Annotated in this window: 105 protein-coding genes and 1 tRNA gene (1 of these 106 running past the window's edge); 48 read left to right on the top strand and 58 right to left on the bottom strand. The window is 62.4% G+C overall.

What is annotated here, in order from left to right:
* From IDM28_RS04625 to IDM28_RS04605, 5 genes are all read left to right on the top strand, one after another.
* Positions 1–38, top strand: the 3' portion of a protein-coding gene (locus tag IDM28_RS04625) for an RNA polymerase factor sigma-54 (protein ID WP_101316858.1). Its footprint begins 1486 nt before the window's first position; only the last 38 of its 1524 coding nucleotides appear in the window; its start codon lies off the left edge, out of view; its stop codon occupies positions 36–38.
* 78 nt (positions 39–116) lie between these two features.
* Positions 117–425 carry a ribosome hibernation-promoting factor, HPF/YfiA family gene (hpf, locus tag IDM28_RS04620; protein ID WP_101316856.1) on the top strand — a complete coding sequence of 103 codons (309 nt, stop codon included), beginning with the start codon at positions 117–119 and terminating at the stop codon, positions 423–425.
* 12 nt (positions 426–437) lie between these two features.
* Entirely contained in the window at positions 438–905 is a 468-nt protein-coding gene (gene ptsN / locus IDM28_RS04615; protein WP_101316854.1) for a PTS IIA-like nitrogen regulatory protein PtsN, read from the top strand.
* Positions 906–907: 2 nt separating this feature from the next.
* On the top strand, positions 908–1762 hold the full coding sequence (gene rapZ, locus IDM28_RS04610) for an RNase adapter RapZ (protein ID WP_101316852.1): 855 nt from the start codon (positions 908–910) through the stop codon (positions 1760–1762).
* 20 nt (positions 1763–1782) lie between these two features.
* A complete protein-coding gene (locus IDM28_RS04605; protein WP_101316850.1) occupies positions 1783–2055 on the top strand; it encodes an HPr family phosphocarrier protein in 273 nt (90 codons plus the stop codon).
* 52 nt (positions 2056–2107) lie between these two features.
* Here IDM28_RS04605 and IDM28_RS04600 read toward each other — a convergent pair whose 3' ends face one another.
* The 6 genes from IDM28_RS04600 to pmbA form a co-directional block, all read right to left on the bottom strand.
* Complete coding sequence (locus tag IDM28_RS04600) at positions 2108–3001, bottom strand: ZIP family metal transporter (RefSeq protein ID WP_188035470.1); 894 nt, start codon at positions 2999–3001, stop codon at positions 2108–2110.
* A gap of 11 nt (positions 3002–3012) precedes the next feature.
* Positions 3013–3624 (bottom strand): superoxide dismutase, encoded by a 612-nt coding sequence (locus tag IDM28_RS04595; RefSeq protein ID WP_150572060.1) that lies wholly within the window; start codon positions 3622–3624, stop codon positions 3013–3015.
* A 1-nt stretch (position 3625) separates the two neighbouring features.
* Positions 3626–4087, bottom strand: a complete 462-nt coding sequence (locus IDM28_RS04590) for a hypothetical protein (RefSeq protein WP_101316843.1) — start codon at positions 4085–4087, stop codon at positions 3626–3628.
* A gap of 18 nt (positions 4088–4105) precedes the next feature.
* Positions 4106–5482: a class II fumarate hydratase gene (locus IDM28_RS04585; protein WP_188035455.1), complete on the bottom strand. Its 1377-nt coding sequence runs from the start codon at positions 5480–5482 to the stop codon at positions 4106–4108.
* Complete coding sequence (locus tag IDM28_RS04580) at positions 5475–5876, bottom strand: FagA protein (protein ID WP_188035454.1); 402 nt, start codon at positions 5874–5876, stop codon at positions 5475–5477. The genes IDM28_RS04585 and IDM28_RS04580 overlap by 8 nt, the downstream gene beginning before the upstream one ends.
* A 128-nt stretch (positions 5877–6004) precedes the next feature.
* The gene (gene pmbA, locus IDM28_RS04575) at positions 6005–7351 is read right to left on the bottom strand and encodes a metalloprotease PmbA (RefSeq protein ID WP_101316837.1); all 1347 of its coding nucleotides are present in this window, start codon (positions 7349–7351) and stop codon (positions 6005–6007) included.
* Between the two features lie 108 nt (positions 7352–7459).
* Between pmbA and yjgA the strand changes: the two genes are divergently transcribed.
* Positions 7460–7981: a ribosome biogenesis factor YjgA gene (yjgA, locus tag IDM28_RS04570; protein ID WP_101316835.1), complete on the top strand. Its 522-nt coding sequence runs from the start codon at positions 7460–7462 to the stop codon at positions 7979–7981.
* Positions 7982–8046: 65 nt separating this feature from the next.
* Here yjgA and tldD read toward each other — a convergent pair whose 3' ends face one another.
* The 8 genes from tldD to mreB all read right to left on the bottom strand — a co-directional run bounded on the left by tldD (position 8047) and on the right by mreB (position 19154).
* Entirely contained in the window at positions 8047–9486 is a 1440-nt protein-coding gene (gene tldD / locus IDM28_RS04565) for a metalloprotease TldD (protein WP_103436172.1), read from the bottom strand.
* Positions 9487–9488: 2 nt separating this feature from the next.
* Positions 9489–10340 carry a carbon-nitrogen hydrolase family protein gene (locus IDM28_RS04560; protein WP_188035453.1) on the bottom strand — a complete coding sequence of 284 codons (852 nt, stop codon included), beginning with the start codon at positions 10338–10340 and terminating at the stop codon, positions 9489–9491.
* Between the two features lie 8 nt (positions 10341–10348).
* The gene (locus tag IDM28_RS04555) at positions 10349–14170 is read right to left on the bottom strand and encodes a YhdP family protein (protein ID WP_188035452.1); all 3822 of its coding nucleotides are present in this window, start codon (positions 14168–14170) and stop codon (positions 10349–10351) included.
* Positions 14171–14243: 73 nt separating this feature from the next.
* Complete coding sequence (gene rng / locus IDM28_RS04550) at positions 14244–15701, bottom strand: ribonuclease G (RefSeq protein WP_101316828.1); 1458 nt, start codon at positions 15699–15701, stop codon at positions 14244–14246.
* A gap of 66 nt (positions 15702–15767) precedes the next feature.
* The gene (locus tag IDM28_RS04545) at positions 15768–16367 is read right to left on the bottom strand and encodes a Maf family protein (RefSeq protein ID WP_188035451.1); all 600 of its coding nucleotides are present in this window, start codon (positions 16365–16367) and stop codon (positions 15768–15770) included.
* Positions 16368–16401: 34 nt separating this feature from the next.
* Entirely contained in the window at positions 16402–16890 is a 489-nt protein-coding gene (gene mreD, locus IDM28_RS04540; RefSeq protein ID WP_101316824.1) for a rod shape-determining protein MreD, read from the bottom strand.
* Entirely contained in the window at positions 16890–17909 is a 1020-nt protein-coding gene (gene mreC / locus IDM28_RS04535) for a rod shape-determining protein MreC (RefSeq protein WP_223175867.1), read from the bottom strand. Before mreC ends, mreD begins: the two co-directional genes overlap by 1 nt.
* A gap of 207 nt (positions 17910–18116) precedes the next feature.
* On the bottom strand, positions 18117–19154 hold the full coding sequence (gene mreB / locus IDM28_RS04530) for a rod shape-determining protein MreB (protein WP_003255163.1): 1038 nt from the start codon (positions 19152–19154) through the stop codon (positions 18117–18119).
* A gap of 202 nt (positions 19155–19356) precedes the next feature.
* On the opposite strand from mreB, the gene gatC reads away from it, so the two are divergent.
* The 5 genes from gatC (at position 19357) to IDM28_RS04505 (ending at position 24114) form a co-directional block, all read left to right on the top strand.
* Positions 19357–19644 carry an Asp-tRNA(Asn)/Glu-tRNA(Gln) amidotransferase subunit GatC gene (gene gatC, locus IDM28_RS04525; RefSeq protein WP_101316820.1) on the top strand — a complete coding sequence of 96 codons (288 nt, stop codon included), beginning with the start codon at positions 19357–19359 and terminating at the stop codon, positions 19642–19644.
* A 15-nt stretch (positions 19645–19659) separates the two neighbouring features.
* Complete coding sequence (gene gatA, locus IDM28_RS04520; protein WP_188035450.1) at positions 19660–21111, top strand: Asp-tRNA(Asn)/Glu-tRNA(Gln) amidotransferase subunit GatA; 1452 nt, start codon at positions 19660–19662, stop codon at positions 21109–21111.
* A gap of 11 nt (positions 21112–21122) precedes the next feature.
* Positions 21123–22568 carry an Asp-tRNA(Asn)/Glu-tRNA(Gln) amidotransferase subunit GatB gene (gatB, locus tag IDM28_RS04515; RefSeq protein WP_103436164.1) on the top strand — a complete coding sequence of 482 codons (1446 nt, stop codon included), beginning with the start codon at positions 21123–21125 and terminating at the stop codon, positions 22566–22568.
* A 70-nt stretch (positions 22569–22638) separates the two neighbouring features.
* Positions 22639–23010: a septal ring lytic transglycosylase RlpA family protein gene (locus tag IDM28_RS04510; protein ID WP_101316814.1), complete on the top strand. Its 372-nt coding sequence runs from the start codon at positions 22639–22641 to the stop codon at positions 23008–23010.
* A gap of 60 nt (positions 23011–23070) precedes the next feature.
* Complete coding sequence (locus tag IDM28_RS04505; protein ID WP_101316812.1) at positions 23071–24114, top strand: calcium/sodium antiporter; 1044 nt, start codon at positions 23071–23073, stop codon at positions 24112–24114.
* Between the two features lie 42 nt (positions 24115–24156).
* Here the strand turns inward: IDM28_RS04505 and IDM28_RS04500 are convergent, their stop codons facing one another.
* The 5 genes from IDM28_RS04500 to IDM28_RS04480 all read right to left on the bottom strand — a co-directional run bounded on the left by IDM28_RS04500 (position 24157) and on the right by IDM28_RS04480 (position 29073).
* Positions 24157–25518: an amino acid permease gene (locus tag IDM28_RS04500; protein ID WP_101316810.1), complete on the bottom strand. Its 1362-nt coding sequence runs from the start codon at positions 25516–25518 to the stop codon at positions 24157–24159.
* A gap of 63 nt (positions 25519–25581) precedes the next feature.
* Positions 25582–26523, bottom strand: a complete 942-nt coding sequence (locus IDM28_RS04495) for an AEC family transporter (protein WP_188035449.1) — start codon at positions 26521–26523, stop codon at positions 25582–25584.
* A 150-nt stretch (positions 26524–26673) separates the two neighbouring features.
* Positions 26674–27252, bottom strand: a complete 579-nt coding sequence (locus tag IDM28_RS04490; protein ID WP_150572068.1) for a DJ-1/PfpI family protein — start codon at positions 27250–27252, stop codon at positions 26674–26676.
* A gap of 80 nt (positions 27253–27332) precedes the next feature.
* Entirely contained in the window at positions 27333–28490 is a 1158-nt protein-coding gene (locus IDM28_RS04485; RefSeq protein ID WP_150570814.1) for a phospholipase D-like domain-containing protein, read from the bottom strand.
* Position 28491: 1 nt separating this feature from the next.
* Complete coding sequence (locus IDM28_RS04480) at positions 28492–29073, bottom strand: YceI family protein (RefSeq protein WP_101316802.1); 582 nt, start codon at positions 29071–29073, stop codon at positions 28492–28494.
* Between the two features lie 211 nt (positions 29074–29284).
* Between IDM28_RS04480 and olsB the strand changes: the two genes are divergently transcribed.
* Both olsB and IDM28_RS04470 read left to right on the top strand, forming a co-directional pair.
* Complete coding sequence (olsB, locus tag IDM28_RS04475) at positions 29285–30040, top strand: L-ornithine N(alpha)-acyltransferase (protein ID WP_101316799.1); 756 nt, start codon at positions 29285–29287, stop codon at positions 30038–30040.
* Positions 30040–30828 (top strand): 1-acyl-sn-glycerol-3-phosphate acyltransferase, encoded by a 789-nt coding sequence (locus IDM28_RS04470; RefSeq protein ID WP_181089305.1) that lies wholly within the window; start codon positions 30040–30042, stop codon positions 30826–30828. Before olsB ends, IDM28_RS04470 begins: the two co-directional genes overlap by 1 nt.
* On the opposite strand, the gene IDM28_RS04465 is transcribed toward IDM28_RS04470, so the two are convergent.
* A complete protein-coding gene (locus IDM28_RS04465) occupies positions 30829–31407 on the bottom strand; it encodes an ACP phosphodiesterase (RefSeq protein ID WP_188035448.1) in 579 nt (192 codons plus the stop codon). It lies immediately after the preceding gene.
* Between the two features lie 222 nt (positions 31408–31629).
* Here IDM28_RS04465 and IDM28_RS04460 point away from each other — a divergent pair, with 222 nt between their 5' ends.
* From IDM28_RS04460 to IDM28_RS04450, 3 genes are read left to right on the top strand one after another with little or no spacing between them, the layout of a single operon-like run.
* The gene (locus IDM28_RS04460; protein ID WP_103436154.1) at positions 31630–31932 is read left to right on the top strand and encodes an ArsR/SmtB family transcription factor; all 303 of its coding nucleotides are present in this window, start codon (positions 31630–31632) and stop codon (positions 31930–31932) included.
* Between the two features lie 13 nt (positions 31933–31945).
* Positions 31946–33115 (top strand): MFS transporter, encoded by a 1170-nt coding sequence (locus IDM28_RS04455; protein ID WP_188035447.1) that lies wholly within the window; start codon positions 31946–31948, stop codon positions 33113–33115.
* Positions 33116–33135: 20 nt separating this feature from the next.
* Complete coding sequence (locus tag IDM28_RS04450) at positions 33136–34185, top strand: alkene reductase (RefSeq protein WP_101316789.1); 1050 nt, start codon at positions 33136–33138, stop codon at positions 34183–34185.
* A 44-nt stretch (positions 34186–34229) separates the two neighbouring features.
* On the opposite strand, the gene IDM28_RS04445 is transcribed toward IDM28_RS04450, so the two are convergent.
* From IDM28_RS04445 to IDM28_RS04435, 3 genes are all read right to left on the bottom strand, one after another.
* On the bottom strand, positions 34230–35057 hold the full coding sequence (locus IDM28_RS04445) for an ATPase (RefSeq protein WP_181089309.1): 828 nt from the start codon (positions 35055–35057) through the stop codon (positions 34230–34232).
* A gap of 86 nt (positions 35058–35143) precedes the next feature.
* Complete coding sequence (locus tag IDM28_RS04440; protein WP_101316785.1) at positions 35144–36139, bottom strand: NAD-dependent epimerase/dehydratase family protein; 996 nt, start codon at positions 36137–36139, stop codon at positions 35144–35146.
* 49 nt (positions 36140–36188) lie between these two features.
* The gene (locus IDM28_RS04435; RefSeq protein ID WP_101316783.1) at positions 36189–37079 is read right to left on the bottom strand and encodes a LysR family transcriptional regulator ArgP; all 891 of its coding nucleotides are present in this window, start codon (positions 37077–37079) and stop codon (positions 36189–36191) included.
* Between the two features lie 126 nt (positions 37080–37205).
* Between IDM28_RS04435 and IDM28_RS04430 the strand changes: the two genes are divergently transcribed.
* The 9 genes from IDM28_RS04430 (at position 37206) to IDM28_RS04390 (ending at position 50759) form a co-directional block, all read left to right on the top strand.
* Complete coding sequence (locus IDM28_RS04430) at positions 37206–37805, top strand: LysE/ArgO family amino acid transporter (RefSeq protein WP_188035446.1); 600 nt, start codon at positions 37206–37208, stop codon at positions 37803–37805.
* Positions 37806–37986: 181 nt separating this feature from the next.
* Positions 37987–38583: a superoxide dismutase gene (locus tag IDM28_RS04425; protein ID WP_101316779.1), complete on the top strand. Its 597-nt coding sequence runs from the start codon at positions 37987–37989 to the stop codon at positions 38581–38583.
* Between the two features lie 249 nt (positions 38584–38832).
* Complete coding sequence (locus IDM28_RS04420) at positions 38833–40884, top strand: putative bifunctional diguanylate cyclase/phosphodiesterase (RefSeq protein ID WP_101316777.1); 2052 nt, start codon at positions 38833–38835, stop codon at positions 40882–40884.
* Between the two features lie 148 nt (positions 40885–41032).
* The gene (locus tag IDM28_RS04415; RefSeq protein ID WP_188035445.1) at positions 41033–42370 is read left to right on the top strand and encodes an imelysin family protein; all 1338 of its coding nucleotides are present in this window, start codon (positions 41033–41035) and stop codon (positions 42368–42370) included.
* A gap of 153 nt (positions 42371–42523) precedes the next feature.
* Complete coding sequence (locus IDM28_RS04410; protein ID WP_101316773.1) at positions 42524–43951, top strand: di-heme oxidoredictase family protein; 1428 nt, start codon at positions 42524–42526, stop codon at positions 43949–43951.
* A 17-nt stretch (positions 43952–43968) separates the two neighbouring features.
* Positions 43969–45033, top strand: a complete 1065-nt coding sequence (locus IDM28_RS04405; protein ID WP_150570806.1) for an imelysin family protein — start codon at positions 43969–43971, stop codon at positions 45031–45033.
* Position 45034: 1 nt separating this feature from the next.
* Positions 45035–46132 (top strand): DUF1513 domain-containing protein, encoded by a 1098-nt coding sequence (locus IDM28_RS04400; RefSeq protein ID WP_101316769.1) that lies wholly within the window; start codon positions 45035–45037, stop codon positions 46130–46132.
* 417 nt (positions 46133–46549) lie between these two features.
* Positions 46550–47695, top strand: a complete 1146-nt coding sequence (locus tag IDM28_RS04395; protein ID WP_181108489.1) for an efflux RND transporter periplasmic adaptor subunit — start codon at positions 46550–46552, stop codon at positions 47693–47695.
* A 13-nt stretch (positions 47696–47708) separates the two neighbouring features.
* Complete coding sequence (locus IDM28_RS04390; RefSeq protein ID WP_188035444.1) at positions 47709–50759, top strand: multidrug efflux RND transporter permease subunit; 3051 nt, start codon at positions 47709–47711, stop codon at positions 50757–50759.
* 51 nt (positions 50760–50810) lie between these two features.
* On the opposite strand, the gene IDM28_RS04385 is transcribed toward IDM28_RS04390, so the two are convergent.
* Complete coding sequence (locus IDM28_RS04385; RefSeq protein WP_101316763.1) at positions 50811–51371, bottom strand: response regulator transcription factor; 561 nt, start codon at positions 51369–51371, stop codon at positions 50811–50813.
* The gene (locus IDM28_RS04380) at positions 51371–52627 is read right to left on the bottom strand and encodes an ATP-binding protein (protein ID WP_103436140.1); all 1257 of its coding nucleotides are present in this window, start codon (positions 52625–52627) and stop codon (positions 51371–51373) included. Before IDM28_RS04380 ends, IDM28_RS04385 begins: the two co-directional genes overlap by 1 nt.
* Positions 52628–52830: 203 nt before the next feature.
* Between IDM28_RS04380 and IDM28_RS04375 the strand changes: the two genes are divergently transcribed.
* From IDM28_RS04375 to IDM28_RS04335, 9 genes are all read left to right on the top strand, one after another.
* Positions 52831–53544, top strand: coding sequence for an SIMPL domain-containing protein (locus tag IDM28_RS04375; protein ID WP_188035443.1), 714 nt, complete (start codon positions 52831–52833; stop codon positions 53542–53544).
* Positions 53545–53861: 317 nt separating this feature from the next.
* The gene (locus IDM28_RS04370; protein WP_181108492.1) at positions 53862–55487 is read left to right on the top strand and encodes an ABC transporter substrate-binding protein; all 1626 of its coding nucleotides are present in this window, start codon (positions 53862–53864) and stop codon (positions 55485–55487) included.
* 210 nt (positions 55488–55697) lie between these two features.
* Entirely contained in the window at positions 55698–57290 is a 1593-nt protein-coding gene (locus IDM28_RS04365) for an ABC transporter substrate-binding protein (protein WP_188035442.1), read from the top strand.
* Positions 57291–57399: 109 nt separating this feature from the next.
* Complete coding sequence (locus tag IDM28_RS04360) at positions 57400–58776, top strand: OprD family porin (protein ID WP_188035441.1); 1377 nt, start codon at positions 57400–57402, stop codon at positions 58774–58776.
* 70 nt (positions 58777–58846) lie between these two features.
* Complete coding sequence (locus IDM28_RS04355; protein ID WP_150570800.1) at positions 58847–60445, top strand: ABC transporter substrate-binding protein; 1599 nt, start codon at positions 58847–58849, stop codon at positions 60443–60445.
* A gap of 101 nt (positions 60446–60546) precedes the next feature.
* Complete coding sequence (locus IDM28_RS04350; RefSeq protein ID WP_188035440.1) at positions 60547–61557, top strand: ABC transporter permease subunit; 1011 nt, start codon at positions 60547–60549, stop codon at positions 61555–61557.
* A 9-nt stretch (positions 61558–61566) separates the two neighbouring features.
* Positions 61567–62493 (top strand): ABC transporter permease subunit, encoded by a 927-nt coding sequence (locus tag IDM28_RS04345; protein WP_181108495.1) that lies wholly within the window; start codon positions 61567–61569, stop codon positions 62491–62493.
* Between the two features lie 10 nt (positions 62494–62503).
* Positions 62504–63472, top strand: coding sequence for an ABC transporter ATP-binding protein (locus IDM28_RS04340; protein ID WP_101316747.1), 969 nt, complete (start codon positions 62504–62506; stop codon positions 63470–63472).
* A complete protein-coding gene (locus IDM28_RS04335; RefSeq protein ID WP_101316745.1) occupies positions 63472–64440 on the top strand; it encodes a peptide ABC transporter ATP-binding protein in 969 nt (322 codons plus the stop codon). Before IDM28_RS04340 ends, IDM28_RS04335 begins: the two co-directional genes overlap by 1 nt.
* A 237-nt stretch (positions 64441–64677) precedes the next feature.
* Here the strand turns inward: IDM28_RS04335 and IDM28_RS04330 are convergent, their stop codons facing one another.
* Positions 64678–65622, bottom strand: coding sequence for a hypothetical protein (locus tag IDM28_RS04330; RefSeq protein WP_150570798.1), 945 nt, complete (start codon positions 65620–65622; stop codon positions 64678–64680).
* A gap of 234 nt (positions 65623–65856) precedes the next feature.
* On the opposite strand from IDM28_RS04330, the gene IDM28_RS04325 reads away from it, so the two are divergent.
* From IDM28_RS04325 to IDM28_RS04310, 4 genes are all read left to right on the top strand, one after another.
* On the top strand, positions 65857–66666 hold the full coding sequence (locus tag IDM28_RS04325; RefSeq protein ID WP_150570797.1) for an AraC family transcriptional regulator: 810 nt from the start codon (positions 65857–65859) through the stop codon (positions 66664–66666).
* A gap of 63 nt (positions 66667–66729) precedes the next feature.
* Entirely contained in the window at positions 66730–68136 is a 1407-nt protein-coding gene (locus IDM28_RS04320) for an NAD(P)/FAD-dependent oxidoreductase (protein ID WP_188035439.1), read from the top strand.
* 33 nt (positions 68137–68169) lie between these two features.
* Complete coding sequence (locus IDM28_RS04315; protein ID WP_188035438.1) at positions 68170–68511, top strand: cupin domain-containing protein; 342 nt, start codon at positions 68170–68172, stop codon at positions 68509–68511.
* A gap of 57 nt (positions 68512–68568) precedes the next feature.
* Complete coding sequence (locus IDM28_RS04310) at positions 68569–69648, top strand: polyamine ABC transporter substrate-binding protein (protein WP_101316737.1); 1080 nt, start codon at positions 68569–68571, stop codon at positions 69646–69648.
* 38 nt (positions 69649–69686) lie between these two features.
* Here IDM28_RS04310 and IDM28_RS04305 read toward each other — a convergent pair whose 3' ends face one another.
* Positions 69687–71270 (bottom strand): peptide chain release factor 3, encoded by a 1584-nt coding sequence (locus IDM28_RS04305; RefSeq protein WP_101316735.1) that lies wholly within the window; start codon positions 71268–71270, stop codon positions 69687–69689.
* A gap of 512 nt (positions 71271–71782) precedes the next feature.
* Here IDM28_RS04305 and IDM28_RS04300 point away from each other — a divergent pair.
* From IDM28_RS04300 to IDM28_RS04280, 5 genes are all read left to right on the top strand, one after another.
* The gene (locus IDM28_RS04300; protein WP_219860630.1) at positions 71783–72469 is read left to right on the top strand and encodes an ABC transporter permease; all 687 of its coding nucleotides are present in this window, start codon (positions 71783–71785) and stop codon (positions 72467–72469) included.
* Between the two features lie 13 nt (positions 72470–72482).
* Complete coding sequence (locus tag IDM28_RS04295) at positions 72483–73409, top strand: glycine betaine ABC transporter substrate-binding protein (protein ID WP_101316731.1); 927 nt, start codon at positions 72483–72485, stop codon at positions 73407–73409.
* On the top strand, positions 73406–74059 hold the full coding sequence (locus tag IDM28_RS04290) for an ABC transporter permease (protein WP_101316729.1): 654 nt from the start codon (positions 73406–73408) through the stop codon (positions 74057–74059). The genes IDM28_RS04295 and IDM28_RS04290 overlap by 4 nt, the downstream gene beginning before the upstream one ends.
* Positions 74056–75213: a betaine/proline/choline family ABC transporter ATP-binding protein gene (locus IDM28_RS04285; protein ID WP_101316727.1), complete on the top strand. Its 1158-nt coding sequence runs from the start codon at positions 74056–74058 to the stop codon at positions 75211–75213. The genes IDM28_RS04290 and IDM28_RS04285 overlap by 4 nt, the downstream gene beginning before the upstream one ends.
* 573 nt (positions 75214–75786) lie before the next feature.
* Complete coding sequence (locus IDM28_RS04280) at positions 75787–76950, top strand: type III PLP-dependent enzyme (RefSeq protein WP_101316725.1); 1164 nt, start codon at positions 75787–75789, stop codon at positions 76948–76950.
* 52 nt (positions 76951–77002) lie between these two features.
* On the opposite strand, the gene IDM28_RS04275 is transcribed toward IDM28_RS04280, so the two are convergent.
* Both IDM28_RS04275 and IDM28_RS04270 read right to left on the bottom strand, forming a co-directional pair.
* Entirely contained in the window at positions 77003–77755 is a 753-nt protein-coding gene (locus IDM28_RS04275; protein WP_188035437.1) for a tetratricopeptide repeat protein, read from the bottom strand.
* A gap of 2 nt (positions 77756–77757) precedes the next feature.
* Positions 77758–78438, bottom strand: a complete 681-nt coding sequence (locus IDM28_RS04270) for a Fe2+-dependent dioxygenase (RefSeq protein WP_103436124.1) — start codon at positions 78436–78438, stop codon at positions 77758–77760.
* Positions 78439–78658: 220 nt separating this feature from the next.
* Between IDM28_RS04270 and IDM28_RS04265 the strand changes: the two genes are divergently transcribed.
* Positions 78659–80953 (top strand): TonB-dependent receptor, encoded by a 2295-nt coding sequence (locus IDM28_RS04265; RefSeq protein WP_103436123.1) that lies wholly within the window; start codon positions 78659–78661, stop codon positions 80951–80953.
* Positions 80954–81056: 103 nt separating this feature from the next.
* The gene (locus IDM28_RS04260) at positions 81057–83612 is read left to right on the top strand and encodes a PepSY domain-containing protein (protein WP_188035436.1); all 2556 of its coding nucleotides are present in this window, start codon (positions 81057–81059) and stop codon (positions 83610–83612) included.
* Positions 83613–83654: 42 nt separating this feature from the next.
* Here IDM28_RS04260 and IDM28_RS04255 read toward each other — a convergent pair whose 3' ends face one another.
* The 21 genes from IDM28_RS04255 to trmJ form a co-directional block, all read right to left on the bottom strand.
* Complete coding sequence (locus IDM28_RS04255; RefSeq protein WP_188035435.1) at positions 83655–84446, bottom strand: amidohydrolase; 792 nt, start codon at positions 84444–84446, stop codon at positions 83655–83657.
* Complete coding sequence (locus tag IDM28_RS04250) at positions 84434–85582, bottom strand: pyridoxal phosphate-dependent aminotransferase (protein ID WP_150570789.1); 1149 nt, start codon at positions 85580–85582, stop codon at positions 84434–84436. Before IDM28_RS04250 ends, IDM28_RS04255 begins: the two co-directional genes overlap by 13 nt.
* A 137-nt stretch (positions 85583–85719) precedes the next feature.
* Complete coding sequence (der, locus tag IDM28_RS04245) at positions 85720–87183, bottom strand: ribosome biogenesis GTPase Der (protein WP_103436120.1); 1464 nt, start codon at positions 87181–87183, stop codon at positions 85720–85722.
* 115 nt (positions 87184–87298) lie between these two features.
* A complete protein-coding gene (gene bamB / locus IDM28_RS04240) occupies positions 87299–88441 on the bottom strand; it encodes an outer membrane protein assembly factor BamB (protein WP_207072425.1) in 1143 nt (380 codons plus the stop codon).
* 1 nt (position 88442) lies between these two features.
* A complete protein-coding gene (locus IDM28_RS04235) occupies positions 88443–89084 on the bottom strand; it encodes a tetratricopeptide repeat protein (RefSeq protein ID WP_101316709.1) in 642 nt (213 codons plus the stop codon).
* A 40-nt stretch (positions 89085–89124) separates the two neighbouring features.
* A complete protein-coding gene (gene hisS / locus IDM28_RS04230) occupies positions 89125–90414 on the bottom strand; it encodes a histidine--tRNA ligase (RefSeq protein ID WP_101316707.1) in 1290 nt (429 codons plus the stop codon).
* Between the two features lie 24 nt (positions 90415–90438).
* Positions 90439–91548 (bottom strand): flavodoxin-dependent (E)-4-hydroxy-3-methylbut-2-enyl-diphosphate synthase, encoded by a 1110-nt coding sequence (gene ispG / locus IDM28_RS04225; protein ID WP_101316705.1) that lies wholly within the window; start codon positions 91546–91548, stop codon positions 90439–90441.
* Positions 91549–91551: 3 nt separating this feature from the next.
* Positions 91552–92577, bottom strand: a complete 1026-nt coding sequence (locus IDM28_RS04220) for a RodZ domain-containing protein (RefSeq protein WP_188035434.1) — start codon at positions 92575–92577, stop codon at positions 91552–91554.
* On the bottom strand, positions 92577–93335 hold the full coding sequence (gene pilW, locus IDM28_RS04215) for a type IV pilus biogenesis/stability protein PilW (RefSeq protein WP_188035433.1): 759 nt from the start codon (positions 93333–93335) through the stop codon (positions 92577–92579). Before pilW ends, IDM28_RS04220 begins: the two co-directional genes overlap by 1 nt.
* A gap of 14 nt (positions 93336–93349) precedes the next feature.
* The gene (gene rlmN / locus IDM28_RS04210; RefSeq protein WP_188035432.1) at positions 93350–94495 is read right to left on the bottom strand and encodes a 23S rRNA (adenine(2503)-C(2))-methyltransferase RlmN; all 1146 of its coding nucleotides are present in this window, start codon (positions 94493–94495) and stop codon (positions 93350–93352) included.
* 28 nt (positions 94496–94523) lie between these two features.
* Positions 94524–94949, bottom strand: a complete 426-nt coding sequence (gene ndk, locus IDM28_RS04205; RefSeq protein WP_101316696.1) for a nucleoside-diphosphate kinase — start codon at positions 94947–94949, stop codon at positions 94524–94526.
* An 88-nt stretch (positions 94950–95037) separates the two neighbouring features.
* Positions 95038–95238: a Fe-S cluster assembly protein IscX gene (gene iscX, locus IDM28_RS04200; protein WP_101316694.1), complete on the bottom strand. Its 201-nt coding sequence runs from the start codon at positions 95236–95238 to the stop codon at positions 95038–95040.
* A 15-nt stretch (positions 95239–95253) separates the two neighbouring features.
* The gene (gene fdx, locus IDM28_RS04195) at positions 95254–95595 is read right to left on the bottom strand and encodes an ISC system 2Fe-2S type ferredoxin (RefSeq protein ID WP_101316692.1); all 342 of its coding nucleotides are present in this window, start codon (positions 95593–95595) and stop codon (positions 95254–95256) included.
* Between the two features lie 3 nt (positions 95596–95598).
* The gene (gene hscA, locus IDM28_RS04190) at positions 95599–97461 is read right to left on the bottom strand and encodes a Fe-S protein assembly chaperone HscA (protein ID WP_150570784.1); all 1863 of its coding nucleotides are present in this window, start codon (positions 97459–97461) and stop codon (positions 95599–95601) included.
* A 41-nt stretch (positions 97462–97502) separates the two neighbouring features.
* Entirely contained in the window at positions 97503–98015 is a 513-nt protein-coding gene (gene hscB / locus IDM28_RS04185; RefSeq protein WP_150572098.1) for a co-chaperone HscB, read from the bottom strand.
* An 8-nt stretch (positions 98016–98023) separates the two neighbouring features.
* Positions 98024–98347: an iron-sulfur cluster assembly protein IscA gene (gene iscA, locus IDM28_RS04180; RefSeq protein WP_101316686.1), complete on the bottom strand. Its 324-nt coding sequence runs from the start codon at positions 98345–98347 to the stop codon at positions 98024–98026.
* 29 nt (positions 98348–98376) lie between these two features.
* On the bottom strand, positions 98377–98763 hold the full coding sequence (iscU, locus tag IDM28_RS04175; protein WP_027619655.1) for a Fe-S cluster assembly scaffold IscU: 387 nt from the start codon (positions 98761–98763) through the stop codon (positions 98377–98379).
* Positions 98764–98809: 46 nt separating this feature from the next.
* Entirely contained in the window at positions 98810–100024 is a 1215-nt protein-coding gene (locus IDM28_RS04170; RefSeq protein ID WP_188035431.1) for an IscS subfamily cysteine desulfurase, read from the bottom strand.
* A gap of 42 nt (positions 100025–100066) precedes the next feature.
* Positions 100067–100558 carry a Fe-S cluster assembly transcriptional regulator IscR gene (gene iscR / locus IDM28_RS04165; protein ID WP_101316682.1) on the bottom strand — a complete coding sequence of 164 codons (492 nt, stop codon included), beginning with the start codon at positions 100556–100558 and terminating at the stop codon, positions 100067–100069.
* 170 nt (positions 100559–100728) lie between these two features.
* A complete protein-coding gene (cysE, locus tag IDM28_RS04160) occupies positions 100729–101532 on the bottom strand; it encodes a serine O-acetyltransferase (protein ID WP_150570781.1) in 804 nt (267 codons plus the stop codon).
* Positions 101533–101535: 3 nt separating this feature from the next.
* On the bottom strand, positions 101536–102291 hold the full coding sequence (gene trmJ, locus IDM28_RS04155; protein ID WP_188035430.1) for a tRNA (cytosine(32)/uridine(32)-2'-O)-methyltransferase TrmJ: 756 nt from the start codon (positions 102289–102291) through the stop codon (positions 101536–101538).
* A 150-nt stretch (positions 102292–102441) separates the two neighbouring features.
* Here trmJ and suhB point away from each other — a divergent pair, with 150 nt between their 5' ends.
* Entirely contained in the window at positions 102442–103260 is an 819-nt protein-coding gene (suhB, locus tag IDM28_RS04150) for an inositol-phosphate phosphatase (RefSeq protein ID WP_101316676.1), read from the top strand.
* A 102-nt stretch (positions 103261–103362) separates the two neighbouring features.
* On the opposite strand, the gene IDM28_RS04145 is transcribed toward suhB, so the two are convergent.
* The 6 genes from IDM28_RS04145 to queA all read right to left on the bottom strand — a co-directional run bounded on the left by IDM28_RS04145 (position 103363) and on the right by queA (position 109450).
* Positions 103363–103911, bottom strand: coding sequence for a glycine zipper 2TM domain-containing protein (locus IDM28_RS04145; RefSeq protein WP_103438701.1), 549 nt, complete (start codon positions 103909–103911; stop codon positions 103363–103365).
* Positions 103912–104031: 120 nt separating this feature from the next.
* A complete protein-coding gene (gene secF, locus IDM28_RS04140; RefSeq protein WP_101316674.1) occupies positions 104032–104940 on the bottom strand; it encodes a protein translocase subunit SecF in 909 nt (302 codons plus the stop codon).
* 10 nt (positions 104941–104950) lie between these two features.
* Complete coding sequence (gene secD / locus IDM28_RS04135) at positions 104951–106813, bottom strand: protein translocase subunit SecD (protein WP_101316672.1); 1863 nt, start codon at positions 106811–106813, stop codon at positions 104951–104953.
* 65 nt (positions 106814–106878) lie between these two features.
* Positions 106879–107214 (bottom strand): preprotein translocase subunit YajC, encoded by a 336-nt coding sequence (gene yajC, locus IDM28_RS04130; RefSeq protein WP_103436107.1) that lies wholly within the window; start codon positions 107212–107214, stop codon positions 106879–106881.
* 56 nt (positions 107215–107270) lie between these two features.
* Positions 107271–108386 (bottom strand): tRNA guanosine(34) transglycosylase Tgt, encoded by a 1116-nt coding sequence (tgt, locus tag IDM28_RS04125; RefSeq protein WP_178080815.1) that lies wholly within the window; start codon positions 108384–108386, stop codon positions 107271–107273.
* Between the two features lie 14 nt (positions 108387–108400).
* A complete protein-coding gene (gene queA, locus IDM28_RS04120; RefSeq protein WP_101316666.1) occupies positions 108401–109450 on the bottom strand; it encodes a tRNA preQ1(34) S-adenosylmethionine ribosyltransferase-isomerase QueA in 1050 nt (349 codons plus the stop codon).
* A 108-nt stretch (positions 109451–109558) separates the two neighbouring features.
* Here queA and IDM28_RS04115 point away from each other — a divergent pair.
* Positions 109559–109643, top strand: a tRNA-Leu gene (locus IDM28_RS04115).
* Between the two features lie 124 nt (positions 109644–109767).
* Here the strand turns inward: IDM28_RS04115 and IDM28_RS04110 are convergent.
* Positions 109768–110715, bottom strand: coding sequence for a LysR substrate-binding domain-containing protein (locus tag IDM28_RS04110; protein WP_188035429.1), 948 nt, complete (start codon positions 110713–110715; stop codon positions 109768–109770).
* 107 nt (positions 110716–110822) lie between these two features.
* On the opposite strand from IDM28_RS04110, the gene IDM28_RS04105 reads away from it, so the two are divergent.
* The gene (locus tag IDM28_RS04105) at positions 110823–111875 is read left to right on the top strand and encodes a Gfo/Idh/MocA family protein (RefSeq protein ID WP_188035428.1); all 1053 of its coding nucleotides are present in this window, start codon (positions 110823–110825) and stop codon (positions 111873–111875) included.
* 119 nt (positions 111876–111994) lie between these two features.
* Here IDM28_RS04105 and IDM28_RS04100 read toward each other — a convergent pair whose 3' ends face one another.
* Entirely contained in the window at positions 111995–114241 is a 2247-nt protein-coding gene (locus IDM28_RS04100) for a TonB-dependent receptor (RefSeq protein ID WP_188035468.1), read from the bottom strand.
* Positions 114242–114497: the final 256 nt, after the last annotated feature.

Below are 114497 nucleotides of genomic sequence, written 5' to 3'. Positions count from 1 at the left end.
GCATAGCACCGTCGAGTGAACGCAAGCGACTGATGTAGCCCCGGGATGTGCCACAGCGTTTTTGTGGCAGGTGCAAGACCTGCCTCTTTATGCACGGGCAACAAAGGAGAAGCTGTATGCAAGTCAACATCAGTGGACACCATGTAGAAGTAACCCCACCACTGCGCGACTACGTCGAGCAGAAGCTGAAGAGACTCGCAGGGCACTTTGACAAGATCACCAACGTTACGGTGATCATGAAAGTCGAGAAACTGCAGCAGAAGATCGAAGCGACTCTGCAGATTCCGGGCGGCGAAGTGGTTGCCAATGCCGAAGATCTAGACATGTATGCAGCCATCGACAATTTGGCTGACAAGCTCGACCGCCAACTGAAAAAACACAAGGAAAAACAGCAAAGTCTCCTGCAAGGTGCAGCTGCTCGCTGATCCCCCTCATCCATGATCCGACTTGAAACCATCCTGACCCCCGGCCGTTCCCTGGTGAACGTGCCGGGCGTCAGCAGTAAGAAACGCGCCCTCGAAGAAATCGCCAAGGTCGTAGCCAGCGAAGTCAGCGAGCTCGACCAGCAAGAAGTCTTCGAGAAGCTGATCGCCCGCGAAAAACTGGGCTCGACCGGGTTCGGCAATGGCATCGCCATTCCGCACTGCCGCCTCAAGGGCTGCGCCAATCCGGTCAGCGCCCTGCTCCACCTGGATCATCCAATCGATTTCGACGCCATCGATGGCGCCCCCGTGGACCTGCTGTTCGTCCTGCTGGTGCCCGAAGCTGCCACCGATGCTCACCTTGAGCTGTTGCGCCAGATTGCCAGCATGCTCGATCGCGAAGATGTGCGTAAGCGTCTGCGCGCTGCGAGAGACAACAAGGCCTTGTACCAGGTCGTCCTGGACGTGCAAAACGGGAGCTGAGCATGCGCCTGATCATCGTCAGCGGCCGCTCTGGCTCCGGCAAGAGCACTGCACTTGCCGTGCTGGAAGACAATGGCTTCTACTGCATCGACAACCTGCCCGCCGGGTTGCTGCCGCAGCTGGCTGAAAACGCGTTGATCAATACCGAGCTGATGCAGCCCAAGGTTGCTGTCTCGATTGATGCGCGCAACCTGCCAGGCCATCTGTCACGCTTCCCCGAGCTGCTCGAGGATGCCCGCGCACGGCACATCCAGTGCGATGTGCTGTACCTGGACGCTGACGAAGACACCCTGCTCAAGCGCTTCTCCGAAACGCGCCGCCGTCACCCACTGACCAACGCCAATCGCTCGCTGGCCGAAGCCATTCGGGTCGAGAGCGATATGCTCGGGCCGATTGCCGACCTTGCCGACCTGAAGATCGATACCACCAACCTCAACCTTTACCAGCTACGCGATTCGATCAAGCTGCGCCTGCTCAACCAACCCGAGCCGGGTACGGCGTTTTTAGTTGAGTCGTTTGGCTTCAAGCGGGGCATGCCGGTAGACGCCGACCTGGTGTTCGACGTGCGCTGCCTGCCCAATCCGTACTGGAAGCCGGAAATCCGCGAGCACTCAGGCCTGGATCAGCCAGTCATCGATTACCTGGCTGCGCAGCCGGATGTCGAAGAGATGTTCCAGGACATCTCCAGCTATCTGCTCAAATGGCTGCCGCGCTTCGCCGCCAGCAACCGTGCCTATGTCACCATCGCCATCGGCTGCACCGGCGGCCACCATCGCTCGGTGTACCTGACCGAGCGCCTCGGCCAGGTTCTGCAGCAATCCTTGAAAAACGTCCAGGTCCGCCACCGCGACCTCTAGCCCACAGGATTTACCCGAACATGCCCGCCCGCGAAATCACCATCATCAACAAGCTGGGCCTGCACGCCCGAGCGGCCGCCAAGTTCGTCGGCGTGGCCGGGCGCTTTCCTTGCCAGGTGAGGGTCGGCCGGGCGCCAGACAAGCTGGTCGATGGCAAAAGCATCATGGCGGTGATGATGCTCGCAGCGGGCAAGGGCACTCAGGTGCACCTGTTCACCGAGGGCGAGCAGGAAGACGAGGCACTCCAGGCCGTGGTGGATTTGATCAACAACTACTTCGACGAAGGCGAATAACGCCCCGCCGCTGCCAGGCCCAGCGCTGCCGCAGCGCTGGACCAGCAAACGGTCACGACATGGCCGTGTCCATCACCATCATCAGGCAGAAGCCCACGCACAGCCCCAGGCTTGCCAGGCGATAGTTGCCGTTGCTGCGTGATTCCGGAATGATCTCCTGCGTCACCACCAGCAACATCGCTCCCGCCGCGCAGGCCAGGCCCAACGGTAACAGCAGTTCGGCAACATTCACTAGCCACGCGCAGATCACTGCTGCCAGCGGCTCGACCAGGCCCGAGGCCGCGCCGATCAAGAAAGCCTTGAGGCGCGACATCCCCGCCCCGGCCAGCACCAAAGCGATCACCAGACCTTCCGGCACATCCTGCAGGGCGATGCCCATGGCCAGGCTGTCGGCGTCCGGCATGCCGCCACCGGCCGATACGCCAATGGCCATCCCTTCAGGAATGTTATGGGCAATGATGGCAATCACGAACAACCAGATCCGCGCCGCGATAACCGGCTGATTGCCGTTACCGACCAAGGCTTCGGGTGAAGCACCCGAGACCTTGAGGTCGACCAGAAACAGGCAAAGCGCGCCGAACAGCAGGCCAAAACTGATCAGCCCACCGGCGCCCCATGGGCTGAAACCGATCGCCTCTGCAGCGGCCAGGCCCGGCATGATCAGCGAGAACGCAGTCGCTGCCAGCATCACTCCAGCGCCGAAGCCGAGCAAGGTGTCAGCCACCGCCACCGGCATATTGCGGATCACCAACACCGGCACCGCGCCCAGCGCAGTACCCAGAGCGCACAGTGCACCGCCCTCCAGAGCCCGCAGCATGCGCGGCTCCAGGCCCAGCCAATCGATCCCGCGTGCCACCAGCAGCGCAGTCCCGACCAGCAACAGCACAGTCCCAAGCGCCAGACGAAACAGGCGCACACTGCTGACAGACATCACCTGCGAGCGCATACCGGTTAGGCTCACTTCAAGGCTTGCTGATAGCGGCGTTCCACTTCGGCCCAATCGACCACGTTGTAGAACGCGCCAATGTATTCAGGCCGGCGGTTCTGGTACTTCAGGTAGTAGGCGTGCTCCCACACGTCCAGACCGAGGATCGGCGTGTTGCCGTGCATCAGCGGGCTGTCCTGGTTGCCGCTGCTCTCGACCACCAGTTGCTTGGTCGGGGTCACGCTGAGCCAGGCCCAGCCACTGCCGAAGCGGCTCAGCGCAGCCTTGGTGAAAGCCTCCTTGAAAGCATCAAAGCCACCTAATTGCTGCTCGATGGCCTTGGCCACCTCGCCTTGCGGCACGCCGCCGCCATTGGGCGCCATAACAGTCCAGAACAAGCTGTGGTTGGCGTGGCCACCGCCCTGGTTGATCACCGCTGCCTGCAACTTTTCAGGCAATTGCTTGACCGCGCCAACCAGTTTTTCCACCGGCCACTCAGCCCACTCGGTGCCCTCGATGGCCGCGTTGAGGTTGTTGATGTAGGTCTGGTGATGCTTGCTGTGGTGGATTTCCATGGTCTGGGCGTCGATGTGCGGTTCCAGCGCATCGTAGGCGTACGGCAGTGCAGGCAAGGTATGCGGCATGTCAGTGGATTCCGTAATTATGTGAGTGAGGTGCAACTTCCGGCGCAGCAATCAGCTCGCTCGCCGCGCCAGCCTGGCGGTTGAGCAAGCGCGCGGTGCGCGGGTACTGGCCGTACTCGGCAATGAAATTGAGCAGCTCGGTGTAGGTACGTGCGCTGTGGCGCAGTGCCGCCTCGCGTAGCGGCTGCGGCAGTCGTGGCTCGTGGCTGGCCTGCAGCAGGCGCTGATGGGCAGCGCAGAGGTAATCCGCGCTTTCGTGGGGTTGGTTCAGGCGCAGGTGCAGATCGGCCAGGTTGTGATGGGCGATGACCAGTGCGGCAACCGCCTCGTCAACGTCATGCCAGCGCTCGAGCAGCACCTGGGCCAGGGCCAGCGCTTGCAGGTAATACTCCCGAGCGTCGACCCAGTCGCCTTGGGCAAACAGCCGGTTGGCGTGATCGGTGGTGCGTTTCCAGTGCTGCATGACGTGCCTCCTGGACGGTCAGATACCGCCAGCGGTGAGTTTTTCCGGGTCAAGCAAGGCTTCGAGCTGGTCACGCGAGAGGTCGGTGTGCTCCAACGCCACGTCGATGATCGGCCGGCCTTGCTTGTAGGCGGTCTTGGCGATCTCGGCGGCCTTCAGGTAGCCGATGATCGGGTTCAGCGCGGTGACCAGAATCGGGTTGCGCGCCAGGGCTTCCTTGAGCTTGCTTTCATTGACCTTGAAGGTCGCGATGGCCTTGTCGGCCAGCAAGCGGCTGGCGTTGGCCATCAGCTCGATGCTCTCCAGCAGGTTGCGAGCGATTACCGGCAGCATCACGTTGAGTTCGAAGTTGCCCGACTGTCCGGCCACGGCGATGGTGGCGTCGTTGCCGATGACTTGTGCAGCCACCATGGCGGTCGCCTCGGGAATCACCGGGTTGACCTTGCCCGGCATGATCGAAGAGCCAGGCTGCAGGGCCTGCAGTTCGATCTCGCCCAGGCCCGCCAGCGGGCCGGAGTTCATCCAGCGCAGGTCGTTGGCGATCTTGGTCAGGGCAACGGCGGTGGTTTTCAGCTGGCCAGACAGCGCCACGGCATTGTCCTGCGAACCGATCAGGGCAAACAGATTGTCACCGGGGGTGAATTCGATCGCGGTCAGGCCGCTCAGCTGGCGGGCGAAACCGGCGGCGAACTGCGGGTGAGCGTTGATCCCGGTACCTACCGCAGTGCCGCCTTGGGCCAGCGCCTGCAGGCTCGGCAGGGTCGCTTCAAGATGGCTCAAGGCAGCGCGGATCTGTGCCGCCCAGCCAGCCAATACCTGGCTCATGCGCACCGGCATGGCATCCATCAGGTGAGTGCGGCCGGTCTTGACGTACTGATGCACCTCGACGGCCTTGGCATCGATCATCTGCACCAGGTGGCGCAGCGCCGGCAGCAACTGCTCGTGCATGGCCAGCGCAGCGCTGACATGGATGGTAGTGGGGATGATGTCGTTGCTGCTCTGGCCACAGTTGACGTGGTCATTAGCGTTGACTGGCTCGCCCTGGACGCGGCTGGCCAAGGTGGCAATCACCTCGTTGGCGTTCATGTTCGAGCTGGTACCAGAACCCGTCTGATAAACGTCGACCGGGAAGTGCTGAATGAAATCCTCGGCCAGCAACTGCTCGACCGCCTGGACGATGGCCTGGCCTTGCGCCGGCGAGATCTGCTCGAGTTCGACGTTGGCCTTGGCCGCTGCCGCCTTGGCCAGCAACAGTGCACGGATGAACTGCACTGGCATGCGCTGGCCGCTGATCGGGAAGTTATCGACCGCGCGCTGGGTCTGAGCGCCATACAGGGCCTGGGCCGGCACCTGCAGCTCACCCATGCTGTCACGCTCGATACGGGTATTACTCATGGTCAATTCCTTGCAACAGTTCGTCGGGGGAAATCGAAGGCAGCAGCACGCAATTGGCGAGCTGTATGGCATAGGGCTGCCAGCGCTGGTTCTGCTCGAGGCGATCGAGGCTGCGCAGGTCCAGCAGCGGCCGCCAGGCCTGGTCCAGGCACTGCGCGCGCCAGTGCCAGGGCAGCATGCGGTCGCTGGCGGTATCCAGCAGCAGGCGCAGGGAAGTCAGGGCGACGGTCCATGGCGAGGTCGCGGTGCAGCACACCAGGTAGCGACCTTCGGCCAGGTAATGCTCGATCAAGCGCGGCTCGTCGGGGTCGAGCGCGCAGCGAATGCGCCGGCTCAGCCAACGCCAGTTTTCCAGGTAGGGCAACTCATGGAGTACGGTATTCATGAATATCATCACTGCTGGACTGTGTAATGATATTCATTATTAAGTGATAAATAGAATCACTTCAACCCCGAAGGCAAAAACAAAAGACCCGGCGCGATGGCCGGGTCCGGGATGTGCAACTGGCACAACGGAGGGTTTTAGCTGCCCGCGACCGTCATGCGCTCGATCAGTACAGAGCCGCTGTGGATATTGCTGCGGGTTTCAAGATCGCTGCCAATCGCCACAATCTGCTGAAACATGTCCTTCATATTGCCGGCAATGGTCACTTCCTGCACAGCGAACTGAATCTCGCCGTTTTCGACCCAGTAGCCCGCTGCGCCACGAGAGTAATCACCCGTGACCATGTTCAGACCATGTCCCATCAGCTCGGTTACCAACAGGCCACGGCCCATGCGCCGAATCAATGCAGCTTGATCTTCGACGCCATGGGTGACGAACAGGTTGTGCACGCCCCCCGAGTTGGCAGTGCTTGGCAAGCCCAGCTTGCGCCCCGAATAGGTACCGAGCAGGTACGCCACCAGTTCGCCGTTTTCGACGAACGGCTTGGCGTAGGTGGCCAGGCCATCGCCGTCGAACCCCGCGCTGCCCAGTGCCCGCGGCAAGTGCGGGCGTTCATCCAGGGTCAGCCAGCTAGGGAACAGGCGCTGCCCCAGCGAGCCTTCGAGGAACGACGACTTGCGGTACAGGTTGCCGCCCGAGATCGCCCCAAGAAAGCTGCCGAACAGGCCACCGGCAAGCTCGGCAGAGAACAGCACCGGCACTTCGCAGGTCGGCACCGGGCGCGCACCCAGGCGGCTTGCGGCACGTTGCGCTGCACGCAGGCCAATGCTGCGCGGGTCGGCCAGCAGTTCGCCCTGGCGGTTGACGTCATACCAGTAGTCGCGCTGCATCTGCCCGTCGGCTTCGGCAATCATCACGCAACTGAGGCTGTGCCGGGTCGAAGCATACCCGCCGATAAAGCCATGGCTGTTGCCGTAAACACGGCAGCCCTGATGGGTGTTGAGGGTGGTGCCGTCGGCATTCTTGATCCGCGGATCGGCATCAAAAGCAGCGGCCTCACAGGCCAGTGCCTGCTCGATGGCCTGCTCGGGGCTGATGTCCCAATCGTGATACAGGTCAAGCTCAGGGATATCGCGGGCCATCAGGGCGGCATCGGCCAGCCCGGCGCATTCGTCTTCCGAGGTGTGCTTGGCAATCGCCAGGGCTGCAGCAACGGTTTCGCGAATGGCCTCCGGGCCGCTGGCCGAGGTACTCGCCGAGCCCTTGCGCTGGCCGACATAGAGGGTGATGCCAAAGCCCTGGTCACGGTTGAACTCGACCGTCTCAACCTCGCGCTGACGCACCGTGGTCGACAAACCCTGCTCCAGCGACACCGCCACCTCGCAGGCGCTGGCACCCTGGCGGCGCGCTTCGGCAACGATCGCCTCGACTTGCTCCTGCAAGGCCGGCAGGTCCTTCGGGCCTATGCTCTGGACTGCACTCATGGTCTTCTCCACTCAAATTCTGCTTACGGCTAGGGTCATTCTACGACCGGGCCGGACAATTGGCCCCCGACTGGTTATCATGGCGGCGATTTCTAGCGGACGGCCACCATGGTTGATTCATACGACGACGCCTTCGATGGCGAAAAAAGCAAAACCCAGATCAAGCGCGAGCTACATGCACTGGTTGAACTCGGCGAGCGCCTGACGACGCTCAAGCCTGACACCCTGGCGCGCCTGCCCTTGACCGACCCGCTGCGCAAGGCCTTGGCCGATGCCAGCAAGCACACCGCGCACATCGCCCGCAAACGCCATATGTCGTTCGTCGGCAAGCTGATGCGCGACCAGGACACCGACGCAATTCTTGCGGTGATCGAGCAGCTCGACAGCTCTACCCGCCAGTACAACGAACGCTTTCACGGCCTTGAGCGCTGGCGCGATCGGCTGGTCGACGGCAACGACGAGGACCTTGAGCGGTTTGTTCAGGAATACCCTGAAACCGACCGTCAGCAACTGCGCTCGTTGATCCGCCATGCCCAGCACGAAAAAGCCAGGGACAAGCCGCCGGCTGCTGCACGCAAGGTGTTCAAGTACATCCGCGAACTTGACGAAGCTCAGCGCGGCCTGCGCTAGGTAATGCCTCGTGCGCAGCAAGCCCGCCCCCACCGCGGTGGAGGCGCGCTTGCTGCGCACTACGCTCACCCGCCGGTACCGCCGACGGTGATCGCATCCAGCTTCAGGGTCGGCTGGCCAACGCCCACCGGCACCGACTGACCATCCTTGCCACAGGTACCGACGCCGCTGTCCAGCGCCAGGTCGTTACCGACCATCGATACCCGGCTCATCGCCTCCGGCCCATTGCCAATCAACGTCGCCCCCTTGACCGGCGCGGTGATCTTGCCGTCTTCGATCAGGTACGCCTCACTGGTGGAGAAGACGAACTTGCCGCTGGTGATATCGACCTGGCCACCGCCCAGGTTGGCACAGTAGATGCCCTTCTTGACCGAAGCGATGATCTCTTCGGGATCGCTCTCGCCTGCGCGCATGTAGGTGTTGGTCATACGCGGCATCGGCAAGTGCGCGTAGGATTCGCGGCGGCCGTTACCGGTCACTGCCATGCCCATCAGGCGCGCGTTGAGCTTGTCCTGCATGTAGCCTTTGAGGATGCCGTTCTCGATCAGCGTGGTGCACTCGGTTGGCGTACCTTCGTCGTCGACGCTGAGCGAGCCGCGACGATCCTGCAGAGTGCCGTCATCGACGATGGTGCACAGGCTGGAGGCAACCTTCTGGCCGATCTGCCCGCTGTAGGCGGAACTGCCCTTGCGGTTGAAATCGCCTTCCAGGCCATGGCCGACCGCCTCGTGCAGAAGCACGCCGGACCAGCCCGGGCCAAGCACCACTGGCAAGGTGCCGGCCGGCGCCGGCTTGGCTTCGAGGTTGACCAGCGCCTGGCGCAGGGCTTCACGGGCATAGCCCATGACCCGCTCCTCGGTGAAGAAGCGGTAGTCGGTCCGCCCACCACCGCCCTGCCCGCCACGTTCACGGCGGCCGTCCTTCTCGACGATCACACTGACATTGAAGCGCACCAGCGGACGCACGTCGGCAGCCAGGCCGCCATCGGCAGCGGCCACCAGAATCCGCTCCCAGACCCCGGCCATGCTCACGCTGACCTGCTGGATGCGCGGGTCAAGGGCCCGCGTGGCGACGTCGACGCGCTTGAGCAGTTCGACCTTGTCGGCACGGCTGAGCACATCCAGCGGGTTGTTCGGGGTGTACAGCTGGGTCACATCCTGGCTGCGAAACGCCTGCACCGTGCCGTTCTGGCCGGCACGCGAGATCGACCGGGCGGCGCGTGCGGCCGAGGTCAGGGCTTCGAGGTTGATCGCATTGCTGTAGGCGAAGCCGGTTTTCTCACCAGACAGGGCGCGCACGCCAACGCCTTGGTCGAGGTTGAAGCTGCCTTCTTTGACGATGCCGTCTTCCAGCGCCCAGGTTTCAGAAATCTGGCCCTGGAAGTACAGATCGGCAGCATCGATGCCGGGCCCGGCCAACTCGCCCAGTACAGCCTGCAGGCTGTCCAGGGTCAGTCCGCCCGGGGCAAGCAGCTGGTCGCTGACGGTGGTTAACATCTGGCTCATAGTCACTCCGAGGTGTGCGCAGGCCGCAAGGCGTCCTGCGAGAAAAAGCGCCGGTGCGTAATCACCGGCATCCGCGCCCGGATGGACGCTTGTTGATCTATGTCGCGCTCGGCCAGCAGCACCGCTTCACCGCGAGCCTGCTGGGCGATGATGCGCCCCCAGGGGTCGACGATCGCCGCCTGACCGTGGGTTTCGCGGGGGCCGGGGTGGATTCCACCCTGGGCCGCCGCCAACAGATAGCATTGGGTTTCGATGGCGCGGGCGCGAATCAGTACCTCCCAATGCGCCGCACCGGTCACCGCAGTAAATGCTGCGGGGGCCGTGATCAACTCCGCGCCGGCCGCCCTCAGTGCACTGTACAGTTCAGGGAAGCGCAGGTCATAACAGACCGACAGGCCTACCTTGCCCAGCGGCGTGTCGGCCACCACCACCTGGCTGCCGTGGGCATAGTCATCCGATTCACGGTAACGACCGCGGTTGTCGGCCACATCGACATCGAACAGGTGCAGCTTGTCGTAGCGTGCGACCACCTCACCGCGCTCGTCGATCAGCAGCGAACAGGCATGCGCCTTGGCTTCCGGCTGGCCGAGCGGGGGCAACGGCAAGGTGCCGGCAACTATCCATAACTTGAGGGCGCGAGCGGTGCGTTTCAACCATGGCAGGATCGGCCCTTCGCCACGCGCCTCGGCCAGGCCGATCGCAGCGGCATCGCGCCGGCCCATGGCAGCGAAGTTCTCCGGCAGCACGGCGAGCCGCGCGCCGGCGGCAGCGGCTTGCTCGAGCAATACACCGGCCCGCTGCAGGTTGGCCATCACATCGTCCTGGCTGACCATCTGAATCACCGCTGCTTTCATCGGCACTCCTAGCGAGACTTTTCGAAAGGTTTCACAAAGGTGATCTTAGGCTCTTTCCACGAGCCATCGACGCGATAGTGCACGCTGGCAAAGCGCGAAATTCGATCACCAATCAATTGATCGACCAGAAACAGCGCACCACCAATGGCCGGCGCGCCGACGATCAACGCCGCCAACGGCAGGTTGTTGGTGACCGGCAGGGTGACCTGGAGGTTTGCAGCGATGCGATCACGCACCATATCCATGGAGCCATCGAGCTCGAAGTTGCTGGACGGCCCGGTGACGGTAATCGGCTCACGGGTCACGTAAACGCCTTCACTAGCCACCAGCAGGCCCTTGACCCGGTCATAGCCAAGACCCTTCTCGAACAGGTCGGAGAAGTCCAGGCGCAGGCGCCGACCGATCGAGTTGAAGTTGAGTAGACCGAACACGCGCAACGCCTGGGCGCCGCCCTCGACCTCGACGAACTGACCACTGCGCAACGACGCATCGAGGCTGCCGGAGAAGCGCTTGGTGTCGATCCAGGCCGGCGAGCCAGGCCAGCGGCCATCGACATCCAGATGGAAGTCGCGGCTGGTTACCGTTGGCGCAAAGCCAAAGCCCTGCAGCACATCGGCCAGGTTCTTGCCATCCAGGCGGCCCTTGTACCAGCTCGCAGTGCTGCCCGGCAGACCTTCCCAGGCGCCATTACCATCGATGTGCAGGCCCTTGATCAGCAGGTCGACGCCATTGAAAGACACGCCGCGCGGGGTCGGTCGCAATTTCAGCGCTACCGAACCGAACAGGTCATCACCGCGATACAGCTTGTCGATGCTCAGGTCCAGCGCAGGGACCTTGCGCGGGTCGAAACTGGCCAGCGGGTCGGGGGCATTGTCGTCCTGCGCTTGCGCTGGATCGGCCGGTGGCAGGCGCAGGCTCTGCAGTTTGACCACCATGGGCTGCGCCTTGGCATCCGGAATGCGTGCGTTGCCGATCACCTCGCGGCTGTCCAGGCGTAGGTCCCAGGCACTGGCGACACGGGCCAGGCGGACCACGGCCTGGTTCAATTGGGTGCCGAAAGCTTGTATCTGGCCGATGCTCAGATCGACGCTTTGCAGGGTCTGCCGGGCACTGCCACCGGGGTCATCGCCGGCCAGGCGCTGTGCCTGCTGCTGCCACGCTTCAAGATCGAGCGTGTCGAGCCGGCCACGCACGCGCAGGCCCTTGCCACCAGGCAGCTGTGGCTCGCCCGCGCCCAGCAGCAGCTCGCCGCGGCCTTGGTCAAGCTTGCCGCCGGGCGCTGCGTAGGCGAAGCGTGTGCTGTCCCCATAACGGGCATCGAAGCGTCGCTCGTTACCTTGCAGGGTCATGCTGAAGCGGCTGTCACGGGTATCCTGGGCAGCCTTGGCAAAGGGCGCCGGCAAGTCGATGCTGAGGCCTTTGAGCGAAGAATCGACGGTCAGGCGATTGTCCCGGCTGCCCAGGCTCAGCTGCAGCTGATAGGGAATCTCGCCGCTGGCAGGCAAGGCCTGCTTGACCTGCAGCCAGTCGGTCAAGGTCTTCAACGCGACCTGGCCAGAGGCATTGATGCGGGTCTGCATCTGACCGGGCTGGCCCTCGGCGACGATTTGCGCGGTGACCGGTTTGCCAAAGGCCTGCAGGCTGATGTTGTTGCCGCTCAGGCCCTTGTCCAGGTCGAAGGTGAAATCGCCCTTGAGCTTGCTCAGTTGCAGCTCCGGCGGCGCGACCTTGAGGCGCGCATCAGCGGTGCTGAAGTCGACCTTGACCTTGGGTAGCTTGCCATGTGCCATTGGGATATCGAGGCTGAGCTTGCCGTTGAGCGGGCCTTCACCTTCCCAGCCAGCGAAAATATCAGCAGTGCCGATCGGCGCCTCCTGGAGGATCTTCAGGCCATCGCCGAGCGGGCCGGCGAAGTTGCCGGTCAGGTACAGATGGCTGTCCTGGCCAGCGTCAACGTGGGGGATGTTCACCGTGACATCGCTGACCTTGGTGTCGAGCAACAGGCCTTGCCGGGCCTTGATGCGCACGCCGCTGTCTTCGATCAGCACATCGCCGGCCACCTGCTGCACCTGAGGCCAGCCGGGCTGGAAGTCCAGCGCCGCGTCACGCACCTTGAAGAACAGGCTGATACTGCGCGCTTCGGGGGTGGCATCGTGGTTCAGCGAACCCTGATACTGGAAGTAGCCCTCATCCACAGTGCCCTTGACGATGGCACTGCGCAGCCATTCATCGAGAGCCGGGCTAAGGACTTCGGGCAGATATTTGGCGGTGTAGCGACCATCGCCTTCGGTCAGGCCGACGCGAAGGTCCATGTAGTCTTCGCGGCCTTCCTCGAACAGCAGGCGGATCAGGAAGTCGCCGGCGATCTTGCCTTCTTCGCCAAGTACCTTGAGGTACGGTGCGATCAGGGTGAAGCCCTCCTGATCCAGGCGCCAGGTGAGCAAAGCATTGGCTTTCTGGTAATGCCAGGGTTTGGCGAAGATCGGATACAGATGCAGCATGAACGCATCGGTATCCAGGCGCAATTCGCCATGACCGAGGTCGCCGCTGATGCTGCCGCTGACGTTCCCCGCCGCCGGCGCACCGTGGTAGGCGTTGAAGCCGATGCGGTCCAGGTTGGCGGCAAACTGCAGGCGCTGATCACCTTCGGCCTTGGGCCGGATATCCAGCTTCACGTTATGCAGCGCGCCGGTCACCTTGAGCCCGTCGACCACCGCCATGAGGTTGTCCGGCAACGGCGCCAAAGCATTGATCAAGGGGGTCAGAGGGGTCAGGTCGAGGGTGTCGGCCTGGACCTGCCAGGATTCTTCGAGAGGTGTCGAAGCGCTGTGCTGTCGGGCTTGCAGGTGGGTTTCCCAACGCTGCTTGCCGATGCTGGCCGCCAGCGAGTCGAGCACTATCTGGTAACCGTCCTCACCACGCTGCAGCCAGGCGGACAAGGCAAGGTCATCCAGGCTGACGGGCTTGCGGCTGTTGTAGGCACCGCGCAGGTGCGGCGCGTTGAGGCGCACGCTTGCGTGTTGCAACTGGCCCTTGCGCACACCTACCCAGAATTCGCCGCCCGCGCGCAGCGCTTCGGCGCGCCACTGGCCAAGCAGCTTGGGTGGCAGCCAGTGCGACCAGTCGCTTTGCGGCAGGCTCAGGTAGCCGTCCAGGGAGCCATCGCGCCAGTTATCAGCCGTGGCACGGCTACGCAGATTGAGCGCCAGTGGCTGCCCATCGGGCAGGGTCGCCCGTGCATCCAGCGCCTGGCGCGAGGCGCCTGCCTGCAAGCCAACGCTGACGTAAGTCAGGGTCAGGGGATCGCGCTGCCAGGGGTGCAGTGTGACCTGGCTATCGAATACGTCGATCCGCCCCAGCTGCTGCAAGCGCTGCAGCAACTGCGCCGGGTCGAGCGGGGTGTCGTCCTGCTTGGGCAGGCCTTCCAGCGCCCAGGAGCCCTGCTCGTCCTCGCGCAGAATCAACTGCAGGCCGCCCAGCTGGATGCGCGCCAGGCGCACTTCGCGGGCCTTGAGGCTGGCCCACAGATCAGGCACGGCCTTGACGTCATCCAGGCGCAGCGCATCGGCGCCCTCGCCCAGCTGCAGATCACGCACACGCAGCACCGGTGCCAGGCCACTCCAGCGGCCTTCCAGTGCGCCGATATGTACCGGCATGCCGAGGGCCTGCTCAGCCTTGCTCTCAACGTCGGCGCGATACTCTGCCACCAGCGGCACCAGTTGCCGGCCGATGCTCACATACAGCGCCACCAGCACCGCCAGCAAGGCACACAAGCCCAGCCCCCAACGGGTCAAGGCGCTCAGAACGCGGGTCAGACGCTCCATGGCCATGGCCCTCCAAAACGTGCTTTAACTATGGCTGCAAGCGCGACTTTCGCCAACCGGCGATGGTTTTTAGGACGCGTCAGAGGAGCACCACATCGTATTGTTCCTGGGAGTACATGGTCTCGACCTGGAAGCGGATGGTGCGGCCGATGAACGCTTCCAGCTCAGCAACGTTGCCGGACTCTTCATCGAGCAGACGATCGACCACCTTCTGGTTGGCCAGCACACGGTAGCCCTCGGCCTGATAAGCCCGCGCTTCACGGAGGATCTCGCGGAAGATTTCGTAGCAGATGGTTTCGGCGGTTTTCAGCTTGCCGCGGCCCTGGCAGCCGGCGCACGGCTCGCACAAGACTTGCTCAAGGCTCTCGCGGGTGCGCTTGCGGGTCATCTGCACCAGACCCAGCTCGGTGATGCCGATGATGTTGGTCTTGGCGTGATCACGTTCGAGCTGTTTTTCCAGGGTGCGCAGCACCTGGCGTTGGTGCTCCTGATCTTCCATGTCGATGAAGTCGATGATGATGATCCCGCCGATGTTGCGCAGACGCAGCTGGCGGGCGATCGCCGTGGCCGCCTCGAGGTTGGTCTTGAAGATGGTTTCTTCGAGGTTGCGATGGCCGACGAAGGCGCCAGTATTGACGTCGATGGTGGTCATCGCCTCGGCCGGATCGACCACCAGGTAGCCACCAGACTTGAGCGGCACCTTGCGCTCGAGCGCACGCTGGATTTCGTCTTCGACACCATACAGGTCGAAGATCGGCCGCTCGCCCGGATAGTGTTCGAGGCGGTCGGCAATCTCCGGCATCAGTTCACCGACGAACTGCGTGGTTTTCTGGAAGGTTTCCCGCGAGTCGATGCGGATTTTCTCGATCTTGTGGTTGACCAGGTCACGCAAGGTCCGCAGCGCCAGGCCGAGGTCTTCGTAAATGACCGTCGGTGCACCGCAGGTCTGGATCTGGCTGGCGATCTGCTCCCACAGCCGGCGCAGGTAGCGGATGTCCTGGAGGATGTCGTCCTGGCGAGCGCCTTCGGCAGCGGTGCGCAGGATGAAGCCGCCGGCGTCCTTGACGTTTTCCTGCTCGATGCAGCTGTTGACCACCTGCTTGAGGCGCTCGCGTTCGGCTTCGTCCTCGATCTTCAGCGAAATACCGACGTGACTGCTACGCGGCATGTACACCAGATAGCGCGACGGAATCGACAGCTGAGTAGTCAGCCGCGCGCCCTTGGTGCCGATCGGATCCTTGGTGACCTGCACCACCAGTGACTGGCCTTCATGCACCAGCGCAGTGATGGTCTCGACCGCCGAGCCTTCGCGCTGGGAAATCTCCGAGGCATGAATGAACGCCGCGCGGTCCAGGCCGATATCGACGAAGGCTGCCTGCATGCCCGGCAGAACCCGCACCACCTTGCCTTTGTAGATATTGCCAACGATACCGCGGCGCAGGGTGCGCTCGACATGCACCTCCTGCAGAACACCGTTTTCAACCACTGCCACGCGCGATTCCATCGGCGTGATGTTGATCAGGATCTCTTCACTCATGGCAGGTTCTCATCAAAGGTCTGGGGTTATGATGGATCGCTGACCGATCCCTGGCTAGCGCTGCGTTCAACCCTCTGCCTGAGCTGCTGGCAGTTGCCAGCAGGGGATGCCGAACTGGCCGAGCAAATCGGCGGTTTCGCTGAGCGGCAGGCCGACCACGGCCGAATAGCTGCCGCTCAGTGCGGTGACAAAAATCGCGGCCAAACCCTGGATGGCATAGCCGCCGGCTTTGTCCAGCGGCTCTCCGCTGGCCCAATAGCGGCTGGCCTCGTCAGGGCCGATCGAGCGAAAACGTACGGTGCTGGCGACGCACAGGCTGCGGACCTGCTGGCCATCATCCAGAGCAACTGCGGTAAGTACCTGATGCTCGCGCCCAGCCAGTTCAGCGAGCATAGCCAGGCCGTGTTCGCGGCTTTCAGGCTTGCCGAGAATGCGCCCATCAAGCACCACCGCAGTATCGGCACCGAGTACCACACCAGCACCCGTGATATGGGCCAGTCCGGCAGCTGCCTTGGCGCGAGCCAGGCGCTCGACATAAGCCTCGGCGTTTTCCTCGGCAAGCGGGGTTTCATCGATGGGTGCGCTGACGGTGGTGAACGGCACGCCAATCTGGGTCAACAGTTCACGACGACGCGGCGAGCCAGAGGCGAGATAGAGTGGCTTCATGTGGACATATCCCTGTCAGGCGCGGCGATGCCGGTCAGTTGATGTGCAGGCGGCGGCGCAGGTCGCGCAAGGCAAAGCTGATCCACGGCCAGAGCAGCGCACTGATGACTGCCGACCACACCAGCGCCAGGGTCGGCAGGCGATTGCCGGTCAGGGCACTGAGCCACAACTGGATCAACTGGGCGATGCCGAAGATCACCAGGATCACCAGGCTCTGCTGCCACAGCGGGAACATGCGCAGGCGCTGCTGCAACGACAGCACCAGGAAGGCGATCAGGGTCAGGATCAGCGCGTTCTGCCCCAGCAGGGTGCCGTACAGCACATCCTCTGCCAGGCCCAGCACGAAGGCGGTGGTCATGCCGACCTTGTTCGGTACGTTGAGTACCCAGAATGACACCAGCAGGGCCAGCCACATCGGCCGGAACACTTCCATGAACTGCGGCATCGGCGAGACGCTGAGCAACAGGCCGATGGCGAAGCTGAGCCAGATGACCCAACCGTTTCTACTGCGCGAACTGGCCATCATTGCCTCCGCGGTTGGCTGGGCGACGCAGCAGGCGTCGAAGCCGGATTGACGGGTGCCGCTGGCGTTGCCGCAGGAGCAGCCGGGGTGGCGGGCGCAGTGCTTGCTGGCGCGCTGGCAGCAGGCGTGGCTTGCTCGGTAGCAGCTGCGGCTGGCGGCTGCGCCGTACCCTGCCGATCAGCTTCTTCCTGGGCCATGGCTGCCTCGGTCGCACGCTGCTCCGGGGTGCGGCGGTCGCTGAACACAAGCAGCATATAGCGGCTGCGGTTGAGCGCCGCAGTAGGGATGGCGCGCACGATCGCGAACGGCTGACCGGAATCGTGGATCACTTCGTTGACCGTGGCCACCGGGTAACCGGCCGGGAAGCGCTGACCCATGCCCGAGCTCACCAGCAAGTCGCCCTCTTTGACATCGGCAGTGTCGGCAACATGGCGCAGCTCAAGCCGCTCCGGGTTACCGGTACCACTGGCGATGGCGCGCAAGCCGTTGCGGTTGACCTGCACCGGAATGCTGTGGGTGGAGTCGGTGAGCAGCAGTACCCGCGAGGTGTAAGGCATCAGCTCGACCACCTGGCCCATCAGGCCGCGGGCATCGAGCACCGGCTGGCCGAGGAAGACGCCGTCGCGCTCGCCCTTGTTGATCAGGATACGGTGGGTGAACGGATTGGGGTCGACGCCGATCAGCTCGGCCACTTCAACCTTCTCGTTGACCAGCGCCGACGAGTTGAGCAACTCGCGCAGGCGCACGTTCTGCTCGGTCAGGGCCGCCAGCTTTTGCAAGCGCCCCTGCAACAGCAGGGCTTCGGTCTTGAGTTTTTCGTTCTCGGCGGCAAGCTCGGTGCGGCTGCCGAACTGGCTGGCGACACCCTGAAATACGCGCTGCGGGAGGTCTGTGAGCCAATACGACTCCATCAGCACCAGGCCCATCTGGCTACGCACTGGTTTGAGCAGGGCGAAGCGCGAGTCGACCACCATCAAGGCAACCGAGAGCACCACCAGTACCAGCAGACGAACGCCCAGCGAAGGGCCCTTGGAGAAAAGCGGTTTAATGGGCCGTTCCTCGTGGACGACGATTCAGGAGGTGACTGGACATGAAGCGGAGCACCGGCCTGCTGCGAATTGACGGAAACAGCGCCCCACGGACGCCAACCCAGCGCATACAGGTAGCACTGCGAGTGCTACCTGTAAACCAGGCGATCATTACCGGACGTTGAACAGCGCCGTGAATCACTCGCTCGAGAGCAGATCCATTGCGTGTTTGTCCATCATTTCCAACGCACGACCACCGCCACGAGCCACACAGGTCAGCGGGTCTTCGGCGACGATCACCGGCAGGCCGGTTTCCTGCGCCAGCAGCTTGTCGAGGTCGCGCAGCAGCGCGCCACCACCGGTCAGCACCAGACCGCGCTCAGCGATGTCCGAGGCCAGTTCCGGCGGCGACTGCTCAAGGGCGCTCTTGACCGCCTGGACGATGGTCGCCAGGGATTCCTGCAGCGCTTCGAGCACTTCGTTGGAGTTCAGGGTAAAGGCACGCGGCACGCCCTCGGCCAGGTTACGGCCACGTACGTCGACTTCACGTACTTCACCACCTGGGTAGGCGGTGCCGATTTCCTGTTTGATGCGCTCGGCAGTGGATTCACCGATCAGGCTGCCGTAGTTGCGGCGCACGTAGGTAACGATAGCCTCGTCGAAGCGATCGCCGCCAACCCGTACCGATTCGGCGTAGACCACACCGTTGAGCGAGATCAGCGCGATTTCAGTGGTACCACCACCGATATCGACGACCATCGAGCCACGCGCTTCTTCGACCGGCAGGCCGGCACCGATGGCCGCAGCCATTGGCTCCTCGATCAGGAACACTTCACGTGCACCGGCGCCCAGCGCCGATTCACGGATGGCGCGGCGCTCGACCTGGGTCGATTTGCACGGCACGCAGATCAGCACACGTGGGCTGGGCTGCAGGAAGCTGTTTTCGTGAACCTTGTTGATGAAGTACTGCAACATTTTTTCACAAACGCTGAAGTCGGCGATGACGCCGTCTTTCATCGGACGAATGGCTGCAATGTTGCCGGGCGTACGGCCCAGCATACGTTTGGCTTCAGTCCCGACGGCGACGACGCTTTTCTGGTTGCCGTGGGTACGGATGGCAACAACCGAGGGCTCATTCAGGACGATACCGCGCTCACGCACGTAAATAAGGGTGTTGGCAGTACCCAGGTCGATAGACAGATCGCTGGAAAACATGCCACGCAGTTTCTTGAACATGGGAAAGTGACCCTGGGGAAAGCGTGGGTAAAAAAGTGCGGCAAACTCTAACAATGGCAGGGATTTTGGGCAAGGAGCCAATATGTTAAATTGGCAGTTTTTCCGAGCAAGCCTGCAGATGATCGCGGCTGTATGACCGCCAAAATGCCGGCATGTTCCTCATCGCGGAACTAATTCCGTTTGGTTTTTCTGGAGATTCCCCATGGCGCTGCAACGCTCCGACGTGGAAAAGATCGCCCATCTGGCCCGACTGGGGCTGAATGAAGGCGAACTGCCGCGCATCACCGATGCCTTGAACAGCATCCTCGGGTTGGTCGACCAGATGCAAGCTGTCGACACCAGCGGTATCGAACCGCTCGCCCACCCCCTGGAGGCCAGCCAACGTCTGCGCCCCGACCAGGTTACCGAAAGCAACCAGCGCGACGCGTATCAAGCCATCGCCCCGTCGACCGAGAACGGTCTGTACCTGGTTCCAAAAGTCATCGAGTAAGGGAAAGCACCTGCCATGCATCAATTGACCCTGGCCGAGATCGCCCGCGGACTCGCCGACAAGTCGTTTTCATCCGAAGAGCTGACCCAGAGCCTGCTGGGCCGGATCAAGCAACTCGATCCGCAACTGAACAGCTTCATCAGCGTCACCGAAGAACGCGCGCTGGATCAGGCGCGCGCTGCCGACGCCCGTCGCGCCGCTGGCGAAACCGGCCCTCTGCTGGGCGCGCCGATCGCCCACAAGGACCTGTTCTGCACCCAGGGCGTACGCACCAGCTGCGGCTCGAAGATGCTCGACAACTTCACCGCGCCGTATGACGCCACCGTGGTCAGCAAGCTGGCCGAGGCCGGCATGGTCACTCTGGGCAAGACCAACATGGACGAATTCGCCATGGGTTCGGCCAACGAATCCAGCCACTACGGCCCGGTGAAGAACCCGTGGAACCTCGAGCACGTGCCGGGTGGTTCGTCCGGTGGTTCGGCGGCAGCCGTGGCGGCACGCCTGCTACCGGTGGCAACCGGCACCGATACCGGCGGCTCGATCCGCCAGCCGGCGGCGCTGACCAACCTGACCGGCCTGAAACCGACCTACGGTCGCGTTTCGCGCTGGGGCATGATCGCCTATGCATCGAGCCTCGATCAGGGCGGCCCGATGGCCCGTACTGCCGAAGACTGCGCCCTGCTCCTGCAAGGTATGGCCGGCTTCGACGCCAAGGACTCGACCTGCATCGACGAGCCAGTGCCTGATTACAGCGCCAACCTCAACGCGCCGCTGCAAGGCCTGCGCATCGGCCTGCCGAAGGAGTACTTCGGTGCCGGCCTCGACTCGCGCATCGCCGACCTGGTGCATGCCAGCGTCAAGGAACTGGAGCAGCTCGGCGCGGTGGTCAAGCAGATCAGCCTGCCGAACATGCAACACGCCATCCCGGCGTACTACGTGATCGCACCAGCCGAAGCCTCGTCCAACCTGTCGCGCTTTGATGGCGTGCGCTTTGGCTATCGCTGCGAAGATCCGAAGGATCTCACCGACCTCTACAAGCGCTCGCGCGGTGAAGGTTTCGGCGTTGAAGTGCAGCGCCGGATCATGGTTGGTGCCTACGCGCTGTCGGCCGGTTACTACGACGCCTACTACCTGCAGGCGCAGAAGATCCGCCGCCTGATCAAGAACGACTTCATGGCAGCGTTCGAAGACGTCGACCTGATTCTCGGCCCAACCACGCCCAACCCGGCCTGGAAACTTGGCGCCAAGAGCAACGACCCGGTCTCCGCCTACCTCGAAGACGTCTACACGATCACCGCCAACCTGGCCGGCCTGCCCGGCTTATCGATGCCAGCCGGTTTCGTCGACGGCCTGCCCGTCGGCGTGCAACTGCTGGCGCCGTACTTCGAGGAAGGCCGCCTGCTCAACGTCGCGCACCGCTACCAGCAAGTCACCGACTGGCACACCCGCGCCCCTACCGGCTTCTGAGGAATTCACACATGCAATGGGAAGTTGTGATCGGGCTGGAGATTCATACCCAGCTCGCCACCCAGTCGAAGATTTTCTCCGGCAGCGCTACCACCTTCGGCTCCGAGCCGAACACCCAGGCCAGCCTGATCGACCTGGGCATGCCTGGCGTACTGCCGGTGCTCAACCAGGAAGCCGTGCGCATGGCGTGCATGTTCGGCCTGGCCATCGAAGCCGAGATCGGCCCGCGCAACGTGTTCGCGCGCAAGAACTACTTCTACCCTGACCTGCCCAAGGGCTATCAGATCAGCCAGATGGACCTGCCGATCGTCGGCAAGGGGCACCTCGACATCGCCCTTGAAGACGGCACCATCAAGCGCGTCGGCATCACCCGTGCGCACCTTGAAGAAGACGCCGGCAAAAGCCTGCACGAAGACTTCAACGGCGCCAGCGGCATCGACCTCAACCGGGCCGGCACGCCGCTGCTGGAGATCGTCTCCGAGCCGGACATGCGCAGCGCCAAGGAAGCCGTGGCCTACGTCAAGGCGATCCACGCGCTGGTGCGTTACCTGGGCATCTGCGACGGCAACATGGCCGAAGGTTCGCTGCGTTGCGACTGCAACGTGTCGATCCGGCCGAAGGGTCAGGTCGAGTTCGGCACTCGCTGCGAGATCAAGAACGTCAACTCGTTCCGCTTCATCGAGCGCGCCATCAACAGCGAAATCCAGCGCCAGATCGAGCTGATCGAAGACGGCGGCCGGGTCATCCAGGAAACCCGCCTGTACGACCCGAACAAGGATGAGACCCGCTCCATGCGCAGCAAGGAGGAAGCCAACGACTACCGTTACTTCCCCGACCCTGACCTGCTGCCGGTGGTGATCGAGAGCAGCCTGCTCGAGAGCATCCGCGCCAGCCTGCCAGAGCTGCCACCGCAAAAGGTCGAACGCTTCCAGAGCCAGTACGGCCTGTCGGCCTACGACGCCAACGTGCTGGCCGCCAGCCGCGAGCAGGCCGACTACTTCGAGGCCGTGGTGCGCATTGGTGGCGACGCCAAGCTCGCCGCCAACTGGGTCATGGTCGAGCTGGGCAGCCTGCTCAACAAGCTCGGTGTCGAGATCGACCAGGCGCCGGTCAGTGCCGAGCAACTGGGCGGCATGCTCCTGCGTATTCGCGACAACACCATCAGCGGCAAGATTGCCAAGACCGTGTTCGAAGCGATGGCCGCAGGCGAAGGCGACGCCGACAGCATCATCGACAGCAAGGGCCTCAAGCAGGTCACCGACAGTGGTGCAATCGAGACCATGCTCGACGAAATGCTGGCAGCCAATGCCGAGCAGGTCGAACAGTACCGCGCTGCCGATGAAGCCAAGCGCGGCAAGATGTTCGGCTTCTTCGTCGGCCAGGCGATGAAAGCCTCCAAAGGCAAGGCCAACCCGGGGCAGGTGAACCAACTGCTCAAGGCCAAGCTCGAAGGCTAAGCCCTGCGCGGTGCACGGCCAGCCATGGCCGTGCACCGCGCAACTCATTCTTTGCGGAGCGTACGCGAGCATGCGGCATACCCTTGGCGCACTTGCGCTTTTCTCCCTGCTGGCCGGCTGCGCCAGTCACGATATCGACCCTAGCGGTTACGACAAGACCGGCACCGCCTCCTATTACGGTTCGCGCCACCATGGCAAACGGACCGCCAGTGGCGAGCCCTTCAACCAACACGGCCTTACCGCCGCCCACCGCAGCCTCGCTTTTGGCAGCCGGGTGCTGGTCACCAACCTGGCCAACCAGCGCAGCGTCGTGGTGCGCATCAATGACCGCGGACCACACAGCCGTGGCCGTTTGATCGATCTGTCCCGCGCGGCCGCAGAAAAAATCGGCATGATCCGTAGCGGAACCGCGCGAGTGCGGGTACAAGGTCTGAGCGACTGAGCCAACGGGAGCCTGACCATTTTCGACCTCGCCACCCTACCCACCTTCAGCCTCCTGCAATTGGCTGTGGGCCTTGTCCTGCTGGTGCTCGGCGCCGAACTGCTGGTGCGCGCCGCCCTGCGCCTGGCAACGCGCCTGCATGTGCGGCCGCTGATCATCGGTTTGAGCCTGGTTGCCTTCGGCAGTACCGCGCCGCAATTGACTGTCAGCCTGCAAGCGGCCTATCAAGGTGCGCCTGACGTCGCTGTCGGCAGCGTGATCGGCAGCAACATCTTCAATGTGCTGGTGATTCTCGGCTTTACCGCGCTGATCATCCCGCTGCGCGTGTCGCGCCAACTGGTGCGTCTGGACATCCCGTTGATGGTGGCCGCCAGCGCCTTGGTCTACCTGCTCGCGGCCAACGGCCAGCTGGGCCGCTTCGAAGGCGCGCTGCTACTGCTCGGGCTGCTCGGTTATCTGTTGATCCTCTGGCACCAATCGCGCCACTACGCGCGTACTTATCCGGCACCGAATGCCCTCGAGGTCAGCCGCCTGCGCTTCTGGAGCGGTGCTGTGGGGCAGACCGCGTTGGGCCTGGTATTGCTCAGCATTGGCGGCCATCTGCTGCTGGAAGCCGCAGTGGAAGTGGCCACTGACCTTGGCCTGTCGGAACGGATCATTGGGCTGACCGTAGTCGCCGTCTGCACCTCGTTGCCGGAGCTTGCCGCTGCGCTGGTTGCGGCGCTGCGCGGTGAGCGCGAAGTGGCGGTAGGTACGGTGATCGGCAGCAACCTGTTCAATTTGCTGGCAGTGCTGGGTGCGACCGCGCTGGTCACCCCTGCCCCGCTGTCGATCTCACCGAATGCGCTGGCCTTTGACTTGCCGGTAATGCTCGGCGTCGCCTGCCTGAGCCTGCCGGTGTTCTACTCCGGCTACCGCGTCACCCGCGCCGAGGGGCTGGTATTTCTCTGCCTGTACCTGGCCTACGGCCTGCATGTGGTGACCTTCACCACCGGCATGCCGTTGGCGGGCAAGCTGGAGAAACTGATGCTGTTCTACGTGCTGCCGCTGCTCGCCCTGACGCTGCTCTACACCACCGTGCGCGCCTGGCGGCGCCAACACTGAGGCCTGCGCAGGTTTAGCCGCGCAGGCCTTGCAGCAAACACCTCAGCGCTTGGCCTGGCGCTGCTTCTTGAGCTTGAACGCAATGCCCAGTGCGGCAATCCACAGCGGGATCAGCATCACCGAGATGCGGATCGGCGGAGTCAGGTACATCACCACCAGGATCAGCACGATGAACGCCAGGCACAGGTAATTGGTAATCGGGTGGCCCCAGCTGCGGTAGAACGGCGTTTCGCCGGCAGCGATCTTGGCCTTGCGGAATTTCAGGTGGGTGATGCTGATGCTTGCCCAGTTGATCACCAGCGCTGATACCGCCAGCGCCATCAACAGGCCGAAGGCTTCGCCCGGCATCAGGTAGTTGATCACCACGCACAAACCGGTGGCCGCTGCCGACACACCCAGCGCGGTCAGCGGCACGCCGCGACGGCTGACCTTGAGCAATTGACGCGGTGCATCGCCCTGGCTGGCCAGGCCGAACAGCATGCGGCTGTTGGCGTACACGCAGCTGTTGTAGACCGACAGCGCGGCGGTCAGTACCACTACGTTGAGGATGGTCGCGACCAGGTTGCTGTCCAGCTCATGGAAGATCATCACGAACGGGCTGCCGCCCTGCACCACCTTCTGCCACGGGTACAGCGACAGCAAGATCGCCAGCGCACCGATGTAGAAGATCAGGATGCGGTACACCACCTGGTTGGTCGCCTTGGGAATGCTCACCCGCGGGTTTTCCGCCTCGGCGGCGGTGATACCGACCAGCTCCAGGCCGCCGAACGAGAACATGATCACCGCCAGAGCCATGATCAAACCGCCGACGCCATTGGGGAAGAAGCCACCGTATTGCCACAGGTTGGCGACGCTGGCATCCGGGCCACCCTGGCCGCTGGTGAGCAACCAGGCGCCAAAGCCGATCATGCTGACAATCGCCACTATTTTGACCAGAGCGAACCAGAACTCCATCTCGCCGTAGACTTTGACCTGAGTGAGGTTGATCAGGTTGATCACCACAAAGAAGATCGCTGCCGTGGCCCAGGTCGGGAAGTCCGGCCACCAGTACTGCACATAAATGCCGACTGCGGTCAGCTCGGCCATGCCTACCAGCACATAGACCACCCAGTAGTTCCAGCCCGAGACAAAGCCGGCAAACTCGCTCCAGTATTTATGGGCGAAGTGGCTGAAGCTGCCGGCAACCGGCTCTTCCACCACCATTTCGCCAAGCTGACGCATGATCAGGAAGGCCATCAGGCCGGCAATGGCATAACCGAGCAACACCGATGGGCCGGCCATCTGGATGGTCTGGGCAATGCCCAGGAACAGCCCGGTGCCGATGGCCCCGCCCAGCGCGATCAGCTGGATATGGCGATTTTTCAGGCCGCGCTGTAACCGCTCGGGCGAGTTCTGGTCTTGCATGGAGTGTCCTTAGGTCAGGTGGCAGCGTTGTTGCTGTTGTTGTTCTGTTCAGGCAGCAAGGATCTAGATCCAGCCGCCCCACTGCAAGATGAAGATGCCGATATTGGTGGTAATCGCCGCCATCAGGGTCGTGATGACGATGATCGCCGCCGCTAACTGATGATTGGCATTGGCCGCGCGGGCCATGACATAGCTGGCGGCAGCGGTCGGGCTGCCGATGTACAGGAACAGGATGCCCAGCTCGGCACCGCGGAAACCACACAGCCAGGCGCCGAGGGTGCCGATCAGCGGCAACCAGACCATCTTCACCAGGCTGACATCCACCGCCAACTTGCCGCTGTCGCGCAGCGCCGCCAGCGACAAGGTGCCGCCAATGCAGATCAGCGCCAGTGGCAGGGTCATCTGCGCCAGATAGTCGCCCGAGGTCAGCAGCCAGTTCGGCAGCGGCACCTGGGCGTAGGCCATGGGTGTGGCGAGCAGCACGCTGATGATCAGCGGGTTGCTGAAAACACTTTTGCAGATGCTCCACGGATCGGACTTGAGGTCCGGGCTGTACACCGCCAGCACCACCGCCGACAGCGAGTTGTACAGGAGGATCACCAGGCCGGCGAGCACCGCGCCCAGCGAAATGCCGTAATCACCGTACAGGCTGGCCGCCAGGGCCAGGCCAATAACGCCGTTGTTGCCGCGAAAAGCCCCCTGGGTGTAGATGCCGCGCTCGGACAGCGGCGCGCGCCAGATCGCCAGGCCCCAGGACAAGGCGAAGCCGATCAGGGTAATTGCGGTGAAGTAGACCAGCACACCGGGGTTGATCGCTGCATCCAGATCGGCATGGTAGATGCCAAGGAACAGCAGCGCCGGCATGCACACGTTGAACACCAGCGTCGAGGCAACCTTGGTGAAGTTGTCGTCGATCAGGTGCAAACGTTTGAGCAATACGCCCATGAACAGCATGGCGAACACCGGTGCAGTGATGTTCAGCGTCTGGATAAGAAGGGCGAGCATGCGCGAGCGGTCCTGGTTTTGGGGTTGCCGTTAGGGGGCTAATGATACGCCAGGCGCTGGGTTTTGCGGACAATAGCCACTGCTAAAAGGATATTTCCTACATAACTGCCGCTTTTTGCTGTCAGCCTCGCCCCCTGCACAGCGGCCGATTCAAGAAATCCGAGTGCCCAGCACTTTCAGAAACGCTGCCAGCCAGGCGGGATGCGCCGGCCATGCCGGTGCGGTAATCAAGTTGCCCTCGACGTGGGCCTGATCCACCGCGATATCGATGAAAGTACCTCCGGCCAGACGCACTTCCGGCGCGCAGGCAGGGTACGCGCTGCACTCGCGGCCACGCAGCACGCCTGCCGCTGCCAGCAGCTGGGCGCCATGGCACACCGCGGCAATCGGCTTGCGCGCCTCGTCGAAAGCCCGCACCAGCGCCAGCACCTGCTCGTTCAGGCGCAGGTACTCAGGTGCGCGGCCGCCCGGGATCAGCAAGGCGTCGTAGCTTTCGGCGCGGGCCTGGACGAAGTCGAAGTTGAGGGCAAAGTTGTGCCCGGGTTTTTCGCTGTAGGTCTGCTCGCCTTCGAAGTCGTGGATAGCGGTACGCACCGTCTGCCCCGCGATTTTCTCCGGGCACACCGCATGCACGGTGTGGCCGACCATGCTCAGCGCCTGGAACGGCACCATCGCTTCGTAGTCTTCGACATAGTCGCCCACCAGCATTAGAATCTTCTTGCCTGTCATCGCCACCGCTCCTTGCCTAGCCTGGAATCAATCAGAGCACGATAGACCGCTTCGGCGCTTACCGATATGCGCCGTTCATCTCAATTGCGCCGATCCAGCAGGTTGGCCACCAGCCGGTCCATCCAGCCCCAGATCCGTTGCTTGACTCGCCGCCACAACGGCCGCGCGTTCCAGTGGGCCAGATCGACCTCTTCGCTGAGGGCAAAGTCGCGCTCGAAACTGGCGCTGACTGCTGCGGTCAGGCTGGGGTCGAGCGCTTCGATGTTGGCCTCCAGGTTGAAGCGCAGGTTCCAGTGGTCGAAGTTGCACGAACCGACGCTGACCCAGTCATCGACCACGACCATCTTCAGGTGCAGGAAGCACGGCTGGTATTCAAAGATGCGCACGCCAGCGCGCAGCAAGCGTGGGTAATAGCGGTGCCCGGCGTAGCGCACCGAGGGGTGGTCGGTGCGCGGCCCGGTCAGCAGCAGGCGCACGTCGATGCCGCGCGAAGCAGCCCGACGCAGAGAACGGCGCACACTCCAGGTAGGCAAAAAATACGGCGTCGCCAGCCAGATGCGCTGCTGCCCGCTGTTCAGGGCACGCACCAGCGAATGCAGGATGTCGCGGTGTTGCCGGGCATCGGCGTAAGCCACCCGGCCCATGCCCTGCCCTTGCACCGGCACTTTGGGCAGGCGTGGCAGACCGAAACCAGCTGGCGGTCGCCAGGCGGTGCGACGGTCATTGGCATGCCATTGGCGATCGAACAACAGCTGCCAGTCGCTGACCACCGGTCCCTGGATCTGCACCATCACTTCATGCCATTCGCTGCGCTCGGCCTGCGGCTGCCAGAACTCATCGGTGACGCCCGTGCCGCCGACTACCGCCCAGCGGCTGTCGACCAGGAGAATCTTGCGGTGATCGCGGTACAGATTGCGCACGCCGCGGCGCCAGTGCAGGCGGTTGTACCAGCTCAACTGCACACCGGCGCCAAGCAAGCGCTGGCGCAGCGCCGTGGTGAAGGCCAGCGAGCCGTAGTCATCAAACAGGCAGCGCACCTGCACGCCGCGCCGGGCGGCCTGCTCCAGCACAGTGACCACTGCCTCGGCGCACGTGCCGGCCTCGACCAGATACAGCTCCAGATCGACCTGGCGCTCGGCCTCGGCAATCAGGTGCAACATCCGCGGGAAGAAATCGGGGCCGTCGATCAGCAGCTCGAAATGATTACCGTCGCGCCAAGGAAAGACCGGCCCTGGCATATCAGCGGGCGTTGAAGATCAGCACCGCATTGACCGGTACCGAGGGGTTGATGGACTTCAGCTTGGCGAACTTGCGCAGGCTCTCGAGCCCAGGCAGCAGGCCATAGTCAGCGGCGCGCAGGATCAACGGTTCAAGGGTCACCACCTGAAAGCGCCGCTCGTCCAGGCGCGTGGCCATCAGCAATGCGTTGTAGCTGTGCGAGTGGCCGTGCAGGGTGACGGTCAGCGGCAGGCGCAATTCGATCTGCGCGCCGTTGGCGAGGTTGTCGATCGGGCGCAGGTCGATCTGCGCCTTGACCTTCGCTTCGGGGAACTGGTCGACCTCGAACAGGCCATCGCGCATGCGCTCGTCACGCAGCGGGATACCACTGCTGACCGAATCCATCTCGATCCGCAGGCCGGCTGCGCCCTTGCGATCGACGCTGCCGTGCAGCACCAGAAAGCGATGCACTTCGGTGATCTCGCCGTTTTTGCCGGTGACGAACGACAAGCGCGAAGACTCACCGTCCAGGTGCCAATTGGCATGAGCGGGCAGGCACAACGCCAGGAACAGGGCGGGAAGCAGACGGGCAAGCATGGGCATGGGAAATTCCGTGAAACAAAGCCGTGAACATTACCCGCCCGCCTTCGGTGCAGCAAGCAGCAGTCTCGCGGCCCCTCAGGTACGGCCAGCGGTGGCTGTCACGCAAGCATCACCAAAGATTCACCGAGGTGACACCCCCCCTACCTAGGCTGACCCTGCACAACAAAGCCGACCGGCAGCCCCGCACATGGTTGGCCAATGGAGACTCGCAATGACCCAGATCGCTCGCTCAGGCGACACCAGCACTGAACGCCGTCTGCAAGCCGAGCGCCTGCTAGGCGCTGCGGCCCTGCAAGAAGCCCAGGCCCTGCGTTTCAAGGTGTTCAGCGGTGAACTCATGGCCAAGCTGAAGGGCGCCGAACAGGGCCTGGACATGGACGATTTCGATATCCACTGCCGCCATATCGGCGTGCGTGACCTGAGCACTGGCCGCCTGGTTGCCACCACCCGCTTGCTAGACCACCAAGCCGCGAGCAGCCTCGGGCGTTTCTACAGCGAAGAAGAGTTCAGCCTGCACGGCCTGCTGCAATTGCAGGGGCCGATCCTTGAACTGGGCCGCACCTGCGTCGACCCGGCCTATCGCAACGGCGGCACCATCGCCGTGCTCTGGGGCGAGCTGGCCGAGGTGCTCAACGAAGGCAGCTACAGCTACCTGATGGGCTGCGCGAGCATCCCCATGCAGGATGGCGGCGTGCAGGCCCACGCGATCATGCAGCGCCTGCGTGAACGCTACCTGTGCACCGAAAACCTGCGCGCCGAGCCGAAAAAACCGCTGCCGACTCTGGCCCTGCCGAACAACGTGATTGCCGAAATGCCCCCGCTGCTCAAGGCCTACATGCGCCTGGGCGCGAAGATCTGCGGCGAACCGTGCTGGGACGAGGACTTCCAGGTCGCCGACGTGTTCATCCTGCTCAAACGCGACGACCTCTGCCCGCGCTACGCCCGCCACTTCAAGGCAGCGGTGTGATGCTGAGGCTGCGGGTCGCCGCCCGCCTGGCACGTTTGCTGTGGGTGCTGCTGATCGGCATGGCCATGGCCAGCGTTACCGCGCTTGGCCAGCGTCTGCGTGTGCCGGTGTCGCTGGCTCTGCGCCAGCGCTGGAGCCGCTGGTACATGCAGCGCCTGGTCGGCGCGCTGCCATTTCAGGTCGAGGTGCTCGGCGAGCTGCCGCAGCGGCCGATGCTGTGGGTCGGCAATCACGTGTCATGGACCGACATTCCGCTGCTCGGCATGCTCACCCCGCTATCGTTTCTGTCCAAGGCCGAAGTCCGTCACTGGCCGCTGGCCGGCTGGCTTGCCGAGCAGGCCGGGACGCTGTTCATCCGCCGCGGTGGCGGTGACGCCCAAGGCCTGCGCGAGCAAATCAGCCAGCAATTGGGCGACGCCCTGCCGCTGTTGATCTTCCCGGAAGGCACCACTACCGATGGCCGCAGCCTGCGCACCTTCCACGGCCGCCTGCTGGCCGGCGCCATCGATGGCGCTACCCCACTGCAACCGGTTGCGATTCAGTACTGGCGCAGTGGTGAGGTTGATCCAATTGCACCTTTCGTTGGCGATGACGACCTGGTTTCACACCTGCTGCGCTTGTTTGCCCAACCGCGTGGGCAGGTACGCATTCAGTTGCTGGCGCCGATCAGCAGCGTCGGCAAAGAGCGCGCGCAGCTGGCGTTTCAGGCACAACAAGCCATTCATGGCGCCCTGTTCGGCCACGAGCAAGCCGAGTTGGCCCCACGCCGGCAAGCGCGAGCGGCTTGATCAGCGGGGCCAGCGGGCGCTGGCGAACGCCTGCAGCTGTGGATAAAACGCTCTGAAGTCTTCCAGCAACGGCTGGTACAGCGCCTCCAGTTCGGGCATTACTCCGGCTAAGCCTTCGGGGCGCGACAGGCGCCGGCCTATGCCTCGGAATACGTACTCCAGCGTAGCGAAATCGCCGTACGCGGACAGCCAGTCGTCCGCGGCCATCATCGGAGCGATATGCGCGAGCCGGCCTGGCAGCTCGGGCTCGGCGAGCAGGACCTGGTAAAAGCGCTGGGTAAACTCGGTCAGCGGCTGGGCGGCGTAGTCGTGCCAGTGGTGCGCCAGGCAATGGTCGAAAAATACGTCGAGCACGATTCCGGCGTAGCGCCGCCGCTCCCGCGGGAAACGGGCCAGTGCGGCTAGCACTATGGGGTGGCTGTCGGTGTAGCTGTCGATCCAGCGGTGGAGCTGGATGGCAGCTTCCAGGGTGGGCGGGAAACGGCCGTGCAGGGTGCCTTTGACGAAATCGCCGTATAGGCTGCCGAGTAGTTGTTGCGGCTGTTGGCCGCCTAGGTGGAGGTGGGCTAGGTAGTTCATGGGGGCAGTATAGGGTTTCTGCGGGTGGGTCGGCTTGGGATGATGGATAGCTGGCTGCGGGCTTATCTGGTTTTTGTGGTGTTTTACTGACCACCAATATCGTTATAACCCGATATAGCGATTCGACCCGAGCTAAGACCAACATCATATTTGTATATCGCGAAATACCGATTTATATTTCGTCCTATCGCGATATAGCGCCCTACCCCAAGAGCCTCCCCCATGCCCCTGGACCTCGACGAAACCATCAAAGCCCTGTCCCACCCAGTCCGCCGCGAAATCCTCGGCTGGCTCAAGGACCCGGCCAGCCAGTTCCCCGATCAACAGCACAGCATCGAGCACGGTGTCTGCGCCGGCCAGATCGACCAACGCTGCGGCCTCTCGCAATCCACCGTGTCGGCCCACCTGGCCACCCTGCAACGCGCAGGCCTGATCAGCAGCCAGAAAATCGGCCAGTGGCACTTTTTCAAACGCAACGAGGACGCGATCCAGGCGTTTCTCAAGCAACTGAGCGAAACGCTCTGACGAGGATTCAGCGATGCCCCTTCCACTCTTGATGCTGGCGCTGAGCGCCTTCGCCATCGGCACCACCGAATTCGTCATCATGGGCCTGCTGCCCGAAGTGGCGAGCGACCTCGGCGTGTCCATCCCTGGTGCTGGCTGGCTGGTTACCGGCTATGCCCTGGGCGTCGCAATCGGCGCACCGTTCATGGCCCTGGCCACAGCGCGCCTGCCACGCAAGGCCGCGCTGGTCACGCTGATGGGCGTGTTCATCGTCGGCAACCTGTTGTGCGCCGTCGCCGCTGACTACAACCTGTTGATGTTCGCCCGTGTAGTCACCGCGCTGTGCCATGGGGCCTTCTTCGGCATCGGTTCGGTGGTCGCCGCCAGCCTGGTACCGGCCAATCGCCGCGCCTCCGCCGTAGCCTTGATGTTCACCGGCCTGACCCTGGCCAACGTGCTCGGCGTGCCGCTGGGGACTGCGCTGGGCCAGGTCGCCGGCTGGCGTTCGACCTTCTGGGCAGTGACCGTGATCGGTGTGATCGCGCTGATCGGCCTGATCCGCTACCTGCCGCTGCAACGTGACGAAGAGGCGGTCGACATGCGCGCTGAACTGGCCGCGCTGAAAGGGGCCGGTATCTGGTTGTCGCTGAGCATGACCGTGCTGTTCTCGGCCTCGATGTTCGCCCTGTTCACTTATGTCGCGCCGCTGTTGGGTGATGTCACCGGGGTTTCGCCCAGCGGCGTGACCTGGACCTTGCTGCTGATCGGCCTTGGCCTGACCCTGGGCAACATCATCGGCGGCAAGCTCGCCGACCGCCGTCTGGGCGCAACTCTGATTGGCGTGTTTGTGGCCATGGCGGTGATCTCGACGTTGTTCAGCTGGACCAGCAGCGCCGTGATCCCCGCTGAAATCACCCTGTTCCTGTGGGCCACAGCTGCCTTTGCCGCCGTGCCGGCACTACAGGTCAACGTGGTCACCTACGGCAAGGCTGCACCGAACCTGGTGTCGACCTTGAACATCGGCGCCTTCAACCTGGGCAACGCCCTCGGCGCCTGGGTCGGCGGTAGCGTGATCGCCCATGGTCTGGGCCTGACCCGCGTGCCGCTGGCCGCCGCAGCCCTGGCGCTGTTGGCCCTGATCGTCACCCTCATCACTTTCAACCAGCGCGGCAACGATGCCGAGCTGGCCACCGCTGGCAACTGAACCTTTGCGAGGCTGAACCGATGACTACGCTATTCGATCCACTGCTGCTGGGTGACCTGCAGTTGCCCAACCGCATCATCATGGCGCCGCTGACCCGCTGCCGCGCCGACGAAGGCCGCGTGCCCAATGCGCTGATGACCGAGTACTACGTGCAGCGCGCCAGCGCCGGGCTGATTCTCAGTGAGGCGACTTCGGTGACGCCAATGGGCGTTGGCTACCCGGACACCCCCGGCATCTGGTCCAACGACCAGGTGCGCGGCTGGCACAGCCTGACCAAGGCAGTGCATGCTGCCGGCGGGCGGATCTTCCTGCAGCTGTGGCACGTCGGGCGCATCTCCCACCCCAGCTACCTCAACGGTGAACTGCCGGTTGCGCCCAGCGCGATCCAGCCCAAGGGCCATGTCAGCCTGGTGCGTCCGCTGGCCGACTACCCAACCCCGCGGGCACTGGAAAGCGAAGAGATCGCCGACATTGTCGAGGCCTATCGGATCGGTGCCGAGAACGCCAAGGCGGCGGGCTTTGATGGCGTCGAGATTCATGGCGCCAACGGCTACCTGCTGGATCAGTTTCTGCAAAGCAGCACCAACCAGCGCAACGACAACTACGGCGGTTCACTGGAGAACCGTGCCCGGCTGCTGCTGGAGGTGACCGATGCGGTGATCGAAGTGTGGGGCGCCCAGCGCGTCGGCATGCACCTGGCGCCACGCGCCGATGCCCATGACATGGGCGATGCTGACCGCGCCGAGACCTTCACCTACGTCGCCCGCGAACTGGGCAAACGCGGTATCGCGTTTATCTGCTCGCGGGAAAAACTCGCCGACGACAGCCTCGGCGCGCAGATCAAGCAAGCATTCGGTGGGCCGTACATCGTCAACGAACGCTTCGACAAGGCCAGCGCCAACGCTGCCCTTGCCGGTGGCCTGGCCGATGCCGTGGCGTTTGGCGTGCCGTTCATTGCCAACCCGGACCTGCCAGCACGTTTGGCCGCCGATGCGCCGTTGAACGAGGCGCGGCCGGAGGGGTTCTATGGCGGTGGCGCGGTGGGCTATATCGACTATCCACGGCTGTAAGCAGAGGAATGGGGCCGCCTTGCGCGGCCCCATCAGCATTACGGCTATGGCCGGGCGTTGATCTGCTGTTGCAGGTTCTGCACCTGGTTCTGCAGGGTGTTCAGGCTGCGCGTGGTCTGCCCCCTGAAAGCGTCGAATTCCTGCACCGAGGCACCGCTGCTGGCCGCTGCTGCGGGGCGATTGTCGATCTGACTCTTCAGCACCAGCACGTCCTGCTCCAGACTGCTGATCGCCGCGCTCGGATTGCCCTGCTTCTTCAGCGCGGCAATCTCGCTGTTCAGGCTCTTGAGCTCGTTGTCGAGCTTGCCGCCATCCAGCTGGCCCGCCTTCAGCGCCGCCAACTCGGCATTCACCGCCTTCAACTGCGCCTGCAATTGGGTCTGCAATTCAGTTACAGCTTTTTGCTGCTCGCGGGTATCGGCCAGCACCTGTTCCAGACGCTTGCCGAGGTCGCCGGCCTGACCGGCCACGCCCTGCTGCTGCTTGCCCTGCTCGGCCAGGCTGGCCTGCAACTGGCGAATCTGCAGTTTCAAGGCTTCGCTGCCGGTGTTGACGCTGGCATCGCTGGCTTCGACCTTGCCGCTGATCGCTTGCAGCCGGCCGGCGGCTTCCTCGCTGATGCGGGCAAAGCTCTCCTGGGTCGCGACCAGTTGCTGCTCCATCAGCGAAATCTGCTGGAAGCTCCACCAGCCGAGCCCGGCCAGGGCGATGAACGAGGCCACCAGCAAAGCCCAGAGCGGCGCGGTGTTGGTCGGCCGTGCGGCTTTCTGGCGGCTGCGCGCCACGTGCTCGGGGAGCAGTTCATCGTCATCTCGGGTGCCGGCACGCAATGTTGGCACGTCGTCGAAGTCGTCGCGAAGATCGTTACGCATGGGGGCTTTCAACCACAGTCATAGCAAAGAGACATAGTATAAACCGCCAGCGCGTTACGTTGATGACCATCATCAAGGCGCGCGCTTCAGCGGTTGTGCGGGACGTTCTTCCACCAGCCGCAGAACTCGTCGAGCGCGCTCCACAGGCTGACCTGAGGCCGGTAATCCAGATGCTGCCGGGCCCGACTGATGTCGAGAGTGAAGTCCTTGCTCATGACCTGCATACCCAGGCGTGACAAGGTTGGCTGCGGGCGGCCAGGCCAGAGCATGCACGCCGCTTCGTTGAGTGCTGCCAGGCTGTAACCCAGGCCGTAGGAGCGGTAGCGGGTGACCTGCGGCAACTGCATCTGACGCATGACGTAATTGACCACATCCCACAGCGGCAGCGGCTGGCCGTTACTGATGTTGTAGGCCTGGCCGAGCGCCTCATCATCTGCAAAGAGTGCGCTGAGCAACGCTTCGTTGAGGTTGTGCACACTGGTGAAGTCGGCCATGTTCAGGCCGTTGCCGATGATCGCCAGGCGGCGCTTGCGCTGCATCTGCAGCAAGCGCGGGAAGATGTTCGCATCGCCGGCGCCGGTGACCAGCCGTGGGCGCAGGGCGAGCACTTCGAGGCCGAACTCCTGCGCGCCGAAGACCTTCTGCTCGGCGAGAAATTTGGTCGTGGCGTAATGGTCATGCATGCGCCGCGGCAGCTGCTGTTCCTGCACATTCAGGCGGGAGCGGCCATTGAAGTAGATCGACGGCGACGACAGGTGTACCAGCCGGCGCACATGTTCCTTGAGGCAGCCTTCAACGACGTTTTCGGTGACCACCACATTGCCCTGATGGAAATCCTGGTAGCGCCCCCAGGCGCCGGTCATGCCCGCGCAATGCACCACGGCATCGACGCCCTGGCACAGACGCCGGGCCAGCTCGGCATCACCGAGGTCACCCGGGATGAACTGCGCGCCGCGCTTGACCAAATGCTCCACGCCTTCGGCACGCCGCCCGTTGACCCGGACCTCAAGGCCCTGCTCCAGGGCAAAACGCGCAAAGCGCCCGCCGATAAAGCCGCTCGCGCCGGTGACCAGAATTCGCATGTAACACTCCGCCTTGCCAGATTTCAGATGCAGTTGACGTCGCGGCCGGCTACAACGGCACTAGCCAACCTGGCGCCATTTGGCGCAGGTGCTCGGTCAATTGGGCGAGCAGTTGCCCGCCATTGCGCCAATGATGCCAGTACAGCGGCACATCGATGGGAGTATCGGCGCAGATTTCCACCAGTTCGCCACACTGCAGCTGCGCAGTCACCTGCCGCTCCGGCACCAGGCCCCAGCCCAGGCCGGCTTCGGTCATGCGCAGAAAGCCCTCCGAGGACGGGCACAGGTGATGCAAAAAACCATCGGCAATGCCTAGCGATGCGAGATAACGGTGCTGGAGGAAGTCATCCGGGCCGAACACGATCGCCGGGGTCCGCGCCAGCCGGCTGGCGTCGAAGCCCTGCGGGAAATGCCGGGCCATGAATGCCGGGCTTGCCAAGGCGCGATAGCGCATGGCGCCCAGTGGCTGGCTGCGCGCGCCGGCCACCGGGCGCTCGCTGCCACACAGGCAAGCCGCAACCTCACCGGCGCGCATGCGCTTGAGGCCGACGTCCTGATCCTCGACTACCAGGTCCAGCAACACCGGCTGTTCGGCGCAAAACGCGCCCACCGCACCGGCCCACCAGGTCGCCAGGCTATCGGCATTGAGCGCAATGCGCAGACGTTCGGGCATACCGCCTTCGTCCAGCGCCGGCACCTGGCGCTGCAGGTCACGCTCGAGCAGGCGCACCTGCTGCACATGGTTGAGCAGTTGCCGGCCGACTTCGGTCGGGCTCGGCGGCATGGCGCGCACCAGTACCGGCTGGCCGACCCGCGCTTCGAGCAGCTTGATCCGCTGCGACACGGCCGATTGCGACAGGCCAAGCACTTGTGCTGCGCGCTCGAAACCGCCTTGTTCGATGACCGCCGCCAGGGCCGCCAGGAGCTTGTAGTCGAACATCGATTTCTCTAATGCCTGATCAGCTTTATTGGTTTTTCTTATACAACGCAGATCGGCACAATGACCAGCATTCGATCAAGCAATCAGCGCCAGCCAATCGGTTGGTGGCAGTGGAGTGTCTGCGCTATGTGGCAAAGTTATACGAACGGCATGCTGGTTGCCTTTGGCCTGATCATGGCCATCGGCACGCAAAACGCGTTTGTCCTGGCGCAGAGCCTGCGCCGTGAACACCATCTGCCGGTGGCCATCCTCTGCGTGGTCTGCGACGCCCTGCTGGTTGCCGCCGGAGTGTTCGGACTGGCCACGGTGCTGGCGCAGAACCCGACGTTGCTGGCTGCTGCGCGTTGGGGCGGTGCGGCGTTCTTGATCTGGTACGGGGCCAAGGCCTTGCAACGGGCCTGCTCCAAACAAAGCCTGGAGCAGGAGCAAGGCCAGGGCTCCCGCTCGCGCCGGGCGGTGCTGCTCAGCGCCTTGGCAGTGACCCTGCTCAACCCCCATGTGTACCTGGATACGGTGCTGCTGATCGGCTCCCTGGGCGCCCAGCAAACCGTGCCCAGCGCTTACGTAGCGGGTGCGGCCAGCGCCTCACTGGTGTGGTTCTTCACCCTCGCCCTCGGCGCAGCCTGGCTGGCACCGTGGCTGGCACGGCCGGCGACCTGGCGCCTGCTCGACCTGATGGTGGCAGTGATGATGTTCGCGGTGGCCGCGCAGCTGATTCTGGGCTGAATGCCACTGGCGCCGGCGCTGCAACTATTTGTCCCTATAGTTGTTGCGTGGTTATGCGCGGGGGCTGGTGATATGATCCAAGGCTTGCGTCGCAAAGAGTACAAACTCGCCGACGTACCTCGGGCCGCCCGTGATCGGCCTTGCGCAAACCGCGAATTAGACCTGAATCAGGAGATCCACCATGGCTTTTGAATTGCCGCCGCTGCCGTACGCCCATGATGCCCTGCAGCCGCACATCTCCAAGGAAACCCTGGAGTATCACCACGACAAGCACCACAACACCTATGTCGTGAACCTGAACAACCTGGTCCCAGGCACCGAATTCGAAGGCAAGACCCTGGAAGAGATCGTCAAGACCTCTTCGGGTGGCATCTTCAACAACGCCGCTCAGGTCTGGAACCACACCTTCTACTGGAACTGCCTGGCACCAAACGCCGGCGGCCAACCGACTGGCGCACTGGCCGAGGCCATCAACGCCGCCTTCGGTTCGTTCGACAAGTTCAAGGAAGAGTTCACCAAGACTTCGGTCGGCACCTTCGGTTCCGGTTGGGGCTGGCTGGTGAAGAAAGCTGACGGTTCCCTGGCACTGGCCAGCACCATCGGCGCCGGCAACCCGCTGACCAACGGCGACACTCCGCTGCTGACCTGCGACGTCTGGGAGCACGCTTACTACATCGACTACCGCAACGTCCGTCCTAAGTATGTCGAGGCGTTCTGGAACCTGGTCAACTGGAAGTTCGTTGCCGAGCAGTTCGAAGGCCAGACCTTCAAGGCCTGATCGACTTCGCTTTTGGCACAAAAAAAACCCGGCACTCGCCGGGTTTTTTTATGCCCGCTCGCACCGCTGCAAATCCAGCTTGATCCGCCCGCATAGCGCGCTAACATCAAATCTCTGGGAAAGTTGGCGCATAGCACTAAAGTAGCAAGCCTGCGCAACCGATACAGTAGCAATGCAACAAAGGGTCGATAGTGTCTTGCCACAACTACTGGCAAAATAATGGCATGCGCATGGATTAAGGAATCCCCATTGAAGCTGCAATTGCGGAACAGCTTATCGGTCAAGTTGCTCAGGGTAGTGCTGCTGTCGGCGCTAGCGGTTGGCGTCGTCCTTAGCTGTGCGCAGATCGTCTACGACACCTACAAGACGCGTCAGGCGGTGAACAGCGATGCCCAGCGCATCCTCGACATGTTCCGTGACCCGTCGACGCAGGCGGTTTACAGCCTCGACCGGGAAATGGGCATGCAGGTCATGGAAGGCCTGTTCCAGGATGACTCGGTGCGCATGGCCTCGATCGGCCACCCCAACGAAACCATGCTCGCAGAGAAATCGCGACCGCTGCGCGACATGTCGATGCGCTGGCTGACCGATCTGTTGCTCGGTCAGGAACGCACCTACACCACGCAACTGGTCGGCCGCGGCCCCTACAGCGAGTATTACGGCGACCTCAGCATCACCCTCGACACTGCCGCCTATGGCAAAGAATTCCTGATCAACGCCGTGATCATCTTCATCTCCGGCGTACTACGAGCGCTGGCCATGGGCCTGGTGTTGTACCTGGTTTACCACTGGCTGCTGACCAAGCCGCTGTCGAAGATCATCGAGCACCTTACCCAGATCAACCCTGATCGGCCCAGCCAGCATCAGATTCCGCTGGTCAAAGGCCACGAAAAGAATGAACTGGGTTTGTGGGTCAACACCGCCAACCAGCTGCTGGCCTCGATCGAGCGCAATACCCACCTGCGCCATGAAGCCGAGAACAGCCTGCAACGTATGGCTCAGTATGACTTTCTGACCGGCTTGCCCAACCGCCAGCAATTGCAGCAGCAACTGGACAAGATCCTCGTCGATGGCGGCCGCCTGCAGCGCCGAGTGGCGGTGCTGTGCGTAGGTCTGGATGACTTCAAAGGCATCAACGAACAATTCGGTTATCAGGTCGGTGACCAGTTGCTGCTGGCCCTGGCCGACCGTCTGCGCGCACACAGTGGCCGCCTCGGCGCCCTGGCCCGGCTGGGCGGCGACCAGTTTGCGCTAGTCCAGGCCGACATCGAGCAGCCTTACGAGGCGGCCGAGCTGGCCCAGAGCATCCTCGACGACCTGGAGGCGCCGTTTGCCCTCGAGCAGCAGGAAATCCGCCTGCGCGCGACCATCGGCATCACCCTGTTCCCGGAGGACGGCGACAGCACCGAAAAGCTCCTGCAAAAGGCCGAGCAGACCATGACTCTGGCCAAGGCGCGCTCGCGCAATCGCTACCAGTTCTACATCGCCAGCGTCGACAGCGAAATGCGCCGACGCCGCGAACTGGAAAAGGACCTGCGCGAAGCCCTGCCGCGCAACCAGCTGTACCTGGTTTATCAGCCGCAGATCAGCTACCGCGACCACAGCGTAGTCGGCGTCGAGGCCCTGCTGCGCTGGCAGCATCCGCAGCTGGGCATGGTCCCGCCCGACCAGTTCATCCCGCTGGCCGAGCAGAATGGCCACATAATCCCGATCGGCGAATGGGTCCTCGACCAGGCCTGCCGGCAACTGCGCGAATGGCATGATCAGGGCTTTGGCGAGCTGCGCATGGCGGTCAACCTGTCGACCGTGCAACTGCACCACAACGAGCTGCCGCGGGTGGTCAACAACCTGCTGCAGGCCTATCGCCTGCCGCCACGCAGCCTTGAGCTGGAAGTCACCGAAACCGGCCTGATGGAAGACATCAGCACCGCCGCCCAGCACCTGCTGAGCCTGCGTCGCTCAGGTGCGCTGATTGCGATTGACGACTTCGGCACTGGTTATTCTTCGCTCAGCTACCTGAAATCGCTGCCGCTGGACAAGATCAAGATCGACAAGAGTTTTGTCCAGGACCTGCTCGATGACGACGATGACGCCACCATCGTTCGCGCCATCATCCAGCTCGGCAAGAGCCTTGGCATGCAGGTCATCGCCGAAGGCGTGGAAACCGCCGAGCAGGAGACCTACATCATTGCCCAGGGCTGCCATGAGGGGCAGGGCTATCACTACAGCAAGCCGCTGTCGGCGCGCGAGCTGACTGCCTACCTCAAGCAGGCCCAGCGCAATCAGGTCTCAGTGCTGTAAACCCCGCCAGAACAGGAAAATGCCCCACCCGCGGGCATTTTCATGAATTCACTGCCCACCCCTTTACAGCAAATGCAAATCTTTCGCATGATGTCACGGTTTCGCGTGCCACGGCACACGTCCAAACCCACCACGCAGGAAACCAACAATGATTCGTATGCCTCTGGCCTCCGCCAGTCTGCTGGCCATCGCTATCGCCCTCGCCGGTTGCGGCGAAGGCAAAAATGACAAGGCCGCCGCTCCGCAAGCCCAGGCACCTGCTGCCGCCAGCACCACCGCCGCGACCGCCGGGGCGATCGACGAGGCGGCTGGCAAGGCCGTGGTCAAGCACTATGCAGAGCTCGTCTCGGCCGTCTACAGCGACTCGCTGAGCACCGCCAAGACCCTGCAAAGCGCGATCGACGCGTTCCTCGCCACGCCGAACGACGAAACCCTGCAAGCCGCCAAGGATGCCTGGGTCGCTGCCCGCGTGCCGTACCTGCAGAGCGAAGTGTTCCGCTTCGGCAACACCATCATCGATGACTGGGAAGGTCAGGTTAACGCCTGGCCACTGGACGAAGGCCTGATCGACTACGTCGACAAGAGCTACGAGCATACGCTGGGCAACCCTGCCGCCAGCGCCAACATCATTGCCAACACCGAAATCCAGGTTGGCGAAGACAAGATCGACGTCAAGGACCTGACCCCGGAGAAACTCGCCAGCCTAAATGAGCTGGGCGGTTCCGAGGCCAACGTCGCAACCGGTTACCACGCAATCGAATTCCTGCTCTGGGGCCAGGACCTGAACGGCACCGGCCCAGGTGCGGGCAACCGTCCGGCGTCTGACTACCTGGAAGGCGCTGGCGCCACCGGTGGCCACAACGACCGTCGCCGTGCCTATCTCAAGGCGGTCACCGACCTGCTGGTCAAAGACCTCGAAGAAATGGTCGGCAACTGGGCACCAAACGTTGCCGACAACTACCGCGCCACCCTGGAAGCGGAGCCGGTCAACGACGGCGTGCGCAAGATGCTGTTCGGCATGGGCAGCCTGTCGCTGGGTGAACTGGCGGGCGAGCGCATGAAGGTTTCGCTGGAAGCCAACTCGCCGGAAGACGAGCACGACTGCTTCAGCGACAACACCCACTACTCGCACTTCTACGATGCCAAGGGTATCCGTAACGTCTACCTGGGCGAGTACACCCGCGCCGACGGCAGCAAGCTGACCGGCCCGAGCCTGTCGTCGCTGGTGGCCAAGGTTGACCCGGCTACCGACGCCACCTTGAAAGCTGACCTGGAGGCCACCGAGGCCAAGATCCAGGTGATCGTCGATCATGCCCTCAAGGGTGAGCACTACGATCAGCTGATCGCCGCCGACAATGCTGCCGGCAACCAGATCGTGCGTGATGCGATTGCTTCGCTGGTCAAGCAGACCGGTGCGATCGAGCAGGCCGCGGGCAAGTTGGGGATTGCCAACCTTAATCCGGATACTGCTGATCACGAGTTCTGATTCGGGCTGTAAACCTACTCTATTGGGGCCGCTTTGCGGCCCCAATTGCAGCAGCAACCTGACAACGATTTCATCCAGTAATTGCAAATTGCTCTTATTCAAACAATCCCGTCCTGCTAAGCTTGCACGCCGGTTTTCTGCCCAAGCCCAGGATTGTTGATGTCCTTGCTCCGCCTAAGCCCCCTGCTACTGGCCGCTGTTCTGGTCGCCTGTGACGACGCCCCGCGTTTCACTCAGGCCGAACCAGGCGAGGCCCTGTCCGGTGGCAAGGCAACCGTCCTGCGCAGCGATCGCCAGGCCTTCTCCCTACCCTCTGCCAACCTCAGCCCCGAACGGCGGCTGGACTTTGCCGTGGGCAACAGCTTTTTCCGCAACCCGTGGGTAATCGCTCCGGCGACCACCACCGCGCGTGACGGGCTCGGCCCGTTGTTCAACACCAACGCCTGCCAGAATTGCCACGTCCGCGACGGCCGCGGGCACCCGCCGGAACTCGACGACAGCAACGCAGTGTCGATGCTGGTAAGGCTGTCGATCCCCGACCAGCCCGCCTACGCCAAGGAAATCGAACGCCTGGGCGTGGTCCCGGAGCCGGTCTACGGCACGCAGTTGCAGGACATGGCCATCCCCGGCATCAAGCCCGAGGGCAAGGTTCGCGTCAGCTACAGCAGCGAGACCGTACGCTTCGCCGACGGCCACACGGTGGAATTGCGCCGCCCGCAATTGCAGATCACCCAGCTCGGCTACGGCCCGCTGCACCCCGACACGCGTTTCTCGGCGCGGATCGCGCCGCCGATGATCGGCCTGGGTTTGCTTGAGGCAATCCCCGAAGCGGCGATTCTGGCCAACGCCGACCCGGACGATCGCGACGGCGACGGCATCCGCGGGCGCGCCAATCAGGTCTGGGATGACGCCCAGGGTAAGACCGTGCTCGGCCGCTTCGGCTGGAAAGCCGGGCAGCCCAACGTCAACCAGCAGAACGTGCATGCCTTTGCCGGCGACATGGGCCTGACCAGCACGCTCAAGCCCCATGACGACTGCACCCCGGCCCAGACCGATTGCCTGGCCGCGCCCAACGGTGACGGCGCCGACGGCGAGAAAGAGGTCAGCGACAATATCCTGCGCCTGGTCACCTTCTATACCCGCAACCTGGCCGTGCCGGCCCGCCGCAACGTCGACGCACCACAGGTGCTGGCCGGCAAGAACCTGTTTTTCCAGGCCGGCTGCCAGGGCTGCCACACGCCGCAGTTCACCACGGCCAGCGCAGGCGTCGAGCCGGAGCTGGCCAACCAGCTGATTCGCCCCTACAGCGACCTGCTGTTGCATGACATGGGCCCCGGCCTGGCCGACCAGCGCAGCGAGTTCGCCGCCGGTGGCCAGGACTGGCGCACAGCGCCGCTGTGGGGCCTGGGCCTGACCGAAACGGTCAGCGGCCACACTCAGTTACTGCACGATGGGCGCGCCCGCAACCTGCTCGAAGCCGTGCTCTGGCATGGCGGCGAAGCGCAGGCGGCGCGCGACCAGGTCTTGACCTTCAATGCCGAGCAACGCGCCGCGTTGCTGGCTTTTCTGAATTCACTTTAACGCGCAAGGAGCCGGGCATGTTCCGACCCAAACTGTTGTTCACCAGCCTCGCCGCAATCGCCCTCGGTGCTTGCTCGCCGCAAGACCCGCAGGCCGTCACCTCGGCGGCAATCGCCAAGCAGGTGATCTTGCCGACCTACAGCCGCTGGGTCGAAGCTGACCGCCAGCTGGCCGCCAGCGCCCTGTCCTACTGTGAAGGCAAAACCACCCTGGACGCCGCTCGCGCCGACTTCCTCAACGCGCAAAAAGCCTGGGCCGAGCTGCAGCCTCTGCTGGTCGGCCCGCTGGCCGAAGGCAACCGCCCGTGGCAGGTTCAGTTCTGGCCCGACAAGAAAAACCTGGTCGGCCGTCAGGTCGAGCAACTGGTCAACGGCGACAAGCCGATCGACAACGAGACCCTGGGCAAGTCCAGCGTCGTCGTGCGCGGTCTGTCGGCCTACGAGTACATCCTCTTCGACAGCAAGCCGGACATCGCCACCCCTGAGCAGAAGGCCCGCTACTGCCCGCTGCTGGTGGCCATCAGCGAACACCAGAAGGCCCTCGCCGAAGAGATCCTCAAGGGCTGGAACAGCACCGACGGCATGCTTTCGCAGATGACCAAGTTCCCCAACCAGCGCTATGCTGACTCGCACGAGGCGATCGCCGATCTGCTCCGCGCCCAGGTCACCGCACTGGACACCCTGAAGAAAAAGCTCGGCGCACCGATGGGCCGCCAGAGCAAGGGCATCGCCCAGCCGCTGCAGGCCGAAGCCTGGCGCAGCCACTCTTCGATGAAGAGCCTGGAAGCCAGCCTGAAAGCCGCCCAGGCGGTCTGGGTCGGGGTCGACAACCGCGGCTTGCGCGGCCTGCTCAGCAAGGACCAGAGCGCCCTCGCCGACAAGATCGACGCCGCCTATGCCAACGCGCTGAAGCTGCTGGCCGCCAACGACAAGCCCCTTGGCGAGCTGCTCGCGGACGACGCCGGCAAGCAGACCTTGAACGATATCTACGACAGCCTCAACGTGGTTCACCGCCTGCACGAAGGCGAGCTGGCCAAAGCGTTGAACATTCAGCTGGGCTTCAATGCCAACGACGGTGACTGACATGCTGCGACGCCAGGCCCTGAAACTTGCCAGTATCGCCCTTAGCGCCCTGACCCTGGGCGGCTGGAGCCTGCTGCGCAACAAAGGCAGCGAGCCACTGCTGCTGTCGGCCCGCGACGATGCCGACGGCAAGCACTACGCCGTCGGCTATCGCCTCGACGGCAGCCAGGTGTTCGCCACCGAAGTGGGCCAGCGTTGCCACGCCATCATTCATCACCCGCAACAGCCGATTGCGCTGTTCGTGGCGCGTCGCCCCGGCACCGAAAGCTATCTGGTCGACCTGCGTGATGGGCGTTTGCTGCAAACCCTGACGGCGCAGCCCAACCGGCATTTCTATGGCCATGCGGTGATGCACAAGGACGGCGAGTGGCTGTACGCCACCGAGAACGACACCACCGATCCGGGCCGTGGCGTACTCGGGGTGTATCGCTTCGACGGTGAACGCCTGGTGCACAGCGGCGAGATCTCGACCCACGGCATCGGCCCGCACGAGCTGGCGTGGATGCCCGACGGCGAAACCCTGGTAGTGGCCAACGGCGGCATCCGCACCGAAGCCGAAAGCCGGGTGGAGATGAACCTCAACGCCATGCAACCAAGCCTGGTCATGATGCAGCGCGATGGCACCCTGCTGTCCAAGGAAACCCTCGGCCAGCAGATGAACAGCGTGCGCCACCTGGCCATCGGCAGCGACGGCACCCTGGTCGCTTGCCAGCAGTTCATGGGCGCATCGGATGAGACCGCCGAGCTGCTGGCGATCAAGCGCCCGGGCGAACCGTTCCAGGCATTCCCGGTGCCGGAGCGGCAATTGCAGTCGATGGCTCAGTACACCGCCAGTGTGGCCATCCACAGCGAGTTGCGGCTGGTCGCCCTGACTGCGCCGCGGGCCAACCGGCTGTTCATCTGGGACCTGGACACGGCAGCGATCAAGCTCGACGCACCGATGCCCGACTGCGCCGGCGTGGGTGCGGTGAAGGACGGTTTTGTGGTCACCTCCGGCCAAGGCCGTTGCCGCTTCTACGACTGCCGCAAACAGCAGCTTGTGGGCCAGCCGCTGGAGCTGCCGTCTGGCTTGTGGGATAACCATCTGCATCTGGTTTGAGCAGATAGAGCCGTCGGATAGCCGGGGCCAGCTGCGCTGGCCTATCGCGATCGTTCCGGCGCCCCGGCACCCGCGTTCCATCGACATGCGCGGTCCACTGTAGGAGCGGCCTTGTGTCGCGAATGGGCTGCGCAGCGGCCCCAGCATTCTTTGGCGCTACGCAAATCCCGGGCCCGCTACGCGCGCCTTTCGCGACACAAGGCCGCTCCTACAAAGACAGCGTGCGTTCGATGTTCGCGGGATGCCGCGATTTATTTGTCTCGCTCATCGATTGCTGGGCAGATTTAGATCAACGAACGGCCCATTCGAAACACTACTCACTGAAAACCAGCGATACTCAGTGCATTCGCACGTGGGCAGGAACGCCCGTGGTCGTGCCTCAGCCATAACAATGACTACCTCCAGGGAAGTGGACCTATGCTGCGCCGGCGCATGCTGATCATGTTGGCCATCGTGCTGTTGATCGTGTTGATTCTGGGGGGCTACAAGGCCTTTTCGATCTATCAGCAGATCCAGATGTTTACCGCACCGAAACCGCCGGTCAGCGTTGCCGCCGCAACGGCTGAGCAGCGCCCATGGCAGCAGCGCCTGCCGGCGGTCGGCAGCCTCAAGGCGTTGCAGGGCGTCGAGCTGAGCCTGGAGCAGGCCGGCACGGTGAAGTCGCTGCACTTCGAGTCTGGCCAGCAGGTCAAGCAAGGCCAGTTGTTGCTGCAACTGGACAGCGATCAGGAAGCCGCCCTGCTCGGCACCGCCCAGGCTGACCTAGGCCTGGCCAAGGTGGACTACGGCCGTGGTAGTCAGCTGGTTGGTGACCAGGCTATCTCTCGCGGCGAGTTCGACCGGTTGACTGCGCAGTACCGGCGTAACCAGGCGGTGGTCGATCAGCTCAAGGCCTCGCTGGAGAAGAAGAGCATCAAGGCGCCGTTCAGCGGCACCATTGGTATCCGTCAGGTCGACATCGGCGATTTTCTTGCCAGCGGTACGGTGATCGCTACCCTGCAGGACCTGTCCAGCCTGTACGTCGACTTCAACATGCCCGAGCAGAGCCTGCCGCAACTGGCCCTCGGCCAAAAAGTGCTGCTGCAGGTGGCGGCGTTCCCTGGCCAGACCTTCAATGCCACGCTCAGCGCGATCAACCCCAAGGTCGACGAGAACACCCGCAACCTGCTGGTCCGCGCCAGCCTGGCCAACCCCGATGGCAAGTTGCTGCCGGGGATGTTTGCCAGCCTGCTGGTGCTGCTGCCCGATCCTCAGCCACAGGTGGTAGTGCCGGAGAGCGCCATCACTTACACCCTGTACGGCAACTCGGTATACGTGGTCAGCCCGAAACAGAACGCAGACGGCCAGCCGGAAAACGACGCCGACGACAAGCCGCAGCTGATCGCTGAGCAACGCACCATCCGCACCGGCGAGCGCCGTGACGGTGTGGTGGTGGTCAGTGAGGGGCTCAAGGCGGGAGAACGGGTGGTCAGTGCCGGGCAACTGAAACTGACCCCGGGCGCCGCCATCCAGATCACCGAGCAAGCGTCGACCACCCCAGCCAGCGCTCCGCGCGGCAACTGAGCAGGAGGCTGACATGGCGTTCACAGACCCGTTCATCCGCCGCCCGGTGCTGGCCAGTGTGGTCAGCCTGCTGATCCTTCTGCTCGGCTTTCAGGCCTGGAGCAAACTACAGATCCGCCAGTACCCACAAATGGAAAACGCCCTGATCACGGTGACCACCGCCTACCCCGGGGCCAACGCCGAGACCATCCAGGGCTATATCACCCAGCCGCTGCAGCAGAGCCTGGCCAGTGCCGAAGGCATCGACTACATGACCTCGGTGAGCCGGCAGAACTTCTCCATCATCTCGATCTACGCACGGGTTGGCGCCAACAGCGACCGTTTGTTCACCGAGCTGCTGGCCAAGGCCAACGAAGTGCGCAACAAGCTGCCGCAGCAGTCCGAAGCGCCGGTATTGAGCAAGGAGGCAGCAGACGCCTCGGCGCTGATGTACATCAGCTTCTACAGCGAGCAGATGAGCAATCCGCAGATCACCGACTACCTGTCACGGGTGATCCAGCCCAAGCTGGCTACCCTACCGGGCATGGCCGAGGCCGAGATCCTCGGCAACCAGGTGTTTGCCATGCGCATCTGGATCGACCCGGTCAAATTGGCCGGCTTCGGCCTGACCGCCAATGACGTCACCGATGCCGTCCGCCGCTACAACTTCCTCTCGGCCGCAGGCGAGGTCAAGGGCGAGTACGTGGTCACCAGCATCAACGCCACCACCGAATTGAAATCACCGGAGGCGTTTGCTGCATTGCCGCTGAAGACGGCCGGCGACACCAGGGTGCTGCTCGGCGATGTCGCCCGGGTCGAGATGGGCGCAGAGAACTACGACACGGTCAGCTCGTTCGACGGCACGCCCTCGGTGTACATCGGCATCAAGGCCACGCCGTCGGCCAACCCGCTCGAGGTCATCAAGGAAGTGCGGCGGGTCATGCCGGAGCTGGAAGGTCAACTACCGGCCGGGCTCAAGGTGTCGATTGCCTACGACGCGACGCTGTTTATCCAGGCCTCCATCGACGAAGTGATCAAGACCCTCGGCGAAGCGGTGCTGATCGTCATCGTCGTGGTGTTCCTGTTCCTCGGCGCGCTGCGCTCGGTGCTGATCCCGGTCGTCACCATCCCGCTGTCGATGATCGGCGTGCTGTTCTTCATGCAGACCATGGGCTACTCGCTGAACCTGCTGACCTTGTTGGCGATGGTGCTGGCGATCGGCCTGGTGGTGGACGATGCGATCGTGGTGGTGGAAAACATCCATCGCCATATCGAGGAAGGCAAGATGCCGTTCGATGCGGCGCTGCAGGGCGCCCGCGAAATTGCGATACCGGTAGTGTCGATGACCATCACCCTGGCTGCGGTGTATGCGCCAATTGGTTTTCTCGAAGGCCTGACCGGTGCGCTGTTCAAGGAGTTTGCCCTGACCCTGGCGGGTGCAGTGGTGATCTCCGGCATCGTCGCCCTGACTCTGTCGCCGATGATGTGCGCGTTGCTGCTGCGCCGCGAGCAGAACGCCAGTGGCCTGGCGCATCGCCTCGACCGGATCTTCGACGGCCTCAAGCTGCGTTATCAACGGCTGCTGCACGGCACCCTCGACAGCAGACCGGTGGTGGTGGTGTTTGCCGTGATCATCCTGTGCCTGATCCCGGTGCTGCTCAAGTTCACCCAGAACGAGCTGGCGCCCGACGAGGATCAGGGCGTGATCTTCATGATCAGCAGTGCGCCGCAGCCGACCAACCTTGATTACCTGAACACTTATACCAATCAGTACACCGGGATCTTCAAAGGCTTCCCGGAGTATTACTCGTCGTTCCAGATCAACGGCTTCAATGGCGTGCAGAGCGGCATCGGTGGCTTCCTGCTCAAGCCGTGGAACGAGCGCGAGCGCAGCCAGATGGAGCTGCTGCCACTGGTCCAGGCCAAGCTTGCCGAAATCGCCGGCCTGCAGATCTTCGGCTTCAACCTGCCGGCGCTGCCCGGCACTGGCGAAGGTTTGCCGTTCCAGTTCGTGATCAATACCGCCGGTGATTACCCGGCGCTGCTCGAGGTCGCCCAGCGGGTCAAGGAGCGCGCGCAGGCGTCCGGCAAGTTCGCCTTCCTCGACATCGACCTGGCGTTCGACAAGCCCGAGGTGGTGGTCGACATCGACCGGGCCAAGGCGGCGCAGATGGGCGTGTCGATGGACGTGCTCGGCGGCACCCTGGCCACCCTGCTCGGCGAAGGCGAGATCAACCGCTTCACCCTCGAAGGGCGCAGCTACAAGGTCATCGCCCAGGTCGAACGCGCCTATCGCGACAATCCCGACTGGCTCAACAGCTACTACGTGAAGAACAACCAGGGCCAACTGCTGCCGTTGTCGACCCTGATCACCCTGAGCGACCGTGCTCGACCGCGCCAGCTCAACCAGTTCCAGCAACTGAACTCGGCGATCATTCAGGGCGTGCCACTGGTGAGCATGGACGAAGCGCTGGCGACGGTGCGGCAGATCGCCAGTGAAGAAGCGCCAGAAGGCTTCTCGTTCGACTACGCCGGGGTGTCGCGGCAGTTCGTCCAGGAAGGCAGCGCGCTGTGGGTAACTTTCGGCCTGGCGCTGGCGATCATCTTCCTGGTGCTGGCGGCGCAGTTCGAGAGCTTCCGTGACCCGCTGGTGATTCTGGTGACGGTGCCGTTGTCGATCTGCGGAGCCTTGCTGCCGTTGTTCCTGGGCCTGTCGAGCATGAACATCTACACCCAGGTCGGCCTGGTGACGTTGATCGGGCTGATTACCAAGCACGGCATTCTGATCGTCGAATTCGCCAATCAGCTGCGCAAGGACAAGGGGCTGGATGTGCGCGAAGCCATCGAAGAGGCGGCGGCGATCCGCTTGCGGCCAGTGCTGATGACGACCGCGGCGATGGTGTTCGGCATGGTGCCGTTGATTCTGGCGACCGGCGCTGGGGCGGTCAGCCGCTTTGACATCGGTATGGTGATTGCCACCGGGATGTCGATCGGGACCTTGTTCACGCTGTTTGTGCTGCCGTGCATCTACACGCTGCTAGCGCACAAGACCGTGGCACGGGAGGCGGAGGTAACGCGCGGGTGAAGTACACGCTGCCGGCTGGATCGTTACTCGACCCAGCCGGCAGCGCTCGCCTCAGCGGCGTACCGGGCGCTTCTGCAGCTTGCGCTGCAAGGTGCGCCGGTGCATGCCCAGCGCCCGCGCCGTGGCGGAGATATTGCCTTCGTGCTCGCCGAGCACGCGCTGGATGTGTTCCCACTGCAGGCGGTCTACCGACATGGGGTTTTCCGGTACCAGCGAGTCCAGATCAGCGTGCTCGGACAGCAAGGCCGCCAGCACGTCATCGGCATCGGCCGGTTTGCACAGGTAATTGCAGGCGCCACGCTTGATCGCCTCGACCGCAGTGGCAATGCTCGAGTAACCGGTGAGGATCACCACGCGCATTTCCGGGTCCATCTCGAGCAGCTTGGGCAGCAGCACCAGGCCCGAATCACCGTCCATTTTCAGGTCCAGCGCGGCATAGTCGGGCAGGTCGTGCTGGGCCAGGATCAGACCTTCCTCGGCCGACGACGCGGTGCTTACGCGGAAACCGCGGCGGCTCATGGCCCGGGACATGACCCGGGTGAAGGTGGCATCGTCGTCTACCAGCAACAGGTGCGGCAGCTCTTCGCCGTCGATCTGGGTTTCATCAGTCATCATTCATCTCCTCGCTTGCCACGGGGCAGGCGCAGCTCGGTAAGCGTGCCGCCCTGCTCATGACTATAGAGTTTCACCGAGCCGCCCGCACGCGTAACGCTGGCCTTGCTCAGAAACAGGCCAAGACCGAAGCCTTTGCCCTTGGTGGTAAAGAAGGGTTTGCCGATGGCCTCGGCAATGGCCGGAGGAATGCCCGGGCCATGGTCGCGGATACTGATGATGATGTCCTCGGCGTTCCAGTCGAGGCGCACTTCAAGGTCATCCGGGCAGGCATCGGCAGCATTGTTAAGCAGGTTCAGCAGCGCTTGGGTCAGGTCGGGCGGTGGGGTCAGTTGCGGCACCTCGCCATCGCGCAGGCGCTGGAAGCGGTAACTGGCTTCGGGGCGCATCAGGTGCCAGCGGTTGAGTGCTTCGTCAAGCCAGGCGGTAACGTCCTGCTCGACGATGGCCATGCGTCGGTTAGCCTCGGCGGCGCGCACCAGTTGCTGCAGGGTCTGTTTGCACAGCTTGACCTGGTCTTGCAGGATCGCCAGGTCCTCCTGCAACTGCGGGTCGTGATGGTCCTGGCGCATCTCGTTGATCAGTACGCTCATGGTCGACAGCGGCGTGCCCAGCTCATGCGCGGCACCGGCGGCCTGCGTGGCGACGGCCAGCAATTGCTCATCGCGCAGACTCTCTTCGCGGCGCTCGCCACGCCATTGCTCCTGGCGGCGCAACTCTTCGGCCATGCGTGCGGCAAAGAAGGTGATCACCGCCGCGGCCAGGGCAATACTCAGCCACATGCCGTAGACCTGCATGGTGTCGCGCGCCAGCGGCAGCGTTTCCAGCGGATAGAACTGCACCAGCAACAGGCTGTAGGCGACCAGGGCCAGGCCCGAGAGCACCAGCGAGTAGATCCACGGCAAGGTCACCGCAGCAATCGCCAGCGGCACCAGGTAATAGGAGACGAACGGGTTGGTCGAGCCACCCGAGTAGTACAGCAATGCGCTGTGAATCAGCAGGTCACAGGCCAGCTGGAAGGCGTACTCGAGTTCGGTAACCGGCAGCGACAGGCGCAGGCGCAAGGCGGTGAAGGCGCACAGCAGCGATGACAGCGCCAGGGTTGCCGCCAGCGACAGCCACGGCAGCGGCAGCAGTTCGGTCCAGTAGGCAACGCCGACCGAGCCGGCCTGGGCGGCCAGCACCAGGACCCGAATAACGGTCAGGCGCCAGAGGTTCTGGCGAGTTGCAGACAACGGTTGTGCGGCAGCGAGCATGAGCTCTCCTGATGAGTGCTCCAGGGACATCGGCGAGAGTATACCCAAGCCTGGCCTTGCGCTGCTGCGCTGCGGCAAAGCGCCACACTTTGTCACAGCTTGATGATGGCACTTTTGAACCCACTACACTGAAACCGGTCTTATGGGCCATGCGTGGCATGGACAATTACTCGCCACGCCTATTCTTCGCCAAGGAGTCACCTATGCATATCTCTCGTCGCAGCACTGCCCTGCTTCTTTCCTGCGGCCTGTTGGCCAGCCTCCCGGCGCTGGCTGAAGAGCCGCGTTACAACCAGGTCTCGCTGCGCGCCGAAGTCAGCAAGGAAGTGCCCCGCGACCTGATGGTCGTGACCCTTTACAGCGAAGCCCAGAACAGCGATCCGGGCAAGCTGGCCAAGGACATTACCGAGACCATGAACAAGGCCATGCAACAGGCGCGTCAGGTCAAGGAAGTGAAAATCAGCCAGGGCAGCCGCAACAGCTACCCGGTCTACGACGCCAAAGGCCAGAAGATCACCGCCTGGCGCGAGCGTGCCGAGCTGCGCCTCGAGAGCGCCGACTTCCCGACCCTGTCGAAACTCACCGGCGAGCTGCTGCAGGACCTGAAGATGGGCGGCATGGACTTCTCCATTGCCCAGACTACGCGCAAGACCAGCGAAGACGAGTTGCTCAAGGAGGCGGTAAATGCCTTCAAGGCTCGCGCTCAGCTGGCGACCGAGGCCCTCGGCGGCAAGGGTTACAAGGTGGTCAACCTGAACCTGAACAGCAGCGGCTATCCGCGCCCTTATATGCGAAGCGCGCCAATGGCGATGAAAGCCATGGGGGCTGATGAGGCGGCGGTGGCGCCTGAAATCGAAGCGGGCACCAGTGAAGTCAGCATGAATGCTGACGGTTTGATTGAAGTGCTGATGCCTTGATCGATTGATCTGCACGTTATACCGGGGGCCGCTTTGCGGCCCCTTCTTACATCGCTTTAAGCCCTTTCCTACGCCCCAATGCGGCGCTTCTTCCTTGACATCCCGCTGCGCAACATATGGCAAAAAGCCGCCATCTTCGCCGCGCAAACGATCAACTTCGCCATTACTTACACCCAGGCGACATTATCGTACGCTCGTTCCACATTCCGCCTGCCAGCTATCACCCACACTGTTGCATTGCCAATCTGCCACGCATAAAGATCGATGGGTCGGCTCACAAGGCCATCTCAGCTAAAAATGACAACAATGAGGCCATCATGCTCAAACATGCAGTCATTCCGCTTTTATTCGGCGCAGGTTTGCTCGCCGGAGCGCCGTCGGCCAGCGCCGCGAGCAACCTGGTGTTTTGTTCGGAGGGTAGCCCGGCAGGCTTCGATCCTGGTCAGTACACCACTGGCACCGATTTCGACGCTTCGGCCGAGACCATCTTCAATCGCCTCAGCCAGTTCGAGCGCGGCAGCACCAAGGTGATTCCGGGTCTGGCGACCAGCTGGGACGTCTCCGACGACGGCAAGACCTGGACCTTCCACCTGCGCGAAGGGGTCAAGTTCCACACCACGCCGTACTTCAAACCGAGCCGCGACTTCAATGCCGATGACGTGCTGTTCACCTTCCAGCGCATGCTCGACAAGAACCACCCGTTCCGTAAGGCATACCCCAGCGAATTCCCTTATTTCACCGACATGGGCATGGACCGCAACATCGCCAGCGTCGAAAAAATCGATGAGCACAGCGTGCGTTTTACCCTCAATGAGGTAGATGCAGCGTTCATCCAGAACATGGCGATGAGCTTTGCCTCGATCCAGTCAGCGGAATACGCCGATCAACTGCTAAAGCAGGGCAAGCCGGCCGACATCAACCAGAAGCCGATCGGCACCGGCCCGTTCGTTTTCAACAAGTATCAAAAGGACGCGCTGATCCGTTTCAAGGGCAACAAGCAGTATTGGCAAGCCGGTGAGGTCAAGCTCGACAACCTGATCTTCGCCATCACCACCGACGCCTCGGTGCGCATGCAGAAGCTCAAGCGTAACGAGTGCCAGGTGACACTGTTCCCGCGACCGGCCGACATCCAGCCGCTCAAGGCCGACAAAGACCTGCAGATGCCTGACCAGGCTGGCTTCAACCTGGGCTATATCGCCTACAACGTGATGGACCAGATCAAAGGCAGCAACCAGCCCAACCCGCTGGCCCAGCTCAAGGTTCGCCAGGCCCTGGACATGGCGGTGAACAAGCCGCAGATCATTGAATCGGTGTACCAGGGCGCCGGCCAGCTGGCAGTCAATGCCCTACCGCCGACCCAGTGGTCTTACGACAGCAGCATCAAGGACGCCCCCTACGACCCGGAAAAAGCCAAGCAGCTGCTCAAGGAGGCCGGCATCAAGGAAGGCACCGAGATCACCTTGTGGGCCATGCCCGTGCAGCGCCCATACAACCCCAACGCCAAGCTGATGGCCGAGATGCTGCAGGCCGACTGGGCCAAGGTTGGCATCAAGGCCAAGATCGTCAGCTATGAATGGGGTGAGTACATCAAGCGCTCCAAAGGTGGCGAACAGGGCGCCATGCTGATCGGCTGGAGCGGTGACAATGGCGACCCGGACAACTGGCTGGGCACCTTGTACGGCTGCGATGCGGTCGACGGCAACAACTTCTCCAAGTGGTGCTACAAGCCCTATGACGACCTGATCAAGCAGGCCAAGGCCACCCCTGACCAAGCCAAGCGCAGCGAGCTGTACCAACAGGCGCAGCACATCCTCAAACAGCAGGTGCCGATTACCCCGATCGCTCACTCGACGGTGTACCAGCCGATGCGCAGCACGGTGCAGGACTTCAAGATCAGCCCGTTCGGCCTCAACTCCTTCTACGGCGTAAGCGTCGCCAAATAACCCCGCCAGGCCCACTGCCAGCCCTTGGCAGTGGGCGCTGTAATCAGGCCATCGGACGGATCCCCCACTTCCGTCGGAAAATCCCTACAGCCCTTGGGGAAATCACAACCTGTCGCCCCCTTCCCTCCCGACGTAACGTCAGGAACGAGCAATTGCTGCCGTTCCAGCGCCCCCGCTGCGGCTGACATTGGATGAGGAGAAGGATCTGCCATGCGCCATATTCCGCTGTATTCGGTTGTATTAGGCCTGGGCTTGCTGACCCAGGCATCGCTCAGCCATGGCAACAGCCTGGTGTTCTGTTCCGAGGGCAGCCCGGCCGGCTTTGACACCGCCCAGTACACCAGCGCCACCGACAATGACGCCGCCGAACCGATCTACAACCGCCTGGTCGAGTTCGAGCGCGGCGGCACCGCAGTGCAACCGGCGCTGGCCGAAAGCTGGCAGGTCAGCGACGACGGCCTGCATTACACCTTCAACTTACGTGCGGGAGTGAAATTCCACAGCAGTTCAACCTTCAAGCCAAGCCGCGACTTCAACGCCGATGACGTGCTGTTCACCTTCCAGCGCATGCTTGACCGTCAGCACCGCTTCCGCCTGGCGTACCCCAGCGAGTTTCCCTACTTCGTCAGCATGGGCCTGGACAAGAACATCGCCAGGATCGAAAGCAACGATCCGCTGAGCGTCAGCTTCACCCTGAATAGCGTCGATGCAGCGTTCATCCAGAACATCGCCATGAGCTTCGCCTCGATCCTCTCCGCCGAGTATGCCGAGCAGCTGCTCGCCACCGGCCGCCCGACCGACATCAACCGCAAGCCCATCGGCACCGGGCCGTTTGTGTTCAGCAAGTATCAGAAAGACTCGCAGATCCGCTACAAGCGCAACGCGCACTACTGGGCGCCTGAGCAAGTGCAGCTGGACAACCTGATCTTTTCGATCAACGTCGACCCGTCGGTGCGGATGCAGAAGCTGCGGCGTAACGAATGCCAGGTGACCCTGAATCCAAGGCCTGCCGACCTGCCGATGCTCAGCACTGACGACAACATGCAGGTGTTGAGCATGCCGGGCTTCAACCTCGGCTATATCGCCTACAACACTCAGCACGCGCCGTTTGACCAGCTGCAGGTGCGCCAGTCCATGGACATGGCGGTCAACAAGCAGGCGATCCTGCAGGCGGTGTACCAGGACGCCGGGCAACTGGCCGTCAATGCCATGCCGCCGACGCAATGGTCGTACGACACCAGCATCAAGGACGCCCTCTACGACCCGGCCAAGGCCAAGCGCCTGCTGGACGAGGCCGGGGTCAAGCCCGGCACCGAAATCACCCTCTGGGCCATGCCCGTGCAGCGTCCTTACAACCCCAACGCCAAGTTGATGGCAGAGATGCTTCAGGCCGACTGGAACAAGCTCGGCTTCAAGGTGCGCATCGTCAGCTACGAGTGGGGTGAATACGTCAAGCGGATGAAAAGTGGCGAGCATGACGTTGCCCTGATCGGCTGGACCGGCGACAACGGCGACCCCGATAACTGGCTGGGCACGCTTTACAGCTGCGCCGCCATCGGCAGCAACAACTACTCGCGCTGGTGCGATCGCGAGTACGACCAACTGGTCCAGCAGGCCAAACAGGTCACCGACCCCGCCAAGCGCAGCGCGCTGTATCAACAGGCCCAGCAGCGCCTCAAGCAGCAGGTACCCATTACCCCGGTAGCCCATTCGACGGTTAATCAGCCGCTCAGCACTCGGGTCCAGGGCTTCAAGGTCAGCCCATTTGGCCGCAATGCCTTCACTGGCGTCAGCGTCGATTGAGCCGCTGCGCCCGCCCTCTTCGCGGACACCCCGCGTCCTCCGGCAACACCGCAACCACCCCGCGCTCACAAGGCGCGGCGATAACTAAAAATACAATGGAGCTGTAGCCATGAAACTACCCGTAACCACTGCACTGGCACTGTCGCTAGGTGCGTTCTGCACGGTCGCCCAGGCCGACACGGTCGGCGATGAGTTCTTCACCCTGAAGCTCAGGCCCAGTGCCCAGGCTGACGCCAGTGGCTTTTTCGACGGCCAAAGCGTCACCGGCAGCACCCGCAACTGGTATGCCCGCGAACGCGCAGCACGCGCGCCGCTGTGGAAGTACAGCAAAAGCGACGGCAGCCGCCACGACACGCATAGCCGCAGCAACTGGCTGCAGGGCAGCATCCTCAACTACAGCTCAGGCTTCACCCAGGGCACCGTCGGCTTCGCCGCAGAAGTGGCGGCCTACAACGCTGTAGCCCTGGAGCGCGACCGCCGCTCGGTGGCCGGCCCCAACAACCGTACCCTGACCCACAGCAATGGCGACCCGCTCGACCAGTGGAGCAAAGCCGGCCTGGCCAATATCAAGGCGCGCATTTCCAACACCACCCTGACCGCGGGCCGCCAGCCGCTCGACACACCAATGCTGGCCAGCATCGGCAACCGTGCTCTGCCCTCGAGCTTTCAAGGCGTCAGCCTGCACAGCGCCGAATTTGACAAGCTCTCGTTCGACTTCGCCAGCTTCGACCGAGTCTCGCCACGTACCGAACAAAGCTTGAGCAAGTTCCGCAGCGAGTATGGCGCTGCTGGCCTGGAAACCGACCGCGCCAGCACCGTCGGCCTCAACTATCAGCCGCTGCCCAACCTGAGCGCCAGCCTGTACGCGGCCAAGGTGGATGACTTCTGGAACCAGTACTACTTCGGCGCCAACCATGTGCTGGGAGACAGCGCAAGCCTGAGCCTGACCAGCGCCCTGCACTACTACAAAACCAAGGACGAAGGCCGCAAGAAGCTCGGTAAAATCGATAACGACACCTACAGCCTGTCGCTGGGACTGACTCATCAGGCGCACAGCCTGACGGCGTCCTGGCAGCAGGTCATGGGCAACGAGTATTTCGACTACCTGCATGAAACCAACGGCATCTACCTGGCCAACTCATTACTCTCGGACTTCAACGGCCCCAACGAGAAATCGCTGCAGCTGGCCTATGTCCTGAACATGGCTTATTACGGCGTGCCCGGACTCAAGTTCAACCTGTACAACGCCCGCGGCTGGGGCATCGACGGCACCCACTACCGCGGTACGGCCTATGACGTGCGCGGTCTGGACGGCGAGACCCACTACGAGTGGGGTGTCGGCAGCAGCTATGTGCTGCAGAGCGGCCCATTGAAAGACACCAGCATCCGCGCTACCTATACCACCCACCGGGCCAGCAAGGCGCAGTCCGACGGCAGCCTGGATGAACTGCGCATCGTCACCACCATCCCTTTCAACATCCTTTGACCGTAGCCGCCGCGGCTCGCTGAGGCCGGCCGTGGCGGCTACGCTGGATCATTCATAGCAGGGAGGTTGCATGACATCTCTATCCCTACGCGCTGCCCTGGCAGCCCTGTTGACCCTCGCCGCAGCGGCAAACGTTGCGGCCAAGCCGCTGGTGGTGTGCACCGAGGCCAGCCCTGAGGGCTTCGACATCGTTCAGTACACCACCGCAGTGACTGCCGACGCTTCGGCCGAGACCGTGTTCAACCGCCTGGTCGATTTCAAACCCGGCACCACCGATATCCAGCCAGCGCTGGCCGAGCGTTGGGAGATCAGTGCCGATGCCCTGACCTACACCTTCCACTTGCGCCCAGGGGTCAAATTCCACAGCACCGATTACTTCACGCCGACGCGCGACTTCAACGCCGACGACGTGCTCTGGAGTTTTCGCCGTCAGCTCGATCCGAACCATCCCTGGCACAACAAGACCAGTGTCGGTTATCCGTACTTCGAGAGCATGGCGTTCAGCAAACTGATCAAGTCGGTCGAGAAGACCGATCAGCTCACCGTGGTCTTTACCCTCAATCGGCCGGAAGCGCCGTTCCTGCGTGACATGGCCATGGCCTTCACCTCGATCTACTCCGCCGAATATGGCGATCAGCTACTCAAGGCCGGCACCCCCAACCTGCTCAACAGCAAGCCGATCGGTACCGGTCCGTTCATCTTCCAGCGTTATCGCAAGGATGCTCAGGTGCGCTACAAGGCCAACCCGGAGTATTTCCGCGGCAAGCCGCCGGCTGACCCGCTGATATTCGTGATCGCCACCGACAACAACGTGCGGGTCCAGAAACTGCACGCCAATGAATGCCAGGTCGCGCTGCATCCCAAGCCTGACGATGTGCCTTTGATCAGGCAGGACAAACGCCTGAAGGTGGCAGAGCTGGAAGCGCTGGTCACCGGCTATATCGCCATGAATACCCAGCGCAAATACCTCAGCGATGTGCGCGTGCGCCGCGCGATCAACCTGGCCTTCGACCGCCAGGCGCATGTCGACCAGTTGTTCGGCAAAGGCAACGCGCTGATGGCGGTAAACCCTTATCCGCCAAGCATGTCCGGCTTCAATACCGACAACCACAACCCACCTCGTGATCTGGACAAGGCCCGCGCGTTGCTGGCAGAGGCCGGAGTGCCGCCCGGCACCGCGCTCACCCTGTTCACGCGCAACGGCGGCGGCCCGACCAACCCCAACCCGCGCTTGTCTGCCGAGATGCTCCAGGCAGACCTCGCTCAGATCGGCATCAAGCTTGAAATCCGCGTGATGGAGTGGGCCGAGATGCTGCGCCGGGCGAAAAACGGCGAGGCCGATCTGGTCTCTACAGGCTGGGGCAGCGACAACGGCGACCCGGACAACTTCCTCACTCCGCTGCTCAGCTGCGATGCGGCCAAAAGCGGCGAGAACTATGCACGCTGGTGCAACTCTGAGTTTCAGGCACTGATCAGTCAGGCGCGCACCGTGATCGACGAAGATCAACGGGCAAACCTCTATTTCAAGGCCTTGGCGGTGTACGATGGCGACCAACCCTGGATCAGCATGGCCCATCCGAAAGTGTTCACGGCCATGCGTGCGAATGTGGAGGGTTATCAGCTCAACCCTCTGACCAACAATAACTTCGCCACAACCCGGGTGGAGTAGCACGACAACAATGACCGCTGGCAGCCTGCACGGGAGCCGGCGGCGCAATCCGGACCAGCCGCCCCGATGGCGGGCTGGCCGGCTGATGAGGTACACCAAGCATGTTGAGTTTTATTGCCCGACGTCTGGGCCTGCTGATTCCGACGTTCTTCGGTATCACTCTGCTGACCTTTGCCCTGATTCGCCTGATCCCCGGCGACCCGGTCGAAGTGATGATGGGCGAACGCCGGGTCGACCCTGAAATGCACGCCCAGGCTATGGAGCGCCTGGGCCTGAACAAACCGATGCCGGTGCAGTACCTGGACTACATCGGCAAGCTCGCCCAGGGCGATCTGGGTGAATCGCTGCGTTCTCGCGAGAGCGTCTGGAGCGAGTTCACCACGCTGTTCCCGGCGACCCTCGAACTGGCCCTGGCGGCGCTGTTCTTCGCCGGCGTCGTCGGTTTGCTCGCCGGCGTGATCGCCGCCCTCAAGCGCGGTTCGCTGTTCGATCACGGTGTGATGGGGCTTTCTCTGGCCGGCTACTCGATGCCGATCTTCTGGTGGGGCCTGATCCTGATCATGTTCTTCTCGGTGAGCCTTGGCTGGACGCCGGTATCCGGGCGCATCGATCCCTTGCTGGATATTGAGCCGCGGACCGGCTTCATGCTCATCGATAGCCTGCTCAGTGACGAAGAAGGCGCGTTCAAGGATGCGCTCATGCACCTGATTCTGCCGGCCATCGTGCTTGGCACCATTCCACTGGCGGTAATCGCCCGCATGACCCGTTCGTCGATGCTCGAAGTGCTGCGCGAGGACTACATCCGCACTGCCCGCGCCAAGGGCCTGTCGCCAGCGCGGGTGGTGTTCGTGCATGGTCTGCGCAATGCGCTGATCCCGGTGCTGACGGTGTTCGGTCTGCAGGTCGGCGCGTTGCTGGCAGGCGCGGTCCTGACCGAAACCATCTTTTCCTGGCCGGGCATCGGCAAATGGCTGATCGAAGCCATCGGTGCCCGTGACTATCCCGTGGTCCAGAACGGCATCCTGCTGATCGCCTGCCTGGTCATTCTGGTCAATTTCGTCGTGGATATTCTCTACGGCCTGGCCAATCCACGTATCCGTCACCAGCGCTGAGGCCCCGTCATGAGCAGTAATACACGCAACACCGTGACCGCGCCCAGCCCGGTCGATCAAAGCCTGCTGTACCCGTCACCGTACAAGGAATTCTGGCAAGCGTTCGCGCGCAACAAGGGCGCGGTCGCAGGCCTGGCATTCATGACCCTGGTGGTGTTCTGCGCGCTGTTCGCGCCATGGGTTGCACCGCACAGTCCGAGCGAGCAGTACCGCGACTTCCTGCTGACCCCGCCGGTGTGGCTCGAAGGCGGTACCTGGCAGTTCATCCTCGGCACCGACGAGCTTGGCCGTGACCTGCTGTCGCGGCTGATCCAGGGCGCGCGCCTGTCGCTGCTGATCGGCCTGTCGTCGGTGGTGATTTCGCTGATCCCGGGCGTGCTGTTCGGCCTTTTGGCCGGGTTCTTCCCGCGGATTCTCGGGCCGTCGATCATGCGCCTGATGGACGTGATGCTGGCCCTGCCTTCGCTGCTGCTGGCAGTGGCCATCGTCGCGATCCTCGGCCCTGGCCTGATCAATACCGTGATCGCCATCGCCATCGTTTCGCTGCCGGCCTACGTGCGCCTGACCCGCGCCGCGGTGATGGGCGAACTCAACCGCGACTACGTCACCGCTGCCCGCCTGGCCGGCGCCAGCCTGCCGCGGCTGATGTTCGTCACCGTGCTGCCGAACTGCATGGCGCCGCTGATCGTGCAGGCGACCTTGAGCTTTTCCTCAGCCATCCTCGATGCCGCAGCACTGGGCTTTCTTGGCCTGGGTGTGCAACCGCCAACGCCTGAGTGGGGCACCATGCTGGCCTCGGCCCGCGACTACATCGAACGCGCCTGGTGGGTGGTGAGCCTGCCCGGTTTGACCATATTGCTCAGTGTGCTGGCAATCAACCTGATGGGCGACGGACTGCGCGATGCGCTGGACCCGAAACTCAAGAACGCCGCCTGAGGACCACGCCATGTCACTATTGCAGATCAACAACCTCAATGTGCGCTTCGGCGATGCCTCGGCAGTGCCGGTGGTGGATGGCCTGGACCTGGCGGTCGATGCCGGCGAGATCGTCGCCATTGTCGGCGAGTCCGGCTCGGGCAAGTCGGTGACCATGATGGCCCTGATGGGCTTGATCGACGCCCCCGGCTGGATCACCGCAGACACCATGAGCTTCGCCGGCACCGACATGCTCAAGCTCAGTGGCCGCCAGCGGCGCAAGATCGTCGGCAAGGACATCGCGATGATCTTTCAGGACCCGATGACCGCGCTCAATCCCAGCTACACGGTCGGCTTCCAGATCGAAGAAGTACTGCGCCAGCACCTTGGACTGAAAGGCAAAGCGGCCCGGCAACGGGCCCTGGAGCTGCTCGAAAAAGTCGAGATTCCGGCTGCCGAAAGCCGCTTGCAGGCCTACCCTCACCAACTTTCCGGCGGCATGAGCCAACGTGTGGCGATTGCCATGGCCATCGCCGGTGAGCCCAAGCTGCTGATTGCCGACGAGCCGACCACGGCGCTGGATGTGACCATTCAGGCGCAGATCATGGAGCTGCTGGTCAACCTGCAACAGGAGCGCAACATGGCGCTGATCCTGATCACCCATGACCTCGCCGTGGTGGCCGAAACCGCCAAGCGGGTCTGCGTGATGTATGCCGGCCAGGCCGTTGAAGTTGGTCAGGTGCCTGAACTGTTCGACGTGCCCGCGCATCCCTACAGCGAAGCCTTGCTGGCGGCTATCCCCGAGCACAGCATCGGTGCCGAACGCCTGGCCACCCTGCCCGGCATCGTCCCCGGCCGCTATGACCGGCCGCAGGGCTGCCTGTTGTCGCCGCGCTGCCCGTATGTACGCGACAACTGCCGCACGCAGCGACCAGCGCTCGAGCCCAAGAGCCAGAGCCTGGCACGCTGCTTCTATCCACTGAACCAGGAGGTGGCGTGATGACTGCCGTACTCAGCGCACGTGACCTTACCCGCCATTACCAGGTTTCTCGCGGCCTGTTCAAGGGCCATGCCCTGGTGCGGGCACTCAATGGCGTGTCGTTCGAGCTCGAAGCGGGCCAGACCCTCGCGGTGGTCGGCGAGTCGGGTTGCGGCAAGTCGACCCTGGCCCGCGCCCTGACCTTGATCGAAGAACCCACTGCCGGCTCGTTGCAGATCGCTGGCACCGAAGTCACTGGCGCCAGCAAGGAGCAGCGCAAGCAACTGCGCCGTGATGTGCAGATGGTGTTCCAGAGCCCGTATGCCTCGCTCAACCCGCGGCAGAAGATTGGTGACCAGTTGGCCGAGCCATTGCTGATCAATACCTCGCTGAGCAAGCAGGAGCGCCGCGAGAGGGTTCAGGCAATGATGCAGCAGGTGGGTTTGCGACCGGAGCATTATCAGCGTTATCCGCACATGTTCTCGGGTGGCCAGCGCCAGCGCATTGCCCTGGCCCGGGCAATGATGCTGCAGCCAAAGGTGCTGGTGGCGGATGAGCCGACATCGGCGCTGGATGTGTCAATCCAGGCCCAGGTGCTGAACCTGTTCATGGACCTGCAGAAGGAATTCAACACCGCTTACGTGTTCATCTCGCACAACCTGGCGGTGGTGCGGCATGTGGCTGATCAGGTGTTGGTGATGTATCTGGGCAGGCCTGCGGAGATGGGGCCGAAGGCGGATATCTATGACAAGCCGCTGCACCCTTATACCCAGGCGTTGTTGTCAGCGACGCCGGCGATTCATCCAGACCCGTTGAAGCCGAAGATTCGGATTGTGGGTGAGCTGCCCAATCCGTTGAATCCACCAGATGGCTGTGCCTTTCACAAGCGTTGCCCGTATGCCACGGAGCGGTGCAGCAAGGAGGTGCCGGCGTTCCGGCAGGTGGGGACGCGGCAGGTGGCGTGTCATTACGCGGAGCAGTTTCTTTAGATAGCTGGGGCTGCATCGCAGCCCTTTCTCGACACAAGGCCGCTCCTACAGACACCGCGAGATAACGAAATACGCGGTCTGAGCTGTAGCTGCGGCCTTGTGTCGCGAAAGGGGCGCAAAGCGCCCCCGGTTTTATCAGTGCATGAAGATCGCGATCAAAATGATCACAGGGATCGGTACCCCAATCATCCAAAGCAGAATCGAGCGCATGGTAGTTCTCCTGGTCAGTTCAGTTGATTAGCGAATCGGCGCGCTGTTGGTGTGAACGGTACGGCGACCGACATAAGCCGCGTCGTCGACGTCGATCCAGCGAGCCTGATCACGCTGACGGCCACCAAACAGGGCAGCAAGGCACGCGAAGAACGCGCCGCAAAGCAGGCCGATGAAGGTCCACAGAGCGGTCCAGGCAGCGACCTTGGCGGCGGTATCAGCGGCTTCTTGAGCCGCTACCTTGGCTTTCTGTGCATCCTGCTGCACTTCGGTATAGATCTGGTCGACGCGAGCTTCGGCCTCGGCCTGAGTCAGGCGGGTACGCTGAGCGACCAATTGCGCCAGGTAGGTACGGTCATCAGCAGACAGAGCACCGTCGTTGGCTACGGCACGGGCAACGATGCGACCGGCAACTGCGGTAGCAGCGTCGTCTGTTACAGGCGCTGGGCCTTCGCTGCGGAACAGGTTGTCGATGTAATAACCCATTGGGTCAGCATCGGTCTTGCCAACTACTGCGGTCGCAGCAGTAGCCGCGCCGCCCACTGCAGCTGCACCGGCCTGCGCGCCAGCGCTGAGGACGTTGCCGAGCATGCTGACGATCAGTACTGCGGTTACCAGAGTCGCCACAGCCCAGGCCAGGAAGCCATGCGCGGTGTCGCGGAAGTACACTTCATCAGCATGCAGATTGGCCCACTTGACCCGCAGGCGACCGGCAATATAGCCACCGGCGCCCGAAGCAATAATCTGCGTCAGCAGCAGCCAGATAATGGTCGAGATACCCAACGCCTTGGCACTGGCGCCCTCATGGGCCCATGGCGAAGTTGCAGCGAAGCCCAGGCCCGCGCCCAGGATCATCAGGATCAATGAAAGGGCCGCAGCAGCAGCGGCACCGGCGAAGATCGCCGCCCAGGACACGCCCGAATGGTTCGAGGCATCGGCGGCAGTGGGTGATAGCTCGGCAGTGGTAATCATGTGGCAGCGCCTTTTGTAGTTAGCAACGGTTCCGTTTGCTTGCACTTGCACTAGTGCAGACACTGTGCCAATTGCGACAAAAAATGACATCTATATAAATCAACTACTTACAAAAAAACGTATAGGGAAGATCGTGCATAAAACCCGAATGGCCATATACCACTCAGGGTTTCTGCAATGGGGCCTCGGCAACGCGCACTTGCCCGGCGCTGAGCGGCCCGGCACCATTACCCCATGACATCGATTACCCTGCCCGACGGCCCCGCCCAGACGCCCGTTACAGCCGACACCGTGCTGCGCTATCACCTGTGCTGGAAACACCGCGACCTCGACGGGGTGATGGCCCTGTATCACCCCGACGTCGAGTACCACGACTTCTTCCAGAACCGTGTAATGGGCCATGCCGAGCTGCGCGAGTACGTACGCGCCTGCCTGCCCCGTGAAGCAGGCGAAGACATCATTCACAGTGACCGCATCAGGGTCGACGGCTGCACCGCTTTCATCCAGTACGAGGTCACGGTGCAGGGCGGCGATGGCCTGACTGCGTTTCACTCCAGTGAGGCGATCACCGTCAAGGACGGCTTGATCTGGCGGGTCAACGAATACGCCACACTGGTCCGTCAGGGCAGCAAGAGCATCAGCAACGGCGGCCTGCGCCCTGCCACCAGCCGGCTGGGCCTGTCACCGCGTCAGCTGAGCACCATGGCACAGGATCTTGAGCATTACTTTCAGCGCCAGCGGCCCTACCTGGACCCTGAGCTGGACCTGCAACAAGTGGCCAAGGACAGCGGTTACAGCCGCAATCAGATTTCCTACCTGCTTAATCAGGTGCTCGGCCAGAGCTTCTATCGCTACGTCAACCAGGCGCGTCTGCAGCACCTGCTGGCCGGGCTCGACGGCAGCAGCGGCGGTGCCACCATGGATGCGCTGGCGTTCGGCGCCGGTTTCAACTCGCTGTCGGCGTTCTACAAGGCGTTTCGCGAGCACACCGGGCTGTCGCCCAAGGCTTACGTAAAACAACTTTCGCTGCGTGCACGCACGTAAGACAGCCGCCGCCAGCACAACCTAGGATCAGCCACAGACCTTACCGATGTGGAGCTGCACCTGATGCAACCCTGGCGCACGATCAGCCTTTGGATGGACCAGCTCGACGAGCCCCTCGACGCCCGCCCGGCCCTGGCCAAGGACCTCGATGTCGACGTGTGCATCATCGGCGCCGGCTACACCGGCCTGTGGACCGCTTATTACCTGAAACAGCAGGCGCCGCAGTTGAGCATTGCCATTGTCGAAGCCAACATCGCCGGCTTCGGTGCCTCCGGGCGCAACGGCGGCTGGCTGATGGGCAACCTGCTGGGCGAAGACCGCCTGCTCGCTACCCTGTCGCCGCAGCTGCGCCGCGCCAGTATCGACCTGCTGCATGGCATCCCTGACGAAGTGCACAACGTGCTGCAGCATGAAGGCATCGACTGCGACTACCGCAAAGGTGGCGTACTGTACTGCGCAGCGCGGTATCCGGAGCAGGAGCGCAGCCTGCGTGCCCACCTCGACGAGCTCTACCGCCAGGGCATGAACGAAGACGACTACCGCTGGCTGCGTCCTGAACAACTGGATGCACAGCTGCGCGTTAGCAGCCCTTACGGGGCGATCTTCAGCCCGCACACCGCCACCATCCAGCCGGCCAAACTGGTGCGCGGCCTGGCCCGAGCGGTCGAGGGCATGGGCGTGACCATTTACGAGAACAGCCCTGCGCTTGATCTGCAGCCTGGCATGGTGCGCACGCCCCATGCCAACGTCCGCGCCCATTGGCTGGTGCCGGCCGTGGAGGGTTACGCAGCCAGCCTGCCGCCGCTAGGCAAGCACCAATTGCCGGTGCAGAGCCTGCTGGTCGCCACCGAGCCGTTGCCGGAGTCGACCTGGGAGCAGATCGGCCTGAACCAGGGGCAGGCCTTCAGCGAGAACAGCCGCCAGGTCACCTACGGCCAGCGCACCGCCGACAACCGCCTGGTGTTCGGTGCGCGTGGTGGCTATCGCTTTGGCGGCCGCCTGCGCGAAGACTTCAACCTCAAGGACCACGAGATCGAGCTGCGCCGCTATCTGTTTGGCGAGCTGTTCCCGCAGCTGAAAAACGCCCGTATTACCCATTCCTGGGGCGGCAACCTGGGCATGGCCAGGCGCTTCCGCCCGCACATGCTGTGTGATCGTCAGCGCGGCATCGCCCTCGCCGGCGGCTACGGCGGCGAAGGTGTAGGCGCGACCAACCTGGGCGGGCGCACCCTGGCGGCGCTGATTCTTGGCCAGCACAACCAGCTGACCGCACAGCCCTGGGTACACGACAACTGCCCGCTGACGAGCCTGGCGAGCTGGCCGCCCGAGCCCTGCCGCTGGCTGGGCTACAACGCGATCATCCGCAGCTTCGTCCATGAAGACCGCACCCTCGCCAACCCTGCCAGCGCCCCCTGGCGCCGGCGCCTGGCCAGCGGCGTGGCCGACTTCATGGAAGGCTTCATGCACTGACTTGCCCTTTTCTCAACACAGGATTCACTGGTCATGAACATCACCCAGTTCAAACACACCGACAGCGCCATACTCGAGGAATCCAACCCGGTCGCCGTGCCGCTCGGGGAGCCCGTCGCCGTGACGTCGGTGACCAGCGTCGAACGCAGCGATGGGGTCGAAACCGGTATCTGGGAGTGCACCCCAGGGCGCTGGCGCCGGCAGATCGTGCAGCAGGAGTTCTGCCATTTCATCAAGGGCCGCTGCACCTTCACCCCTGATGGAGGCGAACCGCTACTCATAGAAGCCGGAGACGCACTGATGCTACCGGCCAACAGCACCGGGATCTGGGACATCGAAGAAACCGTGCGCAAGAGCTATGTATTGATTTTCTGATCGCTGATCGCCTCTGCCGTCCTTCGATAACAACACACAAAGCAAGGTACCCCGGACATGCGCACGCTTCTAATCGCTCCCCTGATGCTCGCCGCTTGTGTCAGCAACGCCGCCGAGTCGGTAAAGATCTACAACTGGTCGAGCTACATCGCCCCCGATACCCTGAAGAACTTCCAGCAGGCCAGCGGCATCGTGCCGACCTATGACGTGTTCGACAGCAACGAGACCCTCGACGGCAAGCTGATGACCGGCAACTCCGGCTATGACGTGGTGTTCCCGTCGAACCACTTCATGGCCCGGCAGATCCAGGGCAAGGCCCTGAAGAAGCTCGACAAGAGCCAACTGCCCAACTGGCAGAACCTCAATCCGGTGCTGCTCAAGGCGCTGGAGGTCAATGATCCGGGCAACCAGTATGGCTTCCCCTACCTGTGGGGCAGCACCGGCATCGGCTACAACATCGACAAGGTCAAGGCGGTGCTCGGCGACAACGCGCCGGTCGATTCCTGGGACCTGATCTTCAAGCCCGAGTACATGAGCAAGCTCAAGAGCTGCGGTGTGGCGGTGCTCGACAACGGCCCCGAGCTGCTGCCGATTGCCCTGCACTACCTCGGCCTGCCGCACCACAGCCAGGATCCGAAGGACTACGAGAAAGCCAAAGAACTGCTGATGAAGGTGCGCCCGTACATCAGCTACTTCCACTCATCCAAGTACACCGGCGACCTGGCCAATGGCGACGTGTGCGTGGTGGTTGGCTTCTCCGGCGATGTGCTGCAGGCGAAGAACCGCGCCGAAGAGGCCAAGAACGGCGTCAAGGTTGGCTATTCGATCCCCAAGGAAGGTGCGCCGATGTGGTTCGACATGGTCGCCATGCCAGCCGATGCGCCCGACGAGAAGCAGGCCTACGCCTACATGAACTACCTGTTGCAGCCTGAGGTGATGGCCAACATCAGCAACCATGTGCAGTACGCCAACGGCAACCTCAAGGCCGACACGCTGGTCGACCCTGCACTTAAAAGCAACACGATGATCTACCCGAGTGACGATGTGATGGGCAAGCTGTACGCACTGGAGGCGATGCCCGCCAAGATCGACCGCATTCGCACTCGCCTGTGGACCAGTATCAAAGCCGGTAACTGAACAGCATTGGGGCCGCAGATGCGGCCCCAATAATCAGATCAGTGATGTTCCCGCGTGGCGCGGAATTTCACGTCCGGCCAGCGCTCTTCCATCAGCGCCAGGTTGACCCGGGTCGGGGCGAGGTAGGTCAGGTGACCGCCGCCATCGACGGCGAGGTTTTCCACGGCCTTGGTCTCGAATTCCTCGAACTTCTTCTTGTCGTCGCAGCTGATCCAGCGCGCCGACCAGACCGTGATTGGCTCGTAGCCGCACTCGACCTTGTACTCTTCCTTCAAGCGGCTGGCGACCACGTCGAACTGCAGCACACCGACCGCACCGAGGATGATGTCGTTGCTGCGCAGCGGGAAGAAAACCTGGGTCGCGCCTTCTTCGGCGAGCTGCTGCAGGCCCTGGCGCAGCTGCTTGGATTTGAGCGGGTCTTTCAGCCGCACGCGGCGGAACAATTCCGGGGCGAAGTGCGGGATGCCGGTGAAGCCTAGGCTTTCGCCTTCGCTGAAGGTGTCGCCGATCTGGATGGTGCCGTGGTTATGCAGGCCGATGATGTCGCCGGCAAAGGCTTCTTCCAGTTGCTCACGCTCGGAGGAGAAGAAGGTCAGGGCGTCGCCGATGCGTACGTCCTTGCCAGTGCGCACGTGGCGCATCTTCATGCCCTTTTCGTACTTGCCCGAACAGATGCGCATGAAGGCGATGCGGTCGCGGTGTTTCGGGTCCATGTTCGCCTGGATCTTGAACACGAAGCCGGTGAATTTCTCTTCGACCGGCTCGACGGTCCGCTCGTTGGCTACGCGCGCCAGCGGGCGTGGCGCCCAGTCGACCACAGCGTCGAGCACATGGTCGACACCGAAGTTGCCCAGCGCGGTACCAAAGAACACCGGAGTCAGTTGGCCGTTGAGGAACTCTTCCTGGTTGAACTCGTGGCAGGCGCCTTGTACCAGCTCCAGTTGCTCAAGGAAGCGATCGTACTCGTCACCCAGGTGCGCGCGGGCTTCATCGGAGTCGAGTTTCTCGATGATCTTGACCTCGGTGCGCTCGTGACCATGGCCTGGGGTGTAGACGATGATGTAGTCGCCGGCCAGGTGGTAAACGCCCTTGAAGTCGCGGTAGCAACCGATCGGCCAGGTGATTGGCGCGGCCTTGATCTTGAGTACCGCTTCGATCTCGTCGAGCAGCTCGATCGGGTCGCGGATGTCGCGGTCGAGTTTGTTGATGAAGCTGACGATCGGCGTGTCACGCAGACGGCAGACGTCCATCAGGGCGATGGTGCGTGGCTCGACGCCTTTACCACCGTCGAGCACCATCAGGGCCGAGTCGACCGCGGTCAGGGTGCGGTAGGTGTCTTCCGAGAAGTCTTCGTGGCCCGGGGTGTCGAGCAGGTTGATCATGTGTTCGCGGTAAGGGAACTGCATGACCGAGGTGGTGATGGAGATACCGCGTTGCTTCTCCATTTCCATCCAGTCGGAGGTGGCGTGGCGGTCGGACTTGCGCGACTTCACGGTACCGGCGACGGCAATGGCCTTGCCCATCAGCAAGAGTTTCTCGGTGATGGTGGTCTTACCGGCGTCGGGGTGGGAAATGATTGCGAAAGTGCGGCGCTTCGCGACTTCGGCGGCCTGGTTGGTCATGGGAAATCGCCTGAATGGGGATCGAAAAAAGGGCGCAGATTATACCCGAAACCGCCCATAGACCCAAACACAGCCGCAGCGCCCTGCCCAGCGGCGTAAGCCATCAGCCAATGCCTGACCAGCCGAGTTTTTTGCAGCCACACAGGCAAATGTCCACGAAGCGGCCCAGCGTAGGTATTTCAACGCCTGCAGAGGATAAATCCGCTGTTTTGTCGCGCCATGAATTGGCCTTGCCAGTGATTAACACTGGCCAACTGCCGCCGTAGATGGGAACCTTTGCGTCCCCGGAGACGTCCACCCCCTGCTGACCATTGCAGTTTGGGGCTGGTAATACCTGCATTTTCGAGCCCGACGGGGCTTGGCTAATGGCATGTCCGCGCAGCTTTGCTGAGCGCCACGCTGCTACTCGCGATCACTCTGCCCGCCGCCTGCACTGGCCGCGCTGCGCAGCACTGTTCGCCGACGACAAGAAAAGGAGTCCACCTGTGGCTAGACGCTACGGAAAAGGGCTGATGGGATGGGCCACCGCGCTTGTCATCCTGGCCCTGCTGATCCACTGGATCGGCCTCGATACGATCGCGCGTTATCGCGACGATCTGTGGTTTTACCTGCAAGCGCACCTTGTGCTGGTGCTGGCTTCGATGGCGGCGGCGTTGGCCGTGGGCATCCCCGCCGGGATTGCCTTGAGTCGACCGCACCGGGTCGACAAAGCCGAGCGCTTCATGCAGTTCTTCAACGTAGGCAACACCATCCCTCCCCTGGCCGTACTGGCCATCGCCCTGAGTTTTCTGGGCATCGGCGCAGGCCCGGCGATCTTCGCGCTGTTTCTCGCCTCCCTGCTGCCGATCGTGCGCAACACCTACGAAGGCCTGAAAAACGTCCCCGCCTCACTCAAGGAAGCCGCTACCGGCATCGGCATGACTCCGCGCCAGCAACTCTGGCAAGTCGAACTGCCCAACGCCGTGCCGATCATTGTCGGCGGCGTGCGGGTTGCTCTGGCGCTGAATGTCGGCACCGCGCCGCTGGCGTTTCTGATCGGCGCCAACAGCCTAGGCAGCCTGATCTTCCCTGCCATTGCCTTGAACAATCAGCCACAGCTACTGCTCGGCGCGGCCTGCACGGCGGCGTTGGCGTTGTTGCTGGATGTGCTGGTGAGTTTCTCCAGCAAACGCTGGCTGGAACGCGGTCTGGCTCAATAAGTAGAGGGAACCCATGAGAAAAACCATCGCCTTGTTGCTTGGCGCGGGCCTGCTGTTGGCAGGATTTGCCCAAGCGGCGGAAAAACCGCTGATTCGCATCGGTGCCCGGGTGTTCACCGAGCAGACGGTACTCGCCGAAATCACCGCGCAATACCTGCGCGCCAATGGCTTTGCCGTGCGCGTGACCGGCGGCCTGGGCAGCAGCCTGGCGCGCCAGGCGCAAGAAACCGGCCAGCTCGATTTGATGTGGGAATACACCGGTGTGTCGCTGGTCTCGTACAACCATATCGACGAGCGCATGCCCAGTGCCGAAGCGACCTACGCCAAGGTCAAACAGCTAGACGCGAAAAAGGACCTGATCTGGCTGACCCCGTCGCGGTTCAGCAATACCTACGCCCTGGCCCTGCCCAGCAAGGTCGCCGAAAAGTATCCGCAGGTGCGCAACATCAGCCAGCTCAATCAGGTGCTGCGTGACGAGCACAAGCGCAAGCATCTGGTCGCGCTGGACACCGAGTTCGCCAATCGCCCGGATGGCCTGGTGGGCCTGAAAGAGCTGTACGACCTGCAGGTCGGCCGCGCCAACATCCGCCAGATGGACGCCGGCCTGGTCTATACCGCGCTGCGCAACGATCAGGTGTTTGCCGGCCTGGTGTACACCACAGATGGTCGCCTCAACGCGTTCAATCTGACCTTGCTGGAAGACGACAAGCACTATTTCCCCGACTACACCGCTGCGCCGGTGGTACGTAAAGCGGTACTCGACGCCAACCCGCAACTGGCCACCCTGCTCAAGCCGCTGGCCGAGCAACTGGACGACGAGACCATGCGCCAGCTCAATGCCAAGGTCGACGTCGAACACCAGAGCCCGTCGGTGGTTGCCGCTGCATTCCTGCGTGAGCACCCGCTGCCCGGCACTGCCGACAAAGAGGTACAGCCATGAGCCTGTTCGATACCTTTGCCCACCTCGACTGGGCGCTGGTGCTGCAGCTGACCTGGCAGCACATCACCCTGGTCGGCATCGCGGTCAGCCTGGCGATTGTCTTCGGCGTGCCGCTGGGCATTCTGATGACACGCTTCCCGGTCCTGGCCGGCCCACTGCAGGCCAGCGCCACGGTGCTGCTGACCATTCCCTCGATTGCCTTGTTCGGCCTGCTGCTGCCGTTCTACTCCAAGTTCGGCCAGGGCCTGGGCCCATTGCCGGCGATCACGGCGGTGTTCCTTTATTCACTGCTGCCGATCCTGCGCAACACCTACCTGGCCCTGACCAACGTCGAACCGGGCATCCGTGAAGCCGCCCGCGGTATCGGCATGACCTTCGGCCAGCGCCTGCGCATGGTCGAGCTGCCGATCGCCGTGCCGGTGATCCTCGCCGGGGTGCGCACCGCCGTGGTGATGAACATCGGCGTAATGACCATCGCCGCGACCATCGGCGCCGGTGGCCTGGGTGTGCTTATTCTGACTTCCATCAGCCGCAGCGACATGTCGATGCTGCTGGTCGGCGCGGTGCTGGTGAGCCTGCTGGCGATTGTCGCCGACCTGCTCCTGCAAGCCCTGCAACGTGCCCTGACTCCACGAGGACTGCGCTCATGATCGAATTGAAGAACCTCAGCAAGACCTTCCATGCCAACGGCAAGGACGTCAAAGCCGTCGACTCGGTCAACCTGACCGTCAACGAAGGCGAAATCTGCGTGTTCCTCGGCCCGTCGGGCTGCGGCAAGAGCACCACCTTGAAGATGATCAACCGCCTGATCACACCGACCTCAGGCCAGGTGTTCATCAACGGTGAGGACACCACCGGGCTGGACGAAGTCAGCCTGCGCCGCAGTATCGGCTATGTGATCCAGCAGATCGGTCTGTTCCCCAACATGACCATCGAAGAGAACATCACCGTAGTGCCGCGCCTGCTCGGCTGGGACAAGCAGCGCTGCCACGACCGCGCGCGCGAACTGATGAGCATGATCAAGCTTGAACCCAAGCAGTACTTGCAGCGTTACCCGCGCGAGTTGTCCGGTGGCCAGCAACAGCGCATCGGCGTGATCCGCGCACTGGCCGCCGATGCGCCGGTACTGCTGATGGATGAACCGTTCGGCGCGGTCGACCCGATCAACCGCGAGATGATCCAGAACGAGTTCTTCGAGATGCAGCGGGCGCTGAACAAGACCGTGATCATGGTCAGCCACGACATCGACGAAGCGATCAAGCTGGGTGACAAGATCGCTATCTTCCGCGCGGGCAAGCTGCTCCAGTTGGATCATCCGGATACCCTGCTGGCGCACCCGGTGGACGACTTTGTCAGCAACTTCGTCGGCCAGGACAGCACCCTCAAGCGGCTGCTGCTGGTGCGCGCCGAGGACGCCGCCGACAACGCGCCGTCGGTCAGCCCGGAAACACCAGTGGCCGATGCGCTGGAGCTGCTCGACGAGCACGACCGCCGCTACGTGGTGGTGACCGACGCGGCGAACAAGGCGCTGGGCTATGTGCGCCGCCGCGACATGCACCGGCAACAGGGCACCTGTGCTGACTTCCTGCGGCAGTTCAACGCCACCGCTTCGCACGATGAGCACCTGCGCATCCTGTTGTCACGGATGTACGAGTTCAACCGGGCGTGGTTGCCGGTGCTGGACGCCGAGCAGGTGTTCCTTGGCGAGGTGACCCAGGAGTCGATCGCCGCCTACTTGAGTTCGGGGCGCTCTCGCGGCGCCAAGACCAGCATCGTCTCCCCGGCCGAGACGGTGGCTTCCTGAATCAACGGGGGCGTCTGTGATCGGGCGCCCCCGCTGTAGTAACAAAAAATTTATGCTTTTTTTGGCCACTCGCAGGCGCTGACTGTGTGGCCATAAATGTGAACACTCCCTGCCTCGACGTGTGATCCAGCGAACCACTGACCAACGGTCTACAGAGCTTACTTGCGGGTTCTTGCAGTGAAATATCACCGACCTGCAATGAACGCAGCTTTTCAGGGGTTCGCCGCCAGATCCCTGCCTGTTCCACAATTATTTACGTTTGAGCCTGCTCAGGAACATCTGTCGGTAATACGAGTCGGTTATTCCAGTAACTGCTCGTCGATCCGCGACGAACAGGTGGGGATTGCCTGTTGATCTTGCCTGGTTCACGCCCTAAAGTGCGCGCCGAACGTCCATGCTGGAAACGATCCATCCGGCTCAAGTACTGACGACGAGACAGCAGGCGCAACCATGCGGTTGGCCTTTTTGCTTTCGGCGACATGCCTTGGGAAGTAGGCGAACCAAAGTGGGGATACGGAGGGCGTTCAGTTTGCAGCCACTTTCTTTTTCAGTTTGCCCATGGAGTCCTTGAGCATGTCGATCCAAGTCGAAGATTATTTCGCACGTGACACCTTCCAGAAGATGAAGGCGTTCGCCGACAAGCAGGAAACCCCGTTTGTGGTCATCGATACGCAGATGATCAGCAAGGCCTATGACGACCTGCGCGCCGGTTTCGAGTTCGCCAAGGTCTACTACGCAGTCAAGGCCAACCCAGCGGTCGAGATCATCGACCTGCTCAAGGACAAAGGCTCGAACTTCGACATCGCCTCGATCTATGAGCTGGACAAGGTCATGAACCAGGGCGTCAGCCCGGACCGCATCAGCTACGGCAACACCATCAAGAAGTCCAAGGACATCCGCTACTTCTTCGACAAGGGTGTGCGCCTGTACGCGACCGACTCCGAAGCCGACCTGCGCAACATCGCCAAGGCTGCGCCGGGTTCCAAGGTCTACGTGCGCATTCTCACCGAAGGCTCGACCACTGCCGACTGGCCGCTGTCGCGCAAGTTCGGCTGCCAGACCGACATGGCCATGGACCTGCTGATCCTTGCCCGTGACCTGGGCCTGGTGCCTTACGGCATCTCCTTCCACGTCGGCTCGCAGCAGCGCGATATCAGCGTCTGGGACGCCGCCATCGCCAAGGTCAAAGTGATCTTCGAGCGCCTGAAGGAAGAAGACGGCATCGTTCTCAAGCTGATCAACATGGGTGGCGGCTTCCCGGCCAACTACATCACCCGGACCAACAGCCTGGAGACTTACGCTGAAGAAATCATCCGCTTCCTCAAGGAAGACTTCGGCGACGACCTGCCGGAAATCATCCTCGAGCCGGGCCGTTCGCTGATTGCCAACGCCGGTATTCTGGTCAGCGAAGTGGTGTTGGTTGCGCGCAAGTCGCGTACCGCGGTCGAGCGTTGGGTGTACACCGACGTGGGCAAGTTCTCCGGCCTGATCGAAACCATGGACGAGTCGATCAAGTTCCCGATCTGGACCGAGAAGAAAGGCGAGATGGAAGAAGTGGTGATTGCAGGGCCTACCTGTGACAGCGCCGACATCATGTACGAGCACTACAAGTATGGCCTGCCGCTGAATCTGGCCATCGGTGACCGCCTGTACTGGCTGTCGACCGGCGCCTACACCACCAGCTACAGCGCAGTGGAGTTCAATGGTTTCCCACCGTTGAAAGCTTACTACCTGTAAATCATGAACGGGGCCGCAAGGCCCCGTTTTTGTATGTAAACGCAGCGCTTTGCTAGCCCAGCTCCCGCTGGCGCAGCTCCTGCGCAAACACTGCCGCCTCATCAGCCAGCAACCGTCCAGCACCTTGCAGAGTCAGCACTGCACTGCGCAGGAAGTTGACGTTGCCTTGCACCCGCGCACGCGCCAGCCAAGGCCGCGCCTCGCCCAACTGGCCACGCTCGATCAGCACCATGGCCAGGCTGAACATACCGCGGAAATCCCCAGCCTCGGCCGAGCGCTTATACCAGCGAAACGCCCGCGCTGGGCTGGCAGGGCCGGCGATGCCTTGTTCCAGGTAACGCCCATAGAGGTTCATCGATTTGGCGTGGCCCAGATGTGCAGCCTTCTCGTAGCAGGCCAGCGCCAGCTTCTGGTCAAGCTCGACACCGCGCCCGGTGGCCAGCAGGTTGCCCAGGTTGTACCAGCCCCAGTCCAGCCCCTGCGCGGCTGCGCGCTGGTACTGCACTGCTGCGCCAGGCAGGTCGGCCGGCCCGCCCCAGGCGTGCTCCAGGCAGCGCCCAAGCATGTTGTGCGCCATGCCGCTGCCGGCGCGGATGGCAATGCTGAACCATCGCCGCGCCAGCTGCGGATCCTGCTCGATGCCGCGGCCATCGAGCAGGATCTGGCCCAGCAACAACTGCGCCTCACTGACGCCCTGCCCGGCCGCTGCCAGGATCGCTTGGGCGGCCTTAGCGGGGCTGGCTTCGAGCATGGCTCGCAGCGCTGTGACATCCACGACCTCATCGCGGCGCAACGTATAGGACATGTTCAGACCTCTGCCCAGCGCCGCAGCAAGTTGTGATAGGTGCCGGTCAGTTGCAGCAGTGAAGGGTGATCGGGCAGGTCAGCACTGAGCTGCTGAATGGCATTGTCCATCTCGAACAGCAGCGCCCGCTGGCTGTCTTCACGGACCAGGCTCTGAGTCCAGAAGAACGCCGCGTAGCGCTCACCGCGAGTGACCGGGTTGACCTTGTGCAGGCTGGTGCCGGGGTACAGCACCATGTGGCCTGCGGCCAGCTTGATCTGCTGCGTGCCATAGGTGTCCTGAATCACCAGTTCGCCGCCGTCATAGCTGTCCGGGTCACTGAGAAACAGCGTCGCTGACAGGTCGGTGCGCACTCGCTCGGCGCTGCCCTTGGGCTGGCGCAGGGCATTGTCGATGTGAAAGCCGAAGTTGCCACCCTCGCGATAACAGTTGATCAACGGCGGGAACACCTTGTGCGGCAGGGCCGCAGACATGAACTGCGGGGTCTGCCAAAGACGCTCGATGAGGGCGCTGCCGATTTCCTTGGCCAATGGATGCGCCTCTGGCAGCTGCAGGTTGTGTTTGGCCTTGGCCGATTGGTGGCCTGCGGTGACCTTGCCATCGGCCCAATCTGCCTGCGCCAGCGCTTCACGAATCCGCAAGAGTTCATCGGCGGCGAACAGGCTAGGGATGTGCAGCAGCATGGAAATGGACCGGGTCGGGACTAGGGCGCCAATGATATTGATTCCCTTTTACTCACGGCAAGCCCTTTCGCCAGGCCCTGACGAATGAGACCGGAGAAAATGCAGGGTTAAATTGTAAAGAATGTAAATTTGTACCGAATGGTAATATTTCTCAATTGTGACTTACAATTGCTTACATTACTCTTCGCGTCCTTCACACCTTGGGGAAGGTCATAAAAAAATGCGCCACGTGCCGTCTGCTGTAAGTTCACCACGCCTGCTCGCCTCAGCCATTGGCGTTGCCATCAGTGCTTCGTCTGCCTATGCCGCAGAGCCCGCAGCCATCACGCTCGACGCGACCAGCGTCAACGGCAAGGCAGAACAGGCCGCAACCGAGTACAAGGTCGACAAAGCCTCGTCGCCCAAGTACACCGCGCCGCTGGTGGACACCCCGCGCTCGGTAACCGTGATCCCGCAGCAGGTGATCAAGGAAACCAACGCGCTGAGCTTGCAAGACGCCCTGCGCACCGTTCCGGGGATTACCTTCGGTGCCGGCGAAGGCGGCAACCCCCAAGGTGACCGGCCGTTCATCCGCGGCTTCGATGCCCAGGGTGATACCTACCTGGACGGCGTGCGCGACACTGGCGCGCAAACTCGGGAGATCTTCGCTGTTGAATCGGTGGAAGTGGCCAAAGGGCCGAACTCGGCTGTTGGCGGGCGTGGCGCCGCCGGCGGCACCATCAACCTGGTGAGCAAGCGCGCGCACCTGGGCAACTCGCTGGACGGTGCCTGGACCTGGGGCAGTGACCAGACCCAGCGTTACACCCTGGATGGCAACTACCAATTCAGTGACAGTGTTGCCGGGCGCCTCAACCTGATGACCCACGAGAGCAACGTCGCTGGCCGCGACAAGGTCAATTACGACCGCTGGGGGATCGCCCCGTCGCTGGCGTTTGGCCTGGGCACGCCAACCCGGGTCAACCTTGACTACTACCACCTGGAAAGCGACGATCTGCCGGACTCGGGAATCCCCTATTCGATCCCGACCGCGGGCAGCAACGCGCGCACCTCGGCCCACCCGAGCAAACCGGATGACGGTGGCGACAGCGACAACTTCTACGGCCTGACCGGGCGTGATTTTCGCAAGAGCCGGGTCGACATCGCCACCTTCGCGATCGAGCATGACCTGACCGACGCGCTGACCATCAAGAACACCCTGCGTCATGGCAACAGCATGCAGGACTACATCCTCACGCAGCCCGACGACAGCAAGGGCAACGTCAACAACGGCAGCGTCTGGCGCCGCGCCAACACCCGAGTTGGCAACACCGCTACCACAACCAACCAAACCGATCTGTTTGGCGAGTTCTACCTGGGCGGCATGAAGAACAGCTTCTCCACCGGCATTGAGCTGAGCCGGGAAGAAAGCCAGCGCTCGTCTTACAACGTCAATACCAACACCGGCGGCGCAACAGCATCTACCTGCACCCCGGGCCTGATCGGCCCTAACAGCGGCTACAACTGCACCTCCCTGAGCAATCCCAACCCGGACGATCCGTGGAACGGCGCCATCGCGCGCAACTATGCTGGCACTGACACCAAGAGCAACACCCGCGCGCTGTATGTGTTCGACACCCTTGAGCTGACGCCACAGTGGCTGCTCAACATGGGCCTGCGCTATGACCACTTCGACACCCAGTACCGCGGCTATACCGCCTCTGGCGCTACCGCCGTCAACAGCAAGGGCGTTGCATCCAAGGGCAGTGACACCAGCGAGTTCATCACTGGCCAACTGGGCCTGGTGTGGAAGCCCGCCGAGAACGGCAGCATCTACGTTTCCTACGCCACCTCGGCAACCCCACCCGGCGCGCAGTTGGGCGAAGGCTCCGAAGGCAACCCGCTGGGCAACACCACCGACCGCGCCGGCAACCTGTTGGCCAGCGACATGGAGCCGGAAGAAACCACCAACTACGAACTCGGTACCAAGTGGGATCTGCTCGACGAGCGCCTGTCGCTGACCGCCGCTGTATTCCGCACCGAGAAGGAAAACGCCCGCGTTCAGGTCAACACCACCACCTACGAAAACATCGGCGAGACCCGCGTGCAGGGCGTCGAACTGTCGGCCAGTGGCAAGCTCACCGACAAATGGCAGGTGTTCGCCGGTTACACCTACATGCAGGCCCGCCAGATCGACGGCGGCGCGCTGGGTGCGGTCAACGACGGCAATCAATTGCCGAATACGCCGAACAACAGTGCCAGCCTGTGGACCACCTACGCCCTTACGCCAAAGCTGACCGTGGGTGGCGGCGCCTTCTACATGGATGATGTGTACGGCAACATAGCCAACACCACCATGGTCGACAGTTATGTGCGCTATGACGCAATGGCTGCGTACAAGCTGAGCAAGAACGTCGATCTGCAGTTGAACGTACAAAACCTCACCAACGAGGTGTACTACGACAAGGCGTTTTCTACTCACTTCGCCAACCAGGCAGCCGGACGCACAGCGTTGCTGACCACCAGCTTCCATTTCTGACGCAGCAATCGCCAAGCCCCGCTCACGCCAGTGAGCGGGGCTTTCGCGTAGCAAGGCATAATGTCCGCCGGTTGAGTTTGCGCGGCAAGACAAGGTGATCGACGTGCTGAAGAAGTCGCTGTTTCAATTGCACTGGTTGTTTGGCATCACGGCCGGGCTGGTCTTGGCATTGATGGGTACCACCGGGGCGATCTGGTCGTTTCAGGAAGAACTGCTGCGCCTGTTCGATGCCGATGTGCTCAAGGTGCAGGTGCGCGCCGAAGGCGTGCTGCCACCGGCAGAGCTGGTGCGGCGGGTCGAGGCGGCGCACGGCGACAAGGTCGCGATGCTGCGGGTCGACACCCGCGAGGGCAATGCCGCACGAATCTTCTTCACCGCGCCACCCGGCCAGCGCCGCGGTGAGATGCGCTATGCCGACCCCTACACCGGCGAGATCAAGGGCGAGGTCTCCGGCCAAGGCTTCTTCGACCTGATGCTCAGCCTGCACCGGTTTCTCGCCATGGGCGAAAGCGGCCGGCAGATCACCGGTGCCTGCACATTGATGCTGATCTTCTTCTGCCTGTCAGGCCTGTATCTACGCTGGCCCCGCAAAGCGCTGAACTGGCGCACCTGGCTGACCCTGGACTGGGCGAAGAAGGGCCGTGCGTTCAATTGGGACCTGCACGCCGTGTTCGGCACCTGGTGCCTGCTGTTCTATCTGCTGTTTGCGTTGACCGGTCTGTCATGGTCGTACGAATGGTACAGCCGCGGGCTGAACAAGCTGCTCGGCGACGCCCCGGCTGCGGGCCAGCAGCACAAGCGTGGCGAAGGCGGTGGCCGCCGTGGCCCGCAGTCGGTCAACCAAAAGGCCCCGCCGCTGCGGGTCGACTACGACGCCATCTGGAGCAACCTGCAGGCTGCGGCCGGGCCCGGCCTGACTGGCTACAACCTGCGCCTGCCGCCGGTTGGCGGGCAGCCGGCGACGCTGTTCTATCTGCTGGACGATGCCGATCACGAACGCGCCTTTGACACCGTCACCCTCGACCCGGCTACCGGCACGTTCACGCGCATCGAGCGTTATGCCGACAAGTCGCTCAGTGCTCAACTGCTGCAAAGCATCTATGCCCTGCACGTGGGTAGCTATTTCGGCTTGCCCGGGCGGATCATCTTTACCATCGCCAGCCTGTGCATGCCGCTGTTCTTCATCACCGGCTGGCTGCTGTACCTCGACCGCCGGCGCAAGCAACGCCAGATCCGCGTGGCCCGTGGCAGTGTCGACAGCACCACGTCGGCAGGTGACAGCTGGTTGATTGGTTTTGCCAGCCAGAGCGGCCTCGCCGAGCAATTGGCCTGGCAGAGCGCCGGCCAGCTCCAGGCGGCAGGCCTGTCGGTGCAAGTACGCGCCTTGGCCGAGCTGGGTGAGGATGACCTGCGCCAGGCACGCCGGGCGCTGTTTGTAGTCAGCACCTTTGGCGATGGCGAGGCACCCGACAGCGCCCGTGGTTTCGAGCGCAAGATACTCGGCCAGGCGTGGCCGCTGGAGCATCTGGATTATGCCCTGCTCGCCTTGGGCGATCGCCAGTATCAATACTTCTGTGGCTTTGCCCGGCGCTTGCAGGCATGGCTTGCCGAGCGCGGCGCCAGCACTGCATTCAGCCCGGTCGAAGTCGACAACGCCGACCCGGCCGCGCTCCAGCACTGGCAGCAGCAACTGGCGCAGTTGACCGGCGCCAGCGTCGTCAGCGCCTGGCAAGCGCCCGCCTTCAACAGCTGGACCCTGACCGCGCGCAGGCTGCTCAATCCTGGTAGCCAGGGCCAGCCGGTGTACCTGCTCGACCTGCAATCCGAGCAGACGGTGCGCTGGGATGCAGGCGACCTGGTTGAGGTATTGCCGCGCAATGCCGCCGCCCAGGTTCAAGCGTTTATTCAAGGCCTGGGCTTGAATCTGGATACCCCAGTGCAACTTGAAGGTTCGCGCGAAACTCTGGGTCAGGCACTGGGCAGTCGGCAATTGCCGGTCAGCCGCGAGCATCTGGTCGGCCTGCACGCGCAGGCGGTTATCGATGCGCTGGTGCCGCTCGGCACGCGTGAATACTCGATCGCATCGATTGCCAGCGATGGCGTGCTGCAGCTGATTGTGCGCCAGCATCGGCACACTGACGGCAGCCTTGGCCTGGGCTCAGGCTGGCTGACTGAGGTGCTGCCCCTGCAAGCCTCGCTGAGCCTGCGCCTGCGCCGCAACAGCAGCTTCCACCTGCCAGTGGCCCCAGCACCGATGCTGCTGATCGGCAACGGCACCGGGCTGGCCGGACTGCGCAGCTTGCTCAAGGCACGTATCAGCGAAGGTGAACAGCGCAACTGGCTGCTGTTCGGTGAGCGCAATCGCGCCAGCGATCTGCTCTGCGCCGATGAACTGCAAGGCTGGCTGGCGCGCGGTGAGCTGCGCAAGCTGGACCTGGCGTTCTCGCGTGATCAGGCTGAAAAGGTCTATGTCCAGGACTTGCTGCTGGCGCAGGCCGAAGAGGTGCGCCGCTGGGTCGCCGACGGCGCCTGCATCTATGTTTGCGGCAGCCTGCAGGGCATGGCCGCGGCAGTCGACGCGGCGCTCAGGGGCATCCTCGGCGAGGCCATGCTGCAACAGCTGGTAGAAGACGGTCGCTACCGACGCGACGTGTACTGAGTCGGTCGAACGGCCGGGGCGCCATGCCCCGGCCGGCAACGCTCAATGCAGGTCGAAGGTATCGGCATCCAGGTTGGCCGGGAAACGGCTGCGGTACGCCGCCAGTTCCGCCGCGCGCAGCTCGACGGTGAATACGCCGTCCGCTTCGCCGGCACTGAGCAGGCTCTCGCCCTGGAAATCCAGCACCTGGCTGTCGCCTGAGTAGGCAAAGCCTTTGCCGTCGGTGCCGACCCGGTTGACCGCCGCCACGAAGCACAGGTTCTCGATCGCCCGCGCCGGCAACAGCCGGTTCCAGTGCAGCCGCCGCGCTGCCGGCCAGTTGGCGGTGTACAACAGCAGGTCAGTGTCATGGGCATCGCGGCTCCATACCGGGAAGCGCAGGTCGTAGCAGATCAATGGGCGGACCCGCCAACCCTTCAGCTCGAACTGCACCTGGCGCTCGCCCGGGGTGTAGTGCTTGTGCTCGCCGGCCATACGGAACAGGTGGCGCTTGTCGTAGTGCAGGATTTCACCGTCCGGGCGCGCCCACAGCAGCCGGTTACGGTGGCTGCCGTCAGCGGCCTGGACGATCACGCTGCCGGTGATTACTGCGTTGAGCTTCTTCGCCTGGGCCTTGAGCCACTTGGCGGTCGGGCCGTTCTCGGGCTCGGCAAGGCGCTCGGACTCCATCGAAAAGCCGGTGGTGAACATCTCTGGCAAAATCACCAGGTCAGGGCTGCCGACTTGCTTGAGCAACTCTTCGAAATGGGCGTAGTTGGCCTCGCGGTCATGCCAGGCCAGCGTGGTCTGCACCATGGCAATTTTCAGGTTGGGCAGTGCGGTCAGATCGCGCATAGTTTCTCCGCTGCCTGCTGCAGCGTCTCCTCTCGTTTGGCAAAGCACAGGCGGATCAAGCGTTGCTGCGGGACTGGCGTCTGGTAGAACACCGACACCGGAATACTCGCCACGCCATGCTCGCGGGTCAGCCACAGGGCCATGTCGACATCGTTCAGATCAGGGCGGATGGCGCTGTAGTCGACCAACTGGAAGTAGGTGCCTGGGGTACGCTTGAAGCTGAAGCGTGAGCTATGCAACAGATCGCAGAACAGATCGCGCTTGGCCTGATAGAAGCCCGGCAACTGCTCGATGTGCTCAGGGTGTTCGGCCATGAAGTCTGCCAGCGCGCACTGCAGCGGCGTCACTGCGCAGAAGTTGACGTACTGGTGTACCTTGCGCAGCTCGGCGCTCAATTGCGGGGGCGCGATCACGTAGCCGGTCTTCCAACCAGTGACGTGGTAGGTCTTGCCGAACGAGCTGATGACGAAGGCGCGCTGATAGAGCTGTTCATGAGCCAGCACGCTGGCATGCGCCACGCCGTCGTAGATCAGGTGCTCGTACACTTCATCGCTGACCAGGTAGATATCGCGGTCGGCAATCAATCCCGCCAGCTGGTCGAGATCGGCACGGCTGATCAAAGCTCCGCTGGGGTTGTGCGGCGAATTGAGCACGACCATGCGCGTGCGCGGCGTGAGGGCATCGCTGAAGCGTTGCCAGTCGATGGCAAAATCGTCGTTGCTCAGCGGCACATGCACGCAGCGCCCGCCGGCCAACTCTACCGAAGGCTCGTAGCTGTCGTAGCACGGGTCGAAAACGATTACCTCGTCGCCCGGATTGATCACTGCCTGGATCGCGCAGAAGATCGCCTCGGTGGCGCCTGGCGTGATGGTGATTTCCTGCTCGACATCCACGCTAACCCCATACAGCCGAGCCACCTTCGCAGCCACTTGCTGGCGCAGGGCCGGCAGGCCGGTCATGGGCGCGTATTGATTGTGCCCGGCGGCCACGTGCCGGCCTACGGCATCCAATAGCGCCTGCGGGCCGTTGAAGTCGGGGAAGCCTTGGGACAGGTTGAGCGCGCCGGTTTGCACGGCCAGCTGCGACATGGTGGTAAAGATGGTCGTGCCGACGTTCGGCAGTTTGCTGCGGATCATGAAGCCCTCTTTCCTGGGGGTATCCGGCACGGACTGGAGTCCGAGCATAGCGGATCGAGCAATCAGGAAAAAGGTTGAAACAATACACTGATGCAACAGGGGCCGCGCAGCAGCCCCGGTGCAGGGTCAGGCCAGAATCAGCGCTTGTCTTTGCGCTTCTTCTCGGCCTTCTTGTGGTGCGACATCAAGCGGCGCTTCTTGTTGACCTGGCGGTCGGTGAGGGTGTTCTTGTTACCCTCGTACGGGTTCTCGCCGCCTTTGTACTCGATGCGGATCGGCGTACCGACCAGCTTGAGCACGCGACGGTAAGTGTTCTCCAGGTAGCGCGAGTAAGACCGTGGAATCTTCTCGGTCTGGTTCCCGTGGATCACGATGATCGGCGGGTTGGCGCCACCCAGGTGAGCGTAACGCAGCTTGATCCGGCGGCCATTGACCAACGGCGGCTGGTGGTCGCCGATAGCGTCTTCCAGAATCTGCGTCAGGCGGCTGGTCGGCCAGCGGGTGACCGCCGACTTGAACGCGGCCTGCACCGACTTGTACAGGTTGCCCACGCCGGTGCCGTGCAGCGCCGAGATGAAGTGGATGTCGGCGAAGTCGACGAAGAACAACCGGCGCTCAAGCTCGGTCTTGACGTAGTCGCGCTCGCCCGGCTGCATGCCATCCCACTTGTTCAGGGCAATGACGATGGCGCGGCCGGCCTCAAGGGCAAAGCCGAGCAGGTTGAGGTCGTGGTCGACCACACCTTCGCGGGCGTCCATGACAAAGATCACCACGTTGGCGTCTTTGATCGCCTGCAGGGTTTTCACCACCGAGAACTTTTCGACTTCCTCGTGGATCTTGCCGCGCTTGCGCACCCCGGCGGTGTCGATGAAGGTGTACTTGTCACCATCACGCTCGAACGGGATGTAGATACTGTCGCGAGTGGTGCCTGGCTCGTCATAGACCACCACGCGCTCTTCACCGAGCATGCGGTTGACCAGGGTCGACTTGCCCACGTTGGGACGGCCGATGATGGCGATCTTGATGCCGTCTTTTTCGCTCGGGCCTGGAATCCGAACGGCCTCTTCGCCTTCGGCAACTTCCTGGTCGAGCGCGTCTTCTTCCTGATCGCGCGGGATGTGCCCGAGCAGCTCTTCCATCAGGGCGTTGATACCGCGGCCCTGGGAGCCGGCGACCGGAATCGCGTTGCCCATGCCCAGCGGCGAGAACTCGGCACGTGCCAGGTCAGGATCGATGTGGTCGATCTTGTTGGCGACCAGCACCGCAGACTTGTTCCGCTTGCGCAGGTGGTCAGCGATCATCTGGTCGGCAGCGGTCATGCCGGCGCGGGCATCCACCAGGAACAGCACGTAGTCGGCCTCTTCGATGGCCATCAGCGACTGCTCGGCCATCTTCTCGTCCATGCCCACTTCGTCACCGGTGATACCGCCGGTGTCGATCAGGATGTACGAACGGCCCTGCCACATGGCATCGCCGTACTGGCGGTCACGGGTCAGGCCCGAGAGGTCGCCGACAATGGCGTCGCGGGTTTTGGTCAAGCGGTTGAACATGGTGGACTTGCCGACGTTCGGCCGCCCCACCAGGGCGATTACGGGAACCATACGGCTCTCCACTCTTGAATTCTTGAAAATGCAAAGGCCGCTGCAGAGCAGCGGCCGGAGTTCGCGCGGCGCATCATGCGCCACTGCTCGAAGCCTCACGGCTTCAAGCTTAGCCTCAGCGGATGGTCAATGCCTCGAGCTTGCCGCTGTTGCCGAAGACATAAATGGTGTCGCCGACCACCAAGGGGCGGGCGCGCAGGCCATCACTGTCAATACGCTCACGGCCAACGAAGCGACCATCGACCTGGCTCAGCAGGTGCAGGTAGCCTTCGAAGTCACCGACTGCGACGTAGCTGGAGAACACTTCAGGGGCGCTCAGCTGACGGCGCGCCATGGAATCGTTGCTCCACAGTGCGCTCGACGAACGCTCATCGACGCCTTCAACGGTGCCGGAAGCTTCGCTGACGTAGACGTTGCCAAAGCCCTGGGCGACACCGACGTAGCTGGACGCATCACGCTGCCACAGCACGCGGCCGCTTTCCAGATCCAGACCGGCAACCCGGCCCTGATAGGTACCGACGTACAGGGTACCACCAGACAGCAGCAAACCGCCGTCGATATCGACGACGCGTTCGAGTTCGGAGCGACCTTGCGGGATCGCGACGCGGCTTTCCCAGACCGGCACGCCGTTCTGGATGTCGACAGCAACAACCTTGCCGGTCGACAGGCCGGCAACGGCCATGCGATTGGTCACGATCGGTGCGCCAGTGCCACGCAGAGTCAGTACCGCTGGAGTGCTTTCGTAGATCCAGCGACGGTCGCCGGTCGCGGCGTCCAGACCAATCAGACGATCGTCCTGAGTCTGCACCACCACCACGTCACCGTTGTTCGCCGGCGGCGCCAGCACTTCACTGGTCACGCGGGAGCGCCAGCGCTCCTCACCGGTGCTGCTGTCCAGGGCGATCACTTCACCCTTGAGGGTGCCGAGCATGACCAGGCCATAGCCGACGCCGACTGCGCCGGAAACCGGCAGGTCGAGGTCCTGTTTCCAGACGATGTCGCCGGTGTTGCGATCGAGCGCGAAGACTTCGCCGTTGACGTCGGAAGCGTAGATGCGGTCGTTTTCGATGGCCGGCACCAGGGTATTGTAGGTCTCACCCTGACCGTCACCGATCGAACGGCTCCACTGCTTTTTCAGCACGACTTCTTCGGTGAACTTGGTCAGCTCGGCCGGAGGCAGTTCCTTCTTGCTGTTGCTGCTGCAACCCACGACCAGTACGGCCAGGCTCAGCACTGCTGCTTGTTTCCAACCGATCACGTCAAGCGTCCCCTTTGGCCAGGTCATCCAGCTTCAGTTGCAGGCCACCGACCGCTGCTTCATCAGACAACGCGGCCTTGGCTTTTTCGTATGCGCTATGGGCATCGCCAGCGCGGCCCAACTGTACCAGCAGATCGCCCTTGAGCTCTTCGCGGCTGGCCTGAAACGCCTTGTCAGCGTCGCCATCGAGCAGCTTCAGTGCTTCGTCAGCCTTATCCTGAGCAGCCAGCACACGGGCCAGACGCTGGCGTGCGATCTCGCCCAGGGTGGCATCGGCAGGTTTTGCCAGCACGCTGTTGAGTTCGCTGGCTGCGTCGTCCAGCTTGCCGCTGTCGACCGCTACCTTGGCCACGAACAGGCTGCCGTACTGGGCATAGGCGGTGCCGCCAAACTCGCTCTTGAGCTTGCCAGCCAACTCGGCAACCTTGCTTGCATCAGGCTCGCCGGTCGGCGTCAGGGCCGTTTCCAGCAGGTTCTGGTACAGCACCGAAGCGCCTTGTGACTGATTGCTCTGGTACTTGTGCCAGGTCTGCCAGCCAGCTACCAAAGCAGCAGCCAACAGGGCGCCGGTCAGCAGCGGCTTGCCGTTGCGATCCCACCAGTCCTTGGCCGCGCTCAGGCCATCATCATCGGTACTCGACACCCCAATACTCCTATTCAGCAAATTCGGCTGTTTGACTGCTTCACGCGTTCGCGAGGGCAGCTTGCAGGTGCTCGGCCAGAGCATCCCAGGCTATGTTCTGTTGTTCGCCCTGGCCACGCAGGGGTTTGAAACCTACCACTTGTTGCGCCAGTTCGTCGTCCCCCATGATCAGGGCAAACAACGCCCCGCTCTTGTCGGCCTTCTTGAACTGGCTCTTGAAACTGCCGGCACCGGCGTTGACCGCCAGGCGCAGGCCCGGTACCTGGTCACGCAACCGCTCGGACAGGCCCAGACCGGCCAGCTCGGCCTGCTCGCCAAAGGCGCACAGGTAAACGTCGATCTGGCGGCTGATCGACTCCGGGACCTTGCCCAGGGTTTCCAGCAGCAAAATCAACCGCTCGATGCCCATGGCAAAGCCAACACCAGTAGTCGGCTTGCCGCCCATCTGCTCGACCAGGCCGTCGTAACGACCACCGGCACACACGGTGCCTTGGGCGCCGAGCTTGTCGGTAACCCACTCGAACACGGTCTTGCTGTAGTAGTCGAGGCCACGCACCAGCTTGGTGTTGATCACGAAGGGGATGCCGGCAGCGTTCAGGCGAGCCTTGAGGCCCTCGAAGTGCACACGGGATTCTTCGTCCAGATAGTCTTCCAGCTTCGGCGCGCCGACCAGCACGGCCTGGGTGCCCTGATCCTTGCTGTCGAGAATGCGCAGCGGGTTGCTCTTGAGCCGACGCTGGCTATCTTCGTCAAGCTGCTCGAGGCGCGCCGAGAGAAACTCGACCAGCGCGTCGCGATAGCGTGCACGGGCTTCGCTGGTGCCCAGGCTGTTCAGCTCGAGCTTGACCGCGTCCTGAATGCCCAACTGGCCCCACAGGCGCCAGGTCAGCATGATCAGCTCGGCATCGATGTCCGGGCCATCCAGGTTGAACACCTCGACGCCGATCTGGTGGAACTGGCGATAGCGGCCTTTTTGTGGGCGCTCGTGGCGGAACATCTGCCCGGTGTACCAGAGTTTCTGCACTTGGCCGTTGCCGGTGATGCCATGCTCGAGCACGGCGCGCACGCAGGCAGCGGTACCCTCAGGACGCAGCGTCAGCGAATCGCCGTTGCGGTCCTCGAAGGTGTACATCTCTTTTTCGACGATGTCGGTGACTTCACCGATCGAGCGTTTGAACAGCTCGGTGAATTCGACGATCGGCGTGCGGATCTGGCTGTAACCGTAGCCGTCCAGCAAACTGGCGACCGTGCCTTCGAAGTAACGCCACAGTGGCGACTGGTCAGGCAGGATGTCGTTCATGCCACGAATGGCTTGCAGCGATTTGCTCACGAAAAGTCCTTTCGAATCTGTGTATCAGCCGCGGGCGATCAGCGCCGCGTCGGCTTCGACCTTTTCGGCCGCTTTCTGGCGAATGAGCTTTTCCAGCTCCTCGACCAGGTTGTCGTTGTTCAGTTTCTGCGCAGGCTTGCCGTCGATGTAGATCAGGTTCGGCGTGCCGCCCGTCAAGCCAACATGGGCTTCCTTGGCTTCACCCGGGCCGTTGACCACACAACCGATCACGGCGACGTCCAGCGGGACCAGCAGGTCTTCGAGGCGACCTTCGAGTTCGTTCATGGTCTTGACCACATCGAAGTTCTGCCGCGAACAGCTCGGGCAGGCGATGAAGTTGATCCCACGCGAGCGCAGGCGCAGCGACTTGAGGATGTCGTAGCCGACTTTGACTTCTTCGACCGGGTCGGCGGCGAGAGAGATCCGGATCGTGTCGCCGATGCCTTCGGCCAGCAGCATACCGAGGCCGACCGCAGATTTCACCGTCCCCGAACGCAAACCACCGGCTTCGGTGATGCCCAGGTGCAGGGGCTGGATGATCTGCTTGGACAGCAGACGGTAGGCTTCAACGGCCATGAACACGTCGGACGCCTTGACGCTGACTTTGAAGTCCTGGAAATCCAGGCGATCGAGGTGCTCGACATGGCGCAGGGCCGACTCGACCAGCGCTGCTGGGGTCGGTTCGCCGTACTTCTTCTGCAGGTCTTTTTCCAGCGAGCCGGCATTGACCCCGATGCGGATCGGAATACCACGATCGCGCGCAGCATCGACCACCGCGCGCACGCGGTCTTCACGGCCAATGTTGCCTGGATTGATGCGCAGGCAATCAACACCCAGCTCAGCCACGCGCAGGGCGATCTTGTAGTCGAAATGGATGTCGGCCACCAACGGCACGCTGACTTGCTGCTTGATGCGGCCGAAGGCTTCGGCGGCGTCCATGTCTGGCACCGAGACGCGGACGATGTCGACACCGGCATCGACCAGGCGCTGGATCTGCCCGACCGTGGCGGCGACATCATTGGTGTCGGTGTTGGTCATGCTCTGCACCGCGATAGGCGCATCACCGCCCACCGGCACATTGCCCACCCAGATCTTGCGGGTTTCGCGACGCTTGATTGGAGATTCGCCGTGCATGAGTTACTGCCCCAACTTCAGGCGAGCGGTTTCGCCACTGGTGAACGGTGCAACATCAACGGCCTGGCCGTTGTAGCTGATCTGAGCGCCGCGGGCGAAGCCCAGGCGTACCGCGAACGGTGGTGTGCCGGTGACTTCCAGGCTGTCGCCCTTGCGCTTGGTGGCGTTGACCAGCAGCTTGCCGTTGGCATCGGTGACCTGGGTCCAGCAATCCGCCGAGAACTGGATCGCGACACGGCCACTGCCGGCGGGGACTGGCGCTGCTGCGACAGGTACGCTGGGGGCTGTGGCGGCAACGGCTGGTGCGCTGACCGGCGCAGCTGGCGCAGGTGCAGTCGGTGCGGTGGTGGCATTATTGGTCGCGGCCGGGGTCACCGGGGCGGCGGCAGTGCTCTCGGCGACCGCCGGGCTTGCCGGAATGGCTTCTTCGTTGGCCGAGCCACTGCTCTCGCCAGTGGCAGCCTGCTCCAATGGCAGCGGCGCACTCTGGCCTTGCTGGGCTTCGCTGACAGCCTGGTCTTCCGGCTCATCCAGCGGGTGAATCTGGGTGGTGCCGTCGGCGCTCTCGACTTCGACGTGCTCCAGGGCGATTTTGCCAAGGTCGCTGTTGCGCAGGCTGCTTTGGTCCTTCCAGAGGAAGAAGCCGCCACCTACTACTGCCACCAGCAGCACCAGGCTGACAACGCGCATGACGTTGTGCGACAGGCGCACCGGTTCTTCGATTCGTCCCAGCGAGTGCACCTGGCTGCCTTGCGCGTGGGTGCCGGTGACCTGGTCAAAGGCGGCGACCAGAGGCGCCTGGTCCATGTCCATCAGCTTGGCATAGGCACGGATGTAACCACGGGCAAAGGTGTGCCCTGGCAGCTTGTCGAAGGCGCCGGATTCGAGATTGTTCAGCGAGCTCAGGGTCAGGTTGAGCTTGCGGGCTACCTCGGCCTGCGTCCAGTCGCGGTTTTCGCGGGCCTGGCGCAAGGTCTCACCGGGGTGCTGGTGAGTCGCTGCTGCTACTTCGGGATGCGCGGCTTTCATCATTGCTCCGACAGGTATTGCTGATATTCCGGCGTACCGGGATAAAGTCGTTGTAGTTGCTGGCCCAGCTCGGCCACCGTTGCCGGTTGCTCGAACACCCGCGCCAGGCGGCTGCCCATCAGCAGGCTGCGAGCATCCGGGGCGCTCAGTTGGCTGAAACGATCGTAGTAATCCCGGGCTGGCACATAATGCCTGTTTTCGTAGGACAACTCAGCCATTTCGAACAACGCTCGCGGTTGTCGCGGGTTGAGCTGCAACGCCTTGTGCAGATGCGCCTGGGCATCGTCGCGGCGACCTTGCCTGAGAACCGTCAGGCCAAGGTTTTCGAAGACGCGCGAGCGCTCAGGATACAGGGTATCGGCAGCGGCCAGGCGAAACACTGACTCGGCTTCGGCAAAACGCTCCTGAGCATATAGGAAACTGCCGTAGTTGTTGCGAATCCGGGTGTCATCCGGATTTTGCGCCAGCGCCTTGTGGAAATGCTCGGTTGCCAGCGTCGGCTCGCCCTCGACCTGAAACACCAGCGCCAGCGCGGCATGCGCATCGGCATCACGGCTGTTCAGGGCAAGTGCCTTCACCAGCGGCGCCTTGGCCTGCTCGGTCAGACCTTGTTGCAAATAGCCCAGCCCCAACTGCACATACGCCCTGCCCGCCTCGGCCCGACCCTGCTGGGTGGCCAGCGGGTCATTGCTGCCGCCCGACACGCAGCCGGCCAGCAGCAACAGGGTCAGCAGCGACAGCGCTGCGCGCAGGATCATCGCTGCCGGCCCGCTCAGTGACGCGCAGCGTTGTCGGCGATCCGCACGTCGTCATTGAGCTGACGCACAGCGATGTAACGCTCGCTGCGGCGGGTACGGTCCATGACCTGACCAACCAGCTGCCCACAAGCGGCGTCGATATCCTCACCACGGGTGGTACGGGTGGTGACATTGTAACCACCGTGGTGGAGCAGGTCCTGGAAGCGGCGGATTGCATTGTTGCTCGGCCGCTCGTAACCGGAGTGCGGGAACGGATTGAACGGGATCAGGTTGATCTTGCACGGGATATCGCGCAGCAGCTCGATCATCTGCGTGGCATGCTCGGGCTGATCGTTGACGTCCTTGAGCAGGGTGTATTCGACGGTCAGTACACGCTTGCCACCGAGGGTGGCCATGTAGCCCATGCACGACTCGAGGAGGACCTTGAGCGGGTACTTCTTGTTGATTGGCACCAGCTTGTTCCGCAGCTCGTCGTTCGGCGCGTGCAGCGACAGTGCCAGGGAAACGTCGATGTGCTTGGCCAGCTCGTCGATCATCGGCACTACGCCTGAGGTCGACAAGGTGACGCGACGCTTGGAAATGCCATAGCCAAGATCGTCCATCATGATCTTCATGGCGGCAATGACATTATCGAAATTGAGCAACGGCTCGCCCATGCCCATCATCACCACGTTGGTAATCGCGCGGTCGACTTTGGCCGGGATAGTGCCGAAGGATTTGTTCGCAAGCCACACCTGACCGATAACTTCGGCGGCGGTGAGGTTGCTGTTGAAGCCTTGCTTGCCGGTGGAGCAGAAACTGCAGTCCAGGGCGCAGCCCGCCTGCGACGATACACACAAGGTGCCACGGTCGTCGGTCGGGATATAGACGGTTTCGACGCAGCTGCCGGAGGCAACGCGGATCACCCATTTGCGGGTGCCGTCGGCGGAAATGTCTTCACTGACCACTTCTGGTGGCCGAATCTCGGCAACAGCCTCGAGCTTTTCGCGCAAGACCTTGCCGACATTGGTCATGGCGGCGAAATCATCGACGCCAAAATGGTGAATCCATTTCATTACTTGACCGGCACGGAAGCGCTTCTCGCCAATGGAGTCGAAGAATTGTTCCATTTCCGGCTGGGTCAGACCCAACAGGTTGATTTTGCCAGTAGATGTCGTCATGGATTCACCCTCACCCGTAAGCTTTCGCTTAGCGAGCGGTTACCTCGGTAGCTGCGAAGAAGTAAGCGATTTCGCGAGCGGCAGCAGCTTCGGAGTCCGAACCGTGAACGGCGTTGGCGTCGATCGATTCAGCGAAGTCAGCACGGATGGTGCCGGCAGCAGCTTCTTTAGGGTTGGTAGCGCCCATCAGCTCACGGTTCAGAGCGATGGCGTTTTCGCCTTCCAGAACCTGAACAACAACTGGGCCGGAGATCATGAAGGCAACCAGGTCACCGAAGAAACCGCGCTCGCTGTGCTCAGCGTAGAAGCCTTCGGCTTCGGCTTTGGACAGTTGCTTGAGTTTCGAAGCGACGATTTTCAGGCCAGCTTCTTCGAAGCGCGAAGTGATCTTGCCGATGACGTTTTTGGCAACTGCGTCAGGCTTGATGATCGAGAAAGTACGTTGAACAGCCATGGTAACTCCAGAAAATTGAGTATTACGAAAAATTAAACCCGCGAATTATACGCGGGTTCCAGGGGAATGCCTAACCTGCAGGTGACGCTCAGTCGGCTTCTTCGATCCAGGCCCCCTGGATCGCCTCAAGCACCTTCTCTCCGCCGCGTGTCGGATCGTCGCTGAACTCTGGCAGAGCCACTACCCAGCGGTGCAGATCGAGGAAATTCACATAACGAGGATCGACCTCCGGCTTGCTTTCTGCAAGCTGGATAGCGATCTCAAGTACATCAACCCATTTCAGACTCATGCCAGCCTCCAGGCTTCAGTGCGGCGCTTCGGCGGCGTGGTTGAGCGAATACTTGGGGATTTCGATGGTCAGGTCGGTATCACCGACGACCACCTGGCAACCCAGCCGGGACTGCGCTTCCAGGCCCCACGCCTTGTCCAGCATGTCTTCTTCGAGCTCGTCGGCTTCGTCGAGCGAGTCAAAGCCCTTGCGCACGATGCAGTGGCAGGTGGTGCAGGCCTTGACCCCGCCGCAGGCGCTTTCCATCTCGATGTGATGGTCGTGGGCCAGCTCCAGGATGTTGGTCCCGGTTGCGACTTCCACGGTCAGCCCTTCGGGGCAAAACTTCTCATGCGGCAGGAATGTCACCAGCGGCATCGATTACTCCTCGATCTCATTCAGGTTGCGCCCGGCCAGTGCGGCTTTGACCGTCGAATCAAGGCGACGGGCGGCAAATGCATCGGTCACCTGCGACAGACGCTTGGTCTGTTGCTCGATGGCAGGGCCATCGGTGCCGGCCAGCAAATCACGTAGTTGTTGCATCTGGAAGCCAATGGCTTCGCGCTCTTCGGCGCTCAGCAGGCGCTCGCCGTCGGCATCCAGCGCACCCTGCACCGCTTCGAGCAGACGTTCGCCGTCGACCTGATGCTCGCGCAACTGGCGGGCCTGCTTGTCGGTGCCGGCGTGCTCGAACGAATCCTTCAGCATGCGGGCGATTTCACCGTCGGTCAGGCCGTACGACGGCTTGACCTGAATGCTTGCTTCCACGCCCGAGCCCAGTTCGCGTGCAGCGACGCTGAGCAGGCCATCGGCGTCGACCTGGAAGGTCACGCGGATCTTCGCCGAGCCGGCGACCATCGGCGGAATCCCACGCAGTTCGAAGCGCGCCAGCGAGCGGCAGTCGCTGATCAGTTCGCGCTCGCCCTGCAGGACGTGGATCATCATGGCCGTCTGGCCATCTTTGTAGGTGGTGAATTCCTGAGCGCGGGCCACCGGGATCGTGGTGTTGCGCGGGATCACCTTTTCCATCAGGCCGCCCATGGTCTCCAGACCGAGCGACAGCGGGATCACGTCGAGCAACAGCAACTCGCCACCTTCACGGCGGTTGCCGGCGAGGGTATCGGCCTGGATCGCGGCGCCAATGGCGACTACCTGATCAGGGTCGATCGAGGTCAGCGGAGCACGGCCGAAGAGGCCACCGACGGCTTCACGCACACGCGGTACGCGAGTCGAACCACCGACCATGACCACCGCAACCACTTCTTCGAGCTCGACCCCACTGTCACGCACGGCGCGGCGGCAGGCCTTGAGGCTACGGGCGATCATCGGCTCGATCATCGCTTCGAAGTCTGCCCGACTCAGTTCGCCCTGCCAGTCACCGTGAACAACGCGCACGCTGGCGGCATCGGTCAGGGCTTCCTTGGCCGCGCAAGCGGTCTGCAGCAGTTGACGCTGAGTCGCTGGATCCAGATCAGCCGACAAACCAGCCTGCTCAATGATCCAGCTGGCAATCGCGTGATCGAAGTCGTCACCACCCAGGGCGGTATCGCCACCGGTGGCCAGCACTTCGAAGACGCCGGCAGTCAGGCGCAGGATGGAGATATCGAAGGTACCGCCGCCCAGGTCGAAGATCGCCACCAGGCCTTCAGCGTTCTGGTCCAGGCCATAGGCCACGGCCGCAGCAGTCGGCTCGTTGAGCAGGCGCAACACGTTCAGCCCGGCAAGCTTGGCGGCGTCTTTGGTCGCCTGGCGCTGAGCATCGTCGAAGTAGGCCGGGACCGTGATGACGGCACCTACCAGATCGCCGCCGAGGGTTTCCTCGGCGCGCTGACGCAACACCTTGAGGATGTCGGCAGACACTTCGACCGGGCTTTTCGGCCCTTGAATGGTCTCGATGAACGGCATGTGCGACTCGCCACCGACAAAGCGGTACGGCAGTTGCTCGCCGAGCTGCTTGACGTCGGCCAGGCCGCGCCCCATCAGACGCTTGACCGAAAGGATGCTGTTGAACGGGTCGCTTGGCGCTGCTTCGCGCGCGGCCTGGCCGACTTCGACAGCCGCCTCCAGGTAGCGCACAGCCGATGGCAGGATGACCTGCCCCTCGGCATCGGGCAGCGGTTCGCTGCGGCCGCTGCGCACGGCAGCAACCAGAGAATTGGTAGTACCCAGGTCAATCCCTACCGCCAGGCGGCGCTGGTGCGGCTGGGGGCTTTGACCGGGTTCGGCGATCTGCAGTAGGGCCATGCTTATCTAGCTACCTTAGGCGTTGTCACGGCAACACCGGGTTAATCGTCGAGGCGCTCTTCGAGCTGGCGCACTTCCTGGGCGAGCTTGTCGAGAAACTGCATGCGGCGCATCAGGCGCTCGGCCTGTTCACGCTGCGCAGGATCATCCCAGCAGGCGGCGAATTCCTCGAACAGCGTATCTTGCGCGAGCTTGAGGCGCTTCTTGAATACCGCGACACCGTCGAGGTCGGTAAGCTCTTCAAGTTCTTCACGCAGCTCCATCTGCTGCAACAGGAAGGCCGGATCATGTACGGTGACTTCCTGCGGCACTTCGTGACCACTGATGGCCAGCAGATAGCGCGCCCGACGGGGGGCGCTGCGCAAGGTCTGATAGGCGTCGTTCAACGCTGCCGAGTTTTCCAGGGCGACACGCTGCTCGCGCTCGGAAGCATCGGCGAAGCGGTCCGGATGGACCTCACGGGCCAGTTCGCGGTAACGAACGGCCAGTTGATCGAGGTCCAGGCGAAAGCCCGGCTGCAGATTGAACAGGGCAAAATGACAAGGAGTACCCACATCAAGCCTCAAACATTGAAGCTTTCGCCGCAGCCACATTCACCGCGCACGTTGGGGTTGTTGAACTTGAAGCCTTCGTTCAACCCTTCCTTGACGAAATCGAGCTCGGTGCCGTCGAGGTAAACCAGGCTTTTCGGGTCAATGATGACCTTCACGCCGTGGTTCTCGAAGACCTCGTCTTCGCCTGCCACTTCGTCGACGAACTCCAGCACGTAGGCCAGGCCCGAGCAACCGGTGGTGCGTACGGCCAGGCGAATGCCTTCACCCTTGCCACGCCCGTCGAGGGAGCGCCGCACGTGGTTGGCGGCGGCTTCTGTCATGCTGATAGCCATCGGAACTCCTTAGCGTCCAGTCAAACGACTCAGATCAAGCCTTTTTTCTGCTTGTAATCGCGTACGGCCGCCTTGATGGCGTCCTCGGCGAGTACCGAGCAGTGGATCTTGACCGGTGGCAGCGCCAGCTCTTCAGCCAGCTGGGTGTTCTTGATAGTCTCGGCTTCGTCCAGGGTCTTGCCCTTCATCCACTCGGTGGCGAGGGAGCTGGAAGCGATAGCCGAACCGCAGCCGTAGGTCTTGAACTTGGCGTCTTCGATAACGCCCTGCTCGTTGACCTTGATCTGCAGACGCATCACGTCACCGCAGGCCGGCGCGCCGACCATGCCGGTACCGACGTCCGGGTCTTCAGCGTCCATCTTGCCGACGTTGCGCGGGTTTTCGTAGTGGTCGATGACCTTTTCACTGTATGCCATGGTGCAATTCCTTCCTCATCAGGTAGCCGCTCTTGCCGGCGACTGCTTAGTGGGCGGCCCACTCGATCTTGGAGATATCGACGCCGTCTTTGTACATGTCCCACAGCGGCGAGAGTTCGCGCAGCTTGGTGACAGCCTTGCAGACTTCCTGCGCGGCGTAGTCGACTTCTTCTTCGCTGGTGAAGCGGCCGAAGGAGAAGCGGATCGAACTGTGTGCCAGCTCGTCGTTGCGGCCCAGGGCGCGCAGTACGTACGACGGCTCGAGCGAAGCGGAGGTGCAGGCCGAACCGGACGATACCGCGATGTCCTTGAGGGCCATCAGCAGCGACTCGCCTTCAACGTAGTTGAAGCTCAGGTTCAGGTTGTGCGGCACGCGCGCAGTTTGGCTGCCGTTGACGTACAGCTCTTCGAGGTTGGAAACCTGCTTGAAGAAGCGATCGCTCAGCGCCTTGATGCGGGCGTTCTCGCTGGCCATCTCCTGCTTGGCGATGGCAAATGCCTCACCCATACCGACGATCTGGTGCGTAGGGAGGGTGCCGGAACGCATGCCGCGCTCGTGACCACCGCCGTGAATGATTGCTTCCAGACGCACGCGCGGTTTGCGGCTGACGTACAGCGCGCCGATACCTTTAGGGCCGTAGGCCTTGTGCGCGGAGAACGACATCAGGTCGACCTTGAGCTTCTGCACGTCGATCTCGACCTTGCCGGCCGATTGTGCAGCGTCAACGTGGAACAGCACGCCGCGGGCACGGGTCAGTTCACCGATTGCAGCGATGTCGTTGATCGAGCCAACTTCGTTGTTGACGTGCATCAGCGAGACCAGAATGGTGTCGTCGCGCAGCACCGCTTCAACCATGGCCGGGGTAACGATGCCGTCTTCGCCTGGCTCGAGATAGGTCACTTCAAAACCTTCGCGCTCGAGCTGGCGAGCGGTATCGAGCACGGCTTTGTGCTCGATCTTGGAGGTGATGATGTGCTTGCCCTTGGTCTGATAGAAGTGCGCAACGCCTTTGATCGCGAGGTTGTCGGACTCGGTGGCACCGCTGGTCCAGACAATTTCACGCGGGTCGGCGTTGATCAGCTCGGCCACCTGGCGACGGCCGTTTTCGACCGCTTCTTCAGCGCGCCAGCCAAACACGTGGGAGCGCGACGCCGGGTTACCAAAGTTGCCGTCGACCAGCAGGCATTCGGCCATCTTCTGGGCAACGCGTGGGTCGACCGGCGTGGTCGCGGAGTAATCGAGGTAGATCGGCAACTTCATTGAATATCTCCTATCAGGCGGTGGCGTCGCTCGTGACCAATGTCAGTCGACGGCGGACGTCTCAATCTTGTCCAACTGGGCGGATCGACCTGCAACACGGCGCAGGTCCTGGCGATGAGCGACTTCTTGCACCTCACGGCGCTTGACGAGGTCGGCCAGGCTGATGCCACTGAGGAATTCATGGATCTGCTGACTGAGGTCACACCACAAGTGGTGGGTCAGGCAGGTATCACCGGCATGGCAGTCACCCAGGCCCTGGCAACGGGTAGCGTCGACCGATTCGTTGACCGCGTCGACGACCTGGGCAACCTGGATGGTTTCCATGCCGCGCGACAGCTGATAGCCGCCGCCTGGGCCGCGCACGCTGGAAACCAGGCTGCTGCGGCGCAGCTTGGCGAACAGCTGCTCCAGATAAGATAGGGAGATGCCCTGGCGCTCGGAAATATCGGCCAGTGACACCGGCCCATGCTGCGCGTGCAACGCCAGGTCAAGCATGGCGGTCACTGCGTATCGGCCTTTGGTAGTCAGTCGCATGGCGTATGGGTACCACGGGAGTTACAGAATGTGAGCAAGTATGCGATTCCCGAGCATTTAAGTCAACTATTAGACCTACTGCTTTAGTCGGGTTTGCACTCGAAGAGCGGGCGCGAGTGTAGCAGACACTGGCCGCGAGCACACGCCCACGGCCAGCGCCATCGTCGCTGTCAATGTGGCTGGGTGTCGCTCTGCGCCTGCTGCCTTGCCTCGACCGGTGCGACGTCAACGAAATCTTCTTCGGGCAGCGCCGGCAGCGCCTTGCCGTGATAGTCGCTACCCAGCTTGGTCAACGCGCCGCACATGCCCTGCAGACGCTCGTCGACCGCTTGCAGGTGGTCGAGCATCTGGCCAATGGCGCGGGCAACCGGGTCAGGCATGTCGCCACTGACGCCATAGGCATCGAAACCGATCTTCTCGGCCATGGCCTTGCGCTTGGCTTCGACTTCGGAGTCTTCCTGCGCCTTGACGATAATGCGACCGGGGATACCCACTGCGGTGGCGCCTGGCGGAACCTCCTTGGTGACCACAGCATTGGAGCCGATCTTGGCTCCGGCGCCGACAGTGAATGGGCCGAGCACCTTGGCGCCGGCACCGACCACCACACCATTGCCCAGGGTCGGGTGGCGCTTGCCGGCGTTCCAGCTGGTACCACCGAGAGTCACGCCCTGGTAGAGGGTGACGTCGTCACCGATCTCGGCAGTCTCACCAATGACGATCCCCATGCCGTGATCAATGAAGAAGCGTCGGCCGATGGTCGCGCCCGGGTGGATTTCGATGCCAGTCATCCAGCGGCCGAAGTTCGACACCAGCCGCGCCAGCCACTTCAGGTCACGCGTCCACAGGGCGTGGCCAAGGCGGTGCAGCCAGATCGCGTGCATGCCGGGATAGCAGGTCAGCACTTCAAAAGCGTTACGCGCCGCCGGGTCACGATGGAATACGCTTTGGATATCTTCACGCAGACGTTCGAACATTGCTCAATCCTTCCGCTTATGCGACTCACCCCGAGCGACCTTCTGAGTCTCTGTGAGGATGCCGCGTAAAATGCTCATTTCCGTACGCTCTACCGAACTGCGACCGTACAGGCGACGCAGGCGCGCCATCAGGTGCTTGGGTTTGTCCGGATCGAGGAAGGCGATGTCCACCAGGGTTTTTTCCAGGTGCTCGTAGAAACGCTCCATCTCGTCCAGGGTCGCCAGTTCGACGGCGTCGGCCTTGTCACTGATCGACGGCGCACCCTGCGCGCCCAGCCAGGCCATGCGCACCTCATAGCCAAGCACCTGCACGGCGGCGGCCAGATTGAGCGAGCTGAAGTCAGGGTTCGAGGGAATGTGCACATGGAAGTGACATCGCTGCAATTCGTCGTTGGTCAGCCCGGCATGCTCGCGACCGAACACCAGGGCGATTTCGTCACCCATGGTGGCACGCTCGACCGACTTGGCGCCGCACTCGCGCGGATCCAGCATCGGCCACGGCAGGCTGCGGTCGCGGGCACTGGTGCCGATCGCAAGGCTGCAGCCAACCAGCGCCTCTTCCAGCGAGTCGACCACCAGCGCGCCACTGAGTACGTCGTCTGCGCCAGAAGCGCGGGCGCTGGCGTCAGCTGCCGGAAACTCCTGTGGCTGGACCAGCACCAGGCGCGACAAGCCCATGTTTTTCATGGCACGCGCAGCGCCGCCGATGTTGCCGGGGTGGCTGGTATTGACCAGAACAACACGAATATTTTGCAGCACGGTGGGTGCTCTCAAAGGCAGATATCAGGGCGGTCGATCTTACAGAACCGACGGACGTTACGCCATGAAAGCAAATGCGGCGCTGCCGTTGTCAAAAAACTCTGCTAAAATGGCCGGCTTTCTTCTTTAACATCTCCAGGTGAACCGCCCATGCAGCCTATGCTGACTATCGCCCTGCGCGCTGCTCGCAGCGCCAGTGAACTGATTTTCCGCTCCATCGAACGCCTGGACACCATCAAGGTGGACGAAAAGGACGCCAAGGACTACGTGTCCGAGGTTGACCGCGCTGCCGAGCAGAAAATCGTCGATGCTCTGCGCAAGGCCTACCCGAACCACTCGATCCAGGGTGAAGAGACCGGCTTCCACGCTGGCTCAGGTGAAGAAGGCAAAGACTACCTGTGGATCATCGACCCGCTCGATGGCACCACCAACTTCCTGCGTGGCATTCCCCACTTTGCAGTGAGCATCGCCTGCAAATACCGCGGTCGCCTGGAGCACGCAGTGGTACTGGATCCGGTTCGCCAGGAAGAGTTCACCGCCAGCCGTGGCCGTGGCGCCCAGATCAACGGTCGCCGCCTGCGCGTCAGCTCGCGCACCAGCCTTGAAGGCGCTCTGCTGGGTACCGGCTTCCCGTTCCGCGACAACCAGATGGCAGACCTCGACAACTACCTGGGTATGATCCGCGCCCTGACTGGCCAGACTGCCGGCATCCGCCGCGCCGGTTCTGCCAGCCTTGACCTGGCCTATGTAGCGGCCGGTCGTTTCGATGCGTTCTGGGAGTCGGGCCTGTCCGAGTGGGACATGGCTGCAGGCGTACTGCTGGTGCAGGAAGCTGGCGGTCTGGTCAGCGACTTCAACGGTGGCCACGAATTCCTCGAGAAAGGCCACATCGTTGCTGGCAACATCAAGTGCTTCAAAGCCGTGTTGACTGCCATCCAGCCGCACGTGCCACAATCGCTGAAGCGCTAAACGCCGGTCAGCCACAAAAAAGCACCCCACGGGGTGCTTTTTTATGCCCGCAAGAACCGCACCGCTCGGCGTAGGAGCGGCCAGTGTGATTCCTGCACAGCTTTACTGCCCGTTCTGGGCCTGACTCAGCACCAGCTTGCCATTCTCGTCCAGCGGGATAGTCGAACCTGGCTCGTGGTCCATCTTCACTTTGCCGACCTTGTCGCCAATCGAATAGGTGACGTTGTAGCCAACCACTTTCTCGCTCAGGTCATGCACGGTGTTACAGCGGGTCTGGGTGGTGGTGTAGGTGTCACGCTCTTGCATGCCTTCCTGCACCTTGTTACCGGCGTAGCCGCCGCCGACCGCACCGGCCACGGTGGCAATCTTCTTGCCGGTGCCGCCACCGATCTGGTTGCCGAGCAAGCCACCCGCCAACGCACCGACCACGGTACCGGCGATCTGATGTTGATCCTTGACCGGCGCCTGGCGCGTCACGGTCACGTCCTTGCACACTTCACGTGGAGTCTTGACCTGCTGCTTGATCGGCTGCACGTCGGTCACCTCGGCGACCTCTGGGCCTTTGTTCACCAAGCTGTAGGTCGCCATTGCGCCTGCGGCAGTTACACCGACGGCACCGAGCACCGCACCCACCAGCATTGATTTATTCACGTGAACCTCCTGATCGTACCAGCGGGCCATAACCCGCGCTTGTCCCAGCCTTGGAGCAAAAAAAAAGCCGCGAGTTCAACACTCGCGGCTCTCTTGGCGCCAAACGGCGGCGGCTTGCGGTTATGGACGCTCGTCCACACCCTCGGCCTTGACCGGTGGAATCAGGTCTTCGCTGTTCAGGTTCAGCCAGATCAGTACCACGTTGGCGATGTAGATCGACGAGTAGGTACCGGCCATGACCCCGATGAACAGAGCCAGGGAGAAGCCGAACAGGTTGTCACCCCCGAAGATCAACAGCGCAGCGATGGCCAGCAAAGTCGAAACCGAAGTGGCGATGGTGCGCAGCAGGGTCTGCGTGGTCGAGACGTTGATGTTCTCGATCAGCGAGGCCTTGCGCATGACGCGGAAGTTTTCCCGCACGCGGTCGAATACCACGATGGTGTCGTTCAGCGAGTAACCGATGATCGCCAGCACTGCCGCCAGCACCGTCAAATCGAAAGTGATCTGGAAGAACGAGAGGATACCCACGGTCACGACCACGTCGTGGATCAGCGAGATGATCGCGCCGACGGCGAATTTCCACTGGAAGCGGAAGGCTAGGTAGATGAGTACCCCGCCCAGCGCCAGCAGCATGCCCAGGCCGCCCTGGTCACGCAGTTCTTCACCTACCTGCGGGCCGACGAACTCGACTCGCTTGAGGGTCGCCGGGTTGTCGCCGCCGACTTTCTGCAGCGCTGCAGCAACCTTGCTGCCCAGTTGCGGGTCGTCGCCCGGCATGCGCACCAGCAGATCGGTAGTCGCACCGAAGCTCTGCACGATGGCGTCCTCGAAGCCCGACTGAGCGAGCTCGGCGCGGACCAGCTTGAGGTCTGCCGGACGCTCGTAGGTCAGCTCGATGAGCGTACCGCCGGTGAAGTCCAGACCGAAGTTCAAACCCTTCTGCCACCAGCTGAACAACGCCAGGATGGTCAGCAGGACAGTGACGGCGAACGCAACGTTGCGCACGCCCATGAAGTTGATGGTTTTCATGGTTATTCCCTCAAACCCACAGCTTCTTGATGTCACGCCCGCCGCAGGTCAGGTTGACCATTGCGCGGGTCACCATGACGGCGGTGAACATCGAGGTGAAAATCCCGAGGGACATGGTTACCGCAAAGCCTTTGACCGGCCCGGTGCCCATCGCGAAGAGGATACCGCCGACCAGCAGGCTGGTCAGGTTGGCGTCGATGATCGCGGTGTAGGCACGGCTGAAGCCTTCGTGGATGGCGCGCTGCACCGACATGCCGTTTTTCAGCTCCTCGCGAATCCGCGAGAAGATCAGCACGTTGGCGTCGACCGCCATACCCATGGTCAGCACGATACCGGCGATGCCCGGCAGGGTCAGGGTGGCACCCAGCAGGGACATCAAGGCCAGCAGCAGGATCATGTTGCCGGTCAGGGCAACGGTCGCGATCACGCCAAAACCACGGTAGATGGCGATGATGAAGATGGACACGAACAGCATGCCCCACAGCGATGCATCGACACCTTTGGTGATGTTGTCGGCACCCAGGCTTGGACCAATGGTGCGCTCTTCAGCGAAGTACATCGGCGCAGCCAGACCACCGGCACGCAGCAGCAGGGCCAGTTCGGACGATTCACCCTGGCCATTGAGGCCGGTGATGCGGAACTGACTGCCCAGTGGCGATTGGATGGTCGCCAGGCTGATGATCTTTTTCTCTTCCTGGAAGCTCTGTACGGCAACTTCCTTCTCGACGCCGTCGACGGTCTGCTTGACGTAGCGAGTGATCGGCTTCTGCTCGATGAAGATTACTGCCATGCTGCGGCCGACGTTGCTGCGCGTCGCGCGGCTCATCAACTCGCCGCCATGGCCATCGAGGCGGATGTTGACCTGTGGCCGGCCTTGCTCGTCGAAGCTGGCTTGGGCGTCGGTGACCTGGTCACCGGTAATGATCAAACCACGCTCGACCGGCGCCGAACGGCCGCCATCACGGAATTCGAAGACCTCGGTAGTGGCCTTGGAGGCACCTGGTTCGGCACCGAAGCGGAACTCGAGGTTGGCGGTCTTGCCGAGGATGCGCTTGGCTTCGGCAGTGTCCTGCACGCCTGGCAGCTCGACCACGATACGGTTGGCACCCTGACGCTGCACCAGCGGCTCGGCCACACCCAGTTCGTTGACCCGGTTACGCACGGTGGTCAGGTTTTGCTTGATCGAGTATTCGCGGATCTCGGCAACCTTGGCCGGGGTCAGCGCCAGACGCAGCACAGCGAGCTCGTTGCGCTCGGTGGTGGTCAGGTCGAAATCGGTAAAGCTCTTGCGAATCAGGGCACGGGCCTGTTCGCGGGTGGCGTCGTCAGAGAAGCCCAGCACGATGCCGCCATCCTGCTGAGGCAGGCTGCGGTAGCGGATGCGCTCTTTGCGCAACAGGGTCTTCACTTCGCCTTCGTAGACCTTCATGCGCGCGCTCATGGCCTTGTCCATGTCCACTTCGAGCAGGAAGTGCACACCACCGGACAGGTCCAGACCGAGCTTCATCGGGCTTGCACCCAGGTTACGCAGCCACTGCGGGGTGGTCTGGGCCAGGTTCAGGGCCACGACGTAGTCATCGCCCAGGGCCTTGCGCACCACATCCTTGGCTGGCAGTTGGTCTTCCTGGTCGGTCAGGCGTACCAAGCCACTGCCCTTCTCGCCCAGGCTAGTGCCCTTCACGGTGATACCCGCTTCGGTCAGCGCCTTGTTGACGCGATCGAGGTCGGCCTGGTTGACCTGCAGCGCCGAGCTGGCACCACTGATCTGTACAGCCGGATCATCCGGATAGAGGTTGGGAGCGGAATAAATGAAACCGATCGCCAGCACCAGCACGATCAGTGCGTATTTCCACAGAGGATATTTGTTCAGCATCACGCCGCCCGTTCAAGACGCGGGGCGCTTTGCGCGCCCCGACTGGAAAAAGTAAAACCGGTACCTCAGATAGCCTTGAGCGTACCTTTAGGCAGGGTCGCAGCCACGGCGCCCTTCTGGAACTTCATCTCGACGGTGTCGGACACTTCCAGTACCACGAAGTCATCGGAAACCTTGACGATCTTGCCGGCGATGCCGCCGTTGGTGACAACTTCGTCACCTTTCTGCAAGTTGCCCAGCAGGTTCTTCTGCTCTTTGGCGCGCTTGGCCTGTGGACGCCAGATCATCAGGTAGAAGATGACCAGGAAGCCGACCAGGAAAATCCACTCGAAACCACCACCCATAGGGCCGGCGGCAGGGGCTGCGGCGTCCGCGTAGGCGGCGGGGATCAAAAAGCTCATGTGACACTCCAGTTGTTATGTTGCAACGTGTTGGGTTGGCAAACGGTTACAGTCAGTCAGTCCAAAGGCGGCACAGCAAGCCCGCGTTTGGCATAGAAGGCGTCGACGAAGGCGGCCAATTTACCTTGTTGAATAGCCTCGCGTAAACCGGCCATCAGGCGCTGGTAATGACGCAAGTTGTGGATTGTATTCAACATGCTGCTCAACATTTCGCCGCACTTGTCCAGGTGGTGCAGATAGGCGCGCGAGAAGTTGCTGCAGGTATAGCAATCGCAGGTCGGATCCAGCGGCGAATCATCATGGCGATGGAACGCGTTGCGGATCTTGATCACCCCGGTGTCGATGAACAGATGGCCGTTGCGCGCATTGCGCGTCGGCATCACGCAGTCGAACATGTCGACGCCGCGGCGCACACCCTCCACAAGATCCTCGGGTTTGCCTACCCCCATAAGGTAACGAGGTTTGTCAGCGGGCATCATCGCCGGCAGGTAATCGAGCACCTTGATCATCTCGTGCTTCGGCTCACCGACCGACAAGCCGCCGATCGCCAGGCCGTCGAAGTCGATGTTGACCAGCGCCTCCAGCGAGCGTTCCCGCAAGTCTTGATACATGCCGCCCTGAACGATGCCGAACAGCGCCGCAGTGTTGTCGGCGTGGGCGTCCTTGGAGCGCTGCGCCCAGCGCAGCGACAGCTCCATCGAGGTGCGCGCGACGTCATGCTCGGCCGGGTACGGCGTGCATTCGTCGAAGATCATCACGATGTCCGAGCCCAGATCACGCTGGACCTGCATCGACTCTTCCGGGCCCATGAACACCTTGGAGCCATCGACTGGCGAGGCGAAGGTCACGCCCTCTTCCTTGATCTTGCGCATGGCGCCCAGGCTGAACACCTGGAAGCCACCGGAGTCGGTCAGAATCGGGCCTTTCCACTGCATGAAATCGTGCAGGCCGTTGTGCTTCTTGATCACCTCGGTGCCCGGGCGCAGCCACAGGTGGAAGGTGTTGCCGAGAATGATCTCGGCGCCGGTGGCCTCGATGTCACGCGGCAGCATGCCCTTGACCGTGCCATAGGTGCCCACCGGCATGAACGCCGGGGTCTCGACCGTGCCACGGGGGAAGGTCAGGCGGCCACGACGGGCCTTGCCGTCGGTGGCCAGCAGTTCGAAGGACATACGACAGGTGCGACTCATGCTTGATCCTCGGGGCCGCGCGGCGCCGGATTGCGGGTGATGAACATCGCATCACCGTAACTGAAGAAGCGGTAGCCATGCTCGACCGCAGCGGCGTAAGCCGCCATGGTCTCGGGGTAACCGGCGAAGGCCGAGACCAGCATCAGCAGCGTGGACTCCGGCAGGTGGAAGTTGGTGACCAGGGCATCGACCACATGGAACGGCCGGCCCGGGTAGATAAAGATGTCGGTGTCGCCGCTGAACGCCTTGAGCTGGCCATCACGCGCGGCACTCTCCAGCGAGCGCACGCTGGTGGTGCCGACGGCAACCACTCGGCCGCCACGCGCACGGCACGCGGCCACGGCGTCGACTACCTCCTGGCTGACTTCGAGCCATTCCTTGTGCATATGGTGGTCTTCGATCTTGTCGACCCGCACCGGCTGGAAGGTGCCGGCGCCCACATGCAAGGTAACGAACGCACTCTCGACGCCCTTGGCTGCGATTTTCTCAAGCAGCGGCTGGTCGAAGTGCAGGCCTGCGGTTGGCGCCGCGACGGCACCTGCGCGCTCGGCATAAACAGTCTGATAGCGCTCGCGGTCGGCGCCCTCGTCCGGGCGATCGATATACGGCGGCAGCGGCATATGGCCGACGCGATCGAGCAGCGGCAGCACTTCTTCGCTGAAACGGAGCTCGAACAGCGTGTCATGACGGGCGACCATCTCGGCCTCGCCGCCGCCGTCGATGAGCAACTGTGTACCGACCTTGGGCGCCTTGCTTGCACGCACATGGGCCAGCACCCGGTGGCTGTCGAGCACGCGCTCGACCAGCACTTCGAGCTTGCCGCCCGAGGCTTTTTGGCCAAACAACCGCGCCGGGATCACCCGGGTGTTGTTGAACACCATCAGGTCACCTGGGCGCAGGTGTTCGAGCAGATCGGTGAATTGCTGATGAGCCAGCGCGCCGCTCGGTCCATCAAGAACCAGCAGTCGGCTGCCATGGCGCTCGGCCAGTGGGTGGCGGGCGATCAGGGAATCGGGGAGTTCGAAGGAAAAATCGGCGACGCGCATGATTGTGTTCGGTTCGACAGGGCCGCAAAGTTTAGCCCAACCTGTGAAAATTCTCCATGAAAGCCGATTGACCGACCCGCGGAGCCTCTCTATACTGCCGCCCCACAAGCCCTGATGGCGGAATTGGTAGACGCGGCGGATTCAAAATCCGTTTTCGAAAGGAGTGGGAGTTCGAGTCTCCCTCGGGGCACCAAACGCAACACATAGACGCCTTACCAGCGTCTACGCAACATCCCAAAAGCCCGCTGATTGCGGACTTTTTAGTTTCTACAGTTTGAACGTTTTCTCCAGCAAAGCAGTGCTCTTTGATGTGCTGCTCAGTCAGTTATGTCCTCAAGCGCATAAGCACCAGCCGTCAACTGCTCAGTCAGAAACTCAAGGCACACTTTGATTCTTTCCGACTGCGAAGCACGGACCGTGGTGACCGCGGAAATATCCGCAACCTGATGCCAAGCAGGCAGCAGTCGCATGAGCTTGCCCTGCGCGAAACTGGGGGCGACGTCCCATGTGGAGGCCATGATGATGCCCAGCCCCTCATGCGCCCACTCGCGCACGATGTCGCTGTTGTTCGATGCCATGGGCCCGGTCACCTTGACGGTCTCCATGCCACCTGGCCCCTCTAGACGCCACAAACCAAAGCTACTGTCCCTGTCGCGCAGCAACAGGCACTCGTGCTGTGCCAGATCAGCCAGCGAAGCGGGATGGCCTCGCTCCGCGACATAGCTCGGGGCGGCGCACAGAATCCTCTGGCTGCTGGCGATTTTGTGGGCAATCAGATGCTGCTCGGTCACCTCCCCTACTCGAATATCGATATCGAACTGTTCACCGATCAGGTCCGTGCGCCTGTCCATCAACTCGATCCAGACCTCAAGTCCTGGGTAGCGCTTACGCAGCAGGCCGAGAATGGGTGCCACGTGGAAACGGCCCAGTCGTTGACTGGTGCTGATCCGCAGCAGCCCTCTGGGCTCTACCCGGTCTCCATGGGACGTTTCCAGCATGCCGTGGACGTTTTCCAGAATCTGTTTGGCCCAGACCAGCATCGCCTCGCCTTCACGGGTGATGGTGACGCGGCGCGTCGTGCGGTTGAACAGCTTGCAGTTGAGGCTTTGCTCAAGTGTCGCGATGCGCTTGCTGACGTGCGCTGGCGAGATCCCCAACTCAGCCCCTGCGCTGACGAAGCTCGAACAGCGGGCGATCGCAGTGAAGAGCAAAAGGTCACGCAGGAACGGGTCATTGTTCAGTAATTGAGAATTCTGATATTTCATCTGAGCCCATTATGACCTTCGCCGGCGATAGTAGGCTGGATCCTAACAGCACCTGATGAGCCAGCGCTGCTCCTCAGGAACACAAAAACAACTGTGAAGATCAAATCATGTCCAGAATCAGAATTGCAGTGGCCGGCGTCGGCATGATCGGTCGCCGCCATATCGAACTTGTACAAGCGAGCCTGTCTTGTGAACTGGTTGCCGTTGTTGATCCGGTAACGATCCCGGACGATTACCTGACCGCTCTGGGCGTTCCTCAATATGCAGATCTGGCGGCCTTGTTCGACAACGTCAAACCGGACGGCGTTATCCTTGCCACGCCCAATGCGCTGCATGTTGCGCAGGCGTTGCAATGCGTCGAGGCAGGCGTTGCCGCCTTGATCGAAAAACCCGTCGCCCACAGCGTTGAAGAAGGTAAGCGTCTGCTCGCTGCGGCAACCGCAAAGGGTGCGCGTCTGCTGGTCGGGCACCATCGAGCACATAGCCCTGTGCTGGCCAAGGCACGGGAGATCATCGGCGAAGGCGTGCTCGGCGAGATTGTTGCCGTGCAGGGCAGCGCGCTGTTCTACAAGCCGGATGACTACTTCGATGCGGCCGTGTGGCGGCGCCAGGAAGGTGGCGGCCCGATCCTGATCAACATGATTCACGAGATCGGCAACTTGCGCTCGCTGTGCGGAGAGATCGTTGCCGTCCAGGCCATGCAGTCGAGTGCCGCGCGCAACTTTCCGGTCGAAGACACGGTGTGTATCGGCCTGCGCTTTGCCAACGGAGCCCTGGGCTCGTTTCTGCTGTCGGACTCTGCGGGGTGTGCCCGCAGTTGGGAGCAGACGTCCCAGGAGAATGCGAGCTACGCCGCTTACGCCGATGAAGACTGCTATGTAATCAGCGGCAAGAACGGGTCGCTTGCAGTGCCCACAATGCGCCTCAGATACTATGCCCGCGCTGAAGAGCGCTCATGGTTCAAGCCTTTTCAAACGGCGACCGCCGGTGTTGAACGTCGGGATCCACTGGAGCTTCAGCTCGAGCATTTCTGCCGGATCATTCAGGGACTTGAAGCGCCGCTGGTCACGGTGCGCGATGGCCTCAGAAATCTGATCATCACTGAGGCCATTGCCGAAGCGGCGAAGTCTGGAGCGGTCGTCAGCACAGCCCCTGTCTGATCGACTAGAACTGCCTCTCAAGCTTTAGGTGGATATTTCCCTTTGCGGGTACTACCAGAGCGAGGCCTGTTTGCAGTATGACAACCCGGCTGTACAAAACTCCAGGCAGGATCAAATCATCAGAAATCTACCGACGCACTGACCGAAAACGTGCGCGGGGCGCCCAGCACCAGGTAGTTCGAGCCGGGGTAGCCGCCAGTTGAAGCCCAATAGTTACGGCCCGCAACGTTATCCAGCCGCGCGCGCAAGGTTACATCCTTGTCATCGACTTTAAAGCCGTACCGCGCGCCCAGATCAAACCTGGTCCAGGAGGGGATCTCGAGGCTGTTGGCGTTGTTTACGTATTGACTGCTGGTGTAGACAACGCGACTGGTCAGGGTCAGGCCGTCGACGCCGGGCACATCCCATTCGCCGCCGATGTTTGCTTGCACCTTAGGCACGCCGATCGGCTCGTTGCCGTCATTTTCACCGTTTTGAGTCTTGCTCAGTTCTGCGTCAAGCAGTGTTACCCCACCGAGCAGGCGCACGCGTTGAATTGGTGTGCCAAACAGCGACAGTTCGATGCCGCGGTTACGTTGTTCGCCGCCATCCTTGAATACCTGATTCTCGACAATACCTACAGGCTTGCGCGTTTCGAACACTGCGAGGCTACCGCCCAGAGCACCGCCATCGTATTTCACGCCGAACTCGGTCTGTTTGGCGACATACGGTGCGAGTGACTGACCAGCATTTAGAACAGGCGCGCTGGAGCCGTCAGGCAGGGTTGTGGTGGCGCTGGCCGTATCACCCTTGGTCAGCCCTTCGATGTAATTGGCATATACCGAGAACTGCTCGTTTAGTTGGTATACAGCACCCGCAATAGGAGTGGTCTCATAGCGGTTGTACTTCGACGTCTTGTCGCCACTGTTGTAGTCATAACCGGTCACATCCATGCCCTGACGACGAGCACCGAGCGTCAGCAGCAGTTGATCATCAAAGAAGCCAAGCGTGTCGGCGATTGCGAGACTTTGCGTGTGCGTGCGGGCAGTGATGTGCGGATCGGACATGGAACCGCTGAAGCTCACATTGTCCGGTTTAGCAAAATCTGCGGGATCATACAGGTCACCGGCGAAGCCGCCGAAGTTACCCGCCCACGCGTTTCGATCCTTGCTGTCGAACATCGCACCCGACACCACCCACTGGTGCGACACCGGGCCGGTCTGCAGGTTGAAGCGCATCCCGACTTCGCCGGTAGTGATGGTTTCTTCGCGATAGTTGTCGAAACGATTGGCTCGGGTTACGCCTGCGGCATTGGAAGAGGGGTTGGCGAGCACATTCTTCTCTTCGCCTTTGCGCATGCCGATCGCTGCCCACGTGGTGACAGCGTCGCTCAGGTCGTACTCCGCGCGAAAGGTGCCGAACGTCTGCTTCTCTTTCGAATAGGTCCACGACTGCCCGTAGTTCTTGTCTGCATCGGGCGGGCTCGGCACTCTGCCCGTCGGCGTGACGCTGGGCAATGGGTTGTCGATGAAGTGGTATTGATGGCCGACATCTGCGGACAAACGCAAGCGCTCGCCTTGATAGTCCAGGCCCAAGGCGAACATGTCCAGGCTACGGTCCTGGTCTTCTACCGCAGTCTCGCCTCCGCGCTTGGCCACATTGACGCGCACGCCGAAGCGATCCTCTTCGCCAAAGCGTCGTGCCAGATCCGCGGCGGCGGTACCAAAGCCATTGTTCTCGGCACCTACAGTCAAACGGGTCAGCGCCTCGTTGGGGGCGCGCTTGGGCAGGATATTGATCGCACCGCCGATCCCGGTACCGCCCGGCGCCGCACCGTTGAGGAAGGCGTTGGCGCCGCGGAACACCTCCACCCGCTCGATAAATTCGGCAGCCACATACTGGCGTGGCAGTAACCCGTACAAGCCGTTGTAAGCAATGTCATCGGAATACAGAGGGAAGCCGCGCATTACGTAGAGTTCCTGGAAATTTCCAAAACCACGGGCAATGCGCACCGACGGGTCGTTCTGAAGGATATCGGCGACACTTTGTGCCTGTTGATCCCGAATCAGCTGATTGGTGTAGGACGTCGAGGTGAATGGCGTACTCATGTAATCCTTGTTGCCCAGGATACCCACGCGCCCACCGCGGGCCACCTGACCACCCTCATATTCAGGCACCAAGCCTTCTCGCGAGGCATCGGCGCTTGCCGAGATCGCAGTTTCCTCCAACTCCAGAACGACGCCCGGGCTATCGCTCGCGCTAGCCGTTTGCTGGTTCTCCAGCGCCGTTTCTGCCAAGGCGAACGGTGTTGAGATACTCGCGACCAGCCCGATCGGCAGCCACACGGAATTAAACGCACTTTTGCGGGGGACGTTAGGGATAAGCATGAGCGGACCTGCTGGTCGTGATGGAATAGGTTCGATCACGCACTCTAGCAAATACGAATCATTATCTGTAGCACTTTGATTTTCTAGTTTGCCATTGCCGTAGAAACGGCCTTGCTGCGGCGCCGGAGCGGTGGATGGGGTAAGAATGCTGGGGATCGTGGCGGGGGCAGATATTTGGGGGCCGCGTTGCGGCCCCAGATTTCCGGATCGCGGAAAAGACAAAACCCCTACCTGCTCGAGCAGATAGGGGTTTTGC

Source organism: Pseudomonas sp. EZ-C24, assembly GCF_014525325.1.
GTDB lineage: Bacteria > Pseudomonadota > Gammaproteobacteria > Pseudomonadales > Pseudomonadaceae > Aquipseudomonas > Aquipseudomonas shirazensis.
This window is presented reverse-complemented; position numbering and strand designations above follow the sequence as displayed.

Excerpts from the sequence above, each read along its gene's own strand:
- hpf (WP_101316856.1), top strand. The coding sequence starts at position 117 with ATGCAAGTCAACATCAGTGGACACCATGTAGAAGTAACCCCACCACTG.
- ptsN (WP_101316854.1), top strand. The coding sequence starts at position 438 with ATGATCCGACTTGAAACCATCCTGACCCCCGGCCGTTCCCTGGTGAAC.
- rapZ (WP_101316852.1), top strand. The coding sequence starts at position 908 with ATGCGCCTGATCATCGTCAGCGGCCGCTCTGGCTCCGGCAAGAGCACT.
- IDM28_RS04605 (WP_101316850.1), top strand. The coding sequence starts at position 1,783 with ATGCCCGCCCGCGAAATCACCATCATCAACAAGCTGGGCCTGCACGCC.
- IDM28_RS04600 (WP_188035470.1), bottom strand. The coding sequence starts at position 3,001 with ATGCGCTCGCAGGTGATGTCTGTCAGCAGTGTGCGCCTGTTTCGTCTG.
- IDM28_RS04595 (WP_150572060.1), bottom strand. The coding sequence starts at position 3,624 with ATGCCGCATACCTTGCCTGCACTGCCGTACGCCTACGATGCGCTGGAA.
- IDM28_RS04590 (WP_101316843.1), bottom strand. The coding sequence starts at position 4,087 with ATGCAGCACTGGAAACGCACCACCGATCACGCCAACCGGCTGTTTGCC.
- IDM28_RS04585 (WP_188035455.1), bottom strand. The coding sequence starts at position 5,482 with ATGAGTAATACCCGTATCGAGCGTGACAGCATGGGTGAGCTGCAGGTG.
- IDM28_RS04580 (WP_188035454.1), bottom strand. The coding sequence starts at position 5,876 with ATGATATTCATGAATACCGTACTCCATGAGTTGCCCTACCTGGAAAAC.
- pmbA (WP_101316837.1), bottom strand. The coding sequence starts at position 7,351 with ATGAGTGCAGTCCAGAGCATAGGCCCGAAGGACCTGCCGGCCTTGCAG.
- yjgA (WP_101316835.1), top strand. The coding sequence starts at position 7,460 with ATGGTTGATTCATACGACGACGCCTTCGATGGCGAAAAAAGCAAAACC.
- tldD (WP_103436172.1), bottom strand. The coding sequence starts at position 9,486 with ATGAGCCAGATGTTAACCACCGTCAGCGACCAGCTGCTTGCCCCGGGC.
- IDM28_RS04560 (WP_188035453.1), bottom strand. The coding sequence starts at position 10,340 with ATGAAAGCAGCGGTGATTCAGATGGTCAGCCAGGACGATGTGATGGCC.
- IDM28_RS04555 (WP_188035452.1), bottom strand. The coding sequence starts at position 14,170 with ATGGCCATGGAGCGTCTGACCCGCGTTCTGAGCGCCTTGACCCGTTGG.
- rng (WP_101316828.1), bottom strand. The coding sequence starts at position 15,701 with ATGAGTGAAGAGATCCTGATCAACATCACGCCGATGGAATCGCGCGTG.
- IDM28_RS04545 (WP_188035451.1), bottom strand. The coding sequence starts at position 16,367 with ATGAAGCCACTCTATCTCGCCTCTGGCTCGCCGCGTCGTCGTGAACTG.
- mreD (WP_101316824.1), bottom strand. The coding sequence starts at position 16,890 with ATGGCCAGTTCGCGCAGTAGAAACGGTTGGGTCATCTGGCTCAGCTTC.
- mreB (WP_003255163.1), bottom strand. The coding sequence starts at position 19,154 with ATGTTCAAGAAACTGCGTGGCATGTTTTCCAGCGATCTGTCTATCGAC.
- gatC (WP_101316820.1), top strand. The coding sequence starts at position 19,357 with ATGGCGCTGCAACGCTCCGACGTGGAAAAGATCGCCCATCTGGCCCGA.
- gatA (WP_188035450.1), top strand. The coding sequence starts at position 19,660 with ATGCATCAATTGACCCTGGCCGAGATCGCCCGCGGACTCGCCGACAAG.
- gatB (WP_103436164.1), top strand. The coding sequence starts at position 21,123 with ATGCAATGGGAAGTTGTGATCGGGCTGGAGATTCATACCCAGCTCGCC.
- IDM28_RS04510 (WP_101316814.1), top strand. The coding sequence starts at position 22,639 with ATGCGGCATACCCTTGGCGCACTTGCGCTTTTCTCCCTGCTGGCCGGC.
- IDM28_RS04500 (WP_101316810.1), bottom strand. The coding sequence starts at position 25,518 with ATGCAAGACCAGAACTCGCCCGAGCGGTTACAGCGCGGCCTGAAAAAT.
- IDM28_RS04495 (WP_188035449.1), bottom strand. The coding sequence starts at position 26,523 with ATGCTCGCCCTTCTTATCCAGACGCTGAACATCACTGCACCGGTGTTC.
- IDM28_RS04490 (WP_150572068.1), bottom strand. The coding sequence starts at position 27,252 with ATGACAGGCAAGAAGATTCTAATGCTGGTGGGCGACTATGTCGAAGAC.
- IDM28_RS04485 (WP_150570814.1), bottom strand. The coding sequence starts at position 28,490 with ATGCCAGGGCCGGTCTTTCCTTGGCGCGACGGTAATCATTTCGAGCTG.
- IDM28_RS04480 (WP_101316802.1), bottom strand. The coding sequence starts at position 29,073 with ATGCCCATGCTTGCCCGTCTGCTTCCCGCCCTGTTCCTGGCGTTGTGC.
- olsB (WP_101316799.1), top strand. The coding sequence starts at position 29,285 with ATGACCCAGATCGCTCGCTCAGGCGACACCAGCACTGAACGCCGTCTG.
- IDM28_RS04470 (WP_181089305.1), top strand. The coding sequence starts at position 30,040 with ATGCTGAGGCTGCGGGTCGCCGCCCGCCTGGCACGTTTGCTGTGGGTG.
- IDM28_RS04465 (WP_188035448.1), bottom strand. The coding sequence starts at position 31,407 with ATGAACTACCTAGCCCACCTCCACCTAGGCGGCCAACAGCCGCAACAA.
- IDM28_RS04460 (WP_103436154.1), top strand. The coding sequence starts at position 31,630 with ATGCCCCTGGACCTCGACGAAACCATCAAAGCCCTGTCCCACCCAGTC.
- IDM28_RS04455 (WP_188035447.1), top strand. The coding sequence starts at position 31,946 with ATGCCCCTTCCACTCTTGATGCTGGCGCTGAGCGCCTTCGCCATCGGC.
- IDM28_RS04450 (WP_101316789.1), top strand. The coding sequence starts at position 33,136 with ATGACTACGCTATTCGATCCACTGCTGCTGGGTGACCTGCAGTTGCCC.
- IDM28_RS04445 (WP_181089309.1), bottom strand. The coding sequence starts at position 35,057 with ATGCGTAACGATCTTCGCGACGACTTCGACGACGTGCCAACATTGCGT.
- IDM28_RS04440 (WP_101316785.1), bottom strand. The coding sequence starts at position 36,139 with ATGCGAATTCTGGTCACCGGCGCGAGCGGCTTTATCGGCGGGCGCTTT.
- IDM28_RS04435 (WP_101316783.1), bottom strand. The coding sequence starts at position 37,079 with ATGTTCGACTACAAGCTCCTGGCGGCCCTGGCGGCGGTCATCGAACAA.
- IDM28_RS04430 (WP_188035446.1), top strand. The coding sequence starts at position 37,206 with ATGTGGCAAAGTTATACGAACGGCATGCTGGTTGCCTTTGGCCTGATC.
- IDM28_RS04425 (WP_101316779.1), top strand. The coding sequence starts at position 37,987 with ATGGCTTTTGAATTGCCGCCGCTGCCGTACGCCCATGATGCCCTGCAG.
- IDM28_RS04415 (WP_188035445.1), top strand. The coding sequence starts at position 41,033 with ATGATTCGTATGCCTCTGGCCTCCGCCAGTCTGCTGGCCATCGCTATC.
- IDM28_RS04405 (WP_150570806.1), top strand. The coding sequence starts at position 43,969 with ATGTTCCGACCCAAACTGTTGTTCACCAGCCTCGCCGCAATCGCCCTC.
- IDM28_RS04400 (WP_101316769.1), top strand. The coding sequence starts at position 45,035 with ATGCTGCGACGCCAGGCCCTGAAACTTGCCAGTATCGCCCTTAGCGCC.
- IDM28_RS04395 (WP_181108489.1), top strand. The coding sequence starts at position 46,550 with ATGCTGCGCCGGCGCATGCTGATCATGTTGGCCATCGTGCTGTTGATC.
- IDM28_RS04390 (WP_188035444.1), top strand. The coding sequence starts at position 47,709 with ATGGCGTTCACAGACCCGTTCATCCGCCGCCCGGTGCTGGCCAGTGTG.
- IDM28_RS04385 (WP_101316763.1), bottom strand. The coding sequence starts at position 51,371 with ATGACTGATGAAACCCAGATCGACGGCGAAGAGCTGCCGCACCTGTTG.
- IDM28_RS04380 (WP_103436140.1), bottom strand. The coding sequence starts at position 52,627 with ATGCTCGCTGCCGCACAACCGTTGTCTGCAACTCGCCAGAACCTCTGG.
- IDM28_RS04375 (WP_188035443.1), top strand. The coding sequence starts at position 52,831 with ATGCATATCTCTCGTCGCAGCACTGCCCTGCTTCTTTCCTGCGGCCTG.
- IDM28_RS04370 (WP_181108492.1), top strand. The coding sequence starts at position 53,862 with ATGCTCAAACATGCAGTCATTCCGCTTTTATTCGGCGCAGGTTTGCTC.
- IDM28_RS04365 (WP_188035442.1), top strand. The coding sequence starts at position 55,698 with ATGCGCCATATTCCGCTGTATTCGGTTGTATTAGGCCTGGGCTTGCTG.
- IDM28_RS04360 (WP_188035441.1), top strand. The coding sequence starts at position 57,400 with ATGAAACTACCCGTAACCACTGCACTGGCACTGTCGCTAGGTGCGTTC.
- IDM28_RS04355 (WP_150570800.1), top strand. The coding sequence starts at position 58,847 with ATGACATCTCTATCCCTACGCGCTGCCCTGGCAGCCCTGTTGACCCTC.
- IDM28_RS04350 (WP_188035440.1), top strand. The coding sequence starts at position 60,547 with ATGTTGAGTTTTATTGCCCGACGTCTGGGCCTGCTGATTCCGACGTTC.
- IDM28_RS04345 (WP_181108495.1), top strand. The coding sequence starts at position 61,567 with ATGAGCAGTAATACACGCAACACCGTGACCGCGCCCAGCCCGGTCGAT.
- IDM28_RS04340 (WP_101316747.1), top strand. The coding sequence starts at position 62,504 with ATGTCACTATTGCAGATCAACAACCTCAATGTGCGCTTCGGCGATGCC.
- IDM28_RS04335 (WP_101316745.1), top strand. The coding sequence starts at position 63,472 with ATGACTGCCGTACTCAGCGCACGTGACCTTACCCGCCATTACCAGGTT.
- IDM28_RS04330 (WP_150570798.1), bottom strand. The coding sequence starts at position 65,622 with ATGATTACCACTGCCGAGCTATCACCCACTGCCGCCGATGCCTCGAAC.
- IDM28_RS04325 (WP_150570797.1), top strand. The coding sequence starts at position 65,857 with ATGACATCGATTACCCTGCCCGACGGCCCCGCCCAGACGCCCGTTACA.
- IDM28_RS04320 (WP_188035439.1), top strand. The coding sequence starts at position 66,730 with ATGCAACCCTGGCGCACGATCAGCCTTTGGATGGACCAGCTCGACGAG.
- IDM28_RS04315 (WP_188035438.1), top strand. The coding sequence starts at position 68,170 with ATGAACATCACCCAGTTCAAACACACCGACAGCGCCATACTCGAGGAA.
- IDM28_RS04310 (WP_101316737.1), top strand. The coding sequence starts at position 68,569 with ATGCGCACGCTTCTAATCGCTCCCCTGATGCTCGCCGCTTGTGTCAGC.
- IDM28_RS04305 (WP_101316735.1), bottom strand. The coding sequence starts at position 71,270 with ATGACCAACCAGGCCGCCGAAGTCGCGAAGCGCCGCACTTTCGCAATC.
- IDM28_RS04300 (WP_219860630.1), top strand. The coding sequence starts at position 71,783 with ATGGGATGGGCCACCGCGCTTGTCATCCTGGCCCTGCTGATCCACTGG.
- IDM28_RS04295 (WP_101316731.1), top strand. The coding sequence starts at position 72,483 with ATGAGAAAAACCATCGCCTTGTTGCTTGGCGCGGGCCTGCTGTTGGCA.
- IDM28_RS04290 (WP_101316729.1), top strand. The coding sequence starts at position 73,406 with ATGAGCCTGTTCGATACCTTTGCCCACCTCGACTGGGCGCTGGTGCTG.
- IDM28_RS04285 (WP_101316727.1), top strand. The coding sequence starts at position 74,056 with ATGATCGAATTGAAGAACCTCAGCAAGACCTTCCATGCCAACGGCAAG.
- IDM28_RS04280 (WP_101316725.1), top strand. The coding sequence starts at position 75,787 with ATGTCGATCCAAGTCGAAGATTATTTCGCACGTGACACCTTCCAGAAG.
- IDM28_RS04275 (WP_188035437.1), bottom strand. The coding sequence starts at position 77,755 with ATGTCCTATACGTTGCGCCGCGATGAGGTCGTGGATGTCACAGCGCTG.
- IDM28_RS04270 (WP_103436124.1), bottom strand. The coding sequence starts at position 78,438 with ATGCTGCTGCACATCCCTAGCCTGTTCGCCGCCGATGAACTCTTGCGG.
- IDM28_RS04265 (WP_103436123.1), top strand. The coding sequence starts at position 78,659 with ATGCGCCACGTGCCGTCTGCTGTAAGTTCACCACGCCTGCTCGCCTCA.
- IDM28_RS04255 (WP_188035435.1), bottom strand. The coding sequence starts at position 84,446 with ATGCGCGATCTGACCGCACTGCCCAACCTGAAAATTGCCATGGTGCAG.
- IDM28_RS04250 (WP_150570789.1), bottom strand. The coding sequence starts at position 85,582 with ATGATCCGCAGCAAACTGCCGAACGTCGGCACGACCATCTTTACCACC.
- der (WP_103436120.1), bottom strand. The coding sequence starts at position 87,183 with ATGGTTCCCGTAATCGCCCTGGTGGGGCGGCCGAACGTCGGCAAGTCC.
- ispG (WP_101316705.1), bottom strand. The coding sequence starts at position 91,548 with ATGCACGGCGAATCTCCAATCAAGCGTCGCGAAACCCGCAAGATCTGG.
- IDM28_RS04220 (WP_188035434.1), bottom strand. The coding sequence starts at position 92,577 with ATGAAAGCCGCGCATCCCGAAGTAGCAGCAGCGACTCACCAGCACCCC.
- pilW (WP_188035433.1), bottom strand. The coding sequence starts at position 93,335 with ATGATCCTGCGCGCAGCGCTGTCGCTGCTGACCCTGTTGCTGCTGGCC.
- rlmN (WP_188035432.1), bottom strand. The coding sequence starts at position 94,495 with ATGACGACATCTACTGGCAAAATCAACCTGTTGGGTCTGACCCAGCCG.
- ndk (WP_101316696.1), bottom strand. The coding sequence starts at position 94,949 with ATGGCTGTTCAACGTACTTTCTCGATCATCAAGCCTGACGCAGTTGCC.
- iscX (WP_101316694.1), bottom strand. The coding sequence starts at position 95,238 with ATGAGTCTGAAATGGGTTGATGTACTTGAGATCGCTATCCAGCTTGCA.
- fdx (WP_101316692.1), bottom strand. The coding sequence starts at position 95,595 with ATGCCGCTGGTGACATTCCTGCCGCATGAGAAGTTTTGCCCCGAAGGG.
- hscA (WP_150570784.1), bottom strand. The coding sequence starts at position 97,461 with ATGGCCCTACTGCAGATCGCCGAACCCGGTCAAAGCCCCCAGCCGCAC.
- iscA (WP_101316686.1), bottom strand. The coding sequence starts at position 98,347 with ATGGCTATCAGCATGACAGAAGCCGCCGCCAACCACGTGCGGCGCTCC.
- iscU (WP_027619655.1), bottom strand. The coding sequence starts at position 98,763 with ATGGCATACAGTGAAAAGGTCATCGACCACTACGAAAACCCGCGCAAC.
- IDM28_RS04170 (WP_188035431.1), bottom strand. The coding sequence starts at position 100,024 with ATGAAGTTGCCGATCTACCTCGATTACTCCGCGACCACGCCGGTCGAC.
- iscR (WP_101316682.1), bottom strand. The coding sequence starts at position 100,558 with ATGCGACTGACTACCAAAGGCCGATACGCAGTGACCGCCATGCTTGAC.
- cysE (WP_150570781.1), bottom strand. The coding sequence starts at position 101,532 with ATGTTCGAACGTCTGCGTGAAGATATCCAAAGCGTATTCCATCGTGAC.
- suhB (WP_101316676.1), top strand. The coding sequence starts at position 102,442 with ATGCAGCCTATGCTGACTATCGCCCTGCGCGCTGCTCGCAGCGCCAGT.
- secF (WP_101316674.1), bottom strand. The coding sequence starts at position 104,940 with ATGAAAACCATCAACTTCATGGGCGTGCGCAACGTTGCGTTCGCCGTC.
- secD (WP_101316672.1), bottom strand. The coding sequence starts at position 106,813 with ATGCTGAACAAATATCCTCTGTGGAAATACGCACTGATCGTGCTGGTG.
- yajC (WP_103436107.1), bottom strand. The coding sequence starts at position 107,214 with ATGAGCTTTTTGATCCCCGCCGCCTACGCGGACGCCGCAGCCCCTGCC.
- tgt (WP_178080815.1), bottom strand. The coding sequence starts at position 108,386 with ATGTCCTTCGAACTGCTGGCCACCGACGGCAAGGCCCGTCGTGGCCGC.
- queA (WP_101316666.1), bottom strand. The coding sequence starts at position 109,450 with ATGCGCGTCGCCGATTTTTCCTTCGAACTCCCCGATTCCCTGATCGCC.
- IDM28_RS04110 (WP_188035429.1), bottom strand. The coding sequence starts at position 110,715 with ATGAAATATCAGAATTCTCAATTACTGAACAATGACCCGTTCCTGCGT.
- IDM28_RS04105 (WP_188035428.1), top strand. The coding sequence starts at position 110,823 with ATGTCCAGAATCAGAATTGCAGTGGCCGGCGTCGGCATGATCGGTCGC.
- IDM28_RS04100 (WP_188035468.1), bottom strand. The coding sequence starts at position 114,241 with ATGCTTATCCCTAACGTCCCCCGCAAAAGTGCGTTTAATTCCGTGTGG.